The sequence below is a fragment of the Pseudarcicella hirudinis genome (assembly GCF_900115665.1).
GTDB lineage: Bacteria > Bacteroidota > Bacteroidia > Cytophagales > Spirosomataceae > Pseudarcicella > Pseudarcicella hirudinis.
The window spans coordinates 137,257-252,599 of sequence record NZ_FOXH01000004.1; the positions used below are offsets into that span (position 1 = coordinate 137,257).

Annotated in this window: 95 protein-coding genes (1 of these 95 running past the window's edge); 50 read left to right on the forward strand and 45 right to left on the reverse strand. The window is 39.1% G+C overall.

All coding sequences use genetic code 11. The annotated features are described in order from the left end of the window. Positions 1-228: 228 nt before the first annotated feature. The 5 genes from BM179_RS08655 (at position 229) to BM179_RS08675 (ending at position 7,102) form a co-directional block, all read left to right on the forward strand. Positions 229-840, forward strand: coding sequence for a hypothetical protein (locus tag BM179_RS08655; RefSeq protein WP_092015347.1), 612 nt, complete (start codon positions 229-231; stop codon positions 838-840). A gap of 208 nt (positions 841-1,048) precedes the next feature. Beyond that, the gene (locus BM179_RS08660) at positions 1,049-1,480 is read left to right on the forward strand and encodes a MarR family winged helix-turn-helix transcriptional regulator (RefSeq protein ID WP_092015350.1); all 432 of its coding nucleotides are present in this window, start codon (positions 1,049-1,051) and stop codon (positions 1,478-1,480) included. Positions 1,481-1,550: 70 nt separating this feature from the next. Next, positions 1,551-2,882, forward strand: a complete 1,332-nt coding sequence (locus tag BM179_RS08665; RefSeq protein ID WP_092015353.1) for a TolC family protein — start codon at positions 1,551-1,553, stop codon at positions 2,880-2,882. A 15-nt stretch (positions 2,883-2,897) separates the two neighbouring features. Beyond that, complete coding sequence (locus BM179_RS08670; RefSeq protein WP_092015355.1) at positions 2,898-3,953, forward strand: efflux RND transporter periplasmic adaptor subunit; 1,056 nt, start codon at positions 2,898-2,900, stop codon at positions 3,951-3,953. 11 nt (positions 3,954-3,964) lie between these two features. Then, positions 3,965-7,102, forward strand: coding sequence for an efflux RND transporter permease subunit (locus BM179_RS08675; protein ID WP_092015358.1), 3,138 nt, complete (start codon positions 3,965-3,967; stop codon positions 7,100-7,102). A 69-nt stretch (positions 7,103-7,171) separates the two neighbouring features. On the opposite strand, the gene BM179_RS08680 is transcribed toward BM179_RS08675, so the two are convergent. Beyond that, positions 7,172-8,101: an EamA family transporter gene (locus tag BM179_RS08680; RefSeq protein ID WP_218159189.1), complete on the reverse strand. Its 930-nt coding sequence runs from the start codon at positions 8,099-8,101 to the stop codon at positions 7,172-7,174. A 218-nt stretch (positions 8,102-8,319) separates the two neighbouring features. Between BM179_RS08680 and BM179_RS08685 the strand changes: the two genes are divergently transcribed. Beyond that, positions 8,320-10,224, forward strand: coding sequence for a pectinesterase family protein (locus BM179_RS08685; RefSeq protein ID WP_092015361.1), 1,905 nt, complete (start codon positions 8,320-8,322; stop codon positions 10,222-10,224). 374 nt (positions 10,225-10,598) lie between these two features. Here BM179_RS08685 and BM179_RS08690 read toward each other — a convergent pair whose 3' ends face one another. Next, the gene (locus BM179_RS08690) at positions 10,599-10,817 is read right to left on the reverse strand and encodes a hypothetical protein (protein WP_092015364.1); all 219 of its coding nucleotides are present in this window, start codon (positions 10,815-10,817) and stop codon (positions 10,599-10,601) included. Between the two features lie 176 nt (positions 10,818-10,993). Here BM179_RS08690 and BM179_RS25245 point away from each other — a divergent pair, with 176 nt between their 5' ends. Then, a complete protein-coding gene (locus BM179_RS25245) occupies positions 10,994-11,170 on the forward strand; it encodes a hypothetical protein (protein ID WP_177219341.1) in 177 nt (58 codons plus the stop codon). A gap of 36 nt (positions 11,171-11,206) precedes the next feature. Then, the gene (locus BM179_RS08695; RefSeq protein WP_092015367.1) at positions 11,207-12,682 is read left to right on the forward strand and encodes a phospholipase D-like domain-containing protein; all 1,476 of its coding nucleotides are present in this window, start codon (positions 11,207-11,209) and stop codon (positions 12,680-12,682) included. 85 nt (positions 12,683-12,767) lie between these two features. Here the strand turns inward: BM179_RS08695 and BM179_RS08700 are convergent, their stop codons facing one another. Continuing rightward, positions 12,768-13,904, reverse strand: a complete 1,137-nt coding sequence (locus tag BM179_RS08700) for a glycerate kinase (RefSeq protein ID WP_092015370.1) — start codon at positions 13,902-13,904, stop codon at positions 12,768-12,770. Between the two features lie 119 nt (positions 13,905-14,023). After that, complete coding sequence (locus tag BM179_RS08705) at positions 14,024-14,740, reverse strand: SDR family oxidoreductase (RefSeq protein WP_092015373.1); 717 nt, start codon at positions 14,738-14,740, stop codon at positions 14,024-14,026. Positions 14,741-14,909: 169 nt separating this feature from the next. Between BM179_RS08705 and BM179_RS08710 the strand changes: the two genes are divergently transcribed. Next, complete coding sequence (locus tag BM179_RS08710) at positions 14,910-15,620, forward strand: hypothetical protein (RefSeq protein ID WP_092015376.1); 711 nt, start codon at positions 14,910-14,912, stop codon at positions 15,618-15,620. A gap of 71 nt (positions 15,621-15,691) precedes the next feature. Further along, entirely contained in the window at positions 15,692-16,051 is a 360-nt protein-coding gene (locus BM179_RS08715; protein WP_092015379.1) for a nuclear transport factor 2 family protein, read from the forward strand. A gap of 41 nt (positions 16,052-16,092) precedes the next feature. Here BM179_RS08715 and BM179_RS08720 read toward each other — a convergent pair whose 3' ends face one another. The 6 genes from BM179_RS08720 to rpiB form a co-directional block, all read right to left on the reverse strand. Next, positions 16,093-16,602 carry a GNAT family N-acetyltransferase gene (locus BM179_RS08720; RefSeq protein WP_092015381.1) on the reverse strand — a complete coding sequence of 170 codons (510 nt, stop codon included), beginning with the start codon at positions 16,600-16,602 and terminating at the stop codon, positions 16,093-16,095. A 125-nt stretch (positions 16,603-16,727) separates the two neighbouring features. Continuing rightward, positions 16,728-17,969, reverse strand: coding sequence for an RNA polymerase sigma factor (locus BM179_RS08725; RefSeq protein ID WP_092015384.1), 1,242 nt, complete (start codon positions 17,967-17,969; stop codon positions 16,728-16,730). Between the two features lie 42 nt (positions 17,970-18,011). Further along, positions 18,012-18,362: a YciI family protein gene (locus BM179_RS08730; protein ID WP_092015387.1), complete on the reverse strand. Its 351-nt coding sequence runs from the start codon at positions 18,360-18,362 to the stop codon at positions 18,012-18,014. 39 nt (positions 18,363-18,401) lie between these two features. Next, a complete protein-coding gene (locus BM179_RS08735; RefSeq protein WP_092015390.1) occupies positions 18,402-18,965 on the reverse strand; it encodes a dihydrofolate reductase family protein in 564 nt (187 codons plus the stop codon). A 200-nt stretch (positions 18,966-19,165) separates the two neighbouring features. After that, positions 19,166-19,735: a dihydrofolate reductase family protein gene (locus BM179_RS08740; protein ID WP_092015393.1), complete on the reverse strand. Its 570-nt coding sequence runs from the start codon at positions 19,733-19,735 to the stop codon at positions 19,166-19,168. A gap of 215 nt (positions 19,736-19,950) precedes the next feature. Continuing rightward, complete coding sequence (gene rpiB, locus BM179_RS08745; protein ID WP_092015396.1) at positions 19,951-20,385, reverse strand: ribose 5-phosphate isomerase B; 435 nt, start codon at positions 20,383-20,385, stop codon at positions 19,951-19,953. A 278-nt stretch (positions 20,386-20,663) separates the two neighbouring features. On the opposite strand from rpiB, the gene BM179_RS08750 reads away from it, so the two are divergent. The 3 genes from BM179_RS08750 (at position 20,664) to BM179_RS08760 (ending at position 24,389) form a co-directional block, all read left to right on the forward strand. Then, the gene (locus tag BM179_RS08750) at positions 20,664-21,395 is read left to right on the forward strand and encodes an LOG family protein (protein ID WP_092015399.1); all 732 of its coding nucleotides are present in this window, start codon (positions 20,664-20,666) and stop codon (positions 21,393-21,395) included. 168 nt (positions 21,396-21,563) lie between these two features. Next, positions 21,564-23,594: an NAD(+) synthase gene (gene nadE / locus BM179_RS08755; protein ID WP_092015402.1), complete on the forward strand. Its 2,031-nt coding sequence runs from the start codon at positions 21,564-21,566 to the stop codon at positions 23,592-23,594. A 27-nt stretch (positions 23,595-23,621) separates the two neighbouring features. Next, on the forward strand, positions 23,622-24,389 hold the full coding sequence (locus tag BM179_RS08760; protein WP_092015405.1) for a type III pantothenate kinase: 768 nt from the start codon (positions 23,622-23,624) through the stop codon (positions 24,387-24,389). Here BM179_RS08760 and dinB read toward each other — a convergent pair. After that, positions 24,386-25,450: a DNA polymerase IV gene (gene dinB / locus BM179_RS08765; RefSeq protein ID WP_092015408.1), complete on the reverse strand. Its 1,065-nt coding sequence runs from the start codon at positions 25,448-25,450 to the stop codon at positions 24,386-24,388. The genes BM179_RS08760 and dinB overlap by 4 nt on opposite strands. A gap of 106 nt (positions 25,451-25,556) precedes the next feature. On the opposite strand from dinB, the gene arfB reads away from it, so the two are divergent. The 6 genes from arfB to BM179_RS08795 all read left to right on the forward strand — a co-directional run bounded on the left by arfB (position 25,557) and on the right by BM179_RS08795 (position 33,141). After that, positions 25,557-25,982, forward strand: coding sequence for an alternative ribosome rescue aminoacyl-tRNA hydrolase ArfB (arfB, locus tag BM179_RS08770; protein ID WP_092015411.1), 426 nt, complete (start codon positions 25,557-25,559; stop codon positions 25,980-25,982). 110 nt (positions 25,983-26,092) lie between these two features. Beyond that, positions 26,093-27,154, forward strand: a complete 1,062-nt coding sequence (locus tag BM179_RS08775; RefSeq protein WP_092015414.1) for an agmatine deiminase family protein — start codon at positions 26,093-26,095, stop codon at positions 27,152-27,154. A gap of 19 nt (positions 27,155-27,173) precedes the next feature. Then, positions 27,174-27,893 carry a hypothetical protein gene (locus tag BM179_RS08780; RefSeq protein ID WP_143095184.1) on the forward strand — a complete coding sequence of 240 codons (720 nt, stop codon included), beginning with the start codon at positions 27,174-27,176 and terminating at the stop codon, positions 27,891-27,893. Positions 27,894-28,259: 366 nt separating this feature from the next. Further along, positions 28,260-30,524 carry a peptidylprolyl isomerase gene (locus tag BM179_RS08785; RefSeq protein WP_177219342.1) on the forward strand — a complete coding sequence of 755 codons (2,265 nt, stop codon included), beginning with the start codon at positions 28,260-28,262 and terminating at the stop codon, positions 30,522-30,524. 128 nt (positions 30,525-30,652) lie between these two features. Further along, entirely contained in the window at positions 30,653-31,993 is a 1,341-nt protein-coding gene (locus BM179_RS08790) for a peptidylprolyl isomerase (protein WP_092015421.1), read from the forward strand. Between the two features lie 182 nt (positions 31,994-32,175). Further along, positions 32,176-33,141 (forward strand): AAA family ATPase, encoded by a 966-nt coding sequence (locus BM179_RS08795; RefSeq protein WP_092015424.1) that lies wholly within the window; start codon positions 32,176-32,178, stop codon positions 33,139-33,141. Between the two features lie 135 nt (positions 33,142-33,276). On the opposite strand, the gene BM179_RS08800 is transcribed toward BM179_RS08795, so the two are convergent. Both BM179_RS08800 and BM179_RS08805 read right to left on the reverse strand, forming a co-directional pair. Beyond that, the gene (locus BM179_RS08800) at positions 33,277-34,071 is read right to left on the reverse strand and encodes a thymidylate synthase (RefSeq protein WP_092015427.1); all 795 of its coding nucleotides are present in this window, start codon (positions 34,069-34,071) and stop codon (positions 33,277-33,279) included. A gap of 162 nt (positions 34,072-34,233) precedes the next feature. Beyond that, complete coding sequence (locus tag BM179_RS08805; protein ID WP_092016177.1) at positions 34,234-34,662, reverse strand: OsmC family protein; 429 nt, start codon at positions 34,660-34,662, stop codon at positions 34,234-34,236. 392 nt (positions 34,663-35,054) lie between these two features. Between BM179_RS08805 and lysA the strand changes: the two genes are divergently transcribed. After that, positions 35,055-36,299, forward strand: coding sequence for a diaminopimelate decarboxylase (gene lysA, locus BM179_RS08810; protein WP_092016180.1), 1,245 nt, complete (start codon positions 35,055-35,057; stop codon positions 36,297-36,299). A 78-nt stretch (positions 36,300-36,377) separates the two neighbouring features. Here lysA and BM179_RS08815 read toward each other — a convergent pair whose 3' ends face one another. Both BM179_RS08815 and BM179_RS08820 read right to left on the reverse strand, forming a co-directional pair. Beyond that, on the reverse strand, positions 36,378-37,808 hold the full coding sequence (locus tag BM179_RS08815) for a circularly permuted type 2 ATP-grasp protein (RefSeq protein ID WP_092015431.1): 1,431 nt from the start codon (positions 37,806-37,808) through the stop codon (positions 36,378-36,380). A gap of 301 nt (positions 37,809-38,109) precedes the next feature. Then, positions 38,110-38,913 carry a DNA-3-methyladenine glycosylase family protein gene (locus BM179_RS08820; RefSeq protein ID WP_177219343.1) on the reverse strand — a complete coding sequence of 268 codons (804 nt, stop codon included), beginning with the start codon at positions 38,911-38,913 and terminating at the stop codon, positions 38,110-38,112. A 199-nt stretch (positions 38,914-39,112) separates the two neighbouring features. On the opposite strand from BM179_RS08820, the gene BM179_RS08825 reads away from it, so the two are divergent. Continuing rightward, positions 39,113-39,634, forward strand: a complete 522-nt coding sequence (locus BM179_RS08825) for a methylated-DNA--[protein]-cysteine S-methyltransferase (protein ID WP_092015437.1) — start codon at positions 39,113-39,115, stop codon at positions 39,632-39,634. A gap of 26 nt (positions 39,635-39,660) precedes the next feature. Here BM179_RS08825 and BM179_RS08830 read toward each other — a convergent pair whose 3' ends face one another. From BM179_RS08830 to lpxK, 4 genes are all read right to left on the reverse strand, one after another. Beyond that, a complete protein-coding gene (locus tag BM179_RS08830) occupies positions 39,661-42,609 on the reverse strand; it encodes a PD-(D/E)XK nuclease family protein (protein ID WP_177219344.1) in 2,949 nt (982 codons plus the stop codon). A 151-nt stretch (positions 42,610-42,760) separates the two neighbouring features. Beyond that, positions 42,761-43,342 carry a MiaE family protein gene (locus BM179_RS08835; RefSeq protein WP_092015443.1) on the reverse strand — a complete coding sequence of 194 codons (582 nt, stop codon included), beginning with the start codon at positions 43,340-43,342 and terminating at the stop codon, positions 42,761-42,763. A 77-nt stretch (positions 43,343-43,419) separates the two neighbouring features. After that, a complete protein-coding gene (locus BM179_RS08840; RefSeq protein ID WP_092015446.1) occupies positions 43,420-45,420 on the reverse strand; it encodes a putative porin in 2,001 nt (666 codons plus the stop codon). 143 nt (positions 45,421-45,563) lie between these two features. After that, on the reverse strand, positions 45,564-46,613 hold the full coding sequence (lpxK, locus tag BM179_RS08845) for a tetraacyldisaccharide 4'-kinase (RefSeq protein WP_177219345.1): 1,050 nt from the start codon (positions 46,611-46,613) through the stop codon (positions 45,564-45,566). A 409-nt stretch (positions 46,614-47,022) separates the two neighbouring features. On the opposite strand from lpxK, the gene BM179_RS08850 reads away from it, so the two are divergent. After that, positions 47,023-48,114: an o-succinylbenzoate synthase gene (locus tag BM179_RS08850; protein ID WP_092015453.1), complete on the forward strand. Its 1,092-nt coding sequence runs from the start codon at positions 47,023-47,025 to the stop codon at positions 48,112-48,114. 85 nt (positions 48,115-48,199) lie between these two features. Then, positions 48,200-48,607 (forward strand): hypothetical protein, encoded by a 408-nt coding sequence (locus BM179_RS08855; RefSeq protein WP_092015456.1) that lies wholly within the window; start codon positions 48,200-48,202, stop codon positions 48,605-48,607. A 105-nt stretch (positions 48,608-48,712) separates the two neighbouring features. Here BM179_RS08855 and hemF read toward each other — a convergent pair whose 3' ends face one another. The 3 genes from hemF to trpF all read right to left on the reverse strand — a co-directional run bounded on the left by hemF (position 48,713) and on the right by trpF (position 53,127). Next, positions 48,713-49,609, reverse strand: a complete 897-nt coding sequence (hemF, locus tag BM179_RS08860; RefSeq protein WP_092015459.1) for an oxygen-dependent coproporphyrinogen oxidase — start codon at positions 49,607-49,609, stop codon at positions 48,713-48,715. Between the two features lie 66 nt (positions 49,610-49,675). Next, positions 49,676-52,282: a penicillin-binding protein 1A gene (locus BM179_RS08865; protein ID WP_092015462.1), complete on the reverse strand. Its 2,607-nt coding sequence runs from the start codon at positions 52,280-52,282 to the stop codon at positions 49,676-49,678. Positions 52,283-52,473: 191 nt separating this feature from the next. Further along, positions 52,474-53,127, reverse strand: coding sequence for a phosphoribosylanthranilate isomerase (gene trpF, locus BM179_RS08870; protein ID WP_143095186.1), 654 nt, complete (start codon positions 53,125-53,127; stop codon positions 52,474-52,476). Between the two features lie 251 nt (positions 53,128-53,378). Here trpF and mnmA point away from each other — a divergent pair, with 251 nt between their 5' ends. From mnmA to BM179_RS08885, 3 genes are all read left to right on the forward strand, one after another. Next, positions 53,379-54,515, forward strand: coding sequence for a tRNA 2-thiouridine(34) synthase MnmA (gene mnmA, locus BM179_RS08875; protein WP_092015468.1), 1,137 nt, complete (start codon positions 53,379-53,381; stop codon positions 54,513-54,515). Positions 54,516-54,571: 56 nt separating this feature from the next. After that, positions 54,572-54,871, forward strand: a complete 300-nt coding sequence (locus BM179_RS08880; protein ID WP_092015471.1) for an ArsR/SmtB family transcription factor — start codon at positions 54,572-54,574, stop codon at positions 54,869-54,871. Between the two features lie 65 nt (positions 54,872-54,936). Next, on the forward strand, positions 54,937-56,028 hold the full coding sequence (locus BM179_RS08885; RefSeq protein WP_092015474.1) for an alkene reductase: 1,092 nt from the start codon (positions 54,937-54,939) through the stop codon (positions 56,026-56,028). A 60-nt stretch (positions 56,029-56,088) separates the two neighbouring features. Here BM179_RS08885 and BM179_RS08890 read toward each other — a convergent pair whose 3' ends face one another. The 3 genes from BM179_RS08890 to BM179_RS08900 are packed head-to-tail and all read right to left on the reverse strand — an operon-like array spanning position 56,089 to position 57,375. Further along, the gene (locus BM179_RS08890) at positions 56,089-56,754 is read right to left on the reverse strand and encodes a cyclase family protein (RefSeq protein WP_092015477.1); all 666 of its coding nucleotides are present in this window, start codon (positions 56,752-56,754) and stop codon (positions 56,089-56,091) included. 46 nt (positions 56,755-56,800) lie between these two features. After that, positions 56,801-57,034, reverse strand: coding sequence for a CBU_0592 family membrane protein (locus BM179_RS08895; protein ID WP_092015480.1), 234 nt, complete (start codon positions 57,032-57,034; stop codon positions 56,801-56,803). An 11-nt stretch (positions 57,035-57,045) separates the two neighbouring features. After that, on the reverse strand, positions 57,046-57,375 hold the full coding sequence (locus BM179_RS08900) for a DUF952 domain-containing protein (protein ID WP_092015484.1): 330 nt from the start codon (positions 57,373-57,375) through the stop codon (positions 57,046-57,048). 163 nt (positions 57,376-57,538) lie between these two features. Here BM179_RS08900 and BM179_RS08905 point away from each other — a divergent pair, with 163 nt between their 5' ends. Together BM179_RS08905 and BM179_RS08910 are read left to right on the forward strand one after the other, a co-directional pair. Continuing rightward, positions 57,539-60,478, forward strand: a complete 2,940-nt coding sequence (locus BM179_RS08905) for a M16 family metallopeptidase (protein WP_092015487.1) — start codon at positions 57,539-57,541, stop codon at positions 60,476-60,478. A gap of 145 nt (positions 60,479-60,623) precedes the next feature. Beyond that, positions 60,624-61,745 (forward strand): NAD(P)/FAD-dependent oxidoreductase, encoded by a 1,122-nt coding sequence (locus BM179_RS08910; protein WP_310586932.1) that lies wholly within the window; start codon positions 60,624-60,626, stop codon positions 61,743-61,745. 5 nt (positions 61,746-61,750) lie between these two features. Here the strand turns inward: BM179_RS08910 and BM179_RS08915 are convergent, their stop codons facing one another. Continuing rightward, positions 61,751-62,131, reverse strand: a complete 381-nt coding sequence (locus tag BM179_RS08915) for a co-chaperone GroES (protein ID WP_310586933.1) — start codon at positions 62,129-62,131, stop codon at positions 61,751-61,753. 63 nt (positions 62,132-62,194) lie between these two features. Further along, positions 62,195-62,710: a metallophosphoesterase family protein gene (locus BM179_RS08920; protein ID WP_092015491.1), complete on the reverse strand. Its 516-nt coding sequence runs from the start codon at positions 62,708-62,710 to the stop codon at positions 62,195-62,197. 161 nt (positions 62,711-62,871) lie between these two features. Here BM179_RS08920 and BM179_RS08925 point away from each other — a divergent pair, with 161 nt between their 5' ends. Continuing rightward, positions 62,872-63,513: a hypothetical protein gene (locus BM179_RS08925; protein WP_092015494.1), complete on the forward strand. Its 642-nt coding sequence runs from the start codon at positions 62,872-62,874 to the stop codon at positions 63,511-63,513. A 39-nt stretch (positions 63,514-63,552) separates the two neighbouring features. On the opposite strand, the gene BM179_RS08930 is transcribed toward BM179_RS08925, so the two are convergent. After that, entirely contained in the window at positions 63,553-64,167 is a 615-nt protein-coding gene (locus BM179_RS08930) for a hypothetical protein (RefSeq protein WP_092015497.1), read from the reverse strand. A gap of 65 nt (positions 64,168-64,232) precedes the next feature. On the opposite strand from BM179_RS08930, the gene BM179_RS08935 reads away from it, so the two are divergent. Both BM179_RS08935 and BM179_RS08940 read left to right on the forward strand, forming a co-directional pair. Next, positions 64,233-64,697, forward strand: coding sequence for a GNAT family N-acetyltransferase (locus tag BM179_RS08935; protein WP_092015500.1), 465 nt, complete (start codon positions 64,233-64,235; stop codon positions 64,695-64,697). Between the two features lie 31 nt (positions 64,698-64,728). Beyond that, entirely contained in the window at positions 64,729-65,724 is a 996-nt protein-coding gene (locus BM179_RS08940; RefSeq protein WP_092015503.1) for a zinc dependent phospholipase C family protein, read from the forward strand. 392 nt (positions 65,725-66,116) lie between these two features. Here the strand turns inward: BM179_RS08940 and BM179_RS08945 are convergent, their stop codons facing one another. Both BM179_RS08945 and BM179_RS08950 read right to left on the reverse strand, forming a co-directional pair. Continuing rightward, positions 66,117-70,199: a hybrid sensor histidine kinase/response regulator gene (locus BM179_RS08945; RefSeq protein ID WP_092015506.1), complete on the reverse strand. Its 4,083-nt coding sequence runs from the start codon at positions 70,197-70,199 to the stop codon at positions 66,117-66,119. Positions 70,200-70,297: 98 nt separating this feature from the next. Further along, positions 70,298-71,077, reverse strand: coding sequence for a substrate-binding domain-containing protein (locus tag BM179_RS08950; protein WP_092015509.1), 780 nt, complete (start codon positions 71,075-71,077; stop codon positions 70,298-70,300). A gap of 526 nt (positions 71,078-71,603) precedes the next feature. Here BM179_RS08950 and BM179_RS08955 point away from each other — a divergent pair. From BM179_RS08955 to BM179_RS08995, 8 genes are all read left to right on the forward strand, one after another. Beyond that, entirely contained in the window at positions 71,604-73,130 is a 1,527-nt protein-coding gene (locus BM179_RS08955) for a hypothetical protein (protein WP_092015512.1), read from the forward strand. A 114-nt stretch (positions 73,131-73,244) separates the two neighbouring features. Continuing rightward, positions 73,245-74,660, forward strand: a complete 1,416-nt coding sequence (locus tag BM179_RS08960) for a hypothetical protein (protein WP_092015515.1) — start codon at positions 73,245-73,247, stop codon at positions 74,658-74,660. 5 nt (positions 74,661-74,665) lie between these two features. Then, positions 74,666-75,196, forward strand: coding sequence for an LGFP repeat-containing protein (locus BM179_RS08965; RefSeq protein ID WP_092015518.1), 531 nt, complete (start codon positions 74,666-74,668; stop codon positions 75,194-75,196). Beyond that, positions 75,177-75,530, forward strand: coding sequence for a hypothetical protein (locus tag BM179_RS08970; RefSeq protein WP_092015520.1), 354 nt, complete (start codon positions 75,177-75,179; stop codon positions 75,528-75,530). The genes BM179_RS08965 and BM179_RS08970 overlap by 20 nt, the downstream gene beginning before the upstream one ends. Before the next feature lie 23 nt (positions 75,531-75,553). Then, on the forward strand, positions 75,554-77,323 hold the full coding sequence (locus tag BM179_RS08975; RefSeq protein WP_092015523.1) for a hemopexin repeat-containing protein: 1,770 nt from the start codon (positions 75,554-75,556) through the stop codon (positions 77,321-77,323). Between the two features lie 93 nt (positions 77,324-77,416). Beyond that, positions 77,417-78,037, forward strand: a complete 621-nt coding sequence (locus tag BM179_RS08980) for a hypothetical protein (RefSeq protein WP_143095187.1) — start codon at positions 77,417-77,419, stop codon at positions 78,035-78,037. Between the two features lie 25 nt (positions 78,038-78,062). Then, positions 78,063-78,641 (forward strand): N-acetylmuramidase family protein, encoded by a 579-nt coding sequence (locus BM179_RS08985; protein ID WP_092015529.1) that lies wholly within the window; start codon positions 78,063-78,065, stop codon positions 78,639-78,641. A gap of 632 nt (positions 78,642-79,273) precedes the next feature. Next, positions 79,274-80,302: a GntR family transcriptional regulator gene (locus tag BM179_RS08995; RefSeq protein ID WP_092015535.1), complete on the forward strand. Its 1,029-nt coding sequence runs from the start codon at positions 79,274-79,276 to the stop codon at positions 80,300-80,302. A gap of 97 nt (positions 80,303-80,399) precedes the next feature. Here the strand turns inward: BM179_RS08995 and queG are convergent, their stop codons facing one another. Then, entirely contained in the window at positions 80,400-81,332 is a 933-nt protein-coding gene (gene queG / locus BM179_RS09000) for a tRNA epoxyqueuosine(34) reductase QueG (RefSeq protein ID WP_092015538.1), read from the reverse strand. Between the two features lie 144 nt (positions 81,333-81,476). Between queG and BM179_RS09005 the strand changes: the two genes are divergently transcribed. Together BM179_RS09005 and dnaJ are read left to right on the forward strand one after the other, a co-directional pair. Next, positions 81,477-82,013, forward strand: coding sequence for a nucleotide exchange factor GrpE (locus BM179_RS09005; RefSeq protein ID WP_092015541.1), 537 nt, complete (start codon positions 81,477-81,479; stop codon positions 82,011-82,013). A 156-nt stretch (positions 82,014-82,169) separates the two neighbouring features. Further along, entirely contained in the window at positions 82,170-83,327 is a 1,158-nt protein-coding gene (dnaJ, locus tag BM179_RS09010; RefSeq protein ID WP_092015544.1) for a molecular chaperone DnaJ, read from the forward strand. Between the two features lie 95 nt (positions 83,328-83,422). On the opposite strand, the gene BM179_RS09015 is transcribed toward dnaJ, so the two are convergent. The 3 genes from BM179_RS09015 to pheS form a co-directional block, all read right to left on the reverse strand. Continuing rightward, positions 83,423-86,395, reverse strand: coding sequence for a glycosyltransferase family 117 protein (locus tag BM179_RS09015; protein ID WP_092015547.1), 2,973 nt, complete (start codon positions 86,393-86,395; stop codon positions 83,423-83,425). Between the two features lie 260 nt (positions 86,396-86,655). Further along, positions 86,656-89,628 carry a protein O-mannosyl-transferase family gene (locus BM179_RS09020; protein WP_092015550.1) on the reverse strand — a complete coding sequence of 991 codons (2,973 nt, stop codon included), beginning with the start codon at positions 89,626-89,628 and terminating at the stop codon, positions 86,656-86,658. Positions 89,629-89,930: 302 nt separating this feature from the next. Then, entirely contained in the window at positions 89,931-90,968 is a 1,038-nt protein-coding gene (gene pheS / locus BM179_RS09025) for a phenylalanine--tRNA ligase subunit alpha (RefSeq protein WP_092015553.1), read from the reverse strand. Positions 90,969-91,256: 288 nt separating this feature from the next. On the opposite strand from pheS, the gene BM179_RS09030 reads away from it, so the two are divergent. Next, positions 91,257-91,691 carry a LytR/AlgR family response regulator transcription factor gene (locus BM179_RS09030; RefSeq protein WP_092015556.1) on the forward strand — a complete coding sequence of 145 codons (435 nt, stop codon included), beginning with the start codon at positions 91,257-91,259 and terminating at the stop codon, positions 91,689-91,691. A 77-nt stretch (positions 91,692-91,768) separates the two neighbouring features. Here the strand turns inward: BM179_RS09030 and BM179_RS09035 are convergent, their stop codons facing one another. Next, complete coding sequence (locus BM179_RS09035; protein ID WP_092015559.1) at positions 91,769-92,458, reverse strand: porin family protein; 690 nt, start codon at positions 92,456-92,458, stop codon at positions 91,769-91,771. Positions 92,459-92,642: 184 nt separating this feature from the next. Here BM179_RS09035 and radA point away from each other — a divergent pair, with 184 nt between their 5' ends. Continuing rightward, complete coding sequence (radA, locus tag BM179_RS09040; RefSeq protein ID WP_092015562.1) at positions 92,643-94,019, forward strand: DNA repair protein RadA; 1,377 nt, start codon at positions 92,643-92,645, stop codon at positions 94,017-94,019. Positions 94,020-94,250: 231 nt separating this feature from the next. On the opposite strand, the gene truA is transcribed toward radA, so the two are convergent. From truA to BM179_RS09085, 8 genes are all read right to left on the reverse strand, one after another. Beyond that, complete coding sequence (gene truA, locus BM179_RS09050) at positions 94,251-94,997, reverse strand: tRNA pseudouridine(38-40) synthase TruA (RefSeq protein ID WP_092015568.1); 747 nt, start codon at positions 94,995-94,997, stop codon at positions 94,251-94,253. A 234-nt stretch (positions 94,998-95,231) separates the two neighbouring features. Next, positions 95,232-96,284 carry a sensor histidine kinase gene (locus tag BM179_RS09055; protein ID WP_092015571.1) on the reverse strand — a complete coding sequence of 351 codons (1,053 nt, stop codon included), beginning with the start codon at positions 96,282-96,284 and terminating at the stop codon, positions 95,232-95,234. A 230-nt stretch (positions 96,285-96,514) separates the two neighbouring features. Next, entirely contained in the window at positions 96,515-98,749 is a 2,235-nt protein-coding gene (purL, locus tag BM179_RS09060; protein ID WP_092015573.1) for a phosphoribosylformylglycinamidine synthase subunit PurL, read from the reverse strand. A 254-nt stretch (positions 98,750-99,003) separates the two neighbouring features. After that, on the reverse strand, positions 99,004-99,804 hold the full coding sequence (locus BM179_RS09065) for a response regulator transcription factor (RefSeq protein WP_218159191.1): 801 nt from the start codon (positions 99,802-99,804) through the stop codon (positions 99,004-99,006). Between the two features lie 373 nt (positions 99,805-100,177). Next, complete coding sequence (locus BM179_RS09070; RefSeq protein WP_092015576.1) at positions 100,178-100,747, reverse strand: nucleotidyltransferase family protein; 570 nt, start codon at positions 100,745-100,747, stop codon at positions 100,178-100,180. 7 nt (positions 100,748-100,754) lie between these two features. Further along, positions 100,755-102,932, reverse strand: coding sequence for a xanthine dehydrogenase family protein molybdopterin-binding subunit (locus BM179_RS09075; RefSeq protein WP_092015579.1), 2,178 nt, complete (start codon positions 102,930-102,932; stop codon positions 100,755-100,757). A 62-nt stretch (positions 102,933-102,994) separates the two neighbouring features. Then, positions 102,995-105,178, reverse strand: coding sequence for a xanthine dehydrogenase family protein molybdopterin-binding subunit (locus tag BM179_RS09080; RefSeq protein WP_092015582.1), 2,184 nt, complete (start codon positions 105,176-105,178; stop codon positions 102,995-102,997). Between the two features lie 57 nt (positions 105,179-105,235). Beyond that, entirely contained in the window at positions 105,236-105,724 is a 489-nt protein-coding gene (locus tag BM179_RS09085) for a (2Fe-2S)-binding protein (protein WP_092015585.1), read from the reverse strand. 372 nt (positions 105,725-106,096) lie between these two features. Here BM179_RS09085 and BM179_RS09095 point away from each other — a divergent pair, with 372 nt between their 5' ends. Further along, the gene (locus BM179_RS09095) at positions 106,097-106,960 is read left to right on the forward strand and encodes an NAD(P)H-binding protein (RefSeq protein WP_092015591.1); all 864 of its coding nucleotides are present in this window, start codon (positions 106,097-106,099) and stop codon (positions 106,958-106,960) included. Here BM179_RS09095 and BM179_RS09100 read toward each other — a convergent pair. Then, positions 106,957-107,256 (reverse strand): hypothetical protein, encoded by a 300-nt coding sequence (locus BM179_RS09100; RefSeq protein WP_092015594.1) that lies wholly within the window; start codon positions 107,254-107,256, stop codon positions 106,957-106,959. The two genes, BM179_RS09095 and BM179_RS09100, sit on opposite strands and share 4 nt — an antisense overlap. 58 nt (positions 107,257-107,314) lie before the next feature. Here BM179_RS09100 and BM179_RS09105 point away from each other — a divergent pair, with 58 nt between their 5' ends. The 6 genes from BM179_RS09105 to BM179_RS09125 all read left to right on the forward strand — a co-directional run bounded on the left by BM179_RS09105 (position 107,315) and on the right by BM179_RS09125 (position 113,416). Continuing rightward, positions 107,315-107,542, forward strand: coding sequence for a hypothetical protein (locus tag BM179_RS09105; protein ID WP_092015597.1), 228 nt, complete (start codon positions 107,315-107,317; stop codon positions 107,540-107,542). A gap of 60 nt (positions 107,543-107,602) precedes the next feature. Then, on the forward strand, positions 107,603-108,187 hold the full coding sequence (locus tag BM179_RS09110; RefSeq protein WP_092015599.1) for a DUF4202 domain-containing protein: 585 nt from the start codon (positions 107,603-107,605) through the stop codon (positions 108,185-108,187). A gap of 341 nt (positions 108,188-108,528) precedes the next feature. Next, positions 108,529-108,696, forward strand: coding sequence for a hypothetical protein (locus BM179_RS25565; RefSeq protein ID WP_218159192.1), 168 nt, complete (start codon positions 108,529-108,531; stop codon positions 108,694-108,696). Between the two features lie 170 nt (positions 108,697-108,866). Then, positions 108,867-110,819 carry a thiamine pyrophosphate-binding protein gene (locus BM179_RS09115; RefSeq protein WP_092015602.1) on the forward strand — a complete coding sequence of 651 codons (1,953 nt, stop codon included), beginning with the start codon at positions 108,867-108,869 and terminating at the stop codon, positions 110,817-110,819. 42 nt (positions 110,820-110,861) lie between these two features. Beyond that, positions 110,862-112,442 (forward strand): flavin monoamine oxidase family protein, encoded by a 1,581-nt coding sequence (locus BM179_RS09120; protein ID WP_092015605.1) that lies wholly within the window; start codon positions 110,862-110,864, stop codon positions 112,440-112,442. Positions 112,443-112,570: 128 nt separating this feature from the next. Then, positions 112,571-113,416: a heme-binding protein gene (locus tag BM179_RS09125; protein WP_092015608.1), complete on the forward strand. Its 846-nt coding sequence runs from the start codon at positions 112,571-112,573 to the stop codon at positions 113,414-113,416. Positions 113,417-113,485: 69 nt separating this feature from the next. Here the strand turns inward: BM179_RS09125 and BM179_RS09130 are convergent, their stop codons facing one another. Then, positions 113,486-115,343, reverse strand: the 3' portion of a protein-coding gene (locus tag BM179_RS09130; protein ID WP_092015610.1) for a tetratricopeptide repeat-containing sensor histidine kinase. The gene runs 257 nt beyond the window's last position; only the last 1,858 of its 2,115 coding nucleotides appear in the window; the start codon falls outside the window, past its right edge; its stop codon occupies positions 113,486-113,488.

The following is a 115,343-nucleotide window of genomic DNA, read 5'->3' on the forward strand; positions in this document are numbered from 1 at the left end:
GTATGCAAATACTTGTAACCACATAGGATCATAGGGAACATAGGATTTGTTTACTCATCTCGTGGCTGGTGTCACACCAGACCCTTCAAAGGCTAAACAGCAAAACTTTTAAAAATACCGTATTTCCACGCTAAAAAGGACCAGCTTAAATCAGGATATTAGAGAAGTAATTATCCCGATCATTATTGTTATTCGTCATATTTCTATCAATGTCAATCAAACGAAAAGATGTTCGCAATTAATCTTCTGATTCTCATTCTTTCGGCACTTCCTGTTCAGTCGAACTTATATCATAAAAATGGGAAAATGGCCTGGAATGGCTATAGTGCTTTTTTTGATACCGGGAATATCGCATGGAACGGTAGTTATGCTTATTTTGATAATGGAAAAATCGCATTCAATGGCTCTTATATTTATTTCAGCAATGGAAAAATTGCCTGGAATGGTAGTTATGCCTATTTCGAAAATGGGAATATCGCCTGGAACGGCTCCTACATTTATCACGAAAATGGGAAAATAGCCTGCAACGGTTCCTCTGCTTACTTTGACAATGGTACACAAGCCGTTACTAACTTAATCTCAACCTATGATCCTAAGCTTTTGACTTCTTTTGAAACAAATGAATTAGTACTTTCCCCGAATGTCGCACTGCTGATAAAAGTCTCCGGCAAAAAGATGTATTTTGCCGGTTTCAGAAATAATCTGTCAAAACGAAATAAATTTCAATTTGACAGAGAGACTAAGAAAGCTGAAAGCAGAATTGAATTAGGTACAGATATAAAAGCACAAATCATGCAGCCCAAAGCTTCTATCTTTGTACTTGGGGTAAAAGTAGTTTAAACTGAAAAGGGTTGGGATGATCTCAACCCCTGTTCAGAACCTTCGCAGAAGCCAGACTCATACATCATACAAGGCTATCTGTCAGCCGATTACTCTCTCAGAAATTCCCTTCCTAAAAAAAATCATATTTTCTTTTGAGATTCAAAAAATTAGTTGCAACTTTGAATCGTTGATTTTATCAACTATTTATTCTTACAACTAAATTGTCATGGAAAGCGAAAAAGATTCATTCATGTTTTTATTTGCCTCGACTATCAAGGCGATGTTCAAACAGTCAACAAAATTGTTTGAATTACATGAGGTTGGCATCTCTCCTGAACAAAACTATCTATTAAGTATCTTATCTTCTCAGGAAGAATCTATACAATCAGAATTAGCAGAAATCTTACAGAAAGATAAGTCGGCAGTGATGCGTCATATTGATTCATTGGAAACAATGGGGATGGTTGTAAGGGTTAGTGACACCATCGATCGCCGTAAAAAACACATCGTAATTACCGAAAAAGGTTTAGAAGTAAAGAAAAGATGCCAAGAACTCATGGAAGAAAGTACATTAAGAAACCAAAAAGGCATTCCTGCTGAAGAAATCGCCATTTTCAAAAAAGTCCTCATGAAAATGAGAGATAATGCTTCAAGCTAAAAAAATTTATCCAAATAGTTGACATAATCAACATTATACAAATACAATTATTATTTAAATCAACCATTTTATGAAAAAGAAAGGATTGCTCATTTATTTATTGCTGCTGTCTTTCGGGTTTCAGGTACAGGCTCAAAGGAATATGACTTTAAAGGAATGCGTTGAGTATTCCCTTCAAAATCATCTTAGCAATACAGTCTATAATAATGAAATCGAAATAGCCAAACAAAAGTCTGTAGAGGCTCTGGCAGGATATTTACCTCAGGTAAATACCACTGTAACTTTTGATGATAACCTGAAGCGCCAGGTTACAGTTATTCCCGCAGGGGCATTCAGTCCTACTGAAATCAGGTTACAGTTTGGTAATCAGTACAATACAAATGCTACGGCGCAGCTAGACCAGGTCATTTATGATAAATCTATGCTGGTTGGCATCAAAGCGAATGTACCTAATACACAGTTATCTCTTTTGAAAAAAGAGCAAAACCAAGACAATCTGATCTATAATACCGTAGGAGCCTATTATCAGGTACTGATCTATTTGGAGCAGGAAAAAATCATTCTTGAAAACGAGCGGAAATACCGTGAATTACTGGGTATCTTAAAATTACGTTTAGAGAAAGGCGTTATTAAAAAATCGGATTATGACCGCACTCAGGTCAGTCTGAATAATATCCTCTCGCAAAAATCATTGTTGCAAGTCAACAAACAGGTAGCACTGAATAAACTTAAAAATGCGATAGGAATGCCTTTGACAGAAAATATAGGTATTACTAACCTTGCAAACTATGAATCACTGGCCTTAATTCCTGAAGAAAATACGGTAAATGTATCTTCACTGCTGGATTATAAAATACAGAATACCAACATCTTATTACAGGAATTTGATGTAAGAAGGAAACAGGCGGCTTATCTGCCGACCGTTTCTGCATATGCCCGTTACGGTGCCATGACTTTCGGCAATGAGTTCGGACCTTCCTTCAACAACTGGATTGATTTTTCTTCAGTAGGTTTTAAGGTAAATATTCCGATTTTCAGTGGATTTAAGAAAAACAGTCAGCTGAAACAGACAGAAATCAGTTTGATGAATGCGAAAGCCAATCTGAAACTGAGTACTAATAATCTTGATTTACAATTTCAGAATGCCAATACACAATTACAAAAATCCTATTCAGATTTAAGCAATAACCGCGACAATCTTAATCTGGCAAAAGATGTTTTCGAAAGCAGTACACTTGAATATCAAAAGGGGGTTTCAACGCTTTCCGACTTATTAAATGCAGATTATGCCTATAAAGAAGCTCAGAGCAATTATGTGACTTCATTACTCAATTTCCTTAGTTCAAGACTCGATTACGAGAAATCTAAAGGAACCTTAAAAAGTTATATCAATCAATTTTAATCATACTTCTGACAAATGAAAAAGACATTCATCGTTACAACGCTCATCGTCGCAATTGTCGGCGTTATGACCTTCACTTTATACAGTAACAAAAACAAAATTGAGGCCCGTAAAAAAGTAATTGACAGAACACTGGTACCGGTTTCCGTATCAACTTCACAAGTTCAGTTTCTTCCATACGATGGCAAAGTTTCCTTACCTGCGACCTTAGAACTGGCCAATGAAGCCACAATTTCAATAGGAATTCAGGGGAAAATTCAAAAATTAGGCATTGAAATCGGCTCAAGAGTGACCAAAGGTCAAATTGTAGGTGCTCTTGATTCAAGATTAAAACAATTGAATCTGCAGGCAAACGAATTGACTTTATCTAAACTGGAGAAGGATTTTCAGCGTAATAACGATTTATACAAAGGAAATGCAGGAACAGAACTCAGCGTAACCAATTCTAAATACGATTTTGAAAATACCCGTTTGCAAATTGAGCAAATTAAGCAGCAAATTGCTGATGGCAATATTATCGCTCCGATCAGTGGTGTGGTAACTTCCAGAAAACTGGTAGCAGGAGAATTTGTCAGCCCAGGAACAGTAATCGCAACAGTGGTAGATGATAATCATTTGAAAGCGATTGTATTTGTAAATGAAAAAGATGTTTATAAGCTAAAACCAGGACAGGCTGCAAAAATCACTGCTGATGTTTTTCCTGAAAAATCTTTCACCGGAAATATAAAATTCATTTCACCGGCAGGAGACGAAAATCATAATTACAGGGTAGAATTGTCAGTAAGCACCAATCTTCTGAAAGCAGGAACTTATGTTTTGGTTGATTTTAACCTTGGCATTAAAGCGAGTCTTCTTCAGATTCCTAAAATAGCTTTGGCAGAAGGCACAAAAAATCCTTTCGTTTACGTAGCTCAGGGAGATAAAGCTGTTCTCAGAAAAATCACAGTAGGTCGGGAAATCGGTGAAAACATTGAAATAATCAGCGGTTTACAATCAGGTGAAGAAGTAGTAACAAGTGGTCAGATTAACCTGACAGATGGTAGTAAAATTACAAAAACGACCAACCAATAATCGTTAAGAACATGTCAATTACCGAAATATCCATAAAACGTCCGTTACTGATTACTGTAATATTTGTAACGTTGATATTATTTGGTTTCGTGAGCTATAAACAACTCAATTATAACCTGTTACCAAAATTCGAAGCAAATGTAATTGTGGTACAAACCAGTTACAGAGGCGCTTCTTCTGACGAAATTCAGAATACCATCACCAAACCGATCGAAGAAGCAGTTTCATCGATTGAAGGGATTGATAAAATTTCATCTTCCTCCTCTGAAGGTTTGTCTCTGATAACTGTGCAGTTAAAATCCGGAACCAGTACATTGGATGCACAAAGAGATGCTGAGCGTAAAGTAAATCAGATGAAATCTACTTTACCGGATGATGCCGATGATCCTGTGGTAAGTCGTTTCAATACAGATGAGATTCCTGTTTTAAGAATCAGTGCCTCTGCAAAAATGTCTGAACCCGCTTTGTACGACCTGATTGACCAGAAAATCAAACCAATTCTTTCCAATGTTTCAGGGGTTGGATCTGTTCGTCTGATCGGTGGAAATGAGAGAGAAATTCAGGTAACATTAGATAACGACAAGTTACAGGCCTACAATATTTCAACAGCACAAGTCAATCTGATGATTGCAAACAACAACAGTTCATTCCCTGCCGGAAGTGTACTGAGTGATAAAAGCAGAACGTCTATCAGACTCGATGCCAAAATCGGGAAAGTGGAAGAAATGAGAAATCTGGTCATTCGTCAGAATCCTGATGGCAGCCGGGTTCTACTGAAAGATGTTGGTGTTATTACCGATTCACAAACCGAAGCTACAACCCTCAATCGTAATAACGGCAAAGCCGGAATCGGTATTGAGATTGTAAAGCAAGCTGATGCGAATGCGGTGAATGTAAGTAAATTTGTCAAAGACAAACTGGAAGTCATCAAAAAGCAATATGCTTCGCAAGGTTTTTCTTATGACATCGCCGCAGATCAGTCAGTTTATACACTTGCCTCTGCAGATGCTGTAATTCATGATTTGTTTCTCGCAGTAATCATCGTAGGATTGGTAATGTTACTTTTTCTGCACAGTTTCAGAAGCTCTCTGTTCGTATTGGTGGCTATACCTTCGGCCATGATTCCGACCTTTATTCTGATGTATATCTTCGGATTTTCACTCAATCTGATGACACTCATGGGGCTTTCGCTTGTGGTAGGTATTCTGGTGGATGATAGTATTGTGGTACTGGAAAATATTTATCGTTACCTGGAAATGGGTAAATCCAGAATGGAAGCTGCAATTGCCGGAAGAAGTGAAATTGGTTTTACGGCTATCGCTATTACGCTGGTTGACGTTGTGGTATTTTTACCTTTGTCTATGAGTGGCGGTATTATCGGTAATATTCTTCGTGAATTTTCACTGGTTGTTGTTTTCTCTACGCTGATGAGTCTTTTTGTTTCCTTTACGCTAACACCATTGCTGGCTTCGAGATGGGGGAAAATTGAGATATTAAGCAAAAACTCTCTTTGGGGACGCATTAACTTAGCCTTTGAACATTTCCTGGATTCCCTGAAAGAAGATTACGGAAGAATTCTCAGCTGGTCTTTGGGACATAAAAGATGGATTCTGGCAGGTGTTTTTGTATTGTTTGTCGGTTCAATTGCCTTAATCCCGGCCGGATTTATCGGGACAGCTTTTGCCGGATCCGGCGATCGCGGTGAGTTAACGATACAGCTGGAAATGTCTCCTCAAACTCCTTTGGCACAAACCAATCTTATGGTGAAAGAAGCTGAAAAGATTTTATTAACCAAACCGGAGGTAGTAAAAGTTTTTGCCAATGTAGGAACTCAAACCGGGGCAATTGGAACAGGATCTTCAAACTCTAACATTGCTGAATTATCAATTACTTTGGTTGATAAAAAAGCCAGACACATTTCCACAGATGATTTCGGGGTGTCAATCAGAGATGAAATTGCTAAAATCCCCGGTGTAAAAGTGGTTATCCGTCCGGCTTCAATTACCGGAAGCAGCGAAGCACCTATTCAGATTGCGGTAAAAGGTACTGATATGGATCAGATACGGGAAACTGCAAACATGGTAAAGCAAGTAGTGAGAACTACCCCCGGAACTGATTATGTGGAATTCAGTACAAAAAGCCCTAAAACTGAAATTTCCATTAACCTTGATCGCGAGAAAATTGCCAAGGCAGGTTTAACTGTTCCGGATGTGGGAGCAGCAGTACAGTTAGCTTTCAGAGGAAACGATCAGTCGAAATACAAAGACTCCGGAGAAGAGTATCCTATCAATATTTCACTGGAAAAATCTGACAAACGTTCCATAGAAAACGTAAAAAACCTGACCCTGAGAAACAGCAAAGGTGCGATAATTCGTTTGGGAGAAGTGGCAAATGTTTCTGAAATTGTCGGACAAGCAGTGCTGGAACGCTCAGATCGTTTGAATTCCATAAAAATAACAGCTTCTTCTGTAGGTCGTCCTACCGGAACAATTGTGGCTGATATTCAAAAGAAGCTGGCAAAAGTGAAGTTACCCGGAAATGTTTCAATAGAGTATCAGGGAGAGGCACAGCGCCAGAGTGATGCCTTCGGAAGTTTAGGCTTAGCGATGTTGCTTGGTATTATTCTGGTTTACCTGATTATGGTTGCCTTGTATGAGAGTATCGTTTATCCGTTCGTAGTACTATTTTCTATTCCGGTAGCTCTTATCGGAGCATTACTTGCACTGGCATTGAGCATGGAATCACTCACTATTTTTGCAATTGTCGGGTTAATTATGTTACTGGGTCTGGTTGCCAAAAACGGTATTTTAATTGTGGATTTTACCAATCACCTGAAAGAAAAAGGATATCCGTTAAAAGAAGCCCTTATTGAAGCAGGAAAAGAGCGTCTGAGACCAATCCTTATGACCACCATCGCTATGGTAACAGGTATGCTGCCAATCGCGCTTGCAACCGGATCAGGAGCTGAAGTGAAAAACGGAATGGCCTGGGTAATTATCGGAGGCTTAATCAGTTCTTTATTACTGACACTGGTACTGGTACCGAGTATGTATATGATTATTGAAAAAATGAAACTGGGAATAGAAAGATTATTGTCGAAAAGAAGAAAGCAAGAAGTGGCTTCCCTGGAATTAGAACAATTATCTTAATAATTCCTGCTGTTAAGTTAAAAGCCAGTTGTCTCATTTTGCATAAACAAAATGAGACAACTGGCTTTTTTATAATCCGGACAACTCCCTTGCTTTGATTTTTCGTTCCGGTCTGACATTCATCAGAACAATAGAGCCTACAATCAGAATAATTCCCAGCCATTGAGTCGTATTAATCGGTTCTGCCAGCAATATATGTGCCATTAAAACAGAGACAGGAATTTCTACAGAAGCAATGATTGTTCCTAATCCTATTCCGGTTAAAGGTAAGCCTAATGTAAAAAGAAGAGGCGGAAGTATTGTTCCGAAAACCGACAGCAAAATACCCCATTTCCAAAAGACCGTACTATCAAACTTCTGACCCAAATCCTGAAAAGATAAGGATAAAATCATCAAAGCACCTCCCAGAATTAACCAAAGACTTCGTCTCAAAAAAGGCAGTTCAAGAGCAATACGGTTGGAAGAAAAAACTGCAATGGTATAACTTAGTGCTGCCATTATCCCCCAGCCTATTCCTCTTAAATCGATACTTTGCCAGTTAGTAATCAGATTCGTAGAAAGAGCCGTACCAATCAGCACTCCGATTACCGCTGATATTTTCCCGGGTGAAGGTAATTTTCTGGCCAGAATCATTTCCAATACAATCCCCATCCAGGTTGTTTGCATCAATAATACAATCCCCATTGATACAGGCACATATTTCACTGAATAATAATAGAATAAACTCGTAAGGCCTAAAGAAGTTCCGGCCAGTATCAGCTTCAAAACACTGTTTCTTCCGGCATTTTTATCAGAAACAGATATCTTTTTCCTGAAAATCAGATTTAAAAACAACAAACCGGCAAAACCCAGTAAAAACTGTGAAGAAGTAACCTCTGCTGTAGTAAATCCCTGCTGATAAGCCATCTTCACGAAAGTAGCAAGAATTCCGTAACTTGTAGCTCCCAACGCTACAAACACTATTCCCTTTATCAAATCTCTATGCATTGTAAATTTCATTTTTTATAAATTATCAAACCTCCTCTTACTTTCCGGGTACAAGTAAGCAAGCCGATTTTTCAAAAAAATTTACAAATGTTGAGGGAAGTGTATTTATAATTTTACAGGGTTGTCAGGACTTTTGGTAAAATTCTCTCAAAATCAGGGTTGAAGCAGTACGGTTAAGCAAAAGAGTCTGCTTACATTTACCGGAATACGTTTTATCAAATTTATTTTCTATGAAAACACACAGGAAAAATCATTCAATCTGTATTCTTCTTATTGGCTTTTTATTGCTGATCCCTTTTACCGGAAAAACACAAGCTCTGAAAATCCAGCACGATTTGATTGTTGCCAAAGACGGCAGCGGGGATTTCAGATACATTCAGGATGCTATTGATGCCATTCGGGTTTTTCTGCCAAATCATATTACAATCCGTATAAAGAAAGGCCTCTATAAAGAAAAGGTCTCCATTCCCAGCACAATCAGTAATATCACACTTTTGGGTGAAGACAGTACAATTATCAGTTATGATGATTTTTCAGGCAAAGGCAAAATGGAAACCTTTGATTCCTACACCTTAAAAGTGATGGGAAACGACATTATTCTGGAAAATCTGATTGTAGAAAATACTGCTGGAAGAGTCGGACAGGCTGTTGCATTACATATTGAAGGAGATCGCTGCTCTATCAAAAGGTGTAGATTTCTTGGAAACCAGGATACTATTTTTGCTTCCGGAGATAATTCCAGGCAATATTTTACAAATTGTTATATCGAAGGAACGGTTGACTTTATTTTCGGATCGGCAACGGCTTTGTTTGAAAACTGTATCATTCACAGCAAATTTAATGGATTTGTTACGGCTGCCTCCACGCCTGCCTGGGTCAATTACGGTTATGTTTTCAAAAATTGTAAACTAACTGCTGCCGCCGATGTTAACAAAGTTTATTTAGGCCGACCCTGGAGAAGTAATGCGAAAACAGTCTTTATCAACTGCGAATTAGGAAGGCATATTCTTGCGGAAGGCTGGGACAATTGGTCTAACAAAGAGAATGAAAAAAGTACTTTTTTTGCAGAATATCATAATTCGGGAGAAGGTGCAAAGGTTGATTCAAGAGCAAAATGGTCACATCAGCTTTCTGATAATGAATCTCTTACCTATACCAAAGAGCTTATTTTTGCAGGAAACCCGAAACCAGCACTCAATCAATTCTGGGTCAATCCTTCCAGTCTGGGAATTACCGGAAAAACAGACACATCTTACAGTAATTACAGTGCCTATCAAAACACTAAGAAATCGCATCCAATTACTGAAATAGTACCGGAAAAAAGTCTGAAAACAGTTACAGAACAAAAAGCTTTAACCTATGGAAAAATCGGAAACAGGGGCTTACTTACTGATGTATTTTCACCGGTAACAGCCCGTTCCAAAAACCTGCCTGCTATCATGATAGTACATGGTGGTGGCTGGAGAACCGGCAACAGAACACAACACCATCAGCTTGCCAGAAGGCTTGCAGAATCAGGTTATGTGTGTTTTACTCCGGAATACAGACTTTCAACGGAAGCCCTTTATCCTGCAGCTGTTTATGATTTAAAAACGGCGGTCCGATGGATCAGAGCCAACGCCTCATCATTTAATATTGATACCACTAAAATCGCTGTTTTAGGATTTTCTGCCGGCGGAGAATTGGCAGCTTTTATAGGTGTTACTTCAAACAATCCTGTTTTTGAAGGAAAAAACGGCCATTTGAACCATTCAAGTGAGGTTCAGGCTGTTATTGATATTGATGGAATTGTCTCCTTTGTTCATCCTGAATCAGGAGAAGGGGATGACAGCAAAGGGATCTCTGCTGCAACTTATTGGTTCGGCTATTCTAAAAAGGACAATCCGACACTTTGGAATGAAGCCTCATCGCTGTCCTATGTCGGAGAAAAAACACCACCTACGCTATTTTTAAACAGTTCTGTTGAGAGAATGCATGCAGGAAGAGAGGATTTCAGGAAAGTATTGGATCAGTATCATATTTATTCTGAAGTTCATACTTTTCCGGATGCTCCGCATTCTTTCTGTCTTTTTAATCCCTGGTTTGAGCCAACGGTACAATACATTTCAGCATTTTTAAAGAAAACCTTAAAGTGAAAATAAATCTCCAATTAAAAAACTTTCTGATAAAAAGGTTTCGAGACCTATGGTTTTGAAGTTTCCTAAAACATTATGCATTGGCAGAAGACTGAGTTCCCTCAGTCTTTTTGCTGTTTTCAGGATTATTAACTTAAATGCCAAGCTTCGTCACTAAGTGCTACCGGTGCATATTATCCGATTTAAGCATAGCTTTTCGTATCACTATGGAAAGGTCTTTTTCCATAGAAATCCAATCAACCTGCAAGAAGGCCTCTTAATTAGCAAAAAAGACATTTTTGTTAACAAAAAAGGCGTTTATTATCAACGAATTAAGTTTGTTATCTCTCAGGTATTAATATTGTCATGCAGGCTTTCGACACACCCTATTAAACTTATCTACACATAATCAAAACGCAATAAATATGTTCAAGTTTTACTATCTGGTCAGATCCTGTTTTCATTTTTTCACTCTTTTCTTTTACTTCAAAAAACACCCAATCCGGCCTTTCAATTAAATCTGTCGTGATGACGTTGGTTGGCACACTGACGCTACTTTTCTGGGCTAAAATAGAGGAAACTACATCTAAAGCTAAGAAATAAGGGAAATTCATTCCGATTTCTGCCGGAAGAGATATGTATATTCTTCAAATCATCAACTCTCATACTTTTCACCTGACAAGGTCACAGCTAAGTTATGTTAATCTCATGATTTCAACAGAAAAGGGGATAAAATCAGTCGTGATGAATAATAAAGTATCAATAAAACATCATTTTAAATTTAAATTCTATGGAAAGAAAAGAATTTTTATCCCTTTTAAGGATCAGTGCAGCGGCCGTTATTTTAGATAACAGCATAATTTCCTGCTCACCATCAATTGACAATAAACCTTTAATGCCCAGCAGCATGTCAGCAAATCTGACAGCACCATCAGACTTATTACAAAATGTACTTAAACAGTTATAGACAAGTGATAAAAATAAGGAGAATATCACATATGCTTTGAGTACAAATAATTCTTTAATTGATACCTGGTTAATCCAATCTAAACCAAATAATACCACATCTGCTCTTTTAGATGGAATTAAGCAAAAATTAAATACTCTCGTTCTTAATAAACCGTCATCTCCTCATTATATAGATATTCTGCACCTTGCTAATGATAAATCTGATGATGCCTTTCAAAGTCAGTTGACTGATGTTATCATCAAAATCGCCGGAGTAGCAACGAATAAGGTTATAATCAGATATTTGGAAGGTAATGTCGGAGGAACACCTCCGGAAAAAAGCTTTACTTTTATTGACGGATTAAAAGCTAAGTATCAGGGTAAATCTTTAACAAATGTAACAGTTTATGCCGCTACATTTAATTATCCCTGGACAAACAATAATAACTATCAGTATACATTACCAGGATCATGGAATCATGCAAAAATATTTGCGATAGATGGTATAACCTGCTTTACCGGAGGCCAGAACTACTGGGATGATTACCTTCCGCCCAGCAACCCACCGTATGATATTTCAATGAGAGTAAATGGGGATGCTGTCAAATTGGGGCATTTATATGCTAATTTTTTATGGGATTATGTGGCTCATCCTACCACTACATCTACTTCACATAAGGCCTTAACATTAGGGGCAAAAGATTATGACACCAGTTTGCCGGTTCCCTTTTCTTCGCAAAGCTTCCCAACCCCAACTCAACCTGAACAGGTGCCAATACTTGCAGTTGGTAATCTGGGTATCTGGGGAGAGGAAGGACGATTTATTGCGGAAGAACTCGCTTATTCACTGGCAACCGAGCAACTTTCCCCAAAGAATACATATCCGGAATTGATGAATGCCAAAAACCCTCCGTTATGGTATCCATTTTCTAAATTTGATTCCGCACAATCAAAAGCAATGCAGGCAAGTACGACAGCAAGACATTTGTTATTACAACAAGTTCAGCAAAATGGCCATTTACGTATTTCACAGCAAAAAATCGCTGATACAGATTTAGTAACGACTACGAATATTGTTCTATGGCCGGGAGAATTTCTTGAAGCTACTGTTGCAGCAATGGCAGACAAAAAGGCGAAGGTAGATATTCTTCTTTCACATCATATGGATAGTTACTCAGATGGCTATTCAGATGATATGGGAGGGCAGGCATTGGGTGGTGTTTTTGTTGATATGGTAGCTAAAAAAATGGGAACCTCCGTGAAAGAAGCTGTATTGTATGTCAGGAACTATCTTAGCATAAAGCAAATTCCTGTTGGGAGTTATAATCATGCTAAGGTTTGGATTGTAGACGACAGCGTATTCTGTGTTGGTTCTGATAATATCTATCCCGCCTATCTGCAAGAATTTAGTTATATTGTCGGGAGTACCGAAAAAACACAGGCGTTTATTCAGAATTACTGGAACTATATTTGGTCAATCGGGGAAAATGTCCCGATAAACAAAACACCTGGATCCGGGAATGATTTGTAAAGCAATTACTTGAATTCAACGAAGATCAAAAGCCAGTCCATGTGGACCGGCTTTTGCTTTACAGCTTTTTCAACCATGTTTACATTTATCTAACCATTTGTTGCATAAACTTCCCTAACAACACCCCCTGATTTTCAACCAATTGTGGCGTATTAATCAGTGCAGATTCTAACGTCATCGGCTCATTGAGAACAGACATGGCCAGTAACACTGCATGCTGGTCAATAATATGTTCCACATCCTGCAAGGTACCACATATCAAAATAGCAGGCACATCCGCATTTTCGGCGATCGATAACAACTGAGCAATCAATTTCCCTCCCCAGGTCTGGCTATCTATTTTCCCTTCTCCGGTAATAAGAAAATCTATGTTTGCCATTCTTTCAACTACCTGATTTACTGAAATGATCCAATCTGCTGCTGAGATTATTCCGGCATTCAGGAGACAGGCTAATCCTCCTCCGACACCCCCACCTGCTCCACTTCCCGGTAATTCCTGAGGATTTTGTCCTGTTTTCTGACTCAGAATCTGTGAAAAATGCCAGAGACCTTTATCTAAGGAAACAATCCCTTTTTCATCTGCACCTTTCTGTCTGGCAAAAACAAAAGCCGCTCCTTTCTCCCCATAAAAAGGATTTGTTACGTCTGTTGCAATGATAAAGTTGATTTTATCCAAACCTTCCCATGCATTCTCCGAACGGATTTCAGAAACGGCGTGCAGGTTTTTACCGACAGATTCTAATTTCAGTCCTTTTTCATCGAAAAACTCAAAACCCAGAGCCTCAGCGATTCCCATTCCCGCATCATTTGTGGCTGTTCCTCCAACCGTCAGGATAATTTCTTTCGCTCCTCTCCCGATGGCATCCCTGATAAGTTGTCCGGTTCCGAAACTCGTCGTTTCCAGACAATTCCGTTCTTCCGGTTTTAACAGCTCTATTCCGGAAGCCCTTGCCATCTCAATTACAGCAGTTTGACCTGATTCCAGCAATAGATATCCGGCATTAACCGGCCTGAAAAGCGGGTCCTGTACTTCTCTGTAAATAAATTCTCCGCCCAAAGCTGTATGAAGACTTTCAAGCGTACCTTCTCCACCATCCGCCAAAGGCAATAAAATACAATTAGCTGACGGGAAACTTCGAAGAATCCCTTTTTTCAGATATTGACAAATATCGGTGGCAGATGCTGCATCCTTGAATTTATCAGGAGCAATGAGAATGTTCATAGTTAAAATTTACTCAAAAAGATCAGGAATGTCAGCAAAATAGTCAGATATAATCAATTCCGCAAAACCTGAAAATAAAAAAGACTGGCAGATTTGATAATACTGACAGTCTTTTGTTTTTATTTACCGGGAGGTATTGTTGGCCTCACTTCTATCTTACTTGGCAAGGTTCTGGCAGGCATTTTGATTAAATCTGAAACAATTTGTCCGATATCCTCGGGTTGAATTTTCCAGGCATCTTTTTCTCCTGGTTCGTGATTGTTGAAATATGTAGCTACAGAACCCGGCATAATAGTAGTGACCTTAATACCCTCAGTCCTCAAATCCAGCATAATTGCCTGTGAAAAACCCACCAGACCAAATTTACTGGCATTGTAAGCCGCTCCTTTTTCAAAAAAGTTCGTTCCGGCCAGGCTTGAAATGGTAATAAAGTATCCTTTTGTTTCCTTCAATGCATTTAACGAAGCTTTCACACTAAAGAAAACGCCTGTAAGGTTAATATCAATGGTCTCTGTCCATTGTTCCGGTGTTAATTCCTGAATAGGGGCAAAATGACCTACTCCGGCATTAGCAATAAAGTAATCCAGTCTTCCCCAGGTCTGAAGTACTTTGGCAACTGTTTCTTCCTGAGAGGAAAGTACACGAACATCTGAAACAATTCCAAGGGCAAAACCTTCGTTGATTTTATTGAGCGCTTTTGCAGCTTCTTCAACCTGCTGAAGAGAGCGGCCTGTTATTGCAACTCTGATTCCTTCTTTAATCAGTACTTCTGCAATGCCATATCCAATTCCTTTAGAACCGCCCGTGATAAGGGCTGTTTTAATAATTTCTGTCATTTTAAGGCTTTTTCGGTTGATTTATATTTTAAAACTGTCTCTGATTTACTGACAACAGCAATTTAAATAAAATGGTTTGAGCCGGTTCCGCATTTATGCCCGCCGGCAAATTTATTAACTTTATTTCAGCTTCTTTACTCTTCTGAAAACTCAAAATTATTTCTCAAATATGAAAACCCGGCTCATCATACTTGGTATTTTTCTTTCTCTGAGGGTCTTTTCACAACATACAGGGCAGCAATCTGAAACAATTAAGAAGACTTTTTGTGCCGAAAATAACCTGGAGACCTTTCTCAAAACCCATGACAAAACCGGAACCACCGGCTTTTTTGATACGACAAATTACTGGCGGATTCAGATGCATTTTGAAAGTATTGTAAAAGACAAAAGCAATCCTTTGGTTTATCACATTTTCGGTGCTTCCCGTCACCGGAAAACTGTTACAGCTTTTGAAGGAACTATCAGAATCAAACACGTTTTTCCGGTAAATGACAAAAGATATCCTCCGGGGAAAATCTACGATATTGATGCAGAATATATTCTATCTGAAGATAGTACTAAAAAATTCAGTGGAAAATTTGAAGGTAAATCAGGCTTTCGCCTGCATCAGAACAGCCGGAATATCCTGTCTGATCTGGAAGAACGCATATTTGGCAACAGGTACTCTAATTTTACTTATAAAGGAATCTGGACAGCCTATAAATCCCGCAAAACTATCGTTTGCTGTTGGGGAAATGGCAGATTACCTGTACCTAAAAAAATAGATATCGGAGACAAAGCATTCAGCATTGCGGATAAATACATTAAATATGGCTGGAAAAAAGATAACAAGGGAAATTATCTGGACAATCCTTCAGAGTGGTGGAAAAAACCTTTATGATAAAACAGGATTAACTCCTTTGCCAGATAAAAATTTACTATTTTTAGTATCTCAATCTCCTTAATACCCTTATGATTACACAAGCATTTGCAGACGAATTTGCCCGGCATTGGGTTGCTTCATGGAACACTCATAACCTTGACAATATCCTGGAGCATTACAGCGAAGATTTCTCAATTGAAACGCCGATGGCCTTGAGACTTCTTCCCCAAACCGAAGGAAAACTGCAAGGAAAGGATGCCATCAGGGCTTACTGGAAAATAGGTCTGGAAAGAATCCCCGATCTGGAATTTGAACTGCTTGATCTGCTTCTTGGCATTAACGGGCTGACAATCTATTATTTCAACAAGGCTACCGGTAAAAAATCAGTAGAAATCATGTTTTTCAATGAACAGATGAAAGTCCATAAGGTTTTCGTTCATTATTCCTGAAAGCCGGGAGGCAGTTTAAGAACATACTCTGCCTCCTGACACTATTTATCCTCAAGTATCAGCTGCATAAAAACTAAATCAAGCCATCTGTCAAACTTATAAGCAGCTTCTCTGATTCTGCCTGTTTCAACAAAGCCAAACTGTTTGTGAAAGTCAATACTTCCGGCATTTTCAGCATCAATTCCAGCAATCATTGTGTGAAGTCCATCCGATTTGGCTCTGGAAATAAGCTCTTTCATCAACAATTTCCCTATTCCACCACCACGACAAGTTCCGGAAATATAAATAGAATGTTCTACACTGAATCTATATCCGATCTTCGGACGAAATATTCCGTAACTTCCGAAACCTACCGTTTTGCCGTCTTTTTCAGCAACAATTACGGGCATATTTTCCTGTTTTCTTTGCTGAAACCAGGCCAATTGTGCTTCATGAGAGCGAACATCATAATCATAAATTGCCGTAGTATTCAGTATTGCCTCATTTACAATTTCCAGAATATCTGCAATATCCGCCTCTGCAGCATCTCTCAACAGTATTTTATCAATCATTATTCAATCAATTATGCTTAAATCAAAAGCCTAAATTAACAAAGGAATATGGTTTTATGAAATCCCGGTCATTATCACCGGGGCTGTACTTAACTCTGGTAAATTGTTTTACCCTAAACATTGTATTATTCTTTATTCTGTCTGCAAGTCTCTATTTTCCTGAAAAGGGCCATTTTATCAGTTTCCGACCTGGCCAATGCTAGGGCTTTTTCAAAACAGGAAATTGCCTTTCCAGGGTTTAAATCAATATAAAGTTCCCCTAAAAGGGTAAAATAGAAATGATTATCGGTTAAATTCAGTTTTTCAGCTTCCACAATTGCCTCTTCTTTTCCATTCGCTTTTGAAAGAGCAAATGTTCTGTTAAGCGCTGCGATAGGCGAGTATTCTATTTGCAGGAGGCGGTTATAAAGCTGTAATATATTCTCCCATTTTTCTCTGGTACTGTCTTTTTGAGTATGCCAATAGGCAATACCCGCTTCCAGGTGATATTTCGAGATTTTATCTCCGCATGCTGCACAATTCAGAAAATATCCCCCTTTACTGATCAGGTCCGTATTCCAGAGATTCACATCCTGTTCTTCATACAGAATAAGCTCTCCTTTTTTGTTCAGACGAGCCTCGAATCTTGAGGCATGGAAACACATAAGCGAAAGCAGGGCATTCACCTGAGGCATGTTTGTACTCTTATTTTCAACGAGCATATAACATAATCTCATGGCTTCAAGACAAAGGTCTTTGCGCAGGGTACTATTCTGACTTACAGAATAATATCCTTCATTAAAAAGCAGGTAAATTGTGGTTAATACAGTTGCAAGCCGATCATCTGTTTCCGATAAATCCGGGAGTTCTATGCTGATTTTCCCCTCTCTGAGTTTCTCTTTGGCCCTGAATAATCGCTTGTTAATCGTCTCTTTACTGGTCAGAAAAGCATCGGCAATCTCTTCAATACCAAAACCACAGAGGATCCTGAGTGACAATCCTATCTGAGCTTCAGCTGAAATAGAAGGATGGCAAATAGCAAACATCATCTGTAACTGGCTATCATTGATATTCTGAGGGGATAAATCGATTTCTCTTTCATCAATTTCAGAAGAAGTATTCCTGATTTCAGGGACAATTTTACTTTCAAAAACTGCGTCACGCTGGAGGTAATTTTTAGCTTTATTCTTTGCTACATTATAAAGCCAGGCCGGAGGATTCTGAGGAACACCTTCCAAACCCCAGGTCTGCGCCGCCGTCAGGAAGGTGTCGCTGGCAATATCTTCAGCAGTTTCTATCTGATCAAAACCAAAGCGCTTACAAAGTACTGAAACAATTTTTCTGTACTCCGTCCTGAATAAATGCGGTATTAGCTCCCCCTGATTCATATATAAAAATGCCTCTGCAAGAGTACAGAGGCCTTAATCTCCTTAACTATTATGGACAGATACCACCTTTCTGAGCTCCACACTATTGCCTTCTCCCTGCAAAATGGGGCAGGTTTCAGCCATTTTAAGAGCATCGTCAAAGTCTGTTGCCTTTATGATAATGAACCCGGCAATTGATTCCTTAATTTCAGCATACGGTCCGTCAGTTACTATGTTGGATTTGATTACTTTCCCTTCTGTTGACAAACCTTTTCCACCTACAAATTTGTTCTGAGCAGCAATACCGCCAACCCAGTCATGATACTGTTTCATATACACCTGCAATTGTTCGGGAGAAGGCTGAGCCTCTTTGGTCAGAATATCCAGGCGCATTAATACTAAGAATTCATCCATTTTGCTTCTGTTTTAATTATTGATACCTGTATATGAAATTTATTTTCTAATTGGTTCGTAACTAAGAAGAATAACTCCGCTTTTAAAGATTTTTGTATCTGTCAATTTTAAATCCAACTGATTTCTGATGTTTTTGAATAGCGGTGTTCCTTCTCCAATCGCAACCGGATCAAGCATAATTTGGTACTCATCGATCAAGCCTTCATCTGTTAACTGGCTTATAATACTTCCGCTACCCAATATGGTCATATCTTTTCCCTCCATCTGCTTCATTTTCTTTATTTCTTCCACCATATCTCCGTTCACCAGCCGGGTATTATTCCAGTCTGCCTTTTCCAGGGTTTTCGAAAAAACAATTTTGTCCGCGGCGTTCATTCCTTTAGCCATAACCGGAGCATATTTAAGTGCATCTGCCGAAGGCCAGAAACCTGCCATCATCTCATATGTTACACGTCCGAAAATAAGGGTATTTTTTGATTCGATACCTTCTTCGGCGTACTCATTTTTTTCCGGATCATTATCTTTATGCCAGCTGATATCTCCGCCAGGTCCGGCAAAAAAGCCATTCATTGTTACGAAATTGAATACGGTTAACTTTCTCATGTCATTGGATTTAAATGTGAATGTTTGATTTATACCCTCATAACAAATGAGATTTCAGCAATTGGACATGGTCATAAAAAAATATAAAAAATTGCATCTCTGTTTTATTACTACCAGACTAAATCACGGAATATCAACTCATTCATAAACTTTTACCGGAATCAATTTAGTAATAAAACATGTCAATTGATAATATGGTTTTAGCTTACCGGATGGTAAACCAGTACCACCACTCCAGTTCTGAATGTTTTTGCTTCGATAAGTCTTAATTTTTTCCTTGCTCCAATGTTATTGTATAATTGCCTGCCCGTTCCGAGAATAGTAGGATGAATCATAAGTCTGTATTCATCTATCAGATCATGTGCCATTAATGTCTGAGCTAATCGTCCGCTTCCTATCATTAAAATATCCTCTCCCGATTGTGTTTTAAGCTCCCGGATTCTTTCAATAACATCCTCTTTTATTAAAGTCGAATTGCTCCAGTCCAGCTTTTCCAATGTACTGGAAACGACAAATTTCGGCAAGCTGTTCATGCGATCCGCAAAACCCATTTCATCATTTCTCGAAGGCCAGGCCGCCGCAAAACTCTGATAAGTAATACGTCCGAGTAATAAGGCTCCCACTTCAAAAACTTCGTCTAATTTATAGCTCAGGTATTCCTCATTAAAATATTCTCCACTCCAGCCGCTGTATTTAAAGTCGGGTTCACCTCCTGGAGCTTCTATTACACCATCTACGGTTATAAGCTCAGACAGAATTATTTTTCTCATGTTCTTTTTCGGATTTTGTCGTAAAGAGTCGTTTGTCTTTATTCCAAAGATGTCAAAAGTAAAATAAACAAAGCGGTGGTAAACACGACAATATCAGGGGGAATTGCGAAAATTATACGGGAGGTATTTCAGACAATGTTCTTTAGTAATATCCATCAAAAAAGGCTTGTTCCAGCAAACTGAAACAAGCCTTCGGGAAATAAATTCTTTCAATACTAACAGGTAATTTTATTGACTCTGTCCTGATGACGGCCACCCTCAAAAGGTGTATTTAAAAATACTTTCACACATTCAATTGCTGTTTCTATGCTGATAAATCTGGCAGGTAAACAGATGATATTGGCATTATTATGCTGGCGAACCAAGGAAGCTACTTCAGTATTCCAGGCTAAACCGGCCCTGATTCCCTGATGCTTATTGGCAGTAATAGCTACGCCATTTGCACTTCCGCAAATCAAAATTCCACGTTCCGACTTACTTTCCTCTACCGAACTCGCTACAGGATGAGCAAAATCAGGATAATCTACAGAATCTAAGCTATAGGTCCCGAAATCTTCCACTTCATAACCTTCACTTATTAAAAAATCAATAATCGGCTGTTTATAAGGGAAACCGGCATGGTCACCTCCTATGGCAATCTTCTTACTCATTATTTCAAGGATTTATTAAACAAAACTACACAATAATTTTAACGCCTAAAGGCCTATGGTTCATAAACCTGCCTGAATAAACCAACTACTGAAAATCAATAATCTGAGTCGGAAAAGCTATAAATCTTTCAGCTTCTCCGTGCATATTTTACATGAATATGCAACAAATATCACGAAAATTATGTTACTTGGAATTGGTACTTTATCACAAATGTAAAAGCTAAAAAAACAATTTTAAATAAAAAACGCTTTTTTGGCCGGATTAAATTTAGAAAACTATGACAGAGAGAGAATTTGAAAAGTTATTGACAGAAGAAGACAAAATTAAAAAAGCTTTTGTTGACCACACCTGGTCAGAAATTCATTCAGAAGAATCGTGGAGAGTGTTCAAAGTAATGTCTGAGTTTGTAGAGGGAATTGATAAAATGGCAAAAATCGGACCTTGTGTCTCTATTTTTGGTTCAGCCCGTACATTACCGGACAATCCTTTTTATAAAATGGCGGAAGAAATTGCCGCAAAGTTAGTACGTCATGGTTATGGTGTTATCACCGGAGGCGGGCCCGGAATTATGGAGGCCGGAAATAAGGGTGCAAAATTGCAGGGCGGTAAATCCGTTGGTTTAAATATAGAATTACCCTTCGAACAGAAACCAAATGATTACATTGATAAGGATAAAAGCATAGACTTTGACTATTTCTTTGTTCGTAAAGTAATGTTTATCAAATATTCACAGGGATTTGTCATCATGCCCGGCGGTTTCGGAACTCTTGATGAAATGTTTGAAGCCTTAACCTTAATTCAAACCAGAAAAATCGGTCGTTTTCCGGTGGTTTTGGTAGGAAAAGAATACTGGGGTGGGCTTTTCGACTGGGTAAAAAGCACAATGGTTTCAGCGGGCAACATCAAAGCAGATGATTTAAACCTCATTTCTTTAGTGGATAACCCAACAGATGCCGTAAAAGTAATCGACGACTTTTATGCCAAGTATTTATTGAAGCCAAATTTCTAATCATAAGGAAAGATATTACCTTTGAGGCAGAGAACATATTTCAAGTGTTTTCTGCCTCTTTTTTTTGAAAAAAGCTAAACTTAAATGCCTGAAAAAACTGTTCTTTTTTTAAACAGTTAAAGCCTGTTCTCTCAGTCGGGGCATTTAATCATTCAAAATTACTTTTGCATGAATCTAATTAAAGTTGCAGGCGGGGTCGTCAATCAGACTCCATTAGCCTGGGAAACAAACAAGCAGAATATTATAGGTTGTATTGAGGAAGCCATTGAGCAGGATATAAGTCTTCTTTGCCTGCCGGAATTATCAATTTCCGGATACGGCTGTGAAGATATGTTTTTTGCGCCCGGTACCTGCGAAACAGCACTTGAAATGCTGGAAGACATTGTCAATCACACTTCAGGTATCATTGTTTCGGTAGGTTTACCTCTTATGATTAACAACCGTGTTTACAATGCGGCTTGTCTGATAGCTAATAAACAAATCAGGGGTTTTGTTTGCAAGAAAAACCTGGCAAATAATGGTGTACATTATGAAACACGCTGGTTTCAACCCTGGCCTGCCGGGGAAAGAACTGAACTCAAAATCGGAGAATTTTCTTACCCGGTCGGGGATATTATCTTTGAAGCAGATGGTGTAAAAATTGGTTTTGAAATCTGTGAAGATGCCTGGATCGCCAATCGTCCCGGAAGAGATTTGTACCAGCAAGGCATAGATATTATTCTGAATCCTTCAGCTTCTCATTTTGCCTTTCTGAAAACCTATACGCGTGAGCGTTTTGTACAGGACGGCTCACGTGCTTTCGGAGCAGCTTATCTCTATGTAAATCTATTAGGTAACGAAGCCGGAAGAATCATATTCGACGGAGATACCATGATCGCTCAGGCTGGTGAAATTCTGGTTTCAGGTACCCGTTTCAGTTATAAGGATTATTACCTGACAACAGCAGTAATTGATTTGAACAAACTACGTCTGGAGCAGATTCAGAACAGGCTGACTTTCAGAAGCTCAACCAATACGGTAAGTTTTCTATATTCTTTTCCCGAAATTACTCCGGTTAAAAATGTTTATGAACTGGAATCATGGGAAACAAGCAGCCCTTTACATATAGGATTCCAGAAAGAAGAGGAATTTGCACGGGCAGTATCTCTGGCTTTATTTGATTATCTCCGCAAATCCCGCTCACAGGGTTGGGTAATTTCTCTTTCCGGAGGGGCTGACTCTTCTGCCATTACTGCACTTTGTTATCTGGCTATTGAAATGGCCGTCAGAGAGTTAGGCATAGAAGGGTTTAAGAAAAAACTGAGTTATATCAAAAAAATCCAGGACTGCCAGACTGTTCAGGAATTGAGCAACAAACTGATTACCAACATTTATCAGGGTACGCAGAACAGCTCTTCTGATACCAGAAACTCTGCTGCCTCGCTGGCAAACGACCTGAATACTACTTTTTACGACATTGATATCAATAATATCGTAGAAGAATATAAAGCACTTATTCAAAAAGCTATTGGCCGTGATTTAGATTGGGAAACTGACGATATTGCGCTGCAAAACATTCAGGCGAGGGTAAGAAGCCCAAGTGCATGGCTGCTGACCAATGTTGAAAATGCCTTATTGCTTTCTACTTCAAATCGCTCTGAAGCAGCGGTAGGCTATGCTACGATGGATGGTGATACTTCCGGTTCTATATCACCGATTGCCGGAATAGATAAGCATTTTCTGCGCCACTGGTTACGCTGGCTGGAAAATACCGGATTAGGAGGAGAAGTAACAATAAAAGGATTGAACGGTGTCAATAGCTTACAGCCAACTGCCGAATTACGGCCTCTGGAAGCTAAACAGGTTGATGAAGAAGACCTTATGCCCTATGATTTGCTGAACGAAATAGAAAATGCGGCTATTCGCGACAAAAAATCGCCTAAAGAGTGCCTGATTTTCATGGAATTACATTTTGCCGGTATTTACAGCAGAGAAAAGCTGATACTTTCTATAGAAAGATTCTTTAAGTTATGGAGTAGAAACCAGTGGAAAAGAGAGCGTTATGCTCCAAGTTTCCATGTGGACGATCATAATCTGGATCCGCGAAGCTGGTGCAGATTTCCGATTCTTTCAGGAGGTTTTGAGAAAGAACTGGAAGAAATGCGGGATTATGCAGAAAATGCCAAAGGAAAAGGAAGAAAAAGTAAAATAGGGTTTTGAGAATCAGACAAAAGATAAAAAATAAACATGCTTCTAGCCATAGATATCGGCAATACTGATGTAGTTTTTGGAATCCATGACGGTAAATCATGGATTCATCAATTTCGGGTTTCTTCTTCATTATCAGGTCGCCCTGCTGACTTTGAAGCATATCTGCGTTTGCGTTTTCTGGAAAACTCTCTGAAAATCAGCGAAATCAGTAAAAGTATCATCAGCTGCGTTGTACCCGATATGAAAATGGTACTGAAAATGATGGTGGAAGAAATGTTCGGAATTTCACCGGTTATGGTTGGCCCGGAGATTTACCCCTCTCTGAAAATGGAAATTCTCAGTCCTTATGAAATAGGAACCGACCTCGTCGCCAATGCCACCTATGCTTACTATACTTATCGTAAGAATTGTGTAATCGTAGATTTCGGAACAGCTTTAACATTTACCGTAATCTCCGCTGAAGGGAAAATCTTAGGGGTTTCAATTGCTCCGGGGTTAAAAACTGCCGTAAAATCCTTGTTTTCAAACACTGCTCAGTTACCGGAAGTACCTCTGGTAATGCCGGATTCTGCCATTGGGAAAAACACCGTCCATGCAATTCAGGCAGGAATTTTATGGGGATATGTAGGAATGGTCAAAGAAATGATTCAGCAGATCAGAAAAGAAGTAGGTGAAGATTGTAAAATTCTGGCAACCGGAGGACTTTCCTCTATCCTTACGCCATTACAGTCGGAGTTTGACGAAGTGGATAAATCACTCACGTTAAACGGATTAAAAATCATTTCTGAAATAACGGAAAGCTAAAATGCCAGGGTAAGCTGTTTCCCGATCATATCATCGGTACTTTCCAGGTTCGATAAAGAGATTCCGAGTAACCTTACGCCCTTAGGCAGCGGATAAATCTGTTCCAGCAATTCGAATGAGATTCTTTCAAAAAAATCTTTATCCATGATAGGAGAAAGTGCCGATTTACTTCTGGTAATCGTATGAAAATCCAGAAACTTCACTTTCAGCGTAATTGTTCTCCCATAAATATGTGTTTTGGCACAGTATTTCCAGACATCTCTGATAATAGGTTCTAAACCACTTTCAAGCTCTGCTCTTGTTTCAAGGTCTCTGAAAAAAGTATTTTCTGAACCGACAGATTTTCGGGATCGCTCCGGATTAACAATCCGGTTATCAATGGCTCTGGCAATGTTGTAATAATATCCTCCGATTTTCCCAAAATGTTTTTTCAAAAATGCTTCGTCCTTTTCTTTAAGATCAGCTCCATTGAAAATGCCCATTTTGTTCATTTTTTCGGCTGTAACCCTCCCGACGCCATGAAAGAGATTTACAGGTAAAGATTCTACAAATGCTTCTCCCTGATTTGGTTTAATTACAAAAAGTCCGTCCGGTTTCTTATAATCTGAAGCAAGTTTTGCCAGAAACTTGTTATACGAAACCCCAGCTGAGGCATTTAACTGGGTTTTCTCTTTAATTCTGGCTTTAATCTCACGGGCAATTTCTGTCGCCGACGACATGCCTTTAAGATTTTCCGTAACATCCAGATAAGCTTCATCCAGCGAGAGAGGTTCTACTAGCGGGGTATATTCCAGAAAAATCTCTCGGATCTGATACGAAACAGCCCTGTAGTTCTCAAAATGGGGTTTTACGAAAATCAGTTGAGGACATTTCCTTAAAGCCGTTTTGGAAGGCATTGCCGAACGTACTCCAAATTTACGGGCTTCGTAACTTGCTGCCGCAACAACGCCCCTTTCAGAACCTCCGACAGCAATAGGTTTTCCCCGAAGTTCGGGGTTATCTCTCTGCTCAACGGAAGCATAAAATGCATCCATGTCAATATGAATAATCTTTCTGATCAAAACGGCTGTTTTTCAATGATTTTACTTTAATAACAAACAAATCTGCATTTTTTTACGGATTTTTGCAGACCAAACTATCACAAACCTATAAAATCAGATTTAATTAATGAATTTAACAGAATTATTAAATCAGGAGTTCAGTACTGAACTTCAATTTAAAGCAACGACCAGTGGAGGCCCCGGAGGGCAAAATGTTAATAAAGTTGCCACAAAAGTAGAATTACGTTTCAATATATCTGAGTCAAATCTATTGGATGAAGCTCAGAAAAACAGATTATCCGAACGTCTGAAAAAACAAATCAATGCGGCCGGAGAGTTAATTGTTATTGCGCAGGAAGAAAGAACCCAGTTGAAAAACAAGACGCTGGCAATCAGAAAATTCAAGGAGATTCTGAAAAAAAATCTTACAGAGCCTAAAAAACGAAAAGCTACAGAACCCACACTTTCTTCCATTACTAAACGCCTGGAAACTAAGAAAAAGGATGCCCGGAAAAAGAGTCTCAGAAGTGAAAGGTTTTCGGATTCCGACTAAAATACAAGCATTTTTCATTTTTATATTCCCTTACATCCCGGGCAAAATTCAGCAAAGTCTCCTGCTCTCAACCATATTTTTTGTAATTTCGCAGCTTAATTTTCATAAAAATGTCTAACAATAACTCAAACATAGCTACTCCTAAATCACAGGGTTTCTTTTTTCCGCCGGAATGGCATCCGCATGCAGCAACCTGGCTTACTTTTCCTCACAATGATGCTTCATGGCAGGGAGATAAGCTGGCAAAAATGTACCCTCAGTACTTTCAGCTGATTAAAGCTATCTCAAAAGGCGAAAAAGTTGGGCTGAATGTTAACAATGAAACACTGAAGTCATTCATTTTAAATGAATTACCAAAATATGATATTGATTTCAACCAGATAGAAATTCTGGTAAATCCGACTAACGATGCCTGGTGTCGTGATCATGGTCCGGCCTTTCTGATTAACCCGGAAACAAAGGAAAGAATGATTGTCGACTGGGGTTACAACGCCTGGGGTGGAAAATATCCTCCGTTTGATGATGATAATCGTCTGTCTTCAAAAATTGCAGCATATCGTGGACTGAAAACGGTAACGCCCGGTATCATTATGGAAGGTGGTTCTGTAGAATTTAACGGGGCAGGAACTATACTTACCAGCAGAGAATGTCTGTTAAATGAAAACAGAAATCCACATCTTACGCAGGCACAGATAGAGCAATATCTGTTTGATTTTTATGGTGCAGAACAGATTCTTTGGGTGAACGACGGAATTGTCGGAGATGATACGGACGGACATATCGATGATACTGTTCGTTTTGTCAATGAAGATACTGTTATTACAATGGTTGAACCGGATAAAGCGGATGACAACCATGAAATTCTGGAGGAAAACCTTCAATTGCTGAAAGGAATGCGCCTTTTGAATGGCAAACAGTTGAACATTGTTGAAATTAATATGCCGGAACCTGTTATTATCGATGATTTCAGAGGCCCGGCTTCCTATGCCAATTTCCTGATTTGTAACGCCGGAGTACTTGTACCTACCTTCCAATGTAAAAATGATGATCTGGCATTGGATACTTTATCCCAAATCTTCAAAGACAGACCAGTAATCGGTCTGGATTCTACTGATATCATTTGGGGACAGGGTAGTTTTCATTGCCTTAGCCAACAAGAACCCAGTGTTTAATACTTTCGGTTTATTCCGTATGAAAAAAATCATTTTCAAAGTTCTTCCTGCATTATTTCTGACGTTTGGGTTGTTTTCCTGTAAAACAGCTCAAACGTCGGTAAGTAACCAGCAGAGCGAAAAAATTAATCTCATCAAAACCGCTCAAATGCAGGTTAAATCTCTTCAGGCAACAGACCTGCAGGAAGACCTGAGTTTTGCAGATGAACTTACACTCGCTTATTCCATGACTGTGGTAAATGAAAATAACCTTGTTACACAAACAGTCAATGGTTCATGGGGTGTTCAAAAAGTGAAGAAAAAGCAATTAATTACTGAAAACGAATTCAAGCCAATCGAAATTATCATTCCTGAAAAAAGTAAACTGCTGACTTCCGTCGTGCTTGTAGAAGTGGATAATTACGAGAAAGCCAAAAAGACTGTTGCTCAGATCAATGAGTTGGGAGGTTTAGCACAGATTCCCGCTACATTGATTGAACTGGGAAGTATGGATACTCCCTTGTCACTTATTTTGCTGGGTTTGAAAGCGACAGGTACAGGCCTGAAAATAATTGATCACTTTGATAAGGATGATGTTTTAGGACAAAATACATTTACTTTGACTCAGGAAGACCTGAAAAAAGGTCAAACGCTTTACAGTATTCCGCTTACCTTTAAAGGAGGAAAGACTTTTGTAAACACGTATCATTACGACTTAGCTTATCTGCTAAAAATCAGTTTGTTACCACAGAAAAACTAACATAAATCTGTTGTTTTTTCACTTACATAAAAGATGAAAAGCAGATTATGAACGCATTAAGTATGTCATCCTAATGAGGTTTTCACGCATTTTCTTTGTATTTTTGAAATTATATGCAATAACTTGACCGTTAAATCAGTTTTAATCTCAAGCCCCTTTGCAGAACAATTAACAGGGATTTTACCCAATGTAAAAACCTGTTCAGGAATATTTCTTATAGTCTGATTAGTTAATGCAGGTTAATTTGGAATGATTTTCCGTAGAATTAACCATCGTTGTGGGTTGCTGGGAGAGATAAATTTGGATACATCTATGCGTTGATGAACTGAGTTTGACCCTGACACTAATACACAAAAAATGCCCAAGATGCTTAAAGTTATAGTAAAATTAGTTTTGTTTACTGTCTTTTTAATTGCTTCAGTATTTCAAATAAAGGCACAAACAGAACCTTTCGCCGTAAAAATCGGGAACAGAGCCATTTCTTCAGAAGAACTTTCACAATCTTACCGTAAACTGGTACAGAGTGATAGTGTCAATAAAAATAATCAAAAGGATTTCCTTACAAACTTTGTTAATTTCAAGCTGAAAATCTTCGCTGCCGAACGGGCAGGGAAAGATACTACACTGGCCTTTCGGGAGGAACTTAATACTTACAAAAAAGAATTGGCTCTTCCTTTCCTGACAGACAAGGCTACGATCGACAAACTTGTGGCAGAAGCATATGAACGTATGCGTGAGGAAGTTAACGTTTCCCAGATTCTGATTAAAGTACCTAAAAATGCCAGTCCTGCGGATACGATGGCAGCTTATGACCAGATCAAAACTTTAAGGATGAGAATCATCAGAGGGGAAACTTTTGAACAGATCGCCAAAGAAAATTCTCAGGACACTCAAACCGCCGGAAAAGGTGGAAATCTTGGCTATATTTCAAGTCTTAAATACACTTATGCCTTTGAAAATGCCTGCTATCTCACTCCTAAAGGTGAAGTTTCAATGCCTTTTCGCACCGATGCAGGATATCATCTTGTTAAGGTAAACGACCGTCGTACCAATCGCGGAAAAGTTCGGCTGGCTTACATTCTGATTTCCGCAGGCCCTAAAGCTACCGAAGCCGAAAAGGAAGCTGCCAAAAAGAAAATTGATGAAGCTTATAAGTACCTGAAAGAAGGGGAATCATTCGAGGGCGTCTGCCGGGTTTATTCAGATGATGTAAATTCTAAATCCAGAGGCGGAGAACTTAAACGCTGGTATTTTGCTTCTGACCTGGAAGATGCACTGGCTGACGTGGTTTTCAACTTAAGAAACAACGGAGATTACTCTGCTCCTGTTCAAACTGTTCTGGGTTGGCATATTTTCAGACTGATTGATAAAAAAGCTTTCATGAAGTTTGAAGAAATGGCTTCTTTCATCAGACAGAAAGTGCTGGCTGATCCCAACAGAAGTGGTATTGCCAAATCAACTTTGGTAAAAAGACTCAAAAAAGAAAACAATTTTATCGAGTTTGAATCCGTAAGACAGGAAGCATTGGATAATTTCACAAAAGACCGTAGCGGAAATGAAGAATTCCTTGCCAAAACCTTGTTTACGATCAATCAGAAGCCTTCTACCGTAAAAGAATTTTATAATTACGTATTGGCCGAACAAAAAAAATATCAGCGCATTTCAGGAAGTGTACCGCTTTATTCCTCAAAAGACTGGTACAATTTATTCGCTGAAAATCAGAACATTAATTACGAAGAACAAAACCTGGAAGTAAAAAGACCGGATTTTAAAGACCAGATTCAGGAATACCGGGAAGGAATTCTTTACCTGAATGTAATGGAAGACAATGTGATTGCCAAATCACTTGATTCTCTGAACCAATACAAATACTTCAAAGAACATTCCGGAGAATATCAATATACCAACCGTATTCTTGCCAAGGTAATCACCAGCGACCGTAAGCCCACTTTAGAACAGGCGAAATTAGTGCTGGCCAAATCACCTTATCCCCTGAACCGCCGTTTCCCGGATGTTCATTTTCCGAAAGATGATGCCGGAATTTCTGAAGAAACCAAAAAAGCACTTTATGAATTAGTAGTGGTAATGACCAAAAACATTGACTACAGTGTTGAGATCTCCGGGCATAGCGATGCAGATGAAAAAAGCAATATCTCTGCTGACCGTGCCAGAAATATTGTTAATTACCTCATTAACAAAGGTATTCAGGCAACCAGAATTATCGAAAAAGACGAAGGAAATTACAAAAATGCTTCAAAAACAGATAAGACGAAAAACCAAAGAGTTTCTGTAAAATTCATGTCAGACTCTATGGAAGATGTAGTAAAACGTTTCAATGCCATCAAACCGGGAAGCCTGACAGCAGAGGAGAAGTTCTTCAAAAAAGGAGAAAATGAATATACAGATGAAGCCACCTGGGCCATTGGTCAGCAGTCTTTCGATCACAAAGGCCGAAGCGTCTGGATTGATGTCAGAAAAGTAGAAGAAGCCCGTGCAAAAACATTCACAGAGGCGCGCGGAACAGTAATTAATGACATGCAGAAAAACCTTGAGGCAAACTGGATTAATCAGCTGCGCCAGCAATATCCTGTACAGATTAATGAGGAGGAAGTCCGGAAAATTATAAATTAATAACATTTTGAGCCACGATTCAACACCGTGGCTCTCATTTTTTAGTGATTTAACAATTTTTAACGATAAAGTAATACTCGGAAAGATTTTAAAAATCGTTAATTTTGTGAAAGATAAAATTTCAATTGATGAAAAAAAATAAATTAATATTCTTAGTATTTCTTACCTTTCTGGCACAAAATCTTTGGGCACAAAATATTGTTCTTGACAAGATTATTGCCAAAGTTGATAACCACTATATTCTTAAATCCGACCTTGAAACGCAATATCAGCAATATGTTACAAGCGGACAGAATAATACCCCTTCCCGCTGCCAGATTTTAGAAAACCTGGTCATCAATAAATTAATGCTTGCCAAGTCTGAAATTGACTCCGTTATTGTAGAAGATAAACGTATTGATGCCGAACTGAATGCCCGTATGGAGCAAATGGAACAACAGTTCGGTTCAGCTAAAAATATTGTGGAAGCTTATGGAAAAAGCATTCCGAGCCTGAAAGAAGAGCTTCGTCTTTCTCTGAAAGAACAATTGACTGCCCGTAAGATGCAGGATAAAATCACCAATGATGTAAAAATCACGCCAAGTGAAGTAAAAAGATTCTTTGAATCGATTCCGAAAGACAGCTTACCATACCTTCCTTCAGAGGTTGAAGTCGGACATATTGTTCGTCTGGCGCAGCCAACCAGACCTCAGAAAGATGAGTTAATCAATAAATTGCTTGATTACAAGAAAAGGGTATTAAAAGGGGAAGATTTCGCAGAATTGGCAAAACTTCATTCTGAAGATTTAGGTTCCGGAAAAAGAGGCGGAGATTTAGGTTTTGCCAAACGTGGTCAGATGGTGGCTCCTTTTGAAGCAGCAGCGTTGAAATTGAAACCAAACGAAATCTCTGACGTTATTGAATCAGAATTCGGTTTCCACCTTATTCAGCTACTTGAAATCAGAGGGCAGGAATATCATGCAAGACATATCCTGTTACGCCCTGACTACCAAAAACTTGATGCCAGTATTGCAACACATTTCCTTGACAGTATCAGGGTTTTAATCCAACGGGATTCTATTAAATTTGAAAAAGCAGCAAAGCTTTATTCAGAAGATAAAGCCACACAGGATGCCGGAGGGATGTTAAGCGATCCACAGACACGTTCTATTAAAATGCCTTTGGATGGCAGTATGGAATCGGGTTTGTATTTTACCCTTGACTCTATGAAAGTGGGTACAATTTCGGCTCCGATGCCATATCGTACAGAAGATGGAAGAAGTGCAGTGAGAATCATTTTTTATAAAACAAAACATGCTCCGCATTTTGCCAATTTGCAGGATGATTTCCAGAAAATGGCCGCAGTTGCCCTAAACAGAAAAAGAAATTTTGCCATTGAAAAATGGTTTATGAAAGCCAAAGGTGATGTATTCATTTATATTACAGACGAATACAAAGATTGCAAGGTGTTAAAATCCGGAGAACAATAAACTTTCGCATCGGTAAGAATTTCGAAATTTTCCGGTTTAAACAATTTTTTGGCAATAAATTTGTTAGATTTACAAAGTGTCAGGTTCTCAGCCTGACACTTATAATTTATAGCGATTAACAAGTTTAAAAGAGTTTTAACCCGCTTTTAAACTTTATAATTCAAAACCTGAAATTTAAAAATATGGCTAATTACCAGTCGGATGTGGAGGCAGTAAATGCCCTTAAAGAATCTTATCAAAAATTAACTTCGGAAATTGGAAAAGTTGTAATCGGTCAGGAAGATACTATACGCCTTTTATTAACTGCTATTTTTTGTCAGGGACATTGTCTATTGGTTGGTGTACCCGGATTGGCGAAAACACTTCTTATTCAGACCATTGCAGATGCGCTGGATTTAAATTTCAACAGGATTCAGTTTACTCCCGATCTGATGCCTTCGGATATCCTGGGTTCAGAAACACTTGATCAGGAGCGTCATTTTAAATTTATCAAAGGACCAGTTTTTGCTAATATTATCCTTGCTGATGAAATTAACCGTACGCCTCCAAAAACCCAGTCTGCCTTATTGGAAGCAATGCAGGAGTATTCCGTGACCATTGCGGGCCAGAAATATCCGCTTGACCGTCCTTTTTTCGTACTTGCTACCCAGAACCCGATAGAACAGGAAGGAACCTACCCTCTTCCGGAAGCACAGCTTGACCGTTTTATGTTTATGGTAAATCTGGACTATCCTTCTTATAAGGCTGAACTTGAGATTGTGAAAAGTACTACTACAGATAAAAAGCATAAAGTTCAGAAACAGGTTTCAGGAGAAGAGATTCTGGCATTCCAGCAACTTGTCAGAAAAGTTCCGGTGGCAGACAATGTCATTGAATATGCTGTAAAACTGGTTCATAAAACCCGCCCTAATACGGAATTAGCTGATGCAGATACGAACAAATACCTTGAATGGGGAGCAGGGCCAAGGGCCTCTCAAAACCTTATTCTTGCTGCAAAATGCAATGCTTTATTGAATGGAAAATACTCTCCTGATATTGAAGATGTAAGAGCGGTAGCTCTTCCGATCCTTCGTCATAGAATTGTCCGGAACTTTAAAGCAGAAGCAGAAGGTGTTTCTGTTGAGGATATTGTGAAGAAATTAATCTGATTTTTCAGATAATGTAAAAAGCGTCGATGCTGATTTTCGAAATCAGCATCGACGCTTTTTTATTCTGGTAGTACTTCAAAAAAACGGATAGACCTTTCTCTGTAAATGCACTCTTTGTTTCTTATTTTATTCTCTCTAAACAGCTACCGGAGCTTTAATGGCAGGATGAGGATTATAGTTTTCAAGGTTGAAATCTTCAAACTTAAAGTCGAAAATACTTTTAACCTCCGGATTGATCTTCATCGTTGGTAAAGGTCTGATATCCCTTGAAAGCTGAGTATTCACTTGCTCAAGATGATTAGAATACAAATGTGTGTCTCCGCTGGTCCAGACAAAATCGCCCAGTTCAAGATCACAAACCTGTGCAATCATCATCGTTAACAAAGCATATGAAGCGATGTTAAAAGGAACTCCTAAAAACACGTCTGAACTTCTCTGATATAGCTGGCAGGAAAGTTTGTTATCTGCCACATAAAACTGAAATAAAGCATGACAAGGCATCAGAGCCATTTCAGATAAATCTGCGACGTTCCAGGCACTGACAATGATTCTGCGGGAATCAGGACTTTTTTTCAGGGTTTCAATAACTTCTGACAACTGGTCTATTACTTTGCCATTGGGTGCTGTCCAGCTTCTCCATTGTTTTCCGTAAACAGGTCCGAGATTTCCATTCTCATCAGCCCACTCATCCCAAATCGAGACTCCATTATCCTTCAGATATTTTGTATTGGTTTCTCCTTTGATAAACCAGAGTAATTCGTGGATAATAGACTTCAGGTGTACTTTTTTGGTAGTTACCAGAGGAAATCCGTCCTGAAGGTTAAAACGCATCTGATAGCCAAATACACTAAGCGTTCCTGTCCCCGTACGGTCAGTCTTCTGAGCGCCTGTATCTAAAATGTGTTTTAATAAGTCGTGATATTGCTGCATATATAATCAGGTATTTCAAATTCGGCTCGCAAGTTACGAAGGAATAAAGGGATTTCATGACCGTATTATACAAAAATACCACGAATCTTTTCCAGAATTGATCCGCAGTATTTCGATATATAATCTGAAAATCTTTAACCTATCAGCTATTCTGAAGAGATTCTATTCTGCAAAATCAACTTCATAAGTATGTGTAATTTCAGCAGAAGGCGTAAGTTGAGCCGTGGCAGAACAATATTTCTCCATCGATAGCTCAATCGCTTTTTCGGCCTTTGCTTCGGTAATATTTCCTTTAAACTTAAAGTGAACATTGATTTTTCTGAAAGGAGTCATTTGCGTATCTTCAATCTTAACTCTTTCTCCGCTTACAGAAATCTGTAAATCATCTACTCTCTGACGTTGTTTCTTTAAAATTAAAATAACATCAATTGCAGTACAGCCTCCCAAACCCATCAATAATAATTCCATAGGTCTTGCTCCTGCATTATGTCCGCCAATATCTGCTGCACCATCAATATGTACAGATACACCTGAAAGACCTGTTGCCTCAAAATGAAAGGCATCATCTACTCTTTTTAATTCTACTTGCATTCCTTTTTCCTTATTTTTAATAATCTGAACTTCTCCGTTTTCCCGGTCAGATCTGGTTTCTGTTTTCATAACAGGTTTTCGTTTACTTTAATTCAAACATCTGCTTTTAATCTCCAATTCAGGGACACTAACCGTGTTCTGTGTCACTCTGAACACTTGTTTACGCTCTGTGTGCCACTGAGCATGGGTTAGATTAACAGCACAAAAGTAATAAAAATACCATTACCCGTGTTCTGTGACTCACAGAACACTTTACACGCTGTTTGCCACAGAGCGTGGGTTGGATTAACAGCACAAAAGTAATAAAAATACCTTTTTCATTTTTAGAAGTTTTTTTTGATGGATGTTTAAGAACTATCTTTGTGCTTTATTTTCAAAAGGCAAAATCAAGCATGTATTATTACGACATTCAGGGAATTAAACTTACAGATCTGGCGGCCCGATTCGGCACTCCTCTGTACGTGTACGATGCGGACAAAATTATTGAAAAAATCTCAGTACTTCGTCAGTCATTTGACGGTATCAATCTGAAGATTAAATACGCCTGTAAGGCCAATACGAATATTTCTATCCTGAAACTGATGCATAAGCATGGCGTTGAAATTGACGTGGTCTCACCTCAGGAGCTTGAACTGGCATTGAAAGCCGGCTATAAAGGTGAACAGGTGACATTTACCCCAAGCGGCGTAAGTTTTGACGAAATCGAGACTGCTATTGAGGCCGGAGCGAAGATTAATCTGGACAATCTGGACGTGCTTGAGAAATTCGGACAAAAATACGGTAATTCAATAGGCTGTCTGATCCGTATCAAACCTCATGTTTTCGGAGGGGGTAATGAAAAAATCATGACAGCTCATCCGGAGTCTAAATTCGGAATATCGATTCACCAGAAAGAAGAAATTCTGGCGGTGGTTGAAAAATATAACATCAAAGTAATCGGCCTGCATCAGCACACAGGTTCTGACGTAAAAAATGCAGATTCATTTACGCAGGCTGCTTCAGCGATCCTCGATTTAGCATTTTCTTTTAAAGACCTGGAAATTATAGATTTAGGCGGTGGTTTTAAAGTAGCTTACAAAGAAGGTGATGTTGTAACAGATATGGAAGAAGTGGGTAAAGTACTTGGTGGTGCTTTCCTTGATTTTTGTGAGAAATATGGTAAGCCTTTGCAATTATGGTTTGAGCCGGGCAAGTTTCTGGTCAGTGAATCGGGGACTTTTCTTTCCACTGCAAATGTTGTAAAGAAAGATCCTGTAAAAACATTTGTCGGTATCAATTCTGGTTTAAACCACCTGATCCGTCCGATGATGTATGCTGCTTATCATGACATTTTCAATGCTTCTAACGCTGATAATTCTGTACAGGATTCATATCGGGTAGTTGGCTATATCTGTGAAACGGATACTTTCAGCTTTGATACAGAAGGGAAACCTAACGAGCGACTTATGAACAAAGTTGAAGCAGGAGATATTATTGCAATGAAAAATGCGGGAGCTTATGGTTTTACCATGTCCTCAAATTACAATGCAAGATTTAAACCTGCGGAAGTAATGGTTTATGAAGGAAAAGCTCATTTAATTCGTAAAAGAGAAACAATGGAAGATATTCTGAGAAATCAGGTTGAGATAGAACTTTAATTTTCCATTCTAAAAAAGACCTGTCCGAATGACCGAAAGGCAACTCAGACAGGTCTTTTTATGTTTTGATTTCAGAGATTAATACAAAACCCAGGTATCTTTAGAACCTCCTCCCTGTGAGGAATTTACCACTAAAGAACCTCTCCGAAGTGCAACCCTTGTTAAGCCGCCCGGAATTACCTGTACGCCATTACCATAGAGAATGTAAGGACGTAAGTCAACATGTCGCCCTTCTGCTTTATCATCGATCAGGCAAGGAACTCTCGACAAGGAAATTGTTGGCTGGGCGATATAGTTACGAGGATTATCTTTAATTCTTTGTTTGAACATAGACTGCTCCTCTTTTGTGGATTTTGGTCCGATCAGCATACCATATCCTCCTGCTTCATTGGCTTCTTTTACTACCAGTTTCTCTATGTTTTCCAATACATATTTACAATCGTCCTCTTCTCCGCAGATATAGGTCTGGACGTTGGGTATTATCGGATCCTCCCCAAGATAGTACTTGATGATTCTTGGTACATAAGCATAAATAACCTTGTCATCCGCCACACCTGAGCCCGGCGCATTAGCAAGAGCAACCCTTCCCTTTTTAAATACCTCGAAAATTCCCGGAATTCCGATTAATGAATGTGGATTAAAAGTACGGGGATCCATAAAAACATCATCAATCCGGCGATAAATTACATCCACCACCTGAAAACCTTTGGTTGTTCTCATTTTTACATATCCATCCTGTACCACTAAATCACGGGCATCAACTAATTCAACACCCATTTGCTGAGCAAGATAAGAATGTTCAAAATAAGCTGAATTATAAATACCCGGTGTAAGTACACATACTGTAGGATCGGGTCTGTCGGTAATAAACTGGAGCATCTGCAAAAGACGGGTCGGGTAATCAGAGATAGAACGAACCCTTGTTTTGGCAATTACTTCCGGAAAAGTCTGTTTCAAAAGTTCACGGTTCTCTAACATGTATGACACCCCTGAAGGACAACGTAAATTATCTTCTAAAACCATAAAACGGCCATCATCTCCTTTAATAAGATCTGTTCCGGTAATATGTATCCAGATTCCCTTCGGAGGGTTTAAACCAATACAAGGTTTTAAAAAATTCTTGGAAGATTCTATCAATTCTCTGGGAATGATACCGTCGCGCAGAATTTTCTGATCATGGTAAATATCATCCAAAAACATATTTAAAGCCGTAATCCGCTGAATCAGACCTTTTTCCGTTCTATCCCATTCATCAGATTCCACGATTCTGGGAATGATGTCAATCGGCATAATCCTTTCAGTACCTTCATTTTCAGAATAGACATTAAAAGTAATTCCCATAGCCATCAACGCCCTTTCGGCAGCCTGATGACGGCGGACAAATTCCTCTTTGGTAAGTTGCTCTACTCTTTCCTTGAAAACCTCATAACCCATCCTGGTGCCACCATGGGCATCAAACATTTCATCAAAAAAACCTTCGGTTTGATAATCGCTAAAAGAAAACTTCATAGGCCTTGTTTATGGTTATGTGGGTTTATTGAATGTCTGATCTATCAGATTGTTTAAATTCTCCTCAGAAATCAAAAAAGTGATTAATGCTTCCTGACGAATCTAAGTCAATATTGATGTTCCGTGAAATACAATTTAATAAAATTATCTTTTGTTTCAAAAACATTTTTCAGTATAAAATTCTGAAACATTTGACAGATATAACTTTTCTTGACTCAAACCAGATAATTCCAAGATATTTTTCCGGAAAATAAGTACAAATACTCAGGTATTAATTTTAACTTTTATGCTAAAACAGGTACTATTGTTTTTTGAGAGCCAGTGTTCTCCACAAATAAAAAACCGTGTAAGCTTCCCAGTTTTTAAAACCGGCAAAAAAGATATTCAATTCTTCTTTGGAAGGTCTTTTCGGGAAACCTTTCTGTTGCGCCAAAGCGTTATACAGGCCAACATCGCCATAGGTTATACATTCCAGCCGCTTCAGAGATTTCATCATAGCGTAATTAGCAGTCCACTCTCCTATCCCTCTGATCTTTACCAAATGAGCAATTGCCTCTTGCGTAGATAGATTTTGAAGAATTTCTTTTGAAACCTGCCCGTTTGCAAACTTTCCTGCAATTTCAATAATGTATTCGGCTTTCTTTCCGGAAAACTGCATAGGCAGCAGATCCTCTGCAGCAATACGCATCAGATCTTCAGGTTTTGGAAAAAGATAATATTCAGCCCCTTCGTAAGTCAGCATTTTACCATAGGTTTCAGTCAGTCTTCTTTTCAATTTATAAGCAAAAGTCAGGTTAATCTGCTGCCCGATAATCGACCAGCATAAGGCTTCGAACAAATCAGGAATGGCAATCATTCTTAAACCATAAAAATCTGTGGTCATGTAAGCCAGTTCTTTATCCTTTTTCAACAGTTCATAAAAAGGTTCAATATTCCGGCTCATATCGAGCCATTCTTCTACAAACTGAACTATTGGCTCTTCCGGACCTTTTCCGAATAATACTTCCACTTTTAAACCTGCTTCATTTTCAGAAATTTCAATCAAAACAGGTTCATTTTCAATTTCAAGCAACTTCCGCACTCCTTGTTTACTTACTTTATGCATACAGTCATCGAAATTTCTATCAAGGAACCATAAACATTCCTGAAAACTAAAATAAGGGGGAAGGGGTATCCGGATCAGCATTTTTAAATAATTAGAAACAAAGTTTGAGACGTAGGGATATGAGATGCAAAATAAAGAATAGTTTTTAATGAAAAAATCCGGAAATTGCGTTCTCTAAAACTTCGGACAACTATTTCAGATGAGCGGGATACCTCAAGAATTTACGGCATACTACGAATCTCCTGTCGGGACACTCGAAATCTCAGGAACTGAGGAATATTTAACTTCCATTTTATTTGTAGAAGCCCAAAAACGCCCGAGTCCAAAGTTCAGACCTTCTGAATTTGTGCCGGAAGTTGTAAAAGTCTGCATTCAGCAGCTTAAGGAATATTTTGCCGGAAACAGAAAGGATTTTGATCTGATTTTCAAGCACAAAGGCACAGATTTTCAAGTCCTTGTATGGCATACTCTGGAAACAATTCCCTATGGAAAAACCATCTCTTATCTCGAACTTTCCAGAAGAATCGGGAATGAGAAAGCCATCAGAGCGGTTGGCACGACCAATGGTAATAACAAATTTACGATTGTGGTACCTTGCCACAGAGTGATAGGCTCAAATGGCTCATTAGTTGGTTATGGAGGAGATTTATGGAGAAAAAAATGGCTTTTGGAACACGAATTAAAATACTCAGGAGGTTTCCAAACGAAGATGTTTGAGTAATCCTCTGAACTTTATGAACCATTTCTTTACCTTCCGCAAATCTGACGATAATCGCAATATTCACACATTTTGATATCATGGGTTCTTAGAAACGGTTTTCCTGGGTCAAGAAGTTCTTCCACAAAAGCAGTTATTTCCCGTTCGGAATCTCCAATAAAATCAGCCACACTTTCATCCTCCCTGAATTTCACGTCCTGAACCATAAAACCACTGTCTATATTCCTGAAAGAATAAATTCCGGCCGCCACCTGATTTGTGATTGTTTCCAAAGGAATTTCCTTGATTTTTAACCCCTCCACCGACAGCATTCGTTTCAGCGTCATATATTTATAAAGCCAGAGCTGCCGGTATTTACTTTTGTCTGCCTCATTCAGTGCCTCGGAAACCGTCTGTCCACCGGTAGCTTTCAAATCATTCGGAACCACTTTTCCGGTTTTATAATCAATTACCCGGATTGTATGCTGGTTAATCCGGTCTATTCTATCTATTCTTCCGGCAATTTTCACCGGTAATTTTCTTCCTGAAACTGTTGCCTCAAAAGTAGCAGAAATGGTTCTTTCTGTATCAAGTAATTCAACAGGAAACGACTCATTTTCAACCTGATAATTCAGAAATTTCCGGAGAATTGTTTCTCCGATCTGGTACATGACAAAATTACTTCCTTCTTCGGTATTCAACCCGCGGTTTGTTTCCTGAAAAGCTGCTTTGAGGTAATCATCAAGCTTGTCCAAAACCTGAAGGATATCTGTTTTCTCAATAAACCGATCTTTGGCCACTAACTCTTTATCTATATTCTCCAGCGTTTTGTGAATCCAGTTTCCAAATGAATCTGCTTCAATTTTCTCAGAAATTTCATCAGTCTGTTCAATTCCGGCGACTTTTGAGAAATAATACCTTAAAGAACATTCAACAAACTGATTGAGATGAGAAGGATAAATGCCTTTTTCTGAAATCTGCTTTTCAATTAAACTAATAATTTCAGGCGTTTTCTGAATAACAAAATCCTCCGTTTCAGCTAAAACATTATCGTCGGTATGGAAAACTATATTGGGATGAGAAATATTTAAATTTTTATTCAGTTTTGCCAATTCATGTTCAATCTGCAAAATAAAGCGGCTTTTTTCTCCGGCACCATAAGTATCAGATGGCAATATATGAAGTAATGAAACCTCTTTTGCTCTCTGCAAAAGCCGGAAAAAATGATAAGCCATTACCGCATCTGCATGATTATGCGTAGGTAACCCAAACTCCTCAAAAGCTTCGAAAGGGATTAGCGAGTTTTGTTTTTTCCCGGTAGGTAAAACCCCTTCATTTACTGACAAAATGATCAATCTGTCAAAATCCAGGGTTCTGGTTTCCAGCATTCCCATAATCTGAAGACTTTGATCTGTCTCTCCGCTAAAAGGGATCTTAGTCTGCTTAATCAATTCATAAAGGAAAGTTTTAAAACTTTTAAGGGTAATTCTGTCACCTCTTTGTTCTACAATACTTTCCAGACGCTGTAAAATCAGAAAAAACTGGTACAGATATTCCGTTTCAATTGCATTTTGATTTTCACTGTAAACTTCCCTCAGTAAATCAATCAGCTCATAAAGACATTTTATGGCTTTTTTAGGGGAATTATTCCAGGAACTGAACAAAATCCGGAATAACTCAGCATTATTTCCCAATTCCTGGAGCTCTTCAGCACTCAGAAAAACCTTATTCCAGGCAATGATTGTCGTTAAAGTCTTCCTGATCGGGTTTTCTTGCTTCTGGCTATTAACCGGCGTTTTTGCAAAATTCAATAACTCATATCTCCTGATAAAAGGATGGTTAAGTACTTTGACAACATGCCTGTGAGAAAACTTTGGAATTTTAAAGGTTTTGCCCTCTTCTGTCTTAAATTCAACCAGATTTCTGTGCATTTCAAACAGGATATCGACAAGGGTAAAAAGCATAGAGCTTTTAAGAGATAAACCCATCGTGATGTTAAAGTCTGATACAGCATTTTCCAGCGAATTCATAACCGGAACTAAGAGATTTTCATCTCCCAGCACAATAGCAGTCAACCCATCATCGCTTTTACAGGGTCCATAAAGATGTCCTGCTACTTTCGCCTGAACACTCGCATTCGACACCCCTATGATCTGAATCTTTTTCTCAGAAGTAAGTAACTCATTCCCGTTCCATTTCCATTCTCCGAAAGTCCCCTCTTCTTTATATTTTCTGAGCCAGTCTCCTGCTTTCTGTTCTTTGGTTTTCAGATAATAATCATCAGAATCCCAAAGAGTTTCTGCTCTTTCCGGATTTTTCGTTAATCCTTTAAAAATCTGTTCCTCCGCAGTACTGAGAGCATTAAAGCCAAGAATGTAATATTTCTGATATAAATTCTTGTCAATCAGGTACTCGTCAACATTTTCGGCAAGCCTGCGATACGCCATTCCGCGGTAAACTAATCCTTTTTCAGTCAGCCTGATTTTCAGGTTTTCATATACATTTCCGATATTTTCAAACAATTTGAAATACCTGTCTGCCCGATCTGTTTTCCTGAAATACTGCTGCTGAGATTCCCCCAGCTGCAATTGCCAGCGTTCAATCGCCTTCGCTTCTGACATATAGCTCAGCAAAGCTTTTGCTTCTACCAGGTACTGGTCAATTTTATCAAAATCATTGAGCAAAGTTGGCGCCCAGGTCATAAAACGCTCAAACTGAATATTGGGATCTATTTCCTTAAAAACATCATGCAGTTCAAAAAGCAGTGAAACCTGATCGATTTGCTTAACTCCGGTTACCTGATTTACGAAATCATCAATTGCCAGTACGTCCGGTGCCAGAAAAGGTTTTTCAGTTTTATATTTTTGAGAAGAAACCAGCGCTTTCTTAAAGTACAAAGCCCCCCTTCTGGTAGGAATAATGATACAGAGCCGACTCAGATTTTTGAATCCATGCTTTTCTAAAATATAATCAGCGGCCTCCTGGAGAAATGTTTGCATGGTATTTTTATATAATTCCAACGATTCTATATGACCTAAATTCACACAACTACACTCCTTGCCAAGGTGGTTCATGAACACATCTATGTGCCCTATATGCCTATGTGGTTACAAGGATTTCAAGTAAAGAACGAAACACCAGCCACAACAGTTAATGCACCCTGTCCCCTCTTAATTCAAGGCTGTTAATTACTTCTGCTTCAATCTCAAGCCATTCTGCCCATCTTTTTTTCACATGTTCAGCAGGCATATATTCTCTGGCAAGGTCGATAAAATTAACATAATGCCCTGCTTCAGAAATCATTAATTCATGGTAAAAATCTCTTAAACTTTCATCTGATATCTCCTGAGACAATAACCTGAAACGCTCACAGCTTCTGGCTTCAATAAGAGCATTCATAAAGAGTTTTTCAGTCAGCTGTTCATTTACCGAACCTCCTCTTTTCATTTTGGCATAAAGCTGGTGGACATATTCATCTTTCCGCTGTTTGCCAAGCGTAAATCCTCGTTTATCCAACTCTTTAATAACCATTCTGAAATGCGCCCATTCTTCTGCTACCACTGGCATAAGTACTTCTCTCAATTTCTCTTTTTCAGGAAACTGAATAATCAGAGAAATGCAGGAAGAAGCAGCTTTTTGCTCGCAATAGGCATGATCTACAAGAATTTCTTCAATATTCTTCTCTGCAATATTGACCCATCGGGGATCTGTAGGAAGTTTTAAACCCAACATCTTTATTATATTTTTCAGAGAGACCCAATAGATTCAGATCCACCGAAAGTCTGTCTCTTGTTTTCAAACGCTAATATTTAATCAAACAGCAACCAGTTTACCCCAAACCCGAATACCCTTCCCACCGCAGGAAATAATGGCGCTGCAAAATAGTTAGGGATTCCCATCAAACCCTGATTGACATGCGACATTTTTATGAACATTCTTACCCTGTTTATTCTGAAATCTGCAAAAGCATCTGCCTGTAAATATCCATCAACAAAGTTTTGATTTTGCACATAAAACTGCTGAATAGCAGGCATATAAGCATCTGCATAATACCCTGACTTATAATTAAATTCAACACCCGCCTGAATAAACAGCACTTTGGCATATACAATGTCAAATGCCAGTCTGGAATTCAGGAGAATTTCAGGCATTCTGATCACATCTGCTCCAGTTCTTTTAGTGAAATAAGCCTGATTAACCGTTGAGAAACGGCCAATACGATAATCTATCCCCAGGCCTGCCCGGAATATCGTTACATCTTTAGCACTTTGAACAGGTCTGATTTCACTGTTAAGACTCACCAGTGAATCCCTCACAGAAGCAAAATAAATATAATTGCTTAACAGCTGAATATCAGCACTTGGCGTTATTTTGAGTTTACCCAATTTCAAAGGGGCATTCATGTAAACACTGTTCACAAATACATTGCTATAATCTTTGTCCCATCTGAATGAATTATTGTAAATATATTGCTGAACCAATGTTGGCAAAGTGCTGGTCTGGTTAAAACCTAAAGTCAGGTTTTTGGACTGGAATTCAAATTTAACCTGATGGGCTTTAAAAGGCACCAGAAACTCTGCTTCTCCCCAAAACCTGGCACTTGGGCTGAGATTCTGACTAAGCCAGAGCCCGAGGAAATTCTCATTTTTACTAATACTTTTCCCGTTAAGCAGGTTATCATAGGTGAAAAATCTCTGTCTGAGATGAAGACGATAATTAAAACCATTGTAAAAACCCTTGACTCCGGATTTGTGCTCAAAAATATTGAAACTACTTCCATTATAGAGTGAATCTTTGGGAATCTGGGTTTCATCCAGATAGCTCTTAGGGTAAAAACCAGCCACCAAACCCTCTGTATAGCTTTTATCTTTAAACTGAACTTTCCTGGTCTGGTAATCTACAGACTGAAACAACTGAAAAGCCTTGTACCCGGCATATTCATGATAAATATGAAAATTGGTCCATTTATCTCTTGAAATAGCATTAGCTGAGGACAAAATGGCATTGTTATCGGCAAAAGTCAGGGCGTCCAGCAGAGAGCCGGTTCCAAGTGCAATTCCTCCCTGGTCATTATCATTATGATCTGCAATATTCAGGTGGGCGAGCAATTGGTATTTCTTGTTTTTCGTCTGATAATTGGAATGAATCATAAAACCCCATTCTCCAACCAAAGACTTATCTCCGGTTCGTACCGAATTATCGACCAGAATTTTATCAGTCGTAATTCTCTGGATCTCAAAACCCACATTCCAGAGGGAATCAATATTTCGGGCAAAACCAAAGTTTAAGATAGATTGTCCGCCACCGCCGGTTACAAATCTGACGTTTGAAAACGGGGATCTTGTATTATAGTATTTAACTTTATCAGGCGAAAAGGCATATAATTTATAAGCATCATAACCAAGCATTGTACCTACCTGCTCAGGTGCTTTGTAGTAAACAGGTCGGATCGCAGTACCTAAAAGTCCTAAATCCTGATAATAAATGCCATCACGGTGAAGAAAGTTATAATTATGCCCCCCATCCATCAGGGTGTCAATTTCATAGAGCGTCTTCCGGTTATTAACCACATCATTTTCCAGGAAATACCTTGTAGATTTAGGCCCGTAAATTACCTTCGTAGAATCATCTATTCCATTCGAGGAATCCTGCTTCTTTTGTCCGGGTTGAGGAAATGCATTGTTGGCATTATTCTGAGGGAAACTACCGATTGTGCCCTGGTTACTACCGGGCAATGCAGGAATCTGTGCAAAAACTACTGAGCTGAAAAGCAAAGCAGATAATAAGAAAATATATTTTATTTGATTCACGCTTTTATATTAGTTCCGAAAACGCCGCTACCGCATGACATTTCAGATTATTTATTTCGGGATCAGGTTGGGATTGTCCAGATTTTACCGCTTATCCTTTCAGCTGTGCACAGCCATTTTACAAAATTACCTTAATCTTGCACTCAGACCTTCAATAATGGATGTTTATTAAGGAATTTTAATATCAATTCATCAAATTTCTCACCTTCTTCATTCAAAAAGAAGGTTTTTATTGGCAAAAAGAATAAAAGATCCTTATCAATTCCATTTACGGACTTCAAACGCATCATGTCTTTTTCCGTAGTAAGAATACATTTTTGTGCGGATTTTATTGCTGCAAAAGATGTATTTATCTGTTTAACGTCATTTTCATTAAAAAAATGATGGTCTCCGAAAATCAGGTGCTCATGAACGTTAAAATGTTCTTTTGCATATTGCTCAAAAGGTTCAGGATTGGCAATTCCTGAGAGCAGCAATACATCATCTGTAAATATTTTTCCTGATTCTGACTTGGGTGAATCATAGGCAAAGCTTGTAAAAAAAACCGGACTTTCAGGGTTTATATAAAATTTTAGTCCATTTTTAACTTCTTCCCTGCCCTTACTATCCAACTTTAGAGGACATTTCGTAACAATTATAATATCCGCCCTTTTGGCGCCATGCCTTTTTTCCCGAAGCCTTCCTGCCGGAAAAGGATAGTCCTTATAAATCGGTCGGTTAAAATCAACCAATAAAATGTTCAAATCAGGCTTTAGCGGCCTGTGCTGAAAGGCATCATCCAACAAAACAACTTCTGTTTCAGGTTTCTGAGCAATCAGCTTCCGTAAAGCCTCGACCCTCTTCTCTCCTACCGTAACAATCAGATTTCCCCTGAATTTCCGGTAAAACTGTAAAGGTTCATCGCCTATTTCTTCCGCAACAGCCTTATCATCAGCCATCAGAAAGCCTTTGGTTTTCCTACCATAACCCCGGCTGAGGGTAGCAAGCTGAAAATGAGAGGAAAGTAAGCGGATTAAGTATTCTACATGAGGAGTTTTCCCGGTTCCGCCAACAGTAATATTTCCAACATTTATCGTGACTCTTTCAACTGAAGTCGTCTCATATATTCCTGTGTTATACAAAAAATTACGCACATCTGTAATGAGACCATAAAGGATCGTAAAAGGAAACAGGATAAAGTTTAAAAGTTTCAAGGTTCGATAATTTTTGTTTTCAGAATCAATAATTAATTTAGCGAGTGAAAAAAGGAATTTATAAATCCTACCCATTAAGCTCCAGCGAACCGAAAGATAAATTTTTCTGAGTTTTGAATGCAAAATTCAGAAAGAGTTGACGTTTTTTTATACATTTAATTCCTTTTTTATGAAAATTTAAGAAAACCGACCACTCAAATACCTAACTTTGCGCTTCTTTTGCGTTCAGGAGTTTCAAGCGGAGAAGTTATAGCGTTTATTTTTAATTTTTATGTTTATTTCCAGCCAGATCAGTAGTACTAGTTTTTATGATGTGTTTTCTTTTGAGGATATTTTCTCTGAACCCTCCGGAATTACTAATTGCATCTTTTAGGCCTGATTTGACTAACCCATTTGCACGTCAACAAATATGAGTTTGAAAGCGGTTTTTTCTAAACACACTCTTCACTTCCGGTTCGAAGCCGGAACCTCACGGGGTGTGCTGACAGAAAAAGACACTTATTTCATTAAGATTTTTGACTCTGAAAACCCGAAGGTTTTCGGATTGGGAGAGTGTGCCCCTTTGAAAGGACTTAGTTTTGATGATCGTCCTGATTTCGAATTACAGTTATTAAGCATTTGTGAAAACTTCAATACTCTTGAACTGGATGTTTTCCCCTGGAATATCAACATTATTCTGGAACAGGTATTAGACCATGCTTATCCTTCTGTGGTTTTCGGCTTTGAAACTGCTTTACTTGATCTGATTAACGGCGGAAAAAGGGTCGTTTTTAACAATGCTTTTACCCGATCCGAAAGAGCACTTGAAATCAACGGATTGGTTTGGATGGGAAATAAGGATTTTATGCTCAGACAAGTCAGGGAAAAGCTCGATTCCGGTTACAATTGCATCAAGATGAAAGTCGGGGCGATTGATTTCCAGAAAGAACTTGAAATTCTTGATTCGATCAGAAATAAGTACTCTCAACATGAAATTTCGCTAAGAGTCGATGCCAACGGTGCTTTCTCCATGAATGATGTTTATGAGAAACTGGATAAACTCGCCACGTACCAACTCCATTCCATAGAACAGCCTATCAGACAAAATCAGCCGGAACTTATGGCCGAAGTCTGTAAAAATACACCACTGGCTGTTGCTTTAGACGAAGAACTTATCGGACTGCCTGATTATACTGACAAATACCGTCTGCTGAAAAAAATAATGCCTCAGTACATTATTCTGAAGCCTACCCTTCTCGGTGGTTTTCAGCAATGCAGAGAATGGATTGAAAATGCCAACCGTTTAAAAATTGGCTGGTGGATTACTTCAGCACTGGAATCTAACATCGGTTTGAATGCCATTGCCCAGTTTACAGCTGAATTTAATAACCCACTCCCTCAGGGACTTGGTACCGGACAACTTTATCATAACAATGTCCCGTCACCTTTAGAAATCACTTCAGGCAGGCTGCATTATAAGCCTCAGAATGACTGGGATATTTCAAAAGTCGGGTTATTTTAGCAAATGATAATTGTTTTCAGATAATTGATTTTTGCACTTTCATTAATAACTTTGCGTATCTAAAAACAAAATCACCAACGAGAAGATGGATTTACAGAAATTAGATGACGCTTTACTAGCGGTATTTGAGAAAAGAGTTGAGCTTAGTCAACTTACTTATGACAGTGAAAATTATGATGATGTAGAAGAAGAGCTTCATGACCTCGAAGATGATTTTAATGAGGAATTCGGTGATTATATTGAAAAAGCTCTTCATGAAGTTCATCAGGAATATTGCCCTGAATCAGATGTTTTATTGCCTACCGCCTATATCGCAAAAAAATTCATTGAACTTCCGGATGGCAGTATCGAAATCGGTAAAAAAGAAGGTGTTGAAGTAGAACTTGAAAGTGATCCTGCCAATGGTGGAAGATTGGTTCTTCTTCCGACTCCTACCAGAATCGTATTGATGTATGGTAAAACCAAAAGTGTAGTTTGGCAGGCTGCCAACTAAACACTTTATCAGACACAAGGTAATTATCGACAGATATTTTCCAATCAATCAAAAAGAGGAACTGACCAGGTCAGTTCCTCTTTTTGATTAGCGCTCTATCCGGAATCAGCTGATCCAGTCAATCCCTTTTCTCAGAAAATTCAGGGTTTTCTCCTCCTCACTTTTCGGCTCAGGTTTATAATCGTAAACCCAGTTTGCTGTTGGCGGCATGCTCATTAAAATAGATTCCGTCCGGCCATTGGTTTCCAAACCAAATTTGGTTCCTCTGTCATGAACCAGATTAAATTCCACATAACGGCCTCTTCTTAACTGCTGGAATGCCTTTTCCCGTTTATTGGATGGCAAGTTCTTATTTTTGGCCATAAAATGGGTATAAATCGGTGCGAAAGACTCTCCAACCTCTCTCACAAAATCAAACAGCTGCTCTTTGGAATGTGTCTGATCCGGTTTGAGGTAATCAAAAAATATTCCTCCGATCCCTCTTGTTTCATTTCTGTGAACATTGAAGAAATAATCATCAGCCCAATTTCTGAACTTAGGATAATAATCCGGATCATGCTTATCACAGGCATTTTTAAGGTAATGATGAAACCACCGGGCATCTTCCTCTACCACATAATGCGGAGTCAGGTCAATGCCGCCGCCAAACCAGTAGGTTCCGTTTGTCATTTCAAAATACCTGACATTCATGTGAATAATGGGTACTTTAGGATTTTTAGGATGTATCACAATTGACACACCTGTAGCATAGAAATCCACTTTTTCATTCAATCCCATTGAACGAAGCATTTTTTCATGAAGATCCCCGTGCACTGCCGAAAACATTACTCCACCTTTCTCAATAACATTTCCTTCCTGAATTACCCTGGAACGTCCTCCGCCTCCTTCTGCTCTCGTCCACAAATCTTCTTTAAACGAAGCATTGCCATCGGCTTCTTCAAGTGCTGTACAGATACGGTCCTGCAATCCTTTAAAAAATTCTGTAATTTCTTGCTTGTTCATATTTCGATTATTTCTAAAACATAATGAGTGACTGGTATTTTGAGGCCCCAATCACTCATCAGTATTTTAATTTCCACCACTTGTACTATCCGGTTTGACGTCCGTTTCAATTCCCGGCGGGGCTGATAATGAATCCAGATTTCCCCCACCTTCCGAAGATAATGAATCTGGCAACGCCGGCGAATAATAAGAACAATTAAAGTCTTTTCTGACAACCTTAGGATCCAGCTTATCAAACGCAACAGGTTTATACATTGCTAAAGTCGGATCGTTTACCACTTTTATCATAAACCGTTTATAAAGTGGTAAAGCCGTCTTGGAACCCTCTCCCAGCGCCCCACTCCTGAAGTGAATGGACCGGTCATCTCCCCCTACCCAGGCCCCGGTAATCAGGCTGTTCGTCATCCCGATAAACCAGCCATCGGAATGATTTGAAGTTGTTCCTGTTTTCCCTGCAAATGCAGGAGCATATTTGTTTTTAGCAGGCATCAGCACGGCACCATCATTCCATAATAAACTGCTTGCCGTACCACCTTCATAAATAGGGCCTTCCAACATAGAGCGCATCAGCATCGCAGACTCTTTTCGGATTACCCGCTTGGTTTCCGGGTCAAAATGCTGAAGTACTTTACCATTCTGATCCTGAATTTCCTGAATAATCATCGGTTCTACGTGAATACCTTCATTAATAAAGGCAGAATAAGCTCCTATCATTTCATAAAGTGAAACATCAAAAGAACCCAGACCGATAGACGCAACAGGCCGCATCGGGCTGGAAATACCCATTGTTTTGGCATAATACATTACCGTATCCGGCCCAACCTCGTCTGTTAATCTGGCCGTAATAGAGTTAATTGATTTTGCCAGTGCTCTCCGTAAAGGCATGGTAGCATAAGAGAAATGCCCGTCTGCATTATTGGGTCTCCAGATTTTTTTCTCTCCTTTTTCTTCAACTTCAATCTCAAAAGGTTCATCCTTCATTTCAGTACAAGGTGAAAGATTCCTCGGACCGTCTATAGCTGCTGTATATACAAAAGGTTTGAAGGTAGAACCCGGCTGACGTTTTCCCTGCTTGACGTGGTCATATTTGAAATACTTAAAATCCAGACCACCAACCCAGGCTTTCACATGACCTGTATAAGGATCCATCGTCATCATTCCGGCCTGTAAGAACCTTTTGTAATATTGAATGGAGTCATAAGCACTCATCATTCTTTCTTCCTCACCCAATCCATTTCTGGAATATACCCACATTTTCCGCTTAACACTCTTCATATAGTACCAAACCGAATCCTGATTATTAGGGAATCGTTTTACCAATGCTTTGTAATATTCCGTTCTTTTGGCTACAGTATCGATAAATCCGGGAATTTCTACCCCTTTTTCATCTGCCCAGGGATTTTTGCCTGACCAGTGTCCGTCAAAGGTTTTTTGCACACTCCTCATCCCTTCAGAAACGGCATCCTCAGCGTAAGTCTGTAGACGTGAGTCGATGGTAGTAATAATTTTCAACCCATCTCTGTACAAATCAAGCTCTATTTCATTGTCTTTCGCCCATTCATTGAGGTATTTGGCAATGGCTACTTTGAAATAATTTCCTGTTCCGTCATATGGAGATTCCTCATGTCTGTTCAGTCCGAGAGGCAAGTCCTGCAAAGAATCCAGTTCTGCTTTGGAAAGGTATCCGTATTTCTGCATCTGTGCAAGCACAGTGTTTCGCCGTTTGATGGATTTCTCAGGATTCAAAATCGGATTATAAGTGGTTGTAGCTTTTTGCATACCTACCAGTACTGCGGCCTGCTGAACTTTAAGACTATCAGGAGAGGTATTAAAATAGGTTTTGGAAGCCACCTTAATTCCGTAGGCATTACTCCCGAAATCTACCGTGTTCAGATACCATAATATAATCTCGTTTTTGGTATAATATCGTTCAAGTTTGATTGCCGTAAGCCATTCTTTGGTCTTGATGACCAGCTTATTTACCAACGGTACATAGCCCAGAAATCCTTTTTTGAGAATTCCCTGTTTTTTACGGGTTTTAAAAAGGTTTTTCGCCAATTGCTGTGTGATAGTACTTCCTCCTCCGCGATCGCCCCCGCTTAACATACCAACTGCCACACCTGCCCATGCTTTATAATCAATTCCGGAATGCTGATAAAACCTGGAATCTTCCGTTGCTACCAAAGCTTTTACCAGATAAGGAGACAATTGGTTATAATCCCGGATCGGAGTTCTGTTTTCGGTAAAAAACTTACCTAATAAAACGCCATCCGCAGAATAAATTTCGGAAGATTGAGAGAGTTTCGGGTTCTGAAGTTCGCCTACGCTGGGCATTTCTCCGGTTAACCAGAGAAAGTTGGTTTCAATAGCAAAGATGAAAAATACCCCTGCAAAAATTGTCCATCCGCAAATTTTCCAGAGCCTTTTAATCGTAGGATAATAGGTCGCTTCCTTATCAACTTTACTTTCGATAAACTGGTCAACTTTCTCCCTGGAATCCCAGTACTTTTCTTTGAGAAAATCCAATTGCTTGTAAAAAGTAGCCACTTTCTCTTCGCCAAGTAATCTGACTAAGCCCTGATCGATCATTTTCCAAAGCCAATGCAAAACCTGCAAGAGAGTAGCTTTTATTGTAACCCAAAGATTCTGAATGACTTGAACAATTTTCTTCATAAAAATTTTACTTGTCGGCACTAATTATGCAACAATTTAATAATTAATTGTCAATTAAGGACCAGGAAATATTTAAAGAATAAAACGCTTAATATTGACTTTCATTTCGAAAATATGAGTTTATTTCAGCTATTCCGAAAAAACAGATTCTCTTTATCATTCATATTTCCATCCTGATGCTATTCCCGCCGCTAATCTTCTGATTCCAAAGCCTCCAGAATATCCATTAATTCAGCGTAATCCCTCTGACCCGGTTTCAATTCCTCTCCTCCTTTCAATGCCATACCTTTAAGCGGAATCCGCTCCAAAACTTCATTTACATTATCTTCCGACAAACCAAATCCGAGTATAACCGGATATTGAAATGCCAGCGCATCCAGCTGACTAATGGCAGCCTCATCCAAATGCGCAAATTCGTCACTATTCTCTATTAAAAAGTAATCAACTTCCTGAGCAGTACTCCGAAGCAAGGCAGGCAGATCAGCTTTAGCATAATCTACTTTTAAAATGATCGGTAACTCTGCTCTTTTTATTTCAGAAAGATTTTGCCAGTTTGAAGTCTGAATATAGTCTGGCAAAAAAGTCTCTTTCAGTTCCATGATTTCCAGAATACTCTCTGATTCCGTTTCTCCCACAATCTGAACCCCGGAAAGCCAGCCTCTCATTTCTTTGTATTTTTCAAAAGACAAATCATCCATTGAAAAACCAATCAGTTCAACTCCCATTCCTGCACAATAACGGGCATCCGAAAGATTGGTAACATTTGATATTTTTACTGTAGTCTTAAGCATCGAAACTTTATCTTGTATGGTTATCACGGGTTGTTTTACTGAGTTCTCAAACATTTTACATGATTTGGCTATCCTGATTTACTCCCAAATTAATCCGGAAACATCTTTGATAATGCCATTTCAAATCGTTAAGTCTTCGCTTTTCTGAAACCCGAATCAGAAAAAAGTCCTTTAAAATGACTCTGCAAAGCTACCGAAAGAGTTTCTCAGAACCAAAAAGCGTGGAATTATGTTCGATAAATTCAGTAACTTTGTACCATTATTTAATTAATTCAAACGTCAGGCTTTGAACCTGAGCTGTAAAAATGAGTAAACACGGAAGAATTTTAGTCGCCATGAGTGGCGGCATCGACAGTTCTGTCGCAGCAGTAATGCTTCATGAACAAGGTTATGAAGTCGTAGGTATGACGATGAAAACCTGGGATTATGCCTCTTCAGGCGGAACCAAAAAAGAAACAGGCTGTTGTTCTCTTGACTCTATCAATGACGCACGTAACGTTGCCGTTCAGTTAGGGTTTCCCCACTATATTCTTGACATCAGGGAAGAATTCGGCGATTATGTAATCAACCATTTTACGGGAGAATACCTTGAAGGAAGAACTCCGAACCCTTGCGTATTATGTAATACGCATATCAAATGGGATGCGCTTTTAAGAAGAGCCGATAAACTGGATTGTGAATTTATTGCCACCGGGCATTATGCCAATATCAGAGAGGAAAATGAACGTTTTGTTATCTCTAAAGGCGTAGATACCTGGAAAGACCAAAGTTATGTGCTATGGGGCGTTTCTCAGGAAAGTTTATCAAGAACTAAACTTCCGCTTGGACATTTAACCAAATCAACAATCCGTGAGATGGCTACCGAACGTGGGTTCATGGATCTGGTAAATAAATCAGAAAGTTATGAAATCTGCTTTGTACCGGACAACGACTACAGAGGTTTTCTAAAACGCAGGGTTGAAGGACTTGAAGAAAGTGTGAGAGGCGGAAACTTTGTTGACATCAACGGAAAAGTCCTTGGTAAACATGAAGGATATCCATTTTATACAATAGGTCAGAGAAAAGGTTTAGGAATAGCATTAGGTTTTCCAGCTTTTGTTACTGAAATCAGAAAAGAAACCAATGAGGTAGTTTTGGGAAGAGATGTGGATCTGGAAAGAAACGGCATGATTGTAGGACAATTAAACCTGCAAAAATATGCTCAGATCGAACAACCACTGGAATCTGTAACCAAAGTCAGATATAAAGATGCCGGCACACCGGCAGTAATTTCTCAGGAAGGCGGTAAAATAACGGCTTTATTCCATGAGCCTGTTTCAGGAATTGCCCCCGGACAAGCTGCCGTATTTTATGAAGGAAATGATGTAGTTGGCGGCGGCTGGATTATGAAATCCTTCAAACAGGAAAGTACAAGCGGAATCCATGCCCTTAATCTGGTATAATTTCAAAACGGGAGATCGGTTTTGTCTGATCTCCTGTTTAAATACGATAATTTGTTATGTCTGAATCAGTCAATCAGGAAAACATACGTTTCATTGAAAAAGCGGCCAATGCGGTTTCAGATAAATACCGTTTATCTATTTTAATGGAACTAACCCAAAAAGGAGAAATATGCTGTAATGAAGCCCGGGAAATCACCGGACTTTCACAGTCCTGCTGCTCTCATCATATCAAACTTCTTACAGAAAGTGAATTAATTACTGCCAGAAAAGACGGCAAATACATTTATATTTCTCTCAATAAACAGAACTTCCATAAATTTTCTGACTTTTTGAAGCATATCATTGAACCCGAATAATTTTTTTTGAGTTATACATATCGAAATATTTAAATATATAGATATTAAATAACCCCGATTTAAAGATGAGCTCAAAATTATTTTCTCCTGCCAGATTAGGTTCAATTGAATTATCAAATCACATCGTTATGGCTCCTATGACCCGTTCAAGAGCTATTAACAATATCCCGACAGCTCTAGTTGCCCAATATTACGGACAAAGAGCGGGAGCCGGCCTGATCATCACAGAGGGAACGTCTCCTTCAGCAAATGGATTAGGATATTCCAGAATTCCCGGGATTTTTTCACAGGAACAAATAGCAGGCTGGAAACTAACTACAGAGGCGGTACATGCCAAAGGCGGTAAAATTTTCATTCAGCTGATGCATACAGGCAGAGTTGGTCATCCGGCTAATTTAAGTCCTGAAGCAGAAGTTATCGCACCTTCAGCGGTTACTTTTGAAGGACAAATGTGGACTGACGCTGAAGGTATGAAAGATTATCCTACTCCGAGAGAAATGACGAAAGCTGACATCGAATCTACGATTCAGGAATATGTTCAGGCTTCTAAAAACGCTATTGAAGCAGGTTTTGACGGCGTTGAATTACACGGCGCTAACGGTTATCTTATCGATCAGTTTATCAATACTCAAAGTAATGTTCGTACAGACGAGTATGGCGGAAGTATTGAAGGAAGAGCTAAATTCTTACTGGAAATTGCTGAAGCGGCCAGCGAAGCGATCGGAAAAGACAAAGTAGGTGTTCGTTTATCTCCATACGGGCTTTTTAACGGAACGGAAATTTTCGAAACGATAGACAGCGATTATCAGTATATTGCTCAGAAACTGAACGATTTAGGTATCGTTTATGTCCATTTGGTAGATCATTCCTCACAGGGGGCTCCGGTTGTTTCTCCAGTAGTGGTAAATAATATCCGTGCTGCATTTAAAGGGACCTTAATTCTTTCAGGAGGTTATGATGTAGCAAGAGCTGAGGCAGATTTAGCCAGCGGACAGGCAGATCTGATCGGAATCGGCCGTCATTTCATTTCTAATCCTGATCTGGTTGAACGTCTTGAAACCGGTGCTGAACTGGCAGCGATAAAATACGATCTTTTGTATACAGCAGGCGAAGAAGGCTATGTTGATTACCCTGTTTTAGCTGAAGTTGAAAACTAGGCTAAAATCAAAGAAATTGCTGAAAAAGCCCTGTCTTTCATCAAGGAGGACAAGGCTTTTTTATTTCTCAATAACCGCAAAAGCCCTTACCGGGAAGGTTCCCATTCCTTTTACTTTGGGAGGGGTTGCTGTAAAGTAAAAAGTCTCATTTTCAGGAATTGCAGCAAGGTTACAGAGATGTTCTACGATCAATATTTCATTTTTCAGTAAAATGCTGTGAACAGGGCGGGTTTTGCCTGATGTATCATCAATATTGTGTGAATCAATGCCCACTAATTTCACGCCTGAATTAACCAGAAATTCTGCTGCATCGGCTGTAAGAAAAGGATTTCCGGTATAGTAACTATCTGTTTTCCAGTTTTCATCCCAGCCGGTATGAATCAGTAAGGCCTTTCCTTTTAAATCAAGGTTTTCAAAACTTGTCTTATTAATACTAAGCGTCTGCTGATAAGGAATATGTACTAAAACAGATTCCAGATAAGCCGTTTGTCCGACCTGAATCTCTGAAAGGTCTTTCCCTTCTTCATAACGATGAAAAGGCGTATCCAGATAAGTTCCGGTATTGGCCACCATCTCAATCTTACCTATCTGAAAAGAAGTCTCACCATCATACCATGCTTTTGATTCTTCTCTTGACCAGAAATCACAGATTACCGGTGCAGGAAGTCCTTTATAAGTAATTAATCCATCTTCTATGGTATGACTCAGGTCGATAAATGTTTTCAATTGTTAAATTTTTACGGTTTGAAATCCTTTTAAATCAGTATTCCCACTATTTTTTCCTGAAAATGGCAAAAAGAGCGATAAAAACCCAGACTACATTGACAAATGCCGAAGGGTAAGCACTGTGATGAATGGTGTTTATCACAAAACAAAGTCCTCCGAAAATATTAGCCAACTGATATTCGATGGAAGTAGAAGCAATTTTCCCCAATGAATTTAATCCAAAAGCACCTACAATTAACACAGAGCCAACCCAGCCAATAATTTCAATAATCAAATTCATAATTATTTTCCTCAATATTTAAAAAATCCATTTTCACCACGGCTCAACTCTTCTACATTCACTATAGCACTTTTATTTAATTTACCGTATAAATGCGGAAATAGTTCCTGATTAGTGGCAGATTCATAAATCAGTTCCGCACTAAGTTTTGCTGTATCAATATGGAGCAAAAGTATCTTCTCCCGATCAGTAAAGTAGCGGTTTAATGTACCTTCTACCTGTTCTTTTTTCGAAAGGTGAATGAATTTCTCTTCCACAAAAGTCGGAGAGCGATAATAATCAAAATCCTTGTATTTGTCCCAATATTCAGGAACGACAATATGATAGACCGTTTTTTCCATGCTCAAAAATACATAATTAAACTACTTTCTCTTCATACAAACGAGTCTATATTCACACTAATGTATTCCGGATTCATGTTTCTGGGTACCATTTAACATTTTTTAATTTCCTTAAGCAATTTCTTCTGTATATTGCAATTTGAACACTAAACTTCATTCACATATGAAAACACCTAAACTCCTATTGGGTTTATTATTAAGTTTCAGCTTAAATATCCTCTTTGCCCAGACAAAATTTGAATGGAAAACAGGAACTTCCGGTGGTTATACTTATCGTTATGTAACCAATGACCCGATGAAAGCCCGTTTTTACAAACTTAAAAATGGCCTGACTGTCATTCTGAGTGAAAACCACAAAGAACCTCGTATTCAGACCCTCATTCCTACCCGCGCTGGTTCTAATACAGATCCCCGTACCAATACAGGACTTGCCCATTATCTTGAGCATATGCTTTTCAAAGGAACTGATAAATTTGGTTCGCTGGATTGGGCAAAAGAAAAACCCTTGCTGGATAAAATTGACGACTTATACGAGCAATACAACAAAACAACTGATTCCACCAAACGCAAGGCCATTTACAAAGAAATTGACCGGGTTTCAGGAGAAGCAGCCAACTTTGCCATTGCCAATGAGTATGATAAATTAATGGCTTCTATGGGAGCGCAGGGAACGAATGCTTTCACTTCTTTTGAACAGACCGTTTATACAGAAGATATTCCTTCCAATGCGATTGACCGTTTTCTTACCGTTCAGGCAGAACGTTTCCGCCACCCGATTTTACGTATTTTCCATACTGAACTGGAAGCCGTTTACGAGGAAAAAAACCGCGGTCTCGACAATGATGGCAGAAAGGTTTTTGAAAACTACTACAATGCCTTGTTTCCGACTCATAATTACGGACAACAAACTACCATTGGTACAGTTGAACATCTGAAAAATCCTTCTCTGATTGAAATCAGGAAGTTTTATGACAAATACTATGTACCCAATAATATGGCCATCATTTTCGCCGGAGATTTTAACTCTGACGTCCTGATTAAGAAGATTGATGAGAAGTTTGCTTATATGCAGCCAAAACCGGTAGAAGAATATAATCCTGCTCCTGAAAAACCACTTACGGCAGTTCAAACCAGAGAAGTTTTTGGTCCGACTCCTGAAAATGTAACCATTGCCTATCGTTTACCGGGTGCTGTAGATGAAAAGAATAAAGTACTGGCAACGCTGACAGATGAAATCATGTCCAATTCTGCAGCTGGTCTGATTGATTTAAATCTGAATAAACAGCAGAAAATTCTGGGAGGAAGCTCTACCGTTCAGGCACAAAAAGATTATTCTGTATGGGTTCTAAGTGGTCGTCCTAAGCAGGGTCAGACACTGGATCAGGTAAAAGACCTTTTATTAAGCCAGGTTGAAATCCTGAAAAAAGGACAATTTGATGAGAGACTTATCAAGTCTATCGTAAATAATTACAAATTAAATCAGATTCAGGGGCTGGAAAATAACAACAGCCGTGCGTATCCTTTGTTAAGCTCATTCATTATTTCCAAAGGAGAAAACTGGTTATCTAATGTGAGTTCTCTGGATGCCATGTCAAAAATCACCAAAAAAGATATTGTGGATTTTGCTAACAAATATCTTCTGGAAAATTATGTAGTTATCTACAAAAGAAAAGGCAAGGACGAAAGCATCAAAAAAGTAGAGAAACCAGCTATTACTCCGGTAGAAACCAATCGTGACAAACAATCGGAATTCTTAAAAACGGTTAATGATATGCCAATGGCAGATATTAAACCTGTTTGGCTGGATTTCAAAAAAGATATTAAGAAGGGGAAAGTCGGCAAAGCGGAAGTACTTTATGTACAGAACACAGACAATGAACTCTTCCGTCTCGGATTCAGATTCAAAATGGGAACGTACCATAACAAATTGCTGTCGCTTGCTGCGCAATATCTGCAATTTTTAGGTACCGATAAATATACTGCGGAGCAACTGAGCCAGGAGTTTTATTCAGTTGCAAGTTCTTACAATATCCAGTCTTCGGGAGAATACACTACACTTCGTCTTTCAGGTTTACAGGAAAATTTCAATAAATCTCTTGCTTTGGTGGAACACGTTCTGAAAAACTGTAAAGCAGATGAAGCAGCCCTGACAGCCTTAAAGGAAAGAATTATCAAAAGCCGGGCAGACAGTAAACTTAACAAGGGCGCAATCATGCAGGGATTGATGAATTATGCACAGTATGGTGCTAAAAATCCATTCAATAATCAGTTAAGCAATGAGGAGCTTAAAGCTGTAAAATCGGAAGATCTGCTTAAAATTCTGCATGAACTGCTAAGCTATGAGCATACCGTTATTTATTATGGCCCGCAGTTACTGGCTGCTTTTGAAGCCAACCTGCCAAAAGTACATCCTATTCCGGCTAGTTTCATTCCTTTCCCGGAAAAGATCGATTTCAAGCAGATTGCTCAGGAGAAAAATCAGGTATTTTTTGCCGATTATGACATGGTTCAATCTGAGATTTCATGGGTAAGAAATACCGTTCCATACAATCCGGCACAAACTCCGACCATCGATGTTTTCAATAACTATTTTGGAGGCGGTATGGCTTCAATCGTATTCCAGACCATCAGAGAGTCTAAAGCATTGGCATATTCTACTTATGCTTATTACAATACGCCTTCTAAAAAAGGTGAGAAATACTCTTTGGTCGGATATATCGGAAGTCAGGCAGATAAGCTAAACGATGCGGTAGCTGCTATGAATGAGCTGTTAAACAATATTCCGGATGCGGAAAAGACGCTGGAAGTTGCCAAAAAGAATATGAAGAAAACCTATGATACTGAGCGCATTACACAGGACGGCATCATTTACAGCTTCCTGAGCGCACAGGAACACGGGATCGAATACGATGAACGTCAGAAAACCTATGATGCCATTGATTCTATTCATTTCAGTGATTTGAAGAAGTTTGCAGACGAAAATCTGGCAAACAAACCATATACTTACTGTATTGTCGCTTCAGAAAAACAGGTAAAACCTGATGATCTGAAAAAATACGGAGAGTTTAAAAAACTGACACTGGAAGAACTATTCGGGTATTGATATTAAAGTCAAACCCCTGATTTTTTTTCTATGTGTTCTATGTGCCTATGTGGTTGTACCAGTGGAACACTATGTGCCCTATGCTCCTATGTGGTTGCAAAGCTTCCCTTTGCAACCACATAAATCTCACTTCTAAAAACCCTTCATGGCTTACATCTGCGATACTATAATCATTGGTGGCGGCTTAGCCGGGTTGACCAGCAGCATTCTCCTGGCTAAAGCCGGGAAAAAAGTATTATTGCTTGAAAAAAAGACCTATCCTTTTCATAAAGTCTGCGGAGAATATATTTCAAATGAAACCCTTCCCTTTCTCAATTCCCTCGGACTGGATTTATCAGCATCGGGAGTTGCGGAGATCAAACGATTTCAATTATCCTCCCCTTCAGGAAGAACACTCGAAACAGACCTTGATTTAGGCGGATTCGGCATAAGCCGATATAAAATTGACCAGGAACTTGCTGAAATTGCGAAGCAGAACGGAGTTACTTTATTGACCGGAAAAACCGTAGAACAGGTTATTTTTGAAGAATCAGGCAAAGGAAATTTCATTGTAAAAACAACCGATTTTGAATCCTATCAGGCAAGATATGTAATCGGGGCTTATGGAAAAAGGGCGAAACTGGATGTTATCCTTAACCGTGATTTCCTGCTCAGACGAAGCCCTTATCTGGCAGTTAAATACCATATTAAAACTGATTTTCCGAAGGATCTGATTGCTTTACATAACTTCAAAGACGGTTATTGCGGCATTTCAGCTATTGAAGACAACAAGTATTGTCTTTGTTATCTTACTACCCGGAATAATCTCAAAAAATCCGGTACAATCCCTGAAATGGAGCAAAAGATTCTTTGGAAAAACCCTCATTTACGCAGAATTTTTCAGGAATCAGCATTTCTCTACGAAAAGCCGGAAGTTATTAATGAGATTTCCTTTGCACCTAAAAACACCGTGCAAAATCATATCCTTATGGCCGGAGACACCGCAGGACTCATTACTCCTTTGTGCGGAAACGGAATGGCAATGGCTATCCATGCCGGAAAAATACTGTCAGAGTTATTGATTCATCATTTTGAAAACCGTAATTTGCTGGAAAAAAATTATGAAACAATCTGGCATGAAACCTTTTCCCGAAGACTTTGGATTGGCAGAAATGTGCAGCAGCTTTTTGGTAATGAGTTGCTTTCAGAACTTGCCATAAGTACCTTAAAAACATTTCGTTTCGGACTCAAAGCCATCATAAAAGCAACCCATGGAGAAGTATTCTGAAAGTATTATTCAAACAAACCCTCATCTCTGACAATCATCAGAATAGCATTCTGTGAAAGAATCTGGTATTTTTCAGTATCCAGTTCTACCTCAAAGGCATTTCGTTTCAGATACAGAATCTGATCGCCTTCTTTCACCTGTAAAGGAATATACTTCACATGATCCTGGTCTTTCCAGGGCTCATCTTCCTGTACCGCCGGAATCGGAAAACCCGGACCGGCTTTCATCACATAACCTTTTGTAATTTCTTCCTTTTCCTGAACTGTCGGAGGCAAATACAAACCTGATCTTGTCTGGGAATTTCCCTCAATTGGCCGGACTAAAACTTTATCACCTAACATAACTACCTTTTTAAGGGTGTCTGTTCCTTCTATCATTGCAAGCATTTTTACTGTAATTTTATCTTTTTCAGACAACAAATTTACACAATGATTTAGTTTCCTTCCAAACTAATCCTCCGCTCTGTGTCCGTATCGGTCCATCTGAACCGCTTCAACATCAAAAATCCTTTTATCGTCAATTTTCAATCTGACTGCCGTCTGAACCGTATGAAAACCATGATGTCCTGCTGCACCCGGATTAATAAAAAGCATACCATTTCTGGATAAGTCTCGTTTTACCTGTAAAATATGAGAATGCCCGCAGACAAAAATATCCGGAATCTTTTCAGCAAAACAATCCAGGGCATCAGGCTTATATTTAGAAGGTGCTCCGGCAATATGCGTCATACCTACATTCACCCCTTCGCAAAGAAAATGATTTATTCTGGGATACATTCTGCGCAAAATTGCGTTATCAATATTACCAAATACTCCCCGGATGGGTTTAAGGGCAGCTAAAGTATCTGACAGTTCAACGCTTCCCCAGTCGCCACCATGCCAGATTTCATCACACCAACCGATGTGAGGCATGAGACGGGAATCCAAAAAACTATGAGTATCGGAAATAATTAAGATCTTTTTCATCGCTTATTAATTTGAGATTGATTATCTTAAATGTATAGATACGCCGGAATTAAGCAGTCTAATTTAAGAAACTTCGCTTAAAACCTGTAAATATTGATATTTTTGGCAAATCTCACACATAAATTCAGCAATAAAGTTTCTCAAAACCACGCTTTAAAACCATGACTATTACGCCCTTTGAAACTGCCTTATATGAAAAGCTTTATGGCTTTTTCGCAGGAAATGGGTTTGTTTTGCTTCCCGATAAAAAGCAATTCCGCAAAATAACTGATACGGGATTTCAGAACGTCATTTTTACGGTTTCTACTTATGAAGAAGAAATATGGCTTGAAGTGAACTTCGGAATAAGGCATGAGCAGATTGAACAAATGGCTCAACAATTCCTGAATAATATGAGAGATTTCTGGCCGGATACCAATACACTGGTCATTTCAATAGGAAAATATAATGACGCCAGATATTTCAGATATAAAGTCCATAACGACATTGATCTGGAAGACGTTTGTGAAGAAATCAAAGATTTCCTGGAACATCAGGGTTTTCTGTTTATGCAGCAATCCGAAACACTGGCAGCGCTCCATAAAATCCTTAATGAAAAACCTTCAAAACCCTGTAAATATGTCTATAATCAGGTGCATCGCTATTATAAAGGTGTCATAGCAGCAAGACTCATCAATGCTGATAACTTCCTTGATCTGGCTGATAGTTACCGATTCTTCCTGACAAAAATCGGAGCTACCGCTGAGGAACAGCATGCCTATGAACGCCTGCTCAGTTATTTACTCTATCATTCCATCAATTAAAAAAGTCCCGTGAGAGAGAAGCTCTCACGGGACTTTTAACTATTTCACAGACTCTATGGCCAGTTCTTTCACCCAGTTATCAAATAATTCCTGCTCAAAAGCACAAGCTTTATCGGCATGTGTTTTCCAGTCCGGCGAGAAAGCCTCCAATTGAATCAGCATTTCAGCCAAATGTCCTTCTTCTTCAAGAATAATAGATTTTACAGTAACCTTACTGCCTGTTTCATCCAGAACATCCTGATAAATCGGATACAACTCATCTGCTCTCACTTCTATGGCATAAGTCACCAGTAAATAAGCAGCAAATCTCAACTCCGTGCCAGTAAGTCCGAGGGTATTTTTCAGGTAACGGCAAATCTGCAGGTCAAGCCAATGCAAGTACGCATAACTGGCAAAGGAAGCGATCAGATAAGGATTTTCATATGTGGGATAATCTGCTAAATCTGCTATTTTCTGAATCTGCTTCTTTAAATAAAATGCATGTCTGGCTTCCTCAGAAGCATGTTTTAAGACGATATATGTTACCTTTGTCTTATGTTCTGAAGCTGAAATTTTCCGGGCTCCGGTATTTTCCATCAACGAGAGAGTATTCAAAAAACGGGCATGCAAATCCGCATTCTGAACTATCGGTTGTAAGATATCTTTTAAATCCATTTTCAAAGATAATTCAGGAAGTCAAAAGCATCTATCTTTATTTTAAATTTTAGCATAAACTGCACATGTTTCTTCATTATATACAATATTCAAAGGAAGAACTCGAAGAGGTGAAAGCTATTTTTACGGCGTATTCCGACTTTCTGGGAATTGATTTACGCTTTCAGCATTTTGATACAGAACTTGAAACGCTTCATCAGGTTTACGGCCCGCCGAAAGGCTGTATTATTCTGGCTAAAACAGAAACCCAAACAGCTGCCTGTATTGCACTGAAACCTATCGGAGAGGGTATTTGCGAAATGAAAAGGCTTTTTGTAAAACCTGAATTCAGAGGCAGAAAACTTGGGAAAATTCTGGTAGAAGAACTCATAGATTTTGCCCGGAAAGCAGGCTATCACAGCATGAAACTTGATACCCTCCGCTCACTCGGAGAGGCAATTAAATTGTACAGGTCTTTCGGTTTTACCGAAACAGAACCTTATGTATTCAATCCATTGGAAGATGTCCTTTTCTTTGAATTAAAACTTTAAAAGCACCAACATACAACAACTTACCTTTCAAATGAAAAAACTAATTTTATCCCTTTCCACTATTCTTTTAATTGTCACACTTTCTTCCTGGGGTTTTCTGGTACATAAAACGACTCATCAGCTTGCTGTTTATGCCCTTCCAAAGAAACTGGGTACATTTTTTTACCAGAATCTCGACTATCTGGTTTACAACTCAGTAAGACCGGATGTACGTCGTAAAGATGATAAAACAGAAGAAAGTAAACATTTCATTGATATTGATGCACCGGTTTTTGGTGAAAATGCCATTGAAACCATGCCCGAAAAATGGGAAGATGCCCTTCAGAAATATCCTCTGGATACCCTGCTGAAATATGGTACAGTAAACTGGGAAGTCATGAAATTACAGAAAAAACTTACCAATGCTTTTCGTAACAAAATGAAAGACAGCATTCTATACTATGCTGCTGATCTCGGCCATTATATAGAAGATGCCCATGTGCCTTTGCATACCAGTATCAATTATGACGGGCAGTTGAGCAACCAGAAAGGAATTCATGCCCTTTGGGAAAGTGTTGTTCCTGAAATACATATTACCGGATATAATCTGTATCAAAAACATAAAGCCAGATATCTTAAAGATCCGCAGCATGCGATTTGGGTAGCTTTCAGAAAATCAAATTCTTTGCTGAAAGATGTACTTGCAGAAGAAATTAAAGCTTCTGAAGGTTTTACCGATGCCACAAAATTTAAGCAAACCGAATCTTTCGGAAGATTAAGGAAAAATTATACCAGCGCTTTCGCAAAGGCTTATGCCGCCCGCCTGGGAAGTACTATTAATGAAAGGTTATTAGAATCGGCAAGTTTAGTTTCCGATTTTTGGTACACAGCATGGGTAGATGCAGGATGTCCGGATTTGTCTGAAATTCAAGCTGTTTCACCTGAAGTTGAAGATAAATTGAAAGAAGAAAAGAAATCATGGAAAGCCAATGAGCTGATTAGCAAAGGATTATTACAATCCACTAAAAATAAGAAAGCAGAGGAATAAATAGGCTGTTGGCTTTCGGCTTTCGGCAGTCAACATTAAGATTACATCTGTTTTGTAATTATTTGATTTTAAAGAAATTACAATAATATTCCCAGATTTAGCTTTCTTATTAAAAACCTTAATTTTCATTCAAAAATTAAGAAAAGTAAAAAGGCTTTCCTTGTCAATTATAAATGATTAATTATCAGTACACTATAAATACGATAGCCTCAAAAATTGCCAAGACGGACAATTTTTGAGGCTATCGTATGTTCTTTCCTTAATTTTTGAACGAAAAGCAAATTCCAAAAAAAATATAAACACCTGAAAATTATGAAATTACAATAAGAATACAAACTTAATGCCGATAGCCGACTGCCAGCTACTGACTGCCAACAATTTTCAAAAAAAGCCTAATTTTTGATTTCAAGGAAATACTCTTTAGGAGATTTTCCGAACTCTTTTTTGAATGCTCTTGCAAAATAGGCAGGATCATTAAACCCGACTTTATATGCCACTTCTGCCACCGTAAACGAATCTGTTTCCAAAAGCTGAACCGCTCGTTTCAAGCGGATACTTCTGATAAATTCATTTCCGGAATAGTCAGTGAGTCCTTTCAGTTTTCTGTATAGCTGCATTTTACTCATTCCCAACGCAGACTCCAGTCCGTCCACATCAAAATCTGTATTCTCCATATTCTCCTCAACTGCTTTGATCGCTTTTTGCAAAAAGGTTTCGTCAGTTGAAGTAATAGCAATATCCCTTGGTTGTAATTTGACCTCTTTGCCAAATCGTTCTCTTAGTTTTTTACGGCTTTCCAGCAGATTTTTAACCCTCAGTTCCAGTAAACCGGCATTAAAAGGTTTGGTTATATAATCATCGGCTCCCGTTTCCAATCCCTCTTTCTGGCTTTCATTACTACTTTTGGAAGTGAGAATAATCACCGGAATATGACTTGTCCGCTCGTCTGTTTTGATGGCTTCGCATAATTCTACCCCTGTCAGTTCAGGCATCATCCAGTCTGAAATAATTAAATCAGGAATCAGTTCTCTGGCTTTTTCCAAGGCAATTCCGCCGTTTTCAACATCAATAACCTGAAAATTCTCCGCAAAAATATCTCTGATATAATTTCGTAATTCGTCATTGTCTTCCGCAATCAGCAAGATTGGTTTATCATTTTTTTCCGAAACAACCTGCTGCCTTTCCTGACTAACTCTTTCTTTCTGCAAATCCTGTTTCTCAAAGATTTCCTCAGAAATCCAGCTTTTATCAAAATCTTCCCTTCTGACAGGCAATTCCACATTAAATATAGTACCCTCTCCTACTTTGCTTGTTACACTGATTTCACCACCATGTAATTCCACAAGTTCTTTACAAAGCGATAAACCAACGCCTGTTCCCAGTAACTGTACCTGCTGCTTTTTATCCTGAATCTGATAAAAACGGTTAAAAATATTCGGTAAATGGTCATTAGAAATACCTATTCCTGTATCGCTTATCTCAATTTCCACCTTTTCCGCCTCATGATTGTTCACATATACCCTTAACATCACCTGAATACGACCTTTCTCAGGAGTATATTTGAAAGCATTTGATAGTAAATTGCTAACGGTCTTCTCAATAATATCCGCATCAAAATATACCAGTAAATGTTCTGCTTCCGACTGAAAGCTCAGATCAATCTGCTTTTGATTGGCAAGGTTTTCGAAAGAATTAACAATTTTGGCAATATGCTCTACCATATCATTTCTGGTAATGATAGGTGTGAAACGACCTGATTCCAGTTTCGATAAATCAAGCAATTGGTTGATTAACTTTAAGAGCTTCCGGGCATTTCCGTAAATCGTATTCAATTGTCCCTGCTGTTTGGCAGGAAGCGTAGGATTTTCCAGAAAATACTTCTCTAAAGGACTGATTATCAGAGTAAGAGGAGTCCTGAATTCATGTGAAATATTGGTAAAGAAATTAGTTTTAAGGCGGTCCAGTTCCTGGATTCTTTCTTTTTCTATCTCCTTAATTCTGATATCTGATTTAAATCGTTCTCTGATTTCGATAACCCTTCTCAAGGCAAGCAAGGCTCCCACAACAATCAGTCCGTATAACACAAATGCCCACCAGGTTTTATACCAGGGTGGCAGAATAATGATTTTCAATTCCGTAGGTTTCTCACTCCATACGCCATCACTGTTGGTCGTTTTTACCTTAAAAATATACGTTCCGGCATTCAGGTTGGTATATGTAGCCGAACGTTGTGTACCTACGTAGTTCCAGTCCTGATCAAAACCTTCAAGCATATAAGCATAACGGTTGTTTTTCAGTTTCTGGAAATCCAGGGCAATAAAATCAATAGAAAAAACGGATTGATTCGCTTGCAGGGTTATTTCAGAAGTTTCGGCAAGATCTTTCGTTAAAGGAGAGTTTTCATCTCCGACAATTACAGGTTTATTGAACAATTTCAAACCTGTCAGGTAGACAGACGGAATCTTTTTACTGTTTTGTAAACTATCCGGATGAAATACATTCAGCCCGTTTACACCTCCGAAAAACATTTCTCCCTGATTGTCCTTATAGAAAGCATTGATAATAAACTCCTTACCCTGAATCCCGTCCAGCTCATCGAAATTACTAAACTTCATGGTTTTATTATCCAGTCTTGACAAACCGCCATTTGTCGAAATCCAGAGGTTATGTCTTCCATCTTCCAGAATCGCTTTCAACGTATTGCTCGGTAATCCGTCTTTTACAGTAAAAACTTTAAATGTCTTTGTTTTATCCTCAAAAAGGTTCAAACCTCCGCCATTGGTTGCAATCCAGATCCGGTTTTGGGTATCCTGAAAAATTTTGGAAACATGGTTATCACTCAGACTTCCCTCTTTTTCACTTTGGGTATAGGAAACCATCTTTTTAGCAGAAAAATTATAGACATAAACCCCGCTGCTGTAAGTCCCGATCCAGAGGTTATTATTTCTGTCGGTAAGAATAGAGTTAATGTGCATTCCCTGTAAATCCCCATGTTCTCCAAGCGGAGCATCACTGGTTTCAAATTTATTTGTCCTTTTGTTGAACAGAATTAATCCGAAACCTTGTGTTCCAAGCCAGATTCTATCTTTATCAGCCGTAGCGATACAGGTAAAATTTCCCGCGGTGGAGCCCTCCCAATAATTATAATGCTCAAAAACGGAACTTCCTTCCCTTAAGATATCCAAACCTTTTCCCCAAATCCCGACAAATAAAGTTCCTTCCTGATCGGTCATGAGCAGATTCACATCATTACTTCCACCAAATCTGGAAAGATTTTCACTTCTGACGAAATGCACATAATTATTCGTTGCACGGTTAAATCTGGTCAAACCGGTATTACTTCCGATCCAGACAATACTCTTTCCGTCACCACTCAAAGCGGTAACTTTATTACTTAACAAACCCTGGCTGGTATTGGGCTTATAACGATAAACTGCAATTTTGGCTCTTCTTTTATAAATGACATTCAAACCTGCTTCCCAGGTTCCTAACCAGACATTTTCATCTTTATCTACAAAGATTGAGGTAACAGAGAAAGTACTCAGGCCGAGATCAGGATCAGGATTTGATTCAAAATAGGTTACTTTTGAAAAATCTTCACCTTGTACAAATAACGCCCCGCTATCAGTTGCAATCCACAAATTGCCCTGTTTGTCATGAGTGATTCCTGTAATAATATTTTCCCGGTTAGAATGCGAAGCATTAAAAAAGACCCTGGAAAACTTATTGGTATGTACATCATAACGAAATATACCATTTCCTCCTGTCCCGAAAAGAATATTTCCGGCCCGGTCTGAGGTCATACATAAAATATTGCTTTTCTGAGGTCCGGGAGCCGCGTCGTTAAAATGATAGCTAAAATCTTCTCCCCCCAGGTATTCCAGCAAATCTCCTGTGGGTGTTCCCATCCAGAGTTTCCCATTGGCATCCTTAAAAATCTGCGAAACACTATTTACCGGAAGTGTCTGATACACAGAGCTAAAATGCTGAATTGAACTATTCTGGGGATTAATTTTCAGAAGGCCGTAATTATTGGTAGAAGCCCAGATATTTTTGTCGTTATCTTCTACAATTGAAGTAACACTCAGATTGGAGAGATTATCACCTTTATCAATTTTCACAAAACGGGTAACTTTTCCCGTCTCCACATTGATTTTATTAAGTCCGCTTGTATGTGTACCCACCCACATATTTCCCTTAGAATCTTCTGTAAAAGAGGAAATATCACTGCTGCTCAGTGTAGAAGGGTCATCGGAAGCATGTCTGTAAACATTGAAATGATAACCATCATAACGGTTAAGTCCATCGCTGGTTGCAAACCAGAGAAAACCTTTATGATCCTGAAAAATCTGTACAACAGTACTTTGAGAGAGTCCCTGAGACGTACCTATTCTATCAAACCGTACTTGCGCAACGGCAGGAAGCACTTGTCCTAAAAAGACAAAAAGCACTAACAAATAAAGTCTGATCCTCATGAATATTAACCTTCCTGATGCAAGTTAGGCAAAAACTTAAACAGGGAGATTTTGTAAATCATATTTTTTCTCCAGGGTTAAGCACAGGAATGAATAGATTAGAGTGATTTCCGTTGAATAAGAACGAAAGGATTTCTGATATGTTCTCTTTTCCCTTTCAAAATAAGTTCAGCAGCACTTTTTCCTAATTGAGCATGGTCTGTAGTTACAACTGTAATTCCACCGGATAATACCTCTTTAAGCGGCGTTTCATTATAAGAAATAATGCCAATATCCTTACCGACTGTTAAATTATCCCTCATACATCCTTTCAGAATTTCTGCCAGAAAGACTTCAGACAATACGATATAAGCTTCTTTTGACTTCAGTAAACCCTCCTCCACGGAATGATGAATGTTATATCCGAAGCCATGTTCCTTACAAAAGCGAATTAATCCCTCAGTAATTCCCAAAGAATAAAAATATCTTTCCGGAATCAGCAGATTGAGGGTATTGTATTTCTCCAGAAGAGGTTTTGAGGAAAGAAGTGCTCCGTAAATATCATTTTCAAAATCCTGATAAACACAGGCATAATCTCCTCTGATAAATTCATTTTTCTTATCCAAAACCACCAGTTTTTCCTTCGGAATACTGTTTACTGTCCGTAAAATGTCTTCGTGAATCTGATTTGCATGAAGCATAATAACGAAATGGTCATAATAAGAAATTTTCTCTCTTATTACCTCGTCAAAATGCCTGGTATGCTGATTATTGATTTGATGAATGTACAGATCCACAATAGCAGAACCGTCTATAACGTTCAGAAACCCGTTGTAGATTTCATTCTTGAAATCGTTAATTCTGTTAAATACTAATAATATCTTATTGGACTTTTTCACGACTAAATCAATTTTACGAAGCTAAGGAACAAACATCTCTGATGTGATATATCCTGTCTTATAATGTGCTGAAACCCGCCCTGATAATACAGGACAATTATTTTATTGAGGATAAATTCTCCACAAAAAATCACACCGTTAAATAAGTTTTCACATTATGATCTTTTTGGAAAAAGTGCCAAATTATTACTTAAACCGCGTTTTCATCACTTATCAGTTCATTCCGGCAAAATCCGGCATTTGCAATACCAAAAACTTATGATAATTTTGAATCATCAATTCACCCGTCCACAATATCAGACTCCATTTTTTTCTGATATAACTACATAATCATTAACACCTTTCCTACTAATATACCGCAGTAATAAAAATGTAAAGATGATTCTCTTGAATGCGTCAACCTCCGCAATTCAACAGCACTTTATCTGTCTTAATCAAATATCATCTAGCCAGTCAGTTAAAAATATCAGTGCATTTATTCAACAGTATTTTTCTTTTAACTCTCAATAATAAACTCTATTTAAAAATGGCAGATGTAAAAACAGATGTTTCGCAAATCCTTGCGGATTTGCGAAAACGAGCGCTTGGTATCAATGATTCGACAAAACCGCTGGAAGGTTTTATGGTATCTTTTCTTCCAACCGGAAGACCGGTGCACAAAGATGATTATGGCAATCCCTGGACTCCGGATTTAACTTTGGCAGAACCTAAAACTGACGGCTCAGAAACAAAACCTGCTGACGGAACTCCGGATCCGGCTTTATTGAACCAGATCACCAAAAGACAACGCAATTTAGGCAATATCAGCCGTCTTGTTGACCATAAATTACAGCTTAATGCGGCTGGTCAGGAAGTACCCGGAAGCTCAAGAATCAGTGAAACATGGAAAGTTATTGTGGATGGAGCTAATGCCGTACCGCTTCCTCCCATCAATGACCCGAATCTGAAAAAGGCGCTGGACAAAGCAATGAAGTTACTGATGAAACAAGACCCTGATGAAGCAGACAATCCTGATGCGCTGATTCCGACTTCTGCTTATGAAAAATATCAGCGATACAGAAAAGCGTATAACAAGTCCGTTCAAGCTTATACCGCTCAGTATCTTGCAGCAGCAGCCAGTCCGATTACCTTACAAATGTGGCCTGTAACCGGTAAAACATATCTTTCTGACGTGGACTCCGCGATGGACGAATGGATTAGCTTAGGAAAGAAAATCGAAATAGAAAATGCCATAGATTTACTGGCAGCACAGGGAACGGATTCTGCTACCAAAATGATCGCAATGGCTAAAAAGAACTACGAAAAATATCAGGTTTCTTTTGGTGCACTGACTGCAACTGTTCCTTTTGTACAGCTTTTTCCTACAAACTGGTGTGATCCGGCTAAAGAAGATGACGGCTGGACGCAATATGAATATGACAGCACAAAATCTCATTCAAAACTGACTTCCGAGGAAACAAGTTTTGGCGGAAGTGCCGGTGTAAATCTTGGTTTTTTCAGCATCGGTGCAAGTGCTGAACACTCAGAATCAAAGGATCACAGTGAATTTTCGAATGATGGTCTGCACATTAAGTTCAGATATGCCATTATTGACATTGAAAGACCCTGGCTCAATACGGTTTTATTGAATATGGGCAACTGGTTTCTTAATGGTTTCCCTAAAAATGCAGTATCAAATGGTCAGATTAATCAGCAAAAACCTTCAGAAAATGAAGCTTTCTGGTTACCCTCTATCCCTACCCAACTGATTGTTCTGAAGGATTTACACATCAAAACCAATCATTCTGAAGGACAATTTGACGCCATGCGTAAACAAACCAAAGCGGGAGGTTCTTTTGGATGGGGGCCATTCACCATCGGTGGTCATTACGGAAAAAGTGAAAGCCAGCAAACCTTTGATTTTTCAGCTGACGGGGAAGGATTGCATGTAGAAGGCGTTCAGATCATCGGATGGATCAGTCAGGTATTGCCGGCAGCACCAAAAGTTAATGCACCGAATATGCCTGTTCCGGATAAGGACAAGAAAAAAGTAGAGGACGGTGTCCATGCTTAGTTGATTTTCAGATCAATATCTCTTAAAGGTTGAAAGAAATCTGTCTTTCCTTCCCGTCTTTTCGGTCTGAAAAGACGGGAAACCTTAAAATAACCCTCTAAAGCTCAATGAATCATGGCTATTGATATAAATGCCTTGTACGATCCGTTCAAAAAATTCTTTCTTGATAAATTCAACGAGAAAAATCAGGATCCGGGCGATACGAAAAAAGATGACGTGGTTTTCTGCTTTGACAAACTGGCTAATCCCGTTCCGTCAGACACTTTTCTGGACGATCCAAATAATCCGAACAGTTTTAATCCGGCCAAAGCAAGGGAATATTTTTCCATGATTGTCAATCATCTTCCTGTACTGGATGATTGCTATCTGGAAATGCTTCTCAATAAAATTGATACAACTTACAACATCTCTTTGCTAAATGCCGCAATTCCCTATGTCAGCAAAGACATTAGTAATCAGGAGATTATCAATTCAATTATTGGATCATTTTCTTCAGCTAAGTCTCAGGCACTCAGAACGTATGACAAATATGCAAATACACCCCGTGTGCTGGTAAATGTTCCTGACGGCTATACCTTATCTCTGTCTGCTCCGGAAAACTGGTGTGACAAACGTCTTAATGATTTATGGACATCCCATTCTTTGAGTATTTCTGTAAATACCCAAACGGGGCCTCCGGTATCAACCACAACAGGCAGACCCAAAATCAAGATCAGTGACTTGGGCTTATGGCGGAAAATTTCCAATCATGCTGTTTTCCGGAAAGACCTTGAGAAAATTGATATGCAGCAGGTTAAAACTCAGATCCTGCCGCACCCTTTAATAAAAGCTGAAGAGAAAACCCAGCCTGAACCAGTCAGGGTTAAAATAGCAAATAAATCGAAAATGGTTATGGCTGCTTCTGTAATGGCGACCCAACCCGCTATTGCTGCAGCAATATCTGCCAGACCTGTTGAACCTGCTGTACAACCCGCTCCGGTTTTATTGCAAATGCCGCTGATTCTGAATGCTATCAAATTAAATACACCAAAAATCAGTGAAAAACCTGATCTGGAAGTAAAATTTGATGCCACAAGATTTTCTCAGAATATCAATTTTCAATTATCGGCCGTAGTACTCAAAAACACCCAGACTTCCTCAGCTACTTCTGACAATCTTAGTATTACGTTTGAATACATGATTGTAAATATTGAAAGACCCTGGATCTTAATGCCTTTTCTGACAAATCAGAACTGGTACATTCCTAATATGCAAAAAGGTAGTATTTCTTCCAATCAGAGCCCTGCGCAGGGAGAGTACTTTCCTGCTTTGCCAATTGCTTTTGTTGCCGTAAGAAATCTGTCGATCAAAGGGAATTTCTCTCAGCAGGATGTGGAACAATCTAAAGATTCCTTTGCTTTCGGACCGTTTGTCTTTCAGGAAAAAACGGAAATCGTTAATCAGACCATTACTTGCCGGGGAACACAGATTATCGGTTGGATCAATCAGATGATGCCCGTCCTTCCCCCACAATCTGATCCAGCTCTCTGAGAACCATGACAGCAATACAGCAAAAGACGGAAGAGTTATTCCAAAATGAAGGTATTTCACTCGGAACTCCCCAAACTGAGGAAACGCCCTGTCGCTCAGAAGGTGTTATGCAGATTTTTGAAAAAGGTATGATCGTGTACCATCCTTCATTGGGAACATTTTTCATGAAAAAAGAGATCCGGAAAAAATACGAAGAAAGTGGTGGTGTCAATAAAAGTCCACTGGGTTTCCCGATCGCTGATGAGCAGTATAATGACAAAAACCAGGGGAAAAGCTGTGAATTTGAAATGGGTAAAATTTTGTGGAATGCCAGTGACGGAGCTGTTATCAAATTAAATCCTGAAGTCAGAAAAGACAGTTCTTCCATTCATTTTCATCAAACTTCCCAACATGAAACATCTCATTCCGACTGGAATACTGATTTCCCTTTTGGTGATCCAGCATCCTTCTTCAAAAAAGATGAAGATCAAAAGGAAAACAATTTTTCCGAAGACGATCCAACAACCGAAAATAACCATGGAAAACATGAAAAGTAAAGTACTGGAAAAAATAAAGGGAAACCTTTCTCCTGAAGAAATAAAAAAAGCAATGATTTTCTGGCAACCGGAAAAACTGTCTGCCGGACAAATGATTCAGCTCGGAAATTTTTCTTCCAAAATGCCTTTTAACGGGACGGTCGCCTTTATTGATCTGGAACCTACTGCCAATTGGGGACATGCCTGCAAGTATTTTCTGATTGATGAAAACATCGAAAAAATTCAAAAAATCGATGCACAGTTTCCACCCTTTGCAGACAATAACACCAATTTTCTTCTCCTGAGCAGGTATGGAGTAATACCCTCTGATGAGAAAAATTTCAATCCTTTTTAAACTTCTTATTTTAAAAATCTACTATGGAAAAGTTACCTCAAAATCTGAAATTACTGTTGAAAGAAAATGTATCCTCTCTCATTCAGAATTCAACCAGTGATAATGCCGCAAATAACATCAACCTGCATCTTTTTGACCAGATTATCGATGCAGGAACCAAACTTATTGTCGGACAGGAACAGCATGTTGTAAACCGCAAAAGTGCCTTGATTTTTGCAGATCATGCTCCCTTGCTTAACTGGGGACATGATTGTGAATACCTGCTTTTTGATACAGAAAATGGAAGGTTACTTGAAAAAGTACCTTCCCAATTTCCTCCGCTTGACTTCGAATTTAATCGCTATTTGTTTGAGGATATTTTCACCCCTGTCAGATTTGAGCCTTCCCAGGCTATTACCGATGTAATTGCAGGAGCTTTAAAAGGCACATTTCTTCCATTTATTCAGGGAGAACGTTATGCCATCTTATTTTCAGGAATGTCCAACAATCGCCATGTAAATGATATGGAATTCCTCTATCGTACGCTGATCGACACTTACGGATTTAAAGCAGCGAATATTTTTGTTTTAAACCATGACGGCACACTTAATTACAATGGCGGCCCCACTCCGATTGTAGCATGGCCGGGTGATGGAACCGCATACAGAATGAAGGTTGACGGTAAAGGAATTCAGGCTGATTTTGAAAAAATTCTTGAAAAAGTCGGGAAGAAACTATCTGAAAAAGATTTCCTGCTGATTCATACCAACAATCACGGAGGCCATGACGGCACACAGTCAAATCTATGTACGTATCCAAGCTGGGCAGCTTATACAGCTTCTGATTTTGCTGCAAAAATCAAGAAACTGCCAAAATTTGACACGCTGATGGTTATGATGGAACAATGCCATTCGGGAGGTTTCATCAATCCGATTCTTACCAATTCTCCGGCAAAATCCACTCATGTTGCTGCTGCCTGCGTTGAATTGAATAATTCTGCCGGCGGTGCAGACTTTGATCCGTATGCACTGGATTGGATTGCCGGAGTAACCGGACATTATGGTGATAATTCCAATCTGAAACAAAACATCGATACTACTGCAGACGGCAGAATTTCTGCAAGTGAAGCACATAATTATGCCAAAGCAGTTAAAGTAGCGTTTGATACCCCGGTTTCCGGAGACAGTCCCGTCAATTGCGGGGATAAAATGTTCCTTGGAAGAACAGCATCATTGAAAGCCTCCGTGAATTGGGGAAACGGGAAAATATATTTCTTCAAAAACGACAGATACTATCGTTATGACTGGGCAAATGACAAAGTTGATCCGAATTATCCTAAGTTGATTGCCGGAAACTGGAACGGGCTATGGCCAAACGGCATTGATGCTGCAGTAAATTATGGTAATGGCAAGGCTTATTTCTTCAAAGGATCAGAGTATGTCAGATATGATATTGCTGCGGACAAAGTTGACGCCGGTTATCCCAAACCTATTGCCGGAAACTGGAACGGACTCTGGACCAGTAATATAGAAGCTGCCGTAAGCTGGGGAAACGGAAAAGTTTACTTCTTTAAGGGAACTGAATACATACGCTGGGATATCGCAGCAGACAAAGTTGATGCCGGTTATCCTAAACCCATTGCCGGAAACTGGGGCTCTCTCTGGGCTAACGGCATTGAATCTGCATTGCTGGCAGACAATAAAAAGGCCTATTTCTTCAAAGGAGGGCAATATACCCGTTACGATGTGGCCTCAAATGCCATAGACTCCGGCTATCCGGTCAGTACCATTGACAACTGGCACGGTTTAGTTTAAATACCTTATTCATTGCCTGCGCAATCCGCAGGCAATGAAATTCCGGTTTGTGTTCCATATACCGTCATAAATAATCACTAACTCTGCAAAGCAATGTCCAGTCATGTATTATTTAACAGTATCGCGGGTTTTATGGCCGTAATATTCTGGTTTGTGCTTTTTTGCCTTGGAACATTAGTTGATTCCAAGCCTTTTCGTGATCATATCTCAGGCATTGATTCTCTTGCAACAGGCAAAATTTCTGCGAAAGATTCATCCAAAACAAAACTGAGTATAAAAACAACAGATTCTGCCAAAGCAAGTGTTCAGGTTGCCAAATCTTCCGGAAAAGACTCTTTTTTCAAAAACATTTTTATCATTATGCTCACCTGGACACCCACCAATGTTGGCATGTTAAGTCTGGTGGCTGGCCTGATCGGAGGACTGGGAAGAAAACTCTGGCGAAAAAGTCAGATAACTGATGAACCCTTTCCCACACTTTCCGGAACATTAATCGGTTTTGTCATTTACATCGTTTTTATCTCCGGAACTTTTCTGACGATCGACAACCCTTTTGGTTCAACTACACCCGGACAATATGTCAGAACGGCAGGTATTCTTTCTTTATTTTCATTCATGTCTGCTTACGAGCCTAATATTTTCAAGAAAATAACCGGGCATTTCTCAAATATAGAGAATCATTTAAGCAATGATAACCCGATTACAAAACCCTGAATTCAAAAGTTAAATTTCTAAAGATATGGCAATCACAGAAGCACAATTTCAGCAAGTCGCCAATAAATCAGGCATTGAAGTAGCAACCATTAAAGCCGTCAACGAAGTTGAAGCGGCAGGCAATGGTTTTTTCCAGGACGGAAGACCAAAAATTCTTTTTGAAGGTCATATTTTCTGGAAACAGCTCAAGAAAAAAGGAATCAATCCGGAGTCTGTTCAGGCTGGAAATGAAGAGGTCCTTTACCCGGTCAGAGACCAGAAAAAATACCTGAAAGGGGTAAAAGAATACGATCGGTTAAATAAAGCGATTGCCATAGATGAAGAAGCCGCTCTCTCCTCAGCTTCCTGGGGAGCCTTCCAGATCATGGGATTCAACTTTAAACCCGCAGGTTTTAGTAATGTAAAAGCTTTTGTGGATGCCATGAAAAAAGATGAATTTGAACAACTCAAAGCCTTCTCTAATTTCATTACAGCACTTAATCTGAATGTAAATCTGGCCAACCACGACTGGAAAGGTTTCGCCTTTTCTTATAATGGAAAGGAGTATCTGAAAAACAAATATGACAGTAAATTAAAAGCGGCCTATGAGAAATTCAGCCATTAGCAAAAGTTTTTTGTCGGATTGAACCTATCTGCTTTTCCTGAAAATGCAGAGGAGTTTCTCCTGTTTTACAAATCCGGTGTGTTTGAGAAATTTTTATTCAATCGCTATCCTGCACAAAAGAAAACACTCTCAAAATCCTCTTTCACCTAATCACTCTTTTGTAAAAATCACCTGACCAAAACAACCTTTGCCATTTCCTCATTATTCCAAAAATTCTTTGCCCTTCATTGAAAATTCTTGCATTTCTTTCTGCATTTTTCAAAAAAACTGCATTTTCAGATCGTTTTGAAAGATTTGTCCTATCCTTTGCAAAATCTGTCCTACCACCCAATACCCTACAGCTAGTAAATTTACATCACAATAATATTTATCTTTTCTAAGAAAAAGTATTACGAATCGAATGAGTAAAAACTACCAGATAGTTCAGGCTCTTTTGCATACAGCTAAGTAAATATCCAAAGAATATCTGTCAGGCTAATGTTCGTAATTACCCAAAATCAACCAAAAGACGAATATTAAAAGGCCGCCATATATTAAGGTAGTCTGCAAAATCTGAAATTTACGGGGCTGACAAAAGTCCTGCTTTAACATACTAATAATACCAATTCATACAGTAATTCCGTAACTCAAAAATGATGAAGACTTTTTCTGAATTCGCCAAGACCAAACTTGATTCAAAAACTCCAAAATATCAGCAGTTGATTAATTCACTTCTGGCTGACATTGAAATGGGGGTTTTGAAAACAGGGGAGCGCCTTCCATCGATCAATGAAGCCAGCGAAGAATGTTATCTTTCCCGCGATACAGTTGAGAGAGCTTACGCTGAATTGCATCGTATGGGTGTTATTACTTCAATTTTCCGTAAAGGGTATTTTATTTCAGGCAAACCTGCTAAAATGAAAACCAAAGTTTTCTTTTTAGTAGGAAAAATCACTGAAAGCAACAAAGCTATTTTTAATGCTTTTGTACAATCAGCCGGAAAAGAAGTAGTGGTTGATATCTTTACTTACAATTATAAAAGCGAAAATTTCAGAGAAATCATCAATTCTCAACTTGGCAATTACCATTATTATGTAATCATGCCACATCTGATTGATGAAAACGAAGAAAACCTGAAATGTCTTAAAAAGATTTCAGGAGAACGTCTTATTCTTTTAGATCAGGTTCTTCCTGCTCTTCAGAATACCAACTCGGCAATTCTTAGTAATTCCGGAGAAGAAATCTATCGTTTAATGGTTGAAAACCTTGACATTTTCAGAAAATATAAAGCCTTGAATCTGGTCCTTACTGAAGAAGAATATTTCGACTCAGAACTGATTACGGGTTTCAGAAATTTCTGTGAAAGCCACAATTTTGATTTCCATATCCTGGATGGTCTGGAAGGCGAAACAGTGGAAAAAGGACATGCCTATCTGACTATGGAAGATACTGACCTGGTAGAAGCCATCAAATCAGCACAGATACAAAACATTGAACTTGGTAAAGAAGTCGGATTAATTTCCCTTAATGATTCCTGTTATAAAGAAATCCTTGCTGGTGGCATTACTGTAATGTCTGCTCAGCCCGAGCAAATCGGTAAAAAAGCTGCAGGTTTCATTACTGAAGGCAAACGTCAGCAGGTTCATATGCCAATGAGCATGATTCTAAGAAATTCTTTGTAAAAATATACAAAGTCTTACCTCTCAAAGATCTTATAGGTTTGATATATTGTAAAAGTGTCGGAGTGTTTCTTCGACACTTTTTTTGTTGGAAAAGAGGTTATTTCAGGAATTCGATATTTCGTTTCAATCCGGACAATCTGGTCCTTTTTACCGGAGATTTCCTGAAAAGAACCTGAAAAACATCTTCGGTGATTTCATCCCAGTCTTTCCTGGTATATAAAGCCAGATCAGGGTGAAATTCAAACTGTGGTTCGTTATGTGGTTTGGAAAAACGATTCCAGGGGCAAACATCCTGGCAAATATCACAGCCGAAAGCCCAATCTTCAAACTTCCCTTTCATTTCTGCTGGAATAGCCTCTTTCAGTTCTATGGTAAAATAACTGATACATTTAGAGCCATCTACTACGTAAGGCTCAACTATAGCGTCGGTCGGGCAGGCATCAATACATCTGGTACAGGTTCCGCAATAATCTTTTACCGGGCCGTCATGTTCAAGGTCAAGGTCTATAATCAGCTCTGCTATGAAAAAAAAGCTTCCGGCCTGCCGGTTCAGTAAATTACTATGTTTTCCCTGCCAGCCCAGCCCTGAGCGTTTGGCCCATGCCTTTTCCAGTACAGGAGCCGAATCCACAAAGGCTCTCCCTCCTACTTCTCCGATTTCCTCTCTTATGAAATTCAGTAATTCTTTCAGCTTTTCCTTTATAACAAAATGATAATCAACCCCGTAAGCATATTTTGAAATTTTAAGCGTTGAACCATCTTCAGGCAGTCTTTTTTCCGGAAAATAATTATAAAGCAATGACACTACCGACTTAGCATCCTCTACAAGTAACCTCGGATCAAGGCGTTTATCGAAATGATTTTCCATATAAGCCATCTGTCCCTGCATATTGTTTTTCAACCATTTTTCAAGAAGAGGGGCTTCGTCCTCCAAAAACTCAGCCTGAGAAATACCACAAAACAAGAAGCCCAGTTCCTGTGCTTTCTGCTTGATTAATCTGGTATTATTTTGCTTATGAAGGGCTGTCATTCGACACTTTTTATTTAGAAAATTTAAAGATAAAGCCGTATTTTTGTAAATCCAAAACGTGCCATCTTGTCAGAGTTAAAGGTTTGGCAAATGTTTTGAACATAGATATGGCATATTAAATATTACGAGAAATACAGACTAAACATGGAAAATAAAGAGGAACTACAGGTAGAAGAACAAGAAATTATCCAAGACACTGCCAATCAGACAGAAGAAGTGGTTGAACCCGCAGTAGAAGAAAAAACTGAGGCAGAAAAACTTCAGGCTGAAGTTTACGAACTTAAAGACAAGTATTTACGTCTATATTCAGATTTTGATAATTTCCGTAAACGCACCGCAAAAGAGAAAATTGATATGATTCAATCTGCTTCTGCCGGTGTAATTACTGACATGCTGCCGGTTATTGATGATTATGAAAGAGCATTGTCTAATGCTGCAGAAGGAGAAATATCAGAAGGGATCCAGTTAATTTTCAATAAATTACTGGCAACACTTACCAGTAAAGGCCTGAAAGCAATGGAAGCCAAAGGGGAAATTTTTGATGCTGAATTGCACGAAGCCATTACCCAGTTCCCTGCTCCGACGGAAGAAGATAAAGGTAAAGTTTTCGATGTTATTGAAAAAGGCTATTTGCTAAACGATAAAGTTATCCGTTTCGCTAAAGTCGTTGTGGCAAGCTAGGATTCTGAAAAATCCTTTCGACTGATAATTGTAAAACCAGGTAAAATCATTTTGTTTCCTGATGATTAACACTGAAAATATTAAGGAAATTTAGTGAAAGAGGCTAGTGTTTAGTTCCGACTATCCACGATTCACTGTTCACTATTCGCTAAAAAGATGGCACAGAAAAGAGATTACTACGAAGTATTGGGAGTTGATAAAAATGCTTCAGAAGATGAGATAAAGAAGGCTTATCGTAAGATGGCTATTAAATACCATCCGGATAAAAATCCAAATGACCCTTCGGCTGAAGAGAAATTCAAAGAGGCCGCAGAAGCGTATGAGGTTTTATCCAATGCTCAGAAAAAAGCACAATACGATCGTTACGGACATGCGGGAATGGGTGGTGCAGCAAGCGGCGGTTTCAATGGCGGGAATATGAACATGGACGATATCTTCAGCCAGTTCGGAGATATTTTCGGTGACGGTAGTCCTTTCGGCAGCTTTTTCAGCGGTGGCGGAGGCGGAAGTTCACGTCGTGCCAGACGTGGCTCCGATCTGAGAATCAAATTAAAACTTGATCTGGAGGAAATAGCTAACGGTGTTGAGAAAAAGATCAAAGTTAAGCGTCATGTTACCTGTAAGGCCTGTAGCGGAAATGGTGCCAAAAATGGTACAGAATTAAAAACCTGCGGTACCTGTAATGGCAGCGGCCAGGTCAGACGTGTTCAGCAGACGATGCTTGGACAAATGGTTTCTACTTCTACTTGCCCGACCTGTAATGGTGAAGGTAAAATTGTAAGTACGCGTTGTGATGTCTGTTACGGAGAAGGACGTGTGCTGGAAGAGGAAATCATTCCTATCAAAATTCCGGCCGGAGTAGCAGAAGGTATGCAATTGTCAATGAATGGCAAAGGAAATGTTCCGCCAAGAGGTGGTGTTGCCGGAGATTTATTGATTGTTATTGAAGAAGAAGCACATGAAGTTTTACATCGTGACGGAAATAATGTTGTTTACGACCTTTATGTAAACTTTGCGGATGCTGCCCTGGGAACTTCTGTAGAAGTGCCAACCATCGGTGGAAAAGCAAGAATTACCTTAGAACCCGGTACACAAAGCGGTAAAATATTACGCTTAAAAGGAAAAGGTATCAAGGAATTGAATGGTTATGGTACAGGAGATCAGCTGATTCATGTAAATATCTGGACTCCTAAGACATTGACCAGAGAAGAAACAGAAATTCTGGAGAAATTCAGAACTGCTCCTAACTTCCATCCCAAGCCCGGGAAATCGGAAAAAGGATTCTTCGAAAAAATGAAAGATTTCTTTAATTAACCTTTGGTTTAATTTCTATAAAAAAACTTCTGTCCGAAAGAACAGAAGTTTTTTTATGCACGCCAGTATCCGGTCTTGAAATGTTAAGAAATTACTTAACTATTTACCCTTTGTAACTGTTTCTGAAACATTGCTTCATATCTGGCAGCTCCGGGTACTTTCATTTCCTTCAATTGATTGGTAATAATCTGCATTTCATATAGAGCCAATTGTATCTCTCTGGCATTGCGGTCAGGCTTTCCTTCTAAATAATAGTCCAATGCTTTATCATTCCTGTTCATCATTACATCAGCAATAGCCAAAGCCTTCTTTGTTTCCCCTACTGACGCATATAAACCCACAAAACTTGCAGAAAGCTGATCGTATGGTACAGTATCATTCGGCATTACTGTCATACAACGATCCATGGCCAGCTTCGCTTCATTCTTCTTCCCTTCCCGAACCAACTGATCGGCCAGACGTAAAAATGCCAGCCTGCTTATAATAAATGGCATCTGGTAAAAATCACTCTGATAATATACCTGAGGATTATTTAATTCTCTCCATGACATTTTCGTCATCATATTTTTATACATAATATCAGTATTCACAAAGCCGTCCACAGCACCCTGAATTTTAAACGGCATTAATCTGTAAGCAAAACCCTCCTCCTGCATAAACTCCTTCAATCCCAGAAAACTCTCCGCAGCAAGTGTACTGGAAAAATAAATTGGTCTTTTCCAGTTATCTGCGGCATTATTGGCAATAATCTCAAGTTGGATCAAGTCATTTTTCAGAAGATCTCTTTTTCCGAAATCCCAGCTAATTGTGTCCGTCAAAAGCGGTTCCAATTGCTTAGGAATAAAACCCTGTTTTTTAACAGCTGCTACATTTACTGGCAGAAACAAGTTAGAAGAAGGCAACGTATTTATCATCTCTCCGGTTTGTAATTGTACTTTAATTGCAGGATTATCCTCACGAACCAATTTCAGATATTCACTGAGATTAATGCCGTTTTTCACATTCGGATTTTCGTAATACAGAATCTGATCGTTGATCCCTTCCAGTAATTTATCCTTATCAATTTTTATAGGTAAAGCATCAGAATCATATACCTTCCGTCTCTTTTGCTCTATATCCCAGTCTGTGCCTAAATAGGTCAGCACACAGATTCTCACATCTGTTCTGAAACCTTCCACTTCCTGTGCGTACCACAGCGGGAAAGTATCATTATCTCCCGCAGTAAAAAGAATCGCATCCTTAGCACATGAATCCAGAATATTTTTCGCAAAATCAACCTGCTGATAACGATGATTCCGGTTATGATCGTCCCAGTTCTGCTGTAATAAAATAAGAGGAATAACTAACGAAAAAGCAGTAGCGATACTGGTTTTCAGGTTAGCATTTAACTTAAATTTTGCCAGAATTTCACTCAATTGAATCACCCCCAGACCAATCCAAATAGCAAAAAAGTAGAAAGATCCGACATAAATATAGTCTCTCTCACGGGGTTGCGTAGGGGGCACATTGAGAAAAACGACTAAGGCTAAGCCAGTCATGATAAACATCAGCAGAATAACAAGCAGGTCTTTCCGGTTTTTACGGAATAATAAGATAAAACCTAAAATACCTAGCAATAAAGGAAGGCAATAGTAATTGTTTCTGGCTTTATTATTTGCCAGCGCTTCAGGCAATTTGCCATTATACTGAAAAGGAGAAAGTGCCGGAGCATCCTGAATATCGCTTTCACGCCCCATGAAATTCCAGAACAGATAGCGCATATACATCATACCAACCTGATGACCCAAAAAGTATTTTAAATTATCTGCAAAAGTCGGATTTTGTCCCTGTGGAATCCCCATTGCTTCCTGATAAAACTTCGTATCACCGGGCAAATATCTTTGCATCCGGGGAAATAGCATTTTCTGATCCTTAGGGTAGATATATTTCGGTCTGTGATCATATACCACATACTTTCCGTTTTTCATGGTATAAACCTCGTCTCCCTGCTCAAATGCTTCAATCTGGGAAGAATACACCGGACCATATAACAAAGCGTTGTTATAGCCATATTGCTCCCGTTTCAGGTATTTGATAAAATTGAGCAGATTACTCGGATTATTTTCATTAATCGGTGGGTTATAGTTCGAACGAACCAATGCCAATGTATAACTAAAATAGCCAATCAGCACAAATACCAGGGACAGCAATGCTACATTGAGAGCCACTTTCTGTTTTCTGACAGAAAGCCGGATACCAAAAACCAGCAGACTTACCAGCAGTATCACAAAAAATACTGCACCTGAACCATAAGGTAAACCGAAAGTATTCACAAACAGTTTCTCAAATGTGAAAGCTATAGTGGGCAAACCCGGGATAATGCCCACATTAATAATCCCGATAACCAATAAGCCAATCAGAATAGCAGTAAGCCCTTTTAAGTACGTAGGTTTAGGGGATTTTTTGAAATAATAGAGCAAAGTTAAAGCCGGAATCGTTACCAGGTTAAGCAAATGAACTCCGATTGAAAGCCCCACTATATAGGCTATGAAAATCAACCAGCGATTCGCTGCTGCCTCATCTTCTATCAATTCCCATTTGAAAGCTGCCCATACTACTAAAGCTGTAAAGAATGAAGACATCGCATATACTTCTGCTTCTACGGCCGAAAACCAAAAAGTATCCGAAAATGTATAAGCCAATGAACCGACAAGACCTGCCCCCAACAAAGAAATTGCTTCTCCCTGCGTCAACTCCTCAAATTTCTTATTGATTACTTTTCTCCCGATCAGAACAATCGTCCAGAACATGAACAAAATCGTAAAGGCACTCGCCACTACTGATGACATATTTACCCAATAGGCAACCTGAGTTTTATCTGAACCTGCCAAAAGTGAAAATAAACGACCTATTAATAAAAACAAGGGTGCCCCCGGAGGGTGTGGAACCTGTAATTTATAAGCACAGGCAATAAATTCACCGCAATCCCAGAATGAAGCTGTCCGCTCCATCGTCAGGGCATAAGTAACAAAAGCTATCGCAAAAACGCCCCAGCCCAGATAGTTATTAAGTTTAGTAAAATTGCTCATCAGTATGTTATGTTCAGGATAAGAATTGATAAAAAGGCAATAGATTTCATGTTGCCCGACACAAGCCGGACAATCCTGTTAACCAATCAATTACGCTAGCAAAACTACCCAAAAGGCATTCCGAAAATGCCATGAATTCTGTTAAAAGATGTTAAATCAAAATGTTAAAAATTATTAAAAAAATGCAATAAACGCAAAAGCCTCTCTTCGATTTGAAGAGAGGCTTTTGCAAGATTTTTATTCAACCTTAGGGATACAAACTATCCGTTTGCTCTTTGCATCTGCTTATTGAACATTGCTTCATATTTAGCAGCTTCCGGAACTTTGGTATCTTTCAGCTGATTCACAATAATCTGCATTTCATATAAAGCGGTTTGGATATCACGTTCATTATTACGTGAATTGTTTGAAAAGTAATAGTCAAGTGCTTTATCATTCCGGTTCATCATTACATCTGCAATCTGAAGAGCTTTCTTCGTATCTCCTGCCGAAGCATATAAACCAACGTAATTTGCCGATAACTGGTCGTAAGGAATTGTTGCATCAGGCATTACTTTCAGACAGTAATTCAAACAAGCTATGGCTTTATCTTTTTTGCCCTCACGAATCAATTGATCAGCCAGGCGAAGGAAACTCAAACGGGCAGATACTACCGGAACCTGAAGGTAGAAATCTGTATGATAATATGTTTTAGGATTATCAAGGTCTCTCCAGAACATATGATTCATCATGTTGTTATACATAATATCTGAGTTCACAAAACCATCTTTCGCTCCCGGAATTTTGAAAGGCATCAATCTGAAGGCATAACCTTCCAGTTGCATATATTCCTTCAAGCCTAAATAACTTTCACTGCCTAGTGTTGTAGCAAAGTAAATAGGGCGTTTCCAGTTTTCTGAAGCATTATTTGCAATAATTTCCAACTGAATCAAATCATTCTTTACAAGGTCTTTGTTACCAATATTCCAGCTTAAGGTATCTGTAAGCAGTGGCTCAAGATCCTTAGGAATAAAACCCTGTTTTTTTACAGCTGCAGCATTAGTCGGCACAAATAATGTAGAGGATGGTAAGGTATTAATCATCTCCCCGTTTTGCAAAGGCACTTTAATGGCAGGGTTATCTTCACGAATCAATTTCATATATTCCTCAAGATTAATGCCGTTTTTAACATTCGGGTTTTCATAGAAAATCACCTGGTCATTAACTCCTTCAAGGAATTTATCTTTATCCAGTTTAATCGGTAGAGGATCAGACTCATAAGTCTTGCGTTTCATCTGGTCGATGTACCAGTCTGTTCCCAACAGCGAAAGGTTACAAACCCTTACGTCCGTTCTGAAACCTTCCACTTCCTGAACATACCACAACGGGAACGTATCATTATCTCCTCCGGTAAAAAGAACCGCATCTTTGGCACAGGAATTTAAGAGGTTTTTCGCAAAATCTACCTGATGGTAACGGTGGTTACGGTCATGGTCATCCCAGTTTTGTTGTACCAGAATTACCGGAATTACCATACAAACAGCGGTTGCAATACCTGCACGGGTAGAAGCGTTTGGCAGGAATTTACCTAATAATTCGGCTAATTGAATAACTCCCAGACCAATCCAGATCGCGAAGAAATAGAAAGATCCTACATAAATATAATCACGTTCACGTGGTTCAGTCGGAGGTGAATTCAGGAATACTACCAATGCAAGACCTGTTAACACGAACATGATAATCATTACCAGAAAATCTTTTTCATTTTTACGGTAAAGGAGTACAAATCCTAAAATCCCCAAAATTAAAGGCAGGTAGAAATAATTATTTCTGGCCTTGTTATGTGCTAATAATTCCGGCAATTTACTCTTATCCTGGAATGGAGAAATTGCCCAGGCATCCTGAATATCACTTTCTCTTCCTCCAAAATTCCATAACAGATAGCGCATATACATATGTCCCATCTGATGAGTAAACAAGAATTTCAGGTTATCATTAAAGCTCGGCTTTTGCCCAGGAGGGATTCCAAGCATATCCTGATATAGCTGAATATGTGCCGGAGAATTACTGTAAAGACGTGGGAAAAGCATTTGCTGATCCTTTTGGTAAACATATTTTGGCTTATGGTCATACACCACATATTTACCATCCTTCATTTTGTAAACATCATCACCCTGCTCTACTGACTCAATCTGAGCTGTATAAACCGGACCGAACAACAATGAGCGATCGCCATATTGTTCACGTTTCAGATATTTTACATAATTAAGGATATTACTCGGATCATTCTCATTGATCGGAGGGTTATAGTTTGAACGAACCAATGCCAGGGTATAACTCAAATAACCAATCAGCACAAATACCAATGACAATAAAGAGACATTCAGTATAACTTTCTGTTTTCTGATGGAATATAAAATACCAAAAACCAGCAGACCAATCAATAATACCACAAAGAACAAAGCGCCTGAGCCATAAGGCAAACCGAAGGTATTCACAAACAATTTCTCAAATGTGAACGCCATACTTGGCAAACCTGGAATAATCCCTGAATTGATAATGCCAAGAATCAATAAACCTACAAAAATCGAAGCAAACCCACCCAGATAAGTTGGTTTCGGATATTTCCTGAAGTAATACAATAAAGCTAAAGCAGGAACTGTAACAAGGTTCAAAAGGTGGACTCCGATTGAAAGACCTACAATATAAGCAGTAAAAATCAACCAGCGATTCGCTGCTGCCTCATCTTCTATCAATTCCCATTTGAAGGCTGCCCATACGACCAAAGCCGTAAAGAATGATGACATCGCATATACTTCTGCCTCTACGGCCGAAAACCAAAAAGTATCTGAAAAAGTATAAGCCAATGAGCCGACAAGACCTGCTCCCAACAAAGAAATTGCTTCTCCCTGCGTCAACTCCTCAAATTTCTTATTGATTACTTTTCTCCCGATCAGAACAATCGTCCAGAACATGAACAAAATCGTAAAGGCACTCGCCACTACTGATGACATATTTACCCAATAGGCAACCTGAGTTTTATCTGAACCTGCCAAAAGCGAAAATAAACGACCTATTAATAAAAACAAGGGTGCCCCCGGAGGGTGTGGAACCTGTAATTTATAAGCACAGGCAATAAATTCACCGCAATCCCAGAATGAGGCTGTCCGCTCTACAGTTGCGGCATAGGTAATGAGGGCAATTACAAAAACAACCCAACCCAAAAGGTTGTTAATCTTTTTAAAATTGTTCATTTGAACGTGTTTTTTGAAGAAAATTTTAACTTAATAAATACTTTTTGTACAATCTCAGTCTATCAGAATATGGCAGACCAATCAGCAGTTTTTACAATTTTTAGGGAATAAAGAAGTTTTTAATACTTCCTGATTCAATATTTTTTAATAGGTTATTGCACAAAAGCTGTCCAAAAATACTAAAAACCCTTGGCTTCGCACGGCAATATCTGTTAAAATGTGTTAAAAATGAATTGTATTGATACTAAGGATTCTATTTTGCAAAAAAAAGCCCTTCCCCAAAAGGAAGGGCAATTGATATTTTAAACACCTTCAAACTGTCGCAGGAAACGAACATCATTCTCTGTGAAAAGTCTTAAATCTTTAATCTGGTATTTCAGCATCGTAATTCTTTCAATCCCCATACCGAAAGCAAAACCTGTATATTCTTTGGAATCAATGCCACATTGTTCAAGTACATTCGGATCTACCATTCCTGAACCGGCAATTTCAACCCAGCCTGTATATTTACATACGTTACATCCTTTTCCTTTACAAATCAAACAGGTAACATCAATTTCGGCACTTGGTTCGGTAAATGGAAAATAAGAAGGACGGTAACGGACTTTGGTATCTTTCCCGAACATTTCTTTGGCAAAGTGATAAAGTGTATCTTTAAGGTCCTTAAATCCTACATTTTTATCTATATATAAACCTTCTACCTGGTGAAAAAGACAGTGTGCTCTTGCTGAAATTGCTTCATTTCTGTAAACTCTTCCGGGCATAATTGAGCGCAAAGGAGGTTTTTGGTTTTGCATCAGACGAATCTGAACATTGGAAGTATGAGTTCTCAGCAAAATATCGTCTGCAACATTTCCCCCTTTTTTCTCAATAAAGAAAGTATCCTGCATTTCACGGGCAGGGTGATTTTCCGGGAAATTCAAGGCCGTAAAGTTGTAGAAATCCGATTCAATTTCCGGACCATCTGAAACATTAAAACCCATTTTCTCAAAAATCTCAATAATTCTGGCTTTTACAGAAGTCAGAGGATGAATAGTCCCGTTTTCAAACGGAATATTTGGTAACGTCAGGTCAAATTCGAAAGCGACAGATTTATCACCTGCTGCTTCCATTATCACCTGAAATTCATCAAATTTATGCTGTGCAAAGTTTTTAAGCGTATTAAGTTCCTGGCCTACTGCACGGCGATCCTCCTGCGGTACATTTTTCAATCCTTCAAAAAGATCGGCAACTACACCTTTACGACCTACATACGCAATTCGGAACTGTTCTAATTGTTCCTTATTATCAATCTGAAAATCAGCAATCTGCTGTTGTATTTCCTTTATTTTATCAACCATGAATCTGAGTATCTGTATTTTATTTCAAAGGCTTTCAGCCATTGAAACCTTAAACTAAAGTGCTGAATTTTCTGTATTCATGCAAAAATAAGAAAATTCATTGACTGAGTTGCCTTGACACAAGGTTTCTTTCTAATTAATTGCACGATAATATACTTGTTTTGTCACTACGTAGAAATACCCCATTTGACAAATTCGGTAAATCTACGCTAAAAAAACCTTGGAAAAAGGGAGAAGTTTGTATCGTTAAAAACAACAAATTAACTCTAACTTAATCCATTTAAATCCATGAATACTTTAACAACCTTTCCACAGAGTACCATTATACCAGGAATCATGCCAGGTAATGGTAATTACGCTCAGGCAAAGCCGCTTTCGATCTATATAAACAAAAAAACGAAGTACATTAATATTGATGACATCGTTATGTTACAGGGCGAAAGCAATTATACCTTTATTTATCTGACCAACGGAAAAAAAATCTTACTATCGAAAACCTTAAAGGACTTTGAAGCCATTTTAACCCTACACCCTTTTGTTAGAATACATAAGTCTTACCTCATAAATCTGAATTATTTACAAAGCTTTGAAGTAAAACACGAGTACTTTGTTGTGATGAAAACCGGACAGAAGGTTGATATTTCAAGAAGAAAGAAAGTTGCATTTCAAAGAAAAGCTACTGCATATCTCTCTGGCAGACAACACTTTGATTGGGTTTTATAGAAACTATTTTAGTGGTTAGGTGAATAGCAAACAGCTCCCTGAATCTTTCGGGAAGCTGTTTTTATTTGCAGAGCATTTTAGAATAATTTTATGCCTAAAGTTAATTGCCATAAATTTGATTTCTGGCTAAAACTTGCATTACTGCTTTGAATATCCGCTGAAGCTACGTCAGAAAATGTGCCTTCATAACGAACATCAAGGGTAAAACTTCCAATATCCAGTCCTCCGCCAACCTGATATCCATAAGACGCCTTTTTAAAAGCATTTACCACGCCGTCTTTGGTATAATTATCAAGGGCATCACTCAGTTTCTGATTCGAACTGACGTTAAATGAAGCCACCGGCCCGGCATTTAAATGCAATAAACCTATTCTGTATCCAAGTAAAAGCGGTACATCGAAGTTGGTATACTCAATCTGAATCGTTTCACTACCGGCATTCTGTCCGCCTTTTAATATATTCAGGCTGCCTCCTTTTGCAGAAAAAAGTAATTCAGGCTGGATAAAAAACTTTCTTCCGAATCTGGCATAAACACCACCGACATACCCCGTTCTGGAGTCCAGACTTTCCTGAATATTATCTTTCAGGGTTGTTCCGTTATATTCAACAGGTTTACCGTTTCCATCCAAACGAACTGCCAGAAAGTTTCCGGTTTTTAATTTGGCAAGGTTTACCCCTCCTTTAATACCAAAACTAAAGAAACTCTGGGCATTTACCTTGAAAAATACAAAACTCATCAAGGCAAGTGTTAAAATTACTTTTTTCATCTTTATGTGTTTATTAAGCTTTTTCATAAGTTAAAACAATGCAAATCAAGATTACACTGCGTCAAGATAACGAGAGATTCCCGTTCAGTTGTATCCATTAACTCATTATTTTCGTATAACTTCGTAAGCGGTGTTTAAGCTTTCATGACTTTTTCTGAGACTGCATTCTTATTTTATTACTATTATGGCTAAAACCAAAACTTCTTATTTTTGTCAAAATTGTGGTTACCAGTCACCTAAATGGCTTGGCCGCTGCCCTTCATGCGGTGAATGGAATACTTTTGTTGAGGAAGTACTTCAGAAAGAGGACCCGGAAAAGGGCTCATGGCGACCAGGTACCTCTCTTAAAATCGCTTCAAAACCTCGTCAGATTCAGGAAATAAATTACGAAGAGCAACCAAGGGTTATTACTGCAGATGAAGAACTCAACAGAGTTTTGGGAGGTGGCATAGTCCGCGGCTCTCTGGTACTGATTGGTGGTGAACCGGGTATCGGAAAGTCAACCCTTATGCTCCAGATTGCACTTACGCTCTCTAATCACAGAGTGCTTTATGTGTCAGGAGAAGAATCCGAGCAGCAGATTAAAATGAGAGCAGAGCGTCTGGAAGTAAATAGCTCAAACTGTTTTATCCTTACAGAGACTTCTACGCAGAATATTTTCAAACAAATCGAACAATTTGAACCCGATATTCTTATCATTGATTCAATCCAGACACTCCATTCAGCTTTTATAGAATCCGGAGCAGGAAGCATTTCACAAGTCAAGGAATGTACTGCCGAATTAATGAAATATGCCAAAGAATCTGCAACACCGGTTTTCATGATTGGCCATATTACCAAAGACGGAAACCTGGCCGGACCTAAGGTTCTGGAACACATGGTCGACACCGTTTTACAATTTGAAGGAGACCGCCATCTGGCTTACAGAATACTTCGTACCACAAAAAACCGTTTCGGAAGTACTTCGGAACTGGGGATTTATGAAATGCTCGGATCCGGATTGAGAGAAGTATCCAACCCTTCAGAAATCCTGATTTCCCAGAGAGATGAGGATTTTTCCGGTATTACTATCGGGGCAATGCTTGAGGGAAACCGGCCATTGCTGATTGAGATACAATCACTCGTCAGCATTGCCACTTATGGTACACCTCAACGAAGTTCTACAGGATTTGATGCCAAAAGACTCAATATGCTGCTTGCAGTACTGGAGAAAAGAGGTGGATTCAGATTGGGAAATCAGGATGTATTCTTAAATATTGCCGGCGGTTTGAAAGTTGAGGATCCGGCCATTGACCTTGCTGTATGTGCCTCAATTGTTTCTTCTTATGAAGACATCAGTATCCCAAGCTCTGTCTGCTTTGCTGCGGAAGTTGGTCTGGGAGGAGAAATCAGAGCTGTTAATCGCATTGAACAACGTATTTCAGAAGCTGAAAAACTGGGTTTCAAAGAAATCTGGATTTCAAAATACAACGCCAAAGGACTCAGCCAGGAGAACTATAAAATCAATATCAAAACCGCCACTAAGCTGGAGGAAGTTTTTATCCGGATTTTACGAAAATAATTCTAATTTGGCTGTCAGCTATCGGCAGTCGGCTTCAATGTCAACTTTCAGATTCAATTATTTGAAAATCAATCAATTGAACACAAATAAAAAACTAATGCTGACTGCCGAAAGCCTGAACCAATGGAATGATTTTCAAGGAAAGCCCATTCAGATTCAATTATTTGAAAATCAATTGAACACAAATAAAAAACTAATGCTGACTGCCGAAGGCTGAAAGCTGAAAGCCAATTAAACATAATTTACTTCCATCAGAAATAATCCATGAGCAGGCACGGCCCTTCCGGCTTTTTGCCTGTTTTTGGAAAGAATTACTGCTTCAAACTCTCCAGCGTTCATACGGCCCAGTCCCACTTCCAGTAAAGTTCCGACTATCGCCCTTACCATTCCTCTTAAAAAGCGATTGGCTTTGATATGAAAAATCAATAAATGTTCCTGCTCTTCCCAAAATGCTTCCAAAATGTTGCAGTTGAAGGTAAAGACCTGTGTATGAACTTTACTGAAACATTCAAAATCGATATGTTTCAGTAAAATTTCACAACATTCGTTCATTTGCTTAACATCCAGTACCGCCTCAAAATGATAAGAATATGCTGATTGAAAAGGATCCTTCCGGCGGGCAATTCTGTATTCATAACGTCTTGAACTTGCCTCAAAGCGGGAATGGTAATCTGTACTTACCCTGAATATTTTCCTGATCGCCACATCCGCAGGCAGCATTTTATTCAATCGGTAAACAAGCTGAGAAGTATCTGTAATTTCGAAATCAACATCAAAATGAGCAAACTGCTGCTGTGCATGCACACCGGAATCGGTACGACTGCTTCCTGTAATTTCTATTTTCTGTTTCAGCAGGGTTGAAAAGGCTTTTTCCAGGCGTTCCTGGACAGTAAGATTATGTGGTTGAATTTGCCAGCCGCTGTAATTGGTACCCAAATACGCAAACTCGATAAAATATCTGAATGTTAACTCTGCCATAAATACACTGAAAGCAAGAAGTAATCCTGCTTATATAATTCTTCAAAACATCCTCACAGTCCAAAAAACGCTGTTTACATACCAATTAACGTCATTGGCTTTACTTCTCCGCTTTGGGTTGGGCTAAATCGTACCTTTGCTTTTGAAAACTAATCTGCTAAGGATAGTGATCAAATTAATAGCAAGAAGCTTATGCAAAGCTACCAGATTTTCCGGTAGCTTTCTTATTTTAATTTAATATTGAGAATAAGGAAAACTTACTTCCGCACTTACCCAGTTTCCTGATTCCGAAATTTTCAGACTGATTTTCTCTCCGAATCTTAATTTCAGGCGTTTTTCCAGGTTTTTCATCCCGATTCCGGAAGAAGTTGACAGTGTTCTGTTTTCCTGAATGAGTTTCCCGGTGTTTGCTACTTTTAAAATGAGTGAATCATCTTCATTTTTGGCAGAAATCAGGATCTCACCTCCCGATTTCGATTGTCCGATGCCATGTTTTACTGCATTTTCCACCAGTAATTGAATCGTCATGGGTACAACATCACACTGATACAGTTCCGGAGGAACATCATAATTTACAACAAGACGGTTTTCAAATCTGATTTTTTCAATACTCAGGTAATCCTGCACCAATTTTATTTCTACCTCCAGTTTAATATCAGATAAATTACTGATTTTCAAAGAAACTCTCAATAAATCAGACAATTGAGTAATTGCATTTCTGGAAGTATCAATGTCTGTAAGCATCAGCGATTTGATACCATTTAAGGCATTAAACAAAAAGTGAGGGTTCAGTTCACTTTTCAGATTCATCAGTTCAGTTTTCTGAAGTAAAGAGGATGCTTCCAGCAGTTGTTCATCTTTCTGAAATGATATCCGCGCATATTGATAAAGATGGAAAAGGAAAAACCATGGACAAATATGATACAGACATTCAAAATAGTATTCAAACTGATTATATTCCATAATGTTGAATGGCTCTCCGTCAGGGTTCCGAACAGGGAATCCATATGCATTGATGAAATAGAAAATACTGCCCAGTATGATTATTCCTATTATCGGCGCAATAATAGTAACCTTCAGCGATTTCTCCTGGGGATTAAGTCTTTTATAAATTATCCTGTAAAAATGGGATAACAGAAAGAAAGTCCCGAAGTGAGAAATCAGAAAAGCAGAAACGGCCAGACTTCCTCCTACAGGGATTTTGTAGGAAGGAAAAGTGATGTAAATCTGAAAAAACATCCACCACAAAGTATGCAGAATCCAATAAACTTTCTCCTCTTTTTTCATGTATAATTTCTAGCAATAATTATTAGCTTTTTTAAAGAGGGGACACTTATTTCTTTTTTTTATCATTTACGGTCAAAAGCTCTCACTCCTGTAAATTGCTCTAAATGTAAAAGTAAGTTACATCTGCTAAAAAAACAAACACCTGCACTCAACTTTACATTGAATGCAGGTGTTTATGAAATTTATGAAATAAATAATATCTGATACAATCAGGCAGCTAAGTCTGATTCTTAAACCAAATATCCTTCTAACGTATTATCGTAAACTTCTTTGGCTGATTTAGCAGCTACAATTACCTCTGAGTCAATCACATAGTTCGGATCGCTGGTTACTGTACCTAACGCTGAATATCGCACACCATCCGTCTGAAGAGCTTTCTCAAATTCAGCCAGTTTATCAGCTTTTACTGAAACCAATACACGGCTCTGTGCTTCTCCGAATAAGAAAGCATCTTTACGGAAAGCCGCATCAGTATTGATCGCAAAACCAAATTGTCCAGGCATTGCAGATTCAGCAAGAGTAATGAACAAACCACCGTCAGACACGTCATGAGCTGAAGCAATCAATTTTGAACTGATTAATTTGCTCACAGCATCCTGAAGAGATTTTTCTTCAGCAAGATCAAAAGCCGGATGTCCGGATGCCTTGATTCCTCTGTAAGAATAAAGATACTCTGAAGAATTTACATCATTTTTAGAAGCTCCGACTAAATAAATCAAATCACCGGCCGCTTTAAAATCAAGCGTCATACGGTTTTCAGGATTGTCCAGAATACCTAACATACCAATCGTTGGTGTCGGGAATACCGGACCTTCATCTGACGACTGGTTATAAAAACTTACGTTTCCACCTGTTACAGGCGTTCCGAAAGTCTCACAGGACTTTTTCATTCCTTTAATAGCTCCTACAAACTGCCAGTACACTTCAGGAACATATGGGTTTCCGAAGTTCAGACAGTTCGTAATTGCTACAGGCTCACCACCTGAACAAATGATATTTCTTGATGCTTCTGCTACAGCAATTGCACAACCTTCTTCCGGATCAGCATTAACATATCTGGAATTACAGTCAACTGTAATAACGATCGATTTCTCTGAACCGTGAACTTTCACAACAGCTGCATCAGAAGGCGAATTTGTATTACGGTTCGCACGGCCAATGGTTGAATCATATTGCTCAGCTACCCATTTTTTAGAGCAGACATTCGGGTGAGAAAGCAAATGTTCTGCAACTTTACGAATTTCATCTGTTCCGGATAAATCAGCTATACTTTCAATCTTAAATTTCTTATATTCCTGATAATAAGCAGGTTCACGGTATTCTCTCTGATAAACCGGAGCGCCGCCACCCAACACAAGGTCTTCAGCAGGTACATCAGCTACTAAAACACCGTCCTGATAGAAATTAAGACGTTTGGTATCAGTAACAACTCCAATCTGCTCACAATTCAAATCCCACTTATCAAATATCTTTTTAGCAATATCTTCTTTGCCTTTTTCTACAACGATCAACATACGCTCCTGAGACTCAGACAATAAGATCTCAAAAGGTTTCATGTTCGGCTGGCGGGTCGGCACTTTGGATAAATCAATATCCATTCCGTGTTCTCCCTTGGCAGACATTTCAGACGTTGAGCAGATAATTCCTGCCGCACCCATATCCTGAATACCAATTACACAACCTGAATCAATAATTTCAAGTGTAGCTTCTAAAAGAAGTTTTTCCTGAAAAGGATCACCAACCTGTACTGCCGGTAGTTTTTCACTTGATTTTTCTGAAATATCTTCAGAAGCAAAACTCGCACCTCCGATACCATCTTTTCCGGTAGCAGATCCTACAATAAATACAGGGTTTCCTACACCATATGAAATAGCTGAAGCCATTTTACCTTTCTTCAGAATCCCGGCAGAAAAGGCATTCACCAAGGGGTTTACATTATAGCAGTCATCAAACTGAACTTCCCCTCCTACAGTCGGGATACCAAAAGCGTTACCATAATCCCCGATTCCTTTTACCACACCTTTCACCAGCCATTTGGTCTTGGCAAGGTTAAGATTTCCAAAACGAAGTGAATTAAGCTGTGCAATCGGACGGGCTCCCATGGTAAAAATATCACGGTTGATTCCTCCTACGCCAGTTGCAGCACCCTGATAAGGTTCTAAAGCAGATGGGTGATTATGTGATTCGATTTTAAAAGCACAGCCAAGGCCATCTCCTAAATCTACTACTCCGGCATTTTCTTCACCAGCTTTAGCCAGCATTCTCGGAGAATCTTTCGGCAGTTTCTTTAACCAAACAATTGAGTTCTTGTAAGAACAATGTTCTGACCACATTACAGAAAAAATAGATAATTCTGTAAAGTTTGGTACTCGACCTAAAATTTCTTGAATGCGTTCGAATTCCTCGGGTAAAAGACCTAATTTCTTAGCCGTTTCTACGGTCGGTAGGGTTTCTTGATGTTCCACTATTTTTCGGTTATTCAGTTAACAACGAACAATTATCAATGAGCAAAGGCTGTTTTGAAAATGCATTGCAGGTTGTTAATGGCTAATTTCTCATTGATTTTGCAAAGGTAGAAAGATTTACTCTTTTAGTTTTGACATTTTTTAAAAATTGTCGAATCTCTCTCCTAAACTGGTGTCAAATAAGGCCGAAAACCTCAAAAAAGGAATTTATCTGAAAAAAAAGAAAGGCAATCTCATGAAATCTGTGTGTTTAACTATTTCAGGATTCCCAGCAGCTTGGATAACTGAACCAAAGCAGTGGTATCTCTGGCATCAAGTTTCCTGATCATATTTTTACGGTGGTTATCTACCGTATTTGAGCTGATAAATAATTTTTCAGCAATTTGTTTGGACTCCTGTCCTTTCAGCAGCAATTTCAGCACATCAGTTTCTCTTTCAGAGAAAATATCTGCTTTTGGCTTTCCGGTTTCCTTAGATGAGAAAGTCGTCACAAATTCATTCGTATTAAAGCTGATTCTGCCCCAGATCTGCTGAATATTTTTAACAAGATGAGATACATCCTGAACAATGAAAAAGCAGAGACTCGGATAATCATGTTCATCAAATTCCAGACCGAAAAGCTGGGCAAGCGTAGTGAAAGGCTTTCCGCTCGGGTGCATATGCTGCATACCAAAAGCATATGCGATAAAATCCTTCCTGATTTCAAGCGGGGCCAGATTAACAGAATCTATCAGGAATTTCAGAAGGGAAGGAACTACTGTTATATTCGATTTATCTTTCACCATAGATCTGAAATAAGTACTGAATCCTTTTTCCAGAAATTCATCAGAAGCAATACCCAAAGCCAGTTCCGTATTGGCAATGTAACGGTAAGAAAGGCTTTTCATATCTAAAATACCAAATACCATATTCTGGCAATGCGCATCTTTCGAAAAGAAACCCATTTGTTTCAGATAATTTTCAGCAGACATTTCAGAAGCTGGTCCTGAAATTTCGCTTACTACCTCTAAACAATTCCTCAACAGGGTTTCAAGAAGGTTTTGAGTAGTTTCCATAATTTTTAAGGAATAGGTTAATTATCTAAAATGATTTCTTAAAAGAGGTAATACTTATATATATTGTTGCAATTCCCGTCAATCTATTTCTCCAGGCTAATCAGTAACTTCCGGAAATCCATTAAAAACAACCCCGAAGTTTACACCTTTAAAAGTAGTGCTTTAGTATTTGAAATGTAAACAAAATCCGATGAAAAATAGATTATTTTTTGTTAAAAAATAGACCCTGACCCAAATATTTTTACATATCCGTCAGAAAACAGGCCTCCGGTGATGTATTTCTTTTCCCGGTTATCTATTTCTTCATTTCAAAAAATACGGGAGTTATAAAAAAGAAAGGATTTGCTGATTTGTCTCTATAATTTACTGATTTTCAAGACAAATTGTCTAAGTCAGAAGGCTGGTCTATGTCTATGATTCCCTCAGGAAAGGGAACAAATGCTATACTTTTCTGGTATTTATGAAGAAAGGCTTTCGCTCCTTTATCTCCCTGAAGAGTCAGTAAATCAGGGAAGATTCTTTTACTGAACAACATCGGGACACCCGGTTTTCCGCCATATTCACAGGCCACAATCTGTTTTTCAGAATTTTGGTAAATGTTTACCATTTCCTCTAATGTCCGAAGCTGCAAAAAAGGCTGATCTGTCAATAAAATCAAAATAGCATCTGATTCAGGAGCCAGCGCTGCAACTCCTTTTCTGATTGAGCTTCCCATTCCCTCTTCCCAGCCCGGATTATGAAGAATTTCTACCCCTGTATTCCGAATTATGGGTTCTATTGCTACTGCATTTGCACCTGAAACCACCAGCACTTTTCCGGAAATCTGTAAAGCCGTCCGGCAAACCTGCTCTATTAATGTCTGTTCTCTGAAAAAAACCAGTTGTTTGGGCTGCCCCAAACGACTGGAATTTCCTGCCGCTAAAATCAATACTGAAAGATTCATAGCGGTTTTAGACAATTTTATCAAGATCAAAAGGTAATCTTCTGATTCTTACGCCTGTGGCATTAAATATGGCATTTGCCAAAGCAGGAGCCAACGGAGGTAAACCCGGCTCACCTACCCCTTTTATTTTCGTACCGCCTTCTGCAAGAATATGAACTTCCACTTTTGGCATTTCAGAAATTCTGACCATTCTGTTATCATGAAAGTTAGATTGCTGAACCATCCCTTTTTCAAAAGTAATACCATCTTTGGTTGCTGCTCCGATTGCCATTGTAATCGCTCCTTCTACCTGAGCTTTAGTATTATCAGGATTGACCACAGTACCCAGATCTATTACCGCATATACTTTTTCAATTTTTATCGAGCCATCTTTTCGTTTGGAAACCTCAACGACCTGTCCGGCCAATCCGGCAAAAAATTCCCATTGAGCTATTCCCCTTCCCCATCCTTTCGGAAGAGGTTTATCCCAACCAGAAACTTCTCTCAGTTTTGTCAGCACTCTTTTCGTATCAGACTCTTTATTCAAAAGCTCCATTCTGAAATCAAAACTATTTTTGCCGGCTTTTACGGCCATTTCATCCAGAAAGCACTCATGCGAAAATGCGAGGGTTGTACTCGTTACGGCTCTCCAGGCGGCCATAGGGATATGCGTTTCCGATAGTACAAAAAGGTTTTTTACATTCGGAATTTCATATTGCTGTTCGCTGATGCCCTCTGTCATGGTTCCATCAGACTTTGTTCTGTCATAAGACTTGTTCATCGTGGCACCGATAGAAGGGGCAATCACCTTATGCTGAAATGCAATAGCCTTTCCATCAGAAGAAAGTCCTGCTTTAAGTGCTGAAAATGTCATAGGGCGAAAAGGTCCTTGCTGAGTATCATCTTCACGCGTCCAGATAACTTTCACCGGTTTTCCAACACCGACTGCTTTAGCAATGCTGGTTGCTTCGGTAGCAAAATCCTGATACAATCTTCTGCCAAAACCTCCTCCGTTAAAGAAAATATTCACTTTAACATTCTCCTGAGGAATACCAAAAGCCTCTGCCACAGAACGTTTTACCGAATCCGGTCCCTGAGAAGAAACCCATATTTCAACCTGATCTCCTTCTTTCCATTGCGCCAGACAGTTCATAGGCTCCATCGGAGAATGAGAAAGTATCGGGGTTTCATAAAATGCTTCCAGTTTCAAAGGTGCCTGTGCAAAAGTTCCTTCGAAATCCCCTGCATTGTGATCCACCAATCCTTCGGTTTTTGCCAGTTCTCTCAGATTTTTCTCATAATCCAGGGTATTGAACTGATCAAATCCCTGATAATCCCATTCCACTTTCAGCGCTTTACGGCCTTTAAGGGCAGCCCAATAGTTTTCAGCAATAACCGCGACTACTTCATAGGTATTTTTTCCGAGTGTTCTCTGAGCTTTTACAACTTGTTTGACACCTTTTACTTTTAAGGTCAGAGAATCGTCTATTTTCCTGATTTTTCCACCAAAAACCGGACATCTTTCTACAGAAGCATATACCATTCCCTGCACTTCTGCATCCATTCCAAATACCGCTTCCCCGCTTACTTTGAGAGGAATATCCGGTCTTTGGACTGGTTTTCCTAAAATTTTAAAATCTTTAGGATCTTTCAGGGCAGGATTCTTAGGCACTTCCAGTCTGGAAGCTGTTTCTACCAATTCACCATAAGAAAAACTCCTTCCGGATGGTTTATGAAAGACTTTTACATCTTCTGCATAACATTCCTCTACAGGAACCGACCATTGCTGACTGGCAGCTTTGATCAGCATTTCTCTGGCTGAAGCTCCGGTTTTACGGAGATTAGCATAACTTCCTCTTACGGAAGAGCTTCCTCCGGCAGTTTGTGCACCGAACTGTTTTTCTCCTGAAGTTTGTTTTATAATCACCTTATTGAGAGGCACTTCCAATTCTTCCGCAATAAGTGAAGGAATTGACTGGAATGTTCCCTGACCCATTTCAGGCTTGCTGTTCATAATCGTAATTTGTCCCGACTTTTCGATAATTACGAAAGGGGTCAGTTCAAACGATTCAGCTATTCTGCTTAGATTTAATACTTCTCTGTTCGGAATTGCCTCAGACGAAGAGAAACCCAGAATAAGAGCCGTACCTGTAAGCCCCGAATATTTCAGGAAGTTACGACGATCTATATTTAATGTCTTTTGCATTTATTTTAAAATTCAATAGCTGTCCTGATTTCATTCAGACTTTCAAAATTCGTTCAGACCGATCAGACAATCTTATCGATATCAAATGGCAAGGTTCTTATTCTCTTCCCGGTAAGGTTGAAAATTGCATTGCAAAGCGCCGGAGCAATCGGTGGTAAACCTGGTTCTCCCACTCCACCCGGAGCTTCCATATTATCTACAACATAAATTTCAATAGCCGGTATTTCAGTCATTCTCAGCACATTGTATTCATGGAAATTAGTCTGTTCGGTTTTCCCTTCTTTGATGGTAATTCCATTCTTAATTGCCGCAGTAATCCCCATTACAATATTGCCTTCGGTCTGGGCTTTAATGTTATCGGGATTTACCGTCATACCACAATCTATTACAGAAACCACTTTTTCAATTTTCACACCATCTCCCTGTTTTGAAACAGTTACTGCATGTGCTGCAATGGTAGCAAAAGAACGGGCAATCGCAATACCGATTGCTTTGTTTTCAGGAAGTTTCTGGTGATAATCAGATTTTTGGGCAAGTTTTTGCAACACCCTGCTGAACCTTGGCGAATCTGCCAGTAAATTCAGTCTGAAAGCCAAAGGATCCATTCCTGCCGAATGGGCAAGTTCATCGATAAAGCTCTCATGGCCAAAAGCATTGGTTGAAGCATATACCGAACGCCACCAGACAATCGGAATATCAGTTTCCGCTAAATGGAAAGATTGTCTTCTGTTTGGAATTTCATAAGGGCTGTCTCCCAATCCTGAGCCTTCTCCTGCCCAATCATCCGGAACATTTTTCAAAGGATTTCCAAAAACCTGATGCTGGATTGACCCGCCGACAATTTTATGATTATAAGCTGTTAAAGCACCTTTTGCATCAAATGCTCCCTGAAAAGCGTTAAGCATTCCCGGACGAAACGGTCCCTGAGTCATATCATCTTCACGGGTCCAGATTACCTTAACCGGAGCTTTAATCTGTTTTGAAACATGACAGGCTTCCATTACGTAATCATTATAAGCCTTTCTGCCGAAAGCTCCACCCATAAAAGGAACATTGATTTTTACATTTTCAGGTTTGATATTGAGATAACCTGCCACTTGCGGAATGAGACCGTCCGGCCCCTGAATAGGCGCCCAGATTTCAACTTTATCTCCCTGAACCCAAACGGTTGCATTTTCAGGTTCAAGTGGTGCATGGGCTAGAAACGGAGTTTCATATTGTGCTTCTACCTTTTTGGCAGACTCTCCGAATGCTTTGGCAAAATCTCCTGCTTTATCATCTTTATACTCAAAACCCTCTGTTTTGGCCAGTTCTCTGAGATTCTCAAAATATTTATCGGTTGAAATCTTATCCGAACCTTCTGCATCCCATTTGATTTTCAGAGCTCTTCGTCCTTTTAAAGCTGCCCAATAGGTATCAGCAACTACCGCTACAGCCTCTACAGCACGGTGAGGCATTTTTCGCTCTGTTTTGATAACGTGCTTTACTCCTTTAATCCTGAGAGCTTCCGAACCATCAAAACTGATTACTTTTCCCAGAATTGTCGGAGAACGCTCGATACTCACAAACAGCATACCCGGAACATTTGAATCTATGCCAAAAACAGCGGTTCCGTTTACTTTAGAAGGAATTTCCGGTCTCGGAACTGATTTTCCCAACAATTTAAAATCCTTCGGATCTTTAATTTTCGGATCTTTGGGAACTTCCAGTTTTGAAGCTTCCTCTACCAGTTCTCCATAGGTATAAGATTTACCGGAAGGTTTATGGAAAACTTTAGCTTTCTCGGCATAACATTCGGCTTCAGAAACATTCCATTTCTTAGCAGCTGCTTTGATCAGCATTTCTTTTACCGCTGCTCCCGCCTTACGCATAGGCATCCAGCGTGTACGAATGGAAGAAGATCCGCCGGAAAGCTGGGAGCCATATTTCCCCTGACCATCTGTATTTCTTATTTCTACCTGATCCAGGGTAACTTCCAGTTCCTCAGCCAATAATAGAGGGAGAGACTGATACGTTCCCTGTCCCATGTCAGGACGGGCATTAAACAAGGTGATTTTTCCCTCGTCACTGATGAGGATATATGGATTCAGCTCCAATCCCATTGAAAGAGCAGAGGTATCCAGTTTCTTGATTTCTTCTGCTTTTCCGGCAATTGGCAGGGAAAACCCTATGGCCAGTAAAGCTGATGTTTTCCCGGAAATTTTCAAAAAATCTCTTCGGGAGGTATGATTGGTTTCGAAAGACATTTGAAGAAAGATTTGAACGTTTGTTTACGCAGAAAAATAATGAACGCAGCGTCCGGCTTATTTTCCGGTTGTATTTCCACTTTCCTTAATTAAGTCAGCAGCTCTGTGTATCGCTTTCCGTATTCTCGGATACGTTCCGCAACGACAAATATTTCCTGACATCGCAGCGTCTATATCCTCATCATTAGGATTAGGATTACTTTTCAATAAAGCTACCGCAGACATAATTTGTCCGGACTGACAATAACCACACTGAGGCACCTGCGCTTCAATCCATGCTTTCTGAATAGCGTGGTCAGTGTTAGCAGAAATACCTTCAATCGTCGTAATCCTGTTAGCTGCTTTGAGCGTTGAAACCGGAGTGGAGCAGGAACGGATCGGCTCACCATCGAGGTGTACGGTACAAGCTCCGCAAAGTGCCATCCCACAGCCAAACTTCGTTCCTTTGAGACCAACATAATCTCTGATTACCCATAAAAGCGGGGTATCAGGTTCTGCCTCAATACTGAACTTTTTGCCGTTAATTGATAAGGAATATTTTGCCATGATTTTATAGTTTTACAGAAACCTCAAAAAATGTCTGAGATTTGATTGATGCATGATTTTCACAATAAAAATAAAACTTTTTGCTGATTACTTTTTCTTTTTTTTATTATTTGTACCTAAAACAACCGATATTTCAGATTCTTTCTTTAAACAATTCTGTCGGATCAGGTATTAAAAACACGGTATTTATTACCGGAAACCGCTATATTAACTTTTCCCTGACAAATGCCCGATTGCAAAGGTATTTCCTTGCTTTTCTTAAGTGATACCGGAGTCTTTATTGATAACTGAAGTATCTGCTGAGATTCCGGCGCTCCTGAAAGACTTATTACTGAAAATCAACATATCAATTATTAAAAACCGGAAAAATTCATGCAAAAAATACTGGTATTCGGAGCAAGCGGTAATCTGGGTAAAATGATCTGTCAGGCTCTCAAAAAAGAAGGATATTGGCTAAGAATTGTGGTAAGGAGCAACATCTCTATTCCGGAAATTGATGAAAAGGCTGATGAAAAAATCATGCTTGATTTCAACGATGAAGCTGCTCTATCCTGCGCTGTTTCCAATATTGATGTAATTATTTCTGCTTTGGGAAAAAGTGTAAGTCTTTTTGATTTCAGTAAACCGGGTTTTGAAGATATTGACTTGAAAATCAACCTGAAAATCCTTTTGTCTGCTGCAAAACTTCCGGTAAAAAAATTTATTTATATTTCCGCCCTTGGCGCAGAATTATATCCTGAATTAACATATTTTAAAGCGCATGAATCCTTTTCAGAAGCTTTAAGAAATTCAGGATTAAAATATACAATTATACAGCCTCCTGCTATATTTTCAGCCTTTCATGATCTGGTGATTTTGTCAAAAAAGGGACTGCTATTCAGTGTTTTGGGAAATGGTCAGCAACAAACAAATCCTATTTCCGAAAAAGACCTGGCAATGGTCGTTATCAATGCCATTCATACTGATGTCCCACTCATTAAAGCCGGAGGGAAATATATTTACACCAGATTGAAAATCAATCAGTTAATCAATAAAAACAATAACAAAAGAAACTTCAGTATTTGTATTCCTTTCTGGCTCATGTCAGGGTTTTTACCGATAGTCAGATGGTTTGACCGGAATCTTTATGATAAACTGGCATTTTATACTGCCGTTTTCAGAAAAGATGTCCTTGCTCCCCCGATTGGCGAAACTTCTTTGGAAACTTATCTGGAAGAGCTTAAGAAAAACGGTTAGTTTTTCTTCTCAAAATCTACCCGTTCTCCCGGAAGAAGATATTTGAACTTGGTTTTACCTGATTTCTTATCTTTTTTACCATTATATTTTTTCCCGTTTCCAAACGACTGCCAGGGCCAGTGTTTTTTTACAGTCACCCACGAAAAAGCAGCCCTCGGTCGAAAAACACCTCCGTCGTGACGATGTTCGGTTCTTACCCGACAAGTCTTTTCAGGGCAGCGTCTGGCCCAGCATCCGGAGATTAACTGGCTCATTACAAGAAGAGTAACAGCAATAAGTAATTTAAAATTTCTCATTAAAATTCAGGATTCAATGATGATAAAAGATCAGGGTTAATCTGGTTTTATAAAATTCATGGAAATTTTCCAGCTTTACAATATCAGGATATTGTTTCTGGAACAACGGAAAAAGCTCATTTATATTTCCCTTTATCAGGAACTCACATCCTTCAGCATGTTGGATGCCGGATTAAATATTCCTTTCTCAAATCTGGAAAATACTGTCAATAAAACCAAATTTCAGGCAAAGAAGCAAGCCACAGTAAGAGTCTTTCAGAATAAATTTCATAGCCGTAAATTTTGATTTATAACGAAGTATCTTCTATTTTACAGTCATCACCCGCATATTAAGTCAAAGCATAACATGAATAAATTACTTACCGCTTTTGAACAATTTGATGCCTGGAATCAGCAGGACCCGCATCATTTGGTTTATGATGGAAAAACGTTCCCTTCTGAATATTTTTACGCTTTGCGTCTTCATCACTGGGTATTGAAGCTTGATCCTCAGGCAAGTGAACCCCTGCTTCTCGCTTCCAGAAGCCAGCATATCGGAAGGTGGCAGATTTTAAGAACGGCATATCCTGAAGGTAAAAACGGTTACCTGAAATGGAGAACGGAGCTGGGAAAATTTCATGCTGAAAAAGCTGCTGAAATTCTTCAGAATGTTGGTTATGATACTGATACCATCGAAAAGGTAAAGCAAATTATTCTGAAAAGACAGATTAAAACCAATACCGAAGTCCAGTGTATGGAAAATGCTTTATGTCTGGTCTTTCTGGAACATCAATATGAGGATTTTATCTCAAAACATGAGGATGAAAAAGTGATTGATATTCTTCAAAAAACCTGGGCAAAAATGAGTGATCCCGGACGGGAATCAGCCTTTACCTTAAACTACAGTGAAAAAGGCAAAAGTCTGATTGTAAAAGCCCTGAATCCAGGGTAAAACTCGTTTTGAAATAAAACCAATTCATTGGCTTCCGGATAAAAATCACTGTCCGGAAGTCTTTTTTAAATCCTGTAATTTCCCTTCATGCCACAGGCTTCATCAACCCTGCAGGCAGGTTCAAACCATGAAAAAATATTTTATTTAAAATTAGATATTACAAGTATTTTATTACAATATTTTTACATTACATTTGCAGAAAATATTCATTTACCGACGAAAATTCATTGCCAGTAAGTTTTATCCGAAATTTGTCTGTTTTAACAGCCGGTTTCCGTTTTTCCTCTGCCCTATTCTATAGATTTATTTAAATTATTCTACAATAAAACCTTTATAACAAAATGAAAACTAACCACACCAGCCTGCTTTTTAAAGAAGCAATTAATGTATTTTCCCAAACGATTATTAACCATAATCCGTTAAACTCCTCATCCTTACAGAATCATCAGATAAGCGTTTTTTCAGAAAACCGGATCACTTCCGGACTTTGTTTAAGGCATCACACATAAGCCTTGCTGAAACACCCGCATTCCCCATCAAATAACCCATAAATCATTGTCGTAACCGGAATTTATTCAAATTTTCCCGTGGATTTTTGTGTCCATACTTTTCCTGTAAACCGTTCTGCACAATGATACAGCTATATGTTATGAAATAATCTCTTAACAATGAAAATCTGATGGAAACAACTGTCAACCACCCCCAAAGACCTGGTATTCCTACCAAAAGATGGACCCGCGATTATGTTTTCGATGTCCTCAAAGACCTCGGTATACATTATATTTTCGGTGTTCCCGGAACAAATGAAATTCCGATCATTGATGGTACCTCTTACCCTGAAAACAAGGTAAGATATATCGAATGTCTTCATGAAAACATTGCTATCGGAGCAGCAATGGGCTCCGCCAGAATGACCGGAAAACCGGGAGTTCTTGTTGTACACGTTACGCCGGGGATCGCTCATACCATCGGTAACCTGTTCAATGCCTGTCGTTCACAAACACCACTTGTAATTCTTTGCTGCCAGCAGCAGAATGAACTTGTTACACAGGAACCTCTTCTGGCTTCCAATCTTGTTGATCTGGCCAAACAATATACCAAATGGGCGCATGAAGTAAGAACTCCGGCCGAAATCCCATTGGTATTACAACGTGCTTTTAAAGAAGCGATGGCTCCGCCAAACGGGCCTGTATTTATCTCTATTCCCTGGGAATTTACGATGGTGAGAATTCCTGATGATGCGCACATGAAAGGCATTACCAGAATTTCATCACATTTTACAGGAGATCCTGAGTCGATCAGACAAACAGCTTTATTGCTTGCTCAGGCTAAAAATCCGATTATCGTTGCGGGTGATGCTGTAGGTTATGCTGATGCCTGGTCTGAAGTACAGGAACTGGCACAATTGATTGGTGCGCCGGTTTCTTTACAGACATTCAGCAGTGTAGCGAATTATCCGAACAATGATATTCACTGGCAGGGAGAATTGCCCGGAGTGCAGGCTTCAATCAGACAGGTATTCGACGGACATGATGTAGCTTTTCTGGTTGGTTTCGGAGCTCAGGCACAACTTGCGGTTTTCAAATATTCCGACGGACCTTTGATTCCAGATCATGTTAAACAGATTTATCTGACCAATAATACCTGGGACATTGGTAAGAATTCTTATGGAGAATCTGCCGTTTTAGGAGACATCAAAGCTACTTTACCGCTTATTAATGCCATTGTTAAGTCGCACGGCTCTGAAGGAGCTGATGCAAGAAACAAGCATTTGGAAGCGCTCGATTTACAGCGAAAAAAGCAATGGGCAGTCTATAAAGAGAAAGCTTTACATCAAAAAGAAATCTGGGCGGTACTTATTGCTGATGCACTTCGTGAAGCCATAGAAGAAAAAGGGCTGGCCAATAAATTTGTGTACGTTCATGAGGCCGTATCTGATGGAGCGCCGTTTCAGTATCTGCTGCCGTTTGGCACGCATAGTTCCAAACCAATCAGTTATTACTGCGTGGCCGGTGGTTCGCTGGGGTGGTCAATGCCGGCTTCACTGGGCATAAAACTGGAACCACAGGGCAGTCAGGGCATTGAAACTACATTGGTCGTGAATGCCGTAGGTGACGGATCTTCACTTTTCTACCCGCAAACCTACTGGACAGCGGCTCATCAAAACCTGGCAGTTCTTTATATCATTACCAATAACCGGGAATATCATACCCTGCAAGTAGGTCTGCAACAGGTAATTGCGGCATACGGTTCTGCTCCCGGCTACGAATGGCAGCCCGCAACAACTGATCCTGAATATCTGAGAATTAACCGTCCGAAATTCGATTTTGTGTCTTTGGCAAAAGCTTTCGGAGGAGAAAACGGAGAAGTAGTAAAAGATCCTGCTTCCGTAAAAGAGGCTGTTTTCAGAGGAGTTCAACATGTCATTACCAATAAAACCTCTTACATTCTTGACATGAGAACAGCTCAGGATACTCCTCCTCCTGCCACCAAAGAAGAAGCCGAGGATCAATTGTATAAAAAGTACCTGGAGCAACCTAGTCTGGATATTTTCCATGAACAGACTCATGTGGCAGGTGCCAGAAAATCAGCGGAGAATAATATTCCTGCAAACGTACCTTCTTTATTCTGATTTAACACATCCCACGAAAACTTTCTAAAAGAATCAAAAACTATGAAAAACCAAACCATTGATATCGCCATTGTAGGCGGTGGCGTTTCAGGAGTATACAGCGCCTGGAAACTGAAAAAAAAGTATCCTTCTAAAAAAATCGTAGTATTTGAAGGAGGAAATCATATTGGCGGAAGACTCCTTTCTGTCACTCCTCCGAACATCCCGAATATGGTGGCGGAGCTTGGGGGTATGCGTATTCTGGAAAACGCCCAACCTCTGATTGTAGCTCTTATTAAGGAACTTAATGCCCAGTTGCCTCAAAGTGATCAGATTGAATTATATGATTTTCCGGTTGATGAACCTCAGAATATCGCTTATCTGAGAGGCGTTTATCTGAGACTTGCTGATTTTACTACTCATCCTGACAAAGTTCCGTATAAGCTGGCATTTCTGGAAAAAGGAGATTCTCCTGGGACTGTTATCGTCAATGCAATTGAACAGCTTGTTCCGGGTATTACCAATCCTAAATTAACGGAAGAGGAAAGAAGAGCCATGGCCAGAGAAGCCAGTTTCGCAGGACAGCCGCTCTACAAACAAGGTTTCTGGAACGTTCTTTACCGGGTTATCAGTGGTGAGGCTTATCAATTTGGTCTTGACGCAGGCGGCTATGACTCCACTTTAGCCAACTGGAATGCTGCAGATGCTATTCCATGGTTTTTAACCGATTTTGGTATTACGCCTGAATATAAAGGTTTCAAAAAAGGATTCCAGCAGGTACCTAAAACACTGGCTGAGTTCTTCGTAAAAGAAGGTGGCGAAATCAAGCTAAATGCCAAGTTAAACGGTTTTACAAGCAATAATGGAAAATTCCATTTAGCATTTGACGGTTACACCGTTGAAGCAGAATCTATTATTCTGGCCATGCCTCGCCGCTCTCTTGACTTATTGGCACCGGATTGTCCTGATCTTCAGAATATTCAGTCATTGATTAAAAGTGTAACGCCACGTCCTTTATTCAAACTGTTTACAACTTATGGTAATCCCTGGTGGTTATCGGCTGGTTATACAGACGCAACAGGGACATTTGTTCCGGTACAGTCAGGCAGAAGTGTAACGGATCTTCCTGTAAGACAAACTTATTACTGGCCTAAAAATGATGGTTCGCCTGCCACTTCCGGAGAATCTATGCTATTAGCCAGTTATGACGATGGCAATAACATCGGTTTCTGGGATGGTCTTCGCCCGCAAAGAACTTCTGCCTGGAAAAAAGGAGAAACACTTCCTGAAATCGCAAATGCCTTTGAAGGAGAAATCACAAAAGCTGATCCGAAACTGGACTGGTATGAATACAAGGCTCCGGCACCAATGGTAGCAGAAGTAGCCAGACAATTACAATTGATGCACGGATTAAGCCATACACCGGTTGTTAAAAATGCTGCATTCCGCGACTGGGGCCAGGATCCATTCGGAGGAGGCTGGAATAGCTGGAATATCGGCGTAAAAAGCTGGGAAGTAAAAGACAAAATTACTCATCCTACCGACGGTCTCAGACTTTTTATCTGTGGAGAAGCTTATTCCGATGCGCAGGGCTGGGTAGAAGGTGCACTTCAGACAGCTGACATTATGCTTTCAAAATTTTAAAACCATGACAACCACTCCCTGGTCTGAAATTTATGTTGAAGGCCGGGGAGATATAAAATTAAAGTCTTAATTCTATCTTAACTACCCTATTCTTCTAAATATTTAACCCTTAAAAACACTCACAAACCATGTTAACTACAACAAATGATGCGCCAAAAACCCTACGTCTGGGTGGCTCCGCCCAGGAAACTAATTCTTTATTCGGTCCTCTCGAAGGCCTGATTGGAACCTGGGTTGGTGCCAAAGGCTGGAATCTGATAGCTGTTCCTAACCAGAAAGGCGGTTTCCGCTTACTCGTTGCTCCTTACATTGAAACATTAATCATCACTCCTTTAAGTACTCCTACCCCAAACAGAGGTACAAGTATTATCCAGGAAGTGCCTACTTTAATGTACAGCCTGACTATCAATGATTTAAACGACGGAAGTTTATTACACGCCGAAAATGGCACCTGGTTATTATTACCGGATTGCCCGAGTGAGTTCACTATTGCCAGACAGGCTTCGGTACCTCATGGAGATTCTGTTTTAGCACTCGGTTCGTCATATGTAACTGAAGGGCCTCCGAATATCGGTGCGATCAGCACTTTACCAATTACAGGAGGAGGTGCTCCGCTTGGTTATACGGACCCATATCTGGTTCCGCTTCCGGCTGGTTTTAATAAAGTCAATCCGAATGCAACACTGTTAGATGACATTAAAGATCAGAAGATTATTAAAACTACAACTCTTTCTGTCAGTACAGCAAATCAGGGAGGTATTTCAAATATCCCTTTTATCACTAAAAATGCCAATACCACACTTTTTGAAGCAACATTCTGGATCGAAACGGTGCAGAATCCTGCAACCGGACAAACGTTCCAGCAATTACAATATTCTCAAAACACAATTATTGAATTTATTCCGCAATTTCAAGACCCTTCTAAATTGATAGAATGGCCTCACGTGAATATCAATACGTTGGTGAAAAAATAAGTTAAGATTCAAATTTCAACAGCCTGGATTATATTAATTCAGGCTGTTTTTTTCCGGGATTACTGAAAATCAACATATCACCTCAACCCGCGTTAAGTCAGGATTTCCGGTTTCAGTAAAAATAACCTTTGCCCCGACTTTCCGGCTCAGTTCATCCACCAGATGCAAACCCAGACCAGATAAGGATTTTCCTGAATGTTTATTTGCCAGCAAATACTCGTATTGTTCCTGTGAGAAATACCCTCCTGAATTGGTAACAGATAAATACTTTTTCCCCATCCCCTCTTCAAAATCAATCAGAATTTCACTTCCTTCCGGAGCGGCTTTAATAGCATTCTGAAGGAGATTTCTTACAATTGTCTGTAAGTAATATGGATCCGTTTCCAGAAAAAAATCAGAAGAAACACTGTTTTTGAACCTTATTTTCTTTCCTTCACTGTTCAGTTGCATCAATTGCAGACATTCACTCACAATTTCCAATACATTAACCTTCCGGAATTCAGGTTTAAACTGATTCATCTGGGTTTTACTCCAAAGCAGCAAATCTTCCATCGTTTCAAGTAATGAGCCCGTAGCTGTCTGAATTTTACTACTTAATTCTGCTTTTTTTTCCTCTGTCAGTAAGTTAGGATTCAGCTGCTGGAGTTTCAGAAACTGATAAACCTGACTTATCGGAGAACGCAGGTCGTGACTGATGATGCTAAAAAGTTTTGCTTTGGTCTGATTTGCCTCGTCTAAAAATATATTCAATTCGGCGAGGGTCTTATTTTTATTATCCAGCTCATCAGCCGAACGTTTTTTATTCCTGTAAATAATCCAAAGCAATATGGCCACTAAGCTCAGTAAACTCAATCCGGCGATGAACCAAAGTTTCTGACTTTTTGCATATGAAAGCTCTATCTCCTGGTTGTCAATCTGTCGTTGTTTTTCTTTATTCTGAAATTTAGCTTCAACTTCAGCAATCGTCCTTTTCGAAGATTCCGCATAAAGCGTGTCCTGCATTCTGCTATAAATTTCATAATGATTCAGAGCCTTATCCCAGTCGTGAATGGCACGGTAACTTTCTGCCAGTTTTTGCTGAATAGAAGCATATATTTCCCGGTCGAAATGATAAGCCTTTACAGAAGCGGCTTCCAGAAAGACAATAGCCTGCTTAAAATCTCCCTGCTCAAATTTCACTTTTCCCATGGCGGTATTTGCTTCCATCAGAATTTCATCATCTTCTGACTTTCCGGCAAATCTTAAGGCATTTCGGGCATATTGCAAAGCCTGATCTTTCTTTTTGTTTGTTAAAAAGTAATCGGCAAAGCTTCTGTTGGCATAACTGAGATTGATGTACAAGGAATCTGCCTCTCCCATTTTGCTATACAACCGCCTGAAGTATTGCTGCGCACTATCCGGTTTATTCATGCTCAGATAAGCAACAATGTAGTCGTTATACATAAAAGCCTCTCCCTCTCTGGAATTTTTGAGATACCCTTTGCTGTAATCCAGGTATTCCAGGACTTTTTCCATCTGCTTCATTTTCAGATAAGCCCCGACAATCTGCAGATATGAAATACCAATGTTGTCTCTGTTGGAGCCATCATCATCCGAAAGCATTTTTTTCCGGTAATCTATCGCTTTTAATTTATACGAAATAAAACGCTCATACTGAGAAAGATCAAGGTAATACTCACCAATACTCCCGTTCAGAATAGCCTGAGAATAGACATCTTTGGTGGTATCAACTATTGCCTTGATGTATTGAATCAATGTATCTCTTTTTGAAAATTTCCGAACCGAATAATACATATAATTCAAGCGCATCAGTGCATTCACTTCATCTTTCAGACTATGAGCTTTCAACGCATAAGCATTGGCTTGTTCATAATAAATGATTGCCTGTTCGTACTGATTATTTGAATATTCATATCCATACCCTGTA

Coding starts and splice junctions, on each gene's coding strand:
- BM179_RS08905 (WP_092015487.1), top strand. CDS start 57,539: ATGAAAACACCTAAACTCCTATTGGGTTTATTATTAAGTTTCAGCTTA.
- truA (WP_092015568.1), bottom strand. CDS start 94,997: ATGGCAGAGTTAACATTCAGATATTTTATCGAGTTTGCGTATTTGGGT.
- BM179_RS25565 (WP_218159192.1), top strand. CDS start 108,529: ATGAAAACTAACCACACCAGCCTGCTTTTTAAAGAAGCAATTAATGTA.
- BM179_RS08780 (WP_143095184.1), top strand. CDS start 27,174: ATGAAAAAAATCATTTTCAAAGTTCTTCCTGCATTATTTCTGACGTTT.
- BM179_RS08885 (WP_092015474.1), top strand. CDS start 54,937: ATGAGCTCAAAATTATTTTCTCCTGCCAGATTAGGTTCAATTGAATTA.
- BM179_RS08805 (WP_092016177.1), bottom strand. CDS start 34,662: ATGCAAGTAGAATTAAAAAGAGTAGATGATGCCTTTCATTTTGAGGCA.
- BM179_RS09065 (WP_218159191.1), bottom strand. CDS start 99,804: ATGGAAACTACTCAAAACCTTCTTGAAACCCTGTTGAGGAATTGTTTA.
- BM179_RS08825 (WP_092015437.1), top strand. CDS start 39,113: ATGAGCGGGATACCTCAAGAATTTACGGCATACTACGAATCTCCTGTC.
- BM179_RS08915 (WP_310586933.1), bottom strand. CDS start 62,131: ATGCTTGCAATGATAGAAGGAACAGACACCCTTAAAAAGGTAGTTATG.
- radA (WP_092015562.1), top strand. CDS start 92,643: ATGGCTAAAACCAAAACTTCTTATTTTTGTCAAAATTGTGGTTACCAG.
- BM179_RS08975 (WP_092015523.1), top strand. CDS start 75,554: ATGGAAAAGTTACCTCAAAATCTGAAATTACTGTTGAAAGAAAATGTA.
- BM179_RS09005 (WP_092015541.1), top strand. CDS start 81,477: ATGGAAAATAAAGAGGAACTACAGGTAGAAGAACAAGAAATTATCCAA.
- BM179_RS08850 (WP_092015453.1), top strand. CDS start 47,023: ATGAGTTTGAAAGCGGTTTTTTCTAAACACACTCTTCACTTCCGGTTC.
- BM179_RS09110 (WP_092015599.1), top strand. CDS start 107,603: ATGAATAAATTACTTACCGCTTTTGAACAATTTGATGCCTGGAATCAG.
- nadE (WP_092015402.1), top strand. CDS start 21,564: ATGAATCTAATTAAAGTTGCAGGCGGGGTCGTCAATCAGACTCCATTA.
- lysA (WP_092016180.1), top strand. CDS start 35,055: ATGTATTATTACGACATTCAGGGAATTAAACTTACAGATCTGGCGGCC.
- BM179_RS08945 (WP_092015506.1), bottom strand. CDS start 70,199: ATGAGGATCAGACTTTATTTGTTAGTGCTTTTTGTCTTTTTAGGACAA.
- BM179_RS09015 (WP_092015547.1), bottom strand. CDS start 86,395: ATGAGCAATTTTACTAAACTTAATAACTATCTGGGCTGGGGCGTTTTT.
- BM179_RS09105 (WP_092015597.1), top strand. CDS start 107,315: ATGGAAATTTTCCAGCTTTACAATATCAGGATATTGTTTCTGGAACAA.
- BM179_RS08910 (WP_310586932.1), top strand. CDS start 60,624: ATGGCTTACATCTGCGATACTATAATCATTGGTGGCGGCTTAGCCGGG.
- BM179_RS09120 (WP_092015605.1), top strand. CDS start 110,862: ATGAAAAACCAAACCATTGATATCGCCATTGTAGGCGGTGGCGTTTCA.
- BM179_RS08820 (WP_177219343.1), bottom strand. CDS start 38,913: ATGCATAAAGTAAGTAAACAAGGAGTGCGGAAGTTGCTTGAAATTGAA.
- BM179_RS08925 (WP_092015494.1), top strand. CDS start 62,872: ATGACTATTACGCCCTTTGAAACTGCCTTATATGAAAAGCTTTATGGC.
- BM179_RS08720 (WP_092015381.1), bottom strand. CDS start 16,602: ATGATTGATAAAATACTGTTGAGAGATGCTGCAGAGGCGGATATTGCA.
- BM179_RS09035 (WP_092015559.1), bottom strand. CDS start 92,458: ATGAAAAAAGTAATTTTAACACTTGCCTTGATGAGTTTTGTATTTTTC.
- BM179_RS08740 (WP_092015393.1), bottom strand. CDS start 19,735: ATGAGAAAAATAATTCTGTCTGAGCTTATAACCGTAGATGGTGTAATA.
- BM179_RS08680 (WP_218159189.1), bottom strand. CDS start 8,101: ATGAAATTTACAATGCATAGAGATTTGATAAAGGGAATAGTGTTTGTA.
- BM179_RS08965 (WP_092015518.1), top strand. CDS start 74,666: ATGACAGCAATACAGCAAAAGACGGAAGAGTTATTCCAAAATGAAGGT.
- BM179_RS09080 (WP_092015582.1), bottom strand. CDS start 105,178: ATGTCTTTCGAAACCAATCATACCTCCCGAAGAGATTTTTTGAAAATT.
- BM179_RS08940 (WP_092015503.1), top strand. CDS start 64,729: ATGAAAAAACTAATTTTATCCCTTTCCACTATTCTTTTAATTGTCACA.
- BM179_RS08700 (WP_092015370.1), bottom strand. CDS start 13,904: ATGAACATTCTCATTGCTCCTGATAAATTCAAGGATGCAGCATCTGCC.
- BM179_RS08835 (WP_092015443.1), bottom strand. CDS start 43,342: ATGTTGGGTTTAAAACTTCCTACAGATCCCCGATGGGTCAATATTGCA.
- BM179_RS08735 (WP_092015390.1), bottom strand. CDS start 18,965: ATGAGAAAGTTAACCGTATTCAATTTCGTAACAATGAATGGCTTTTTT.
- BM179_RS08815 (WP_092015431.1), bottom strand. CDS start 37,808: ATGAAGTTTTCTTTTAGCGATTATCAAACCGAAGGTTTTTTTGATGAA.
- BM179_RS08935 (WP_092015500.1), top strand. CDS start 64,233: ATGTTTCTTCATTATATACAATATTCAAAGGAAGAACTCGAAGAGGTG.
- BM179_RS08705 (WP_092015373.1), bottom strand. CDS start 14,740: ATGACAGAAATTATTAAAACAGCCCTTATCACGGGCGGTTCTAAAGGA.
- BM179_RS09075 (WP_092015579.1), bottom strand. CDS start 102,932: ATGCAAAAGACATTAAATATAGATCGTCGTAACTTCCTGAAATATTCG.
- BM179_RS08725 (WP_092015384.1), bottom strand. CDS start 17,969: ATGAATCAGGGGGAGCTAATACCGCATTTATTCAGGACGGAGTACAGA.
- BM179_RS08900 (WP_092015484.1), bottom strand. CDS start 57,375: ATGGAAAAAACGGTCTATCATATTGTCGTTCCTGAATATTGGGACAAA.
- BM179_RS08685 (WP_092015361.1), top strand. CDS start 8,320: ATGAAAACACACAGGAAAAATCATTCAATCTGTATTCTTCTTATTGGC.
- BM179_RS09030 (WP_092015556.1), top strand. CDS start 91,257: ATGAATACTTTAACAACCTTTCCACAGAGTACCATTATACCAGGAATC.
- BM179_RS09095 (WP_092015591.1), top strand. CDS start 106,097: ATGCAAAAAATACTGGTATTCGGAGCAAGCGGTAATCTGGGTAAAATG.
- BM179_RS08655 (WP_092015347.1), top strand. CDS start 229: ATGTTCGCAATTAATCTTCTGATTCTCATTCTTTCGGCACTTCCTGTT.
- BM179_RS08865 (WP_092015462.1), bottom strand. CDS start 52,282: ATGAAGAAAATTGTTCAAGTCATTCAGAATCTTTGGGTTACAATAAAA.
- trpF (WP_143095186.1), bottom strand. CDS start 53,127: ATGTTTGAGAACTCAGTAAAACAACCCGTGATAACCATACAAGATAAA.
- rpiB (WP_092015396.1), bottom strand. CDS start 20,385: ATGAGTAAGAAGATTGCCATAGGAGGTGACCATGCCGGTTTCCCTTAT.
- mnmA (WP_092015468.1), top strand. CDS start 53,379: ATGAGTAAACACGGAAGAATTTTAGTCGCCATGAGTGGCGGCATCGAC.
- pheS (WP_092015553.1), bottom strand. CDS start 90,968: ATGGTTGATAAAATAAAGGAAATACAACAGCAGATTGCTGATTTTCAG.
- BM179_RS09115 (WP_092015602.1), top strand. CDS start 108,867: ATGGAAACAACTGTCAACCACCCCCAAAGACCTGGTATTCCTACCAAA.
- BM179_RS08660 (WP_092015350.1), top strand. CDS start 1,049: ATGGAAAGCGAAAAAGATTCATTCATGTTTTTATTTGCCTCGACTATC.
- BM179_RS08795 (WP_092015424.1), top strand. CDS start 32,176: ATGGCTAATTACCAGTCGGATGTGGAGGCAGTAAATGCCCTTAAAGAA.
- BM179_RS08715 (WP_092015379.1), top strand. CDS start 15,692: ATGATTACACAAGCATTTGCAGACGAATTTGCCCGGCATTGGGTTGCT.
- BM179_RS08750 (WP_092015399.1), top strand. CDS start 20,664: ATGACAGAGAGAGAATTTGAAAAGTTATTGACAGAAGAAGACAAAATT.
- BM179_RS09125 (WP_092015608.1), top strand. CDS start 112,571: ATGTTAACTACAACAAATGATGCGCCAAAAACCCTACGTCTGGGTGGC.
- BM179_RS08895 (WP_092015480.1), bottom strand. CDS start 57,034: ATGAATTTGATTATTGAAATTATTGGCTGGGTTGGCTCTGTGTTAATT.
- BM179_RS08730 (WP_092015387.1), bottom strand. CDS start 18,362: ATGGATGAATTCTTAGTATTAATGCGCCTGGATATTCTGACCAAAGAG.
- BM179_RS08955 (WP_092015512.1), top strand. CDS start 71,604: ATGGCAGATGTAAAAACAGATGTTTCGCAAATCCTTGCGGATTTGCGA.
- BM179_RS08985 (WP_092015529.1), top strand. CDS start 78,063: ATGGCAATCACAGAAGCACAATTTCAGCAAGTCGCCAATAAATCAGGC.
- BM179_RS08665 (WP_092015353.1), top strand. CDS start 1,551: ATGAAAAAGAAAGGATTGCTCATTTATTTATTGCTGCTGTCTTTCGGG.
- BM179_RS09070 (WP_092015576.1), bottom strand. CDS start 100,747: ATGAATCTTTCAGTATTGATTTTAGCGGCAGGAAATTCCAGTCGTTTG.
- BM179_RS08960 (WP_092015515.1), top strand. CDS start 73,245: ATGGCTATTGATATAAATGCCTTGTACGATCCGTTCAAAAAATTCTTT.
- BM179_RS08760 (WP_092015405.1), top strand. CDS start 23,622: ATGCTTCTAGCCATAGATATCGGCAATACTGATGTAGTTTTTGGAATC.
- BM179_RS08790 (WP_092015421.1), top strand. CDS start 30,653: ATGAAAAAAAATAAATTAATATTCTTAGTATTTCTTACCTTTCTGGCA.
- BM179_RS08980 (WP_143095187.1), top strand. CDS start 77,417: ATGTCCAGTCATGTATTATTTAACAGTATCGCGGGTTTTATGGCCGTA.
- BM179_RS08690 (WP_092015364.1), bottom strand. CDS start 10,817: ATGAATTTCCCTTATTTCTTAGCTTTAGATGTAGTTTCCTCTATTTTA.
- BM179_RS08830 (WP_177219344.1), bottom strand. CDS start 42,609: ATGCAAACATTTCTCCAGGAGGCCGCTGATTATATTTTAGAAAAGCAT.
- BM179_RS08930 (WP_092015497.1), bottom strand. CDS start 64,167: ATGGATTTAAAAGATATCTTACAACCGATAGTTCAGAATGCGGATTTG.
- BM179_RS08675 (WP_092015358.1), top strand. CDS start 3,965: ATGTCAATTACCGAAATATCCATAAAACGTCCGTTACTGATTACTGTA.
- BM179_RS09055 (WP_092015571.1), bottom strand. CDS start 96,284: ATGAAAAAAGAGGAGAAAGTTTATTGGATTCTGCATACTTTGTGGTGG.
- BM179_RS08920 (WP_092015491.1), bottom strand. CDS start 62,710: ATGAAAAAGATCTTAATTATTTCCGATACTCATAGTTTTTTGGATTCC.
- BM179_RS08710 (WP_092015376.1), top strand. CDS start 14,910: ATGAAAACCCGGCTCATCATACTTGGTATTTTTCTTTCTCTGAGGGTC.
- dnaJ (WP_092015544.1), top strand. CDS start 82,170: ATGGCACAGAAAAGAGATTACTACGAAGTATTGGGAGTTGATAAAAAT.
- arfB (WP_092015411.1), top strand. CDS start 25,557: ATGAATTTAACAGAATTATTAAATCAGGAGTTCAGTACTGAACTTCAA.
- queG (WP_092015538.1), bottom strand. CDS start 81,332: ATGACAGCCCTTCATAAGCAAAATAATACCAGATTAATCAAGCAGAAA.
- hemF (WP_092015459.1), bottom strand. CDS start 49,609: ATGAACAAGCAAGAAATTACAGAATTTTTTAAAGGATTGCAGGACCGT.
- BM179_RS08970 (WP_092015520.1), top strand. CDS start 75,177: ATGGAAAACATGAAAAGTAAAGTACTGGAAAAAATAAAGGGAAACCTT.
- BM179_RS08775 (WP_092015414.1), top strand. CDS start 26,093: ATGTCTAACAATAACTCAAACATAGCTACTCCTAAATCACAGGGTTTC.
- BM179_RS08670 (WP_092015355.1), top strand. CDS start 2,898: ATGAAAAAGACATTCATCGTTACAACGCTCATCGTCGCAATTGTCGGC.
- BM179_RS08785 (WP_177219342.1), top strand. CDS start 28,260: ATGCTTAAAGTTATAGTAAAATTAGTTTTGTTTACTGTCTTTTTAATT.
- BM179_RS08855 (WP_092015456.1), top strand. CDS start 48,200: ATGGATTTACAGAAATTAGATGACGCTTTACTAGCGGTATTTGAGAAA.
- BM179_RS09100 (WP_092015594.1), bottom strand. CDS start 107,256: ATGAGAAATTTTAAATTACTTATTGCTGTTACTCTTCTTGTAATGAGC.
- BM179_RS08880 (WP_092015471.1), top strand. CDS start 54,572: ATGTCTGAATCAGTCAATCAGGAAAACATACGTTTCATTGAAAAAGCG.
- BM179_RS25245 (WP_177219341.1), top strand. CDS start 10,994: ATGGAAAGAAAAGAATTTTTATCCCTTTTAAGGATCAGTGCAGCGGCC.
- BM179_RS08995 (WP_092015535.1), top strand. CDS start 79,274: ATGATGAAGACTTTTTCTGAATTCGCCAAGACCAAACTTGATTCAAAA.
- BM179_RS09085 (WP_092015585.1), bottom strand. CDS start 105,724: ATGGCAAAATATTCCTTATCAATTAACGGCAAAAAGTTCAGTATTGAG.
- BM179_RS09020 (WP_092015550.1), bottom strand. CDS start 89,628: ATGAACAATTTTAAAAAGATTAACAACCTTTTGGGTTGGGTTGTTTTT.
- BM179_RS08800 (WP_092015427.1), bottom strand. CDS start 34,071: ATGCAGCAATATCACGACTTATTAAAACACATTTTAGATACAGGCGCT.